Annotated in this window: 78 protein-coding genes, 3 tRNA genes and 1 riboswitch (1 of these 82 only partly in view); of the genes, 19 read left to right on the forward strand and 62 right to left on the reverse strand. The window is 66.3% G+C overall.

Going from position 1 to position 84,156, the window contains the following annotated elements:
- Positions 1 to 326, reverse strand: the start of a protein-coding gene (locus LJ754_RS15825) for an ATP-binding protein (protein ID WP_227927311.1). It extends 1,834 nt beyond the left edge of the window; the window shows 326 of its 2,160 coding nt (coding positions 1-326); it begins with the start codon at positions 324 to 326; its stop codon lies beyond the left edge, outside the window.
- Between the two features lie 6 nt (positions 327 to 332).
- The gene (locus LJ754_RS15830; RefSeq protein ID WP_227927312.1) at positions 333 to 1,937 is read right to left on the reverse strand and encodes a carboxyl transferase domain-containing protein; all 1,605 of its coding nucleotides are present in this window, start codon (positions 1,935 to 1,937) and stop codon (positions 333 to 335) included.
- Between the two features lie 133 nt (positions 1,938 to 2,070).
- Between LJ754_RS15830 and LJ754_RS15835 the strand changes: the two genes are divergently transcribed.
- Together LJ754_RS15835 and LJ754_RS15840 are read left to right on the forward strand one after the other, a co-directional pair.
- Positions 2,071 to 2,700 carry a TetR/AcrR family transcriptional regulator gene (locus LJ754_RS15835; RefSeq protein ID WP_227913961.1) on the forward strand — a complete coding sequence of 210 codons (630 nt, stop codon included), beginning with the start codon at positions 2,071 to 2,073 and terminating at the stop codon, positions 2,698 to 2,700.
- Positions 2,701 to 2,760: 60 nt separating this feature from the next.
- Positions 2,761 to 3,228, forward strand: coding sequence for a GNAT family N-acetyltransferase (locus LJ754_RS15840; RefSeq protein WP_227913960.1), 468 nt, complete (start codon positions 2,761 to 2,763; stop codon positions 3,226 to 3,228).
- A gap of 86 nt (positions 3,229 to 3,314) precedes the next feature.
- Here LJ754_RS15840 and LJ754_RS15845 read toward each other — a convergent pair whose 3' ends face one another.
- Genes LJ754_RS15845 through pdhA form a run of 3 tightly spaced genes read right to left on the reverse strand, consistent with a single transcriptional unit; the run spans position 3,315 to position 6,804 of the window.
- Positions 3,315 to 4,637 (reverse strand): dihydrolipoamide acetyltransferase family protein, encoded by a 1,323-nt coding sequence (locus LJ754_RS15845; protein ID WP_227927313.1) that lies wholly within the window; start codon positions 4,635 to 4,637, stop codon positions 3,315 to 3,317.
- Positions 4,637 to 5,662, reverse strand: coding sequence for an alpha-ketoacid dehydrogenase subunit beta (locus tag LJ754_RS15850; protein WP_227927314.1), 1,026 nt, complete (start codon positions 5,660 to 5,662; stop codon positions 4,637 to 4,639). Before LJ754_RS15850 ends, LJ754_RS15845 begins: the two co-directional genes overlap by 1 nt.
- Positions 5,659 to 6,804 carry a pyruvate dehydrogenase (acetyl-transferring) E1 component subunit alpha gene (gene pdhA / locus LJ754_RS15855; protein ID WP_442860343.1) on the reverse strand — a complete coding sequence of 382 codons (1,146 nt, stop codon included), beginning with the start codon at positions 6,802 to 6,804 and terminating at the stop codon, positions 5,659 to 5,661. Before pdhA ends, LJ754_RS15850 begins: the two co-directional genes overlap by 4 nt.
- A 161-nt stretch (positions 6,805 to 6,965) precedes the next feature.
- Here pdhA and LJ754_RS15860 point away from each other — a divergent pair, with 161 nt between their 5' ends.
- The gene (locus LJ754_RS15860; RefSeq protein ID WP_227927315.1) at positions 6,966 to 7,445 is read left to right on the forward strand and encodes an Lrp/AsnC family transcriptional regulator; all 480 of its coding nucleotides are present in this window, start codon (positions 6,966 to 6,968) and stop codon (positions 7,443 to 7,445) included.
- 76 nt (positions 7,446 to 7,521) lie between these two features.
- Here LJ754_RS15860 and LJ754_RS15865 read toward each other — a convergent pair whose 3' ends face one another.
- Both LJ754_RS15865 and LJ754_RS15870 read right to left on the reverse strand, forming a co-directional pair.
- Positions 7,522 to 9,078, reverse strand: a complete 1,557-nt coding sequence (locus LJ754_RS15865) for a solute symporter family protein (protein ID WP_227914058.1) — start codon at positions 9,076 to 9,078, stop codon at positions 7,522 to 7,524.
- Positions 9,079 to 9,143: 65 nt separating this feature from the next.
- Entirely contained in the window at positions 9,144 to 9,515 is a 372-nt protein-coding gene (locus LJ754_RS15870) for a DUF485 domain-containing protein (protein ID WP_227927316.1), read from the reverse strand.
- Positions 9,516 to 9,783: 268 nt separating this feature from the next.
- Between LJ754_RS15870 and LJ754_RS15875 the strand changes: the two genes are divergently transcribed.
- Genes LJ754_RS15875 through LJ754_RS15890 form a run of 4 tightly spaced genes read left to right on the forward strand, consistent with a single transcriptional unit; the run spans position 9,784 to position 13,715 of the window.
- Positions 9,784 to 10,995, forward strand: a complete 1,212-nt coding sequence (locus LJ754_RS15875) for a sensor histidine kinase (RefSeq protein ID WP_227927317.1) — start codon at positions 9,784 to 9,786, stop codon at positions 10,993 to 10,995.
- Between the two features lie 10 nt (positions 10,996 to 11,005).
- Complete coding sequence (locus tag LJ754_RS15880) at positions 11,006 to 11,743, forward strand: LytR/AlgR family response regulator transcription factor (RefSeq protein ID WP_227913954.1); 738 nt, start codon at positions 11,006 to 11,008, stop codon at positions 11,741 to 11,743.
- Complete coding sequence (locus LJ754_RS17005; protein WP_331461536.1) at positions 11,740 to 12,195, forward strand: hypothetical protein; 456 nt, start codon at positions 11,740 to 11,742, stop codon at positions 12,193 to 12,195. The genes LJ754_RS15880 and LJ754_RS17005 overlap by 4 nt, the downstream gene beginning before the upstream one ends.
- A gap of 20 nt (positions 12,196 to 12,215) precedes the next feature.
- Entirely contained in the window at positions 12,216 to 13,715 is a 1,500-nt protein-coding gene (locus LJ754_RS15890) for a sodium/solute symporter (RefSeq protein WP_227927368.1), read from the forward strand.
- A gap of 60 nt (positions 13,716 to 13,775) precedes the next feature.
- On the opposite strand, the gene LJ754_RS15895 is transcribed toward LJ754_RS15890, so the two are convergent.
- The 6 genes from LJ754_RS15895 to rpsB form a co-directional block, all read right to left on the reverse strand.
- Positions 13,776 to 14,354: a DivIVA domain-containing protein gene (locus LJ754_RS15895; protein WP_227913952.1), complete on the reverse strand. Its 579-nt coding sequence runs from the start codon at positions 14,352 to 14,354 to the stop codon at positions 13,776 to 13,778.
- Positions 14,355 to 14,588: 234 nt separating this feature from the next.
- The gene (locus tag LJ754_RS15900) at positions 14,589 to 15,476 is read right to left on the reverse strand and encodes a phosphatidate cytidylyltransferase (protein ID WP_227913951.1); all 888 of its coding nucleotides are present in this window, start codon (positions 15,474 to 15,476) and stop codon (positions 14,589 to 14,591) included.
- A gap of 77 nt (positions 15,477 to 15,553) precedes the next feature.
- The gene (gene frr / locus LJ754_RS15905) at positions 15,554 to 16,111 is read right to left on the reverse strand and encodes a ribosome recycling factor (RefSeq protein WP_227913950.1); all 558 of its coding nucleotides are present in this window, start codon (positions 16,109 to 16,111) and stop codon (positions 15,554 to 15,556) included.
- A 297-nt stretch (positions 16,112 to 16,408) separates the two neighbouring features.
- Positions 16,409 to 17,140, reverse strand: a complete 732-nt coding sequence (pyrH, locus tag LJ754_RS15910) for a UMP kinase (RefSeq protein WP_227913949.1) — start codon at positions 17,138 to 17,140, stop codon at positions 16,409 to 16,411.
- Between the two features lie 137 nt (positions 17,141 to 17,277).
- Entirely contained in the window at positions 17,278 to 18,117 is an 840-nt protein-coding gene (tsf, locus tag LJ754_RS15915) for a translation elongation factor Ts (RefSeq protein ID WP_227913948.1), read from the reverse strand.
- Positions 18,118 to 18,246: 129 nt separating this feature from the next.
- Positions 18,247 to 19,116 carry a 30S ribosomal protein S2 gene (rpsB, locus tag LJ754_RS15920; protein ID WP_227913945.1) on the reverse strand — a complete coding sequence of 290 codons (870 nt, stop codon included), beginning with the start codon at positions 19,114 to 19,116 and terminating at the stop codon, positions 18,247 to 18,249.
- Positions 19,117 to 19,582: 466 nt separating this feature from the next.
- Between rpsB and LJ754_RS15925 the strand changes: the two genes are divergently transcribed.
- A complete protein-coding gene (locus LJ754_RS15925; protein WP_227927318.1) occupies positions 19,583 to 20,152 on the forward strand; it encodes a M23 family metallopeptidase in 570 nt (189 codons plus the stop codon).
- 76 nt (positions 20,153 to 20,228) lie between these two features.
- On the opposite strand, the gene LJ754_RS15930 is transcribed toward LJ754_RS15925, so the two are convergent.
- The 15 genes from LJ754_RS15930 to dusB form a co-directional block, all read right to left on the reverse strand.
- A complete protein-coding gene (locus LJ754_RS15930) occupies positions 20,229 to 21,413 on the reverse strand; it encodes an acyl-CoA dehydrogenase family protein (protein WP_227927319.1) in 1,185 nt (394 codons plus the stop codon).
- A gap of 179 nt (positions 21,414 to 21,592) precedes the next feature.
- Positions 21,593 to 21,666, reverse strand: a tRNA-Ile gene (locus LJ754_RS15935).
- A 72-nt stretch (positions 21,667 to 21,738) separates the two neighbouring features.
- Positions 21,739 to 22,935, reverse strand: coding sequence for a glycosyltransferase (locus LJ754_RS15940; protein WP_227927320.1), 1,197 nt, complete (start codon positions 22,933 to 22,935; stop codon positions 21,739 to 21,741).
- Positions 22,932 to 23,864 carry a DMT family transporter gene (locus LJ754_RS15945; protein WP_227913941.1) on the reverse strand — a complete coding sequence of 311 codons (933 nt, stop codon included), beginning with the start codon at positions 23,862 to 23,864 and terminating at the stop codon, positions 22,932 to 22,934. The genes LJ754_RS15940 and LJ754_RS15945 overlap by 4 nt, the downstream gene beginning before the upstream one ends.
- A 39-nt stretch (positions 23,865 to 23,903) precedes the next feature.
- Positions 23,904 to 24,548, reverse strand: coding sequence for a CDP-alcohol phosphatidyltransferase family protein (locus LJ754_RS15950; protein ID WP_227913940.1), 645 nt, complete (start codon positions 24,546 to 24,548; stop codon positions 23,904 to 23,906).
- Between the two features lie 36 nt (positions 24,549 to 24,584).
- Positions 24,585 to 25,367: a phage holin family protein gene (locus tag LJ754_RS15955; protein WP_227927321.1), complete on the reverse strand. Its 783-nt coding sequence runs from the start codon at positions 25,365 to 25,367 to the stop codon at positions 24,585 to 24,587.
- Positions 25,368 to 25,468: 101 nt separating this feature from the next.
- On the reverse strand, positions 25,469 to 26,905 hold the full coding sequence (locus tag LJ754_RS15960; RefSeq protein WP_227927322.1) for a sugar porter family MFS transporter: 1,437 nt from the start codon (positions 26,903 to 26,905) through the stop codon (positions 25,469 to 25,471).
- A 129-nt stretch (positions 26,906 to 27,034) separates the two neighbouring features.
- A complete protein-coding gene (locus LJ754_RS15965; protein ID WP_227913937.1) occupies positions 27,035 to 28,465 on the reverse strand; it encodes a sugar porter family MFS transporter in 1,431 nt (476 codons plus the stop codon).
- Between the two features lie 152 nt (positions 28,466 to 28,617).
- The gene (locus LJ754_RS15970) at positions 28,618 to 29,790 is read right to left on the reverse strand and encodes an NAD(P)-dependent malic enzyme (protein WP_227927323.1); all 1,173 of its coding nucleotides are present in this window, start codon (positions 29,788 to 29,790) and stop codon (positions 28,618 to 28,620) included.
- A gap of 338 nt (positions 29,791 to 30,128) precedes the next feature.
- A tRNA-Asn gene (locus tag LJ754_RS15975) sits at positions 30,129 to 30,204 on the reverse strand.
- A 138-nt stretch (positions 30,205 to 30,342) separates the two neighbouring features.
- Positions 30,343 to 30,418, reverse strand: a tRNA-Asn gene (locus LJ754_RS15980).
- Positions 30,419 to 30,490: 72 nt separating this feature from the next.
- Positions 30,491 to 32,494 carry a DNA primase gene (dnaG, locus tag LJ754_RS15985; protein WP_227927324.1) on the reverse strand — a complete coding sequence of 668 codons (2,004 nt, stop codon included), beginning with the start codon at positions 32,492 to 32,494 and terminating at the stop codon, positions 30,491 to 30,493.
- A 135-nt stretch (positions 32,495 to 32,629) separates the two neighbouring features.
- Positions 32,630 to 36,025, reverse strand: a complete 3,396-nt coding sequence (locus LJ754_RS15990; protein ID WP_227927325.1) for a thioester domain-containing protein — start codon at positions 36,023 to 36,025, stop codon at positions 32,630 to 32,632.
- 139 nt (positions 36,026 to 36,164) lie between these two features.
- Positions 36,165 to 37,448: a deoxyguanosinetriphosphate triphosphohydrolase gene (locus tag LJ754_RS15995; RefSeq protein WP_227927326.1), complete on the reverse strand. Its 1,284-nt coding sequence runs from the start codon at positions 37,446 to 37,448 to the stop codon at positions 36,165 to 36,167.
- An 8-nt stretch (positions 37,449 to 37,456) separates the two neighbouring features.
- Positions 37,457 to 38,629, reverse strand: a complete 1,173-nt coding sequence (gene dusB / locus LJ754_RS16000; RefSeq protein ID WP_227913932.1) for a tRNA dihydrouridine synthase DusB — start codon at positions 38,627 to 38,629, stop codon at positions 37,457 to 37,459.
- A 131-nt stretch (positions 38,630 to 38,760) separates the two neighbouring features.
- Between dusB and LJ754_RS16005 the strand changes: the two genes are divergently transcribed.
- Complete coding sequence (locus tag LJ754_RS16005) at positions 38,761 to 39,339, forward strand: TetR/AcrR family transcriptional regulator (protein WP_227927327.1); 579 nt, start codon at positions 38,761 to 38,763, stop codon at positions 39,337 to 39,339.
- Between the two features lie 101 nt (positions 39,340 to 39,440).
- On the opposite strand, the gene LJ754_RS16010 is transcribed toward LJ754_RS16005, so the two are convergent.
- The 3 genes from LJ754_RS16010 to LJ754_RS16020 all read right to left on the reverse strand — a co-directional run bounded on the left by LJ754_RS16010 (position 39,441) and on the right by LJ754_RS16020 (position 42,935).
- Entirely contained in the window at positions 39,441 to 40,346 is a 906-nt protein-coding gene (locus LJ754_RS16010; RefSeq protein ID WP_227927328.1) for a GNAT family N-acetyltransferase, read from the reverse strand.
- On the reverse strand, positions 40,346 to 41,734 hold the full coding sequence (locus LJ754_RS16015) for a glycine--tRNA ligase (RefSeq protein ID WP_227913929.1): 1,389 nt from the start codon (positions 41,732 to 41,734) through the stop codon (positions 40,346 to 40,348). Before LJ754_RS16015 ends, LJ754_RS16010 begins: the two co-directional genes overlap by 1 nt.
- A gap of 187 nt (positions 41,735 to 41,921) precedes the next feature.
- Positions 41,922 to 42,935 (reverse strand): DMT family transporter, encoded by a 1,014-nt coding sequence (locus LJ754_RS16020; RefSeq protein ID WP_442860344.1) that lies wholly within the window; start codon positions 42,933 to 42,935, stop codon positions 41,922 to 41,924.
- 76 nt (positions 42,936 to 43,011) lie between these two features.
- On the opposite strand from LJ754_RS16020, the gene LJ754_RS16025 reads away from it, so the two are divergent.
- A complete protein-coding gene (locus LJ754_RS16025) occupies positions 43,012 to 43,242 on the forward strand; it encodes an RNA-binding S4 domain-containing protein (protein WP_227913928.1) in 231 nt (76 codons plus the stop codon).
- A gap of 36 nt (positions 43,243 to 43,278) precedes the next feature.
- On the opposite strand, the gene LJ754_RS16030 is transcribed toward LJ754_RS16025, so the two are convergent.
- Entirely contained in the window at positions 43,279 to 43,932 is a 654-nt protein-coding gene (locus tag LJ754_RS16030) for an alpha/beta hydrolase (RefSeq protein WP_227913927.1), read from the reverse strand.
- A 74-nt stretch (positions 43,933 to 44,006) separates the two neighbouring features.
- On the opposite strand from LJ754_RS16030, the gene LJ754_RS16035 reads away from it, so the two are divergent.
- Complete coding sequence (locus LJ754_RS16035; protein WP_442860187.1) at positions 44,007 to 44,870, forward strand: SGNH/GDSL hydrolase family protein; 864 nt, start codon at positions 44,007 to 44,009, stop codon at positions 44,868 to 44,870.
- Here the strand turns inward: LJ754_RS16035 and LJ754_RS16040 are convergent.
- Together LJ754_RS16040 and LJ754_RS16045 are read right to left on the reverse strand one after the other, a co-directional pair.
- Entirely contained in the window at positions 44,867 to 45,187 is a 321-nt protein-coding gene (locus LJ754_RS16040; RefSeq protein ID WP_227927329.1) for a hypothetical protein, read from the reverse strand. The two genes, LJ754_RS16035 and LJ754_RS16040, sit on opposite strands and share 4 nt — an antisense overlap.
- A gap of 30 nt (positions 45,188 to 45,217) precedes the next feature.
- Entirely contained in the window at positions 45,218 to 45,640 is a 423-nt protein-coding gene (locus LJ754_RS16045) for an SRPBCC family protein (RefSeq protein WP_227927330.1), read from the reverse strand.
- Between the two features lie 111 nt (positions 45,641 to 45,751).
- Here LJ754_RS16045 and LJ754_RS16050 point away from each other — a divergent pair, with 111 nt between their 5' ends.
- The gene (locus tag LJ754_RS16050) at positions 45,752 to 46,525 is read left to right on the forward strand and encodes a VOC family protein (protein WP_227927331.1); all 774 of its coding nucleotides are present in this window, start codon (positions 45,752 to 45,754) and stop codon (positions 46,523 to 46,525) included.
- Between the two features lie 13 nt (positions 46,526 to 46,538).
- Here the strand turns inward: LJ754_RS16050 and metX are convergent, their stop codons facing one another.
- Entirely contained in the window at positions 46,539 to 47,663 is a 1,125-nt protein-coding gene (gene metX / locus LJ754_RS16055) for a homoserine O-acetyltransferase MetX (RefSeq protein ID WP_442860345.1), read from the reverse strand.
- Positions 47,664 to 47,670: 7 nt separating this feature from the next.
- Positions 47,671 to 48,987, reverse strand: coding sequence for a bifunctional o-acetylhomoserine/o-acetylserine sulfhydrylase (locus LJ754_RS16060; RefSeq protein ID WP_227927333.1), 1,317 nt, complete (start codon positions 48,985 to 48,987; stop codon positions 47,671 to 47,673).
- A gap of 89 nt (positions 48,988 to 49,076) precedes the next feature.
- A riboswitch (SAM riboswitch) is annotated at positions 49,077 to 49,193 on the reverse strand.
- 161 nt (positions 49,194 to 49,354) lie between these two features.
- Here LJ754_RS16060 and LJ754_RS16065 point away from each other — a divergent pair.
- The 3 genes from LJ754_RS16065 to LJ754_RS16075 all read left to right on the forward strand — a co-directional run bounded on the left by LJ754_RS16065 (position 49,355) and on the right by LJ754_RS16075 (position 52,091).
- Complete coding sequence (locus tag LJ754_RS16065; protein WP_227927334.1) at positions 49,355 to 50,005, forward strand: VOC family protein; 651 nt, start codon at positions 49,355 to 49,357, stop codon at positions 50,003 to 50,005.
- A 150-nt stretch (positions 50,006 to 50,155) separates the two neighbouring features.
- Complete coding sequence (locus tag LJ754_RS16070) at positions 50,156 to 51,130, forward strand: endonuclease domain-containing protein (protein WP_227927335.1); 975 nt, start codon at positions 50,156 to 50,158, stop codon at positions 51,128 to 51,130.
- Between the two features lie 130 nt (positions 51,131 to 51,260).
- Positions 51,261 to 52,091 (forward strand): alpha/beta fold hydrolase, encoded by an 831-nt coding sequence (locus tag LJ754_RS16075; protein ID WP_227927336.1) that lies wholly within the window; start codon positions 51,261 to 51,263, stop codon positions 52,089 to 52,091.
- A gap of 75 nt (positions 52,092 to 52,166) precedes the next feature.
- Here the strand turns inward: LJ754_RS16075 and LJ754_RS16080 are convergent, their stop codons facing one another.
- The 7 genes from LJ754_RS16080 to LJ754_RS16110 all read right to left on the reverse strand — a co-directional run bounded on the left by LJ754_RS16080 (position 52,167) and on the right by LJ754_RS16110 (position 61,381).
- The gene (locus LJ754_RS16080) at positions 52,167 to 53,996 is read right to left on the reverse strand and encodes a glycoside hydrolase family 2 protein (RefSeq protein WP_227927337.1); all 1,830 of its coding nucleotides are present in this window, start codon (positions 53,994 to 53,996) and stop codon (positions 52,167 to 52,169) included.
- A gap of 26 nt (positions 53,997 to 54,022) precedes the next feature.
- A complete protein-coding gene (locus tag LJ754_RS16085; protein ID WP_442860346.1) occupies positions 54,023 to 54,811 on the reverse strand; it encodes a CPBP family intramembrane glutamic endopeptidase in 789 nt (262 codons plus the stop codon).
- A 43-nt stretch (positions 54,812 to 54,854) separates the two neighbouring features.
- The gene (locus LJ754_RS16090; protein ID WP_227927339.1) at positions 54,855 to 56,108 is read right to left on the reverse strand and encodes an amidohydrolase family protein; all 1,254 of its coding nucleotides are present in this window, start codon (positions 56,106 to 56,108) and stop codon (positions 54,855 to 54,857) included.
- Positions 56,105 to 57,502, reverse strand: coding sequence for a formimidoylglutamate deiminase (locus tag LJ754_RS16095; protein WP_227927340.1), 1,398 nt, complete (start codon positions 57,500 to 57,502; stop codon positions 56,105 to 56,107). The genes LJ754_RS16090 and LJ754_RS16095 overlap by 4 nt, the downstream gene beginning before the upstream one ends.
- Positions 57,499 to 58,725: an allantoate amidohydrolase gene (locus LJ754_RS16100; protein WP_227927341.1), complete on the reverse strand. Its 1,227-nt coding sequence runs from the start codon at positions 58,723 to 58,725 to the stop codon at positions 57,499 to 57,501. The genes LJ754_RS16095 and LJ754_RS16100 overlap by 4 nt, the downstream gene beginning before the upstream one ends.
- A gap of 9 nt (positions 58,726 to 58,734) precedes the next feature.
- The gene (locus LJ754_RS16105) at positions 58,735 to 60,420 is read right to left on the reverse strand and encodes a urocanate hydratase (RefSeq protein ID WP_227927342.1); all 1,686 of its coding nucleotides are present in this window, start codon (positions 60,418 to 60,420) and stop codon (positions 58,735 to 58,737) included.
- Positions 60,421 to 60,556: 136 nt separating this feature from the next.
- Complete coding sequence (locus LJ754_RS16110; RefSeq protein ID WP_227913912.1) at positions 60,557 to 61,381, reverse strand: IclR family transcriptional regulator; 825 nt, start codon at positions 61,379 to 61,381, stop codon at positions 60,557 to 60,559.
- A 181-nt stretch (positions 61,382 to 61,562) separates the two neighbouring features.
- On the opposite strand from LJ754_RS16110, the gene hutH reads away from it, so the two are divergent.
- Together hutH and LJ754_RS16120 are read left to right on the forward strand one after the other, a co-directional pair.
- Positions 61,563 to 63,131 (forward strand): histidine ammonia-lyase, encoded by a 1,569-nt coding sequence (gene hutH, locus LJ754_RS16115; protein WP_227927343.1) that lies wholly within the window; start codon positions 61,563 to 61,565, stop codon positions 63,129 to 63,131.
- A gap of 28 nt (positions 63,132 to 63,159) precedes the next feature.
- Positions 63,160 to 63,450: an acylphosphatase gene (locus LJ754_RS16120; RefSeq protein ID WP_227913910.1), complete on the forward strand. Its 291-nt coding sequence runs from the start codon at positions 63,160 to 63,162 to the stop codon at positions 63,448 to 63,450.
- A gap of 255 nt (positions 63,451 to 63,705) precedes the next feature.
- On the opposite strand, the gene LJ754_RS16125 is transcribed toward LJ754_RS16120, so the two are convergent.
- The 9 genes from LJ754_RS16125 to LJ754_RS16165 all read right to left on the reverse strand — a co-directional run bounded on the left by LJ754_RS16125 (position 63,706) and on the right by LJ754_RS16165 (position 72,480).
- Positions 63,706 to 64,629, reverse strand: coding sequence for a hypothetical protein (locus LJ754_RS16125; RefSeq protein ID WP_227927344.1), 924 nt, complete (start codon positions 64,627 to 64,629; stop codon positions 63,706 to 63,708).
- Between the two features lie 185 nt (positions 64,630 to 64,814).
- On the reverse strand, positions 64,815 to 65,918 hold the full coding sequence (locus tag LJ754_RS16130; RefSeq protein WP_227927345.1) for an NAD(P)/FAD-dependent oxidoreductase: 1,104 nt from the start codon (positions 65,916 to 65,918) through the stop codon (positions 64,815 to 64,817).
- Positions 65,915 to 66,721, reverse strand: a complete 807-nt coding sequence (locus LJ754_RS16135; RefSeq protein ID WP_227927346.1) for a hypothetical protein — start codon at positions 66,719 to 66,721, stop codon at positions 65,915 to 65,917. The genes LJ754_RS16130 and LJ754_RS16135 overlap by 4 nt, the downstream gene beginning before the upstream one ends.
- Entirely contained in the window at positions 66,722 to 67,624 is a 903-nt protein-coding gene (locus LJ754_RS16140; protein ID WP_227927347.1) for an aminoglycoside phosphotransferase family protein, read from the reverse strand. It lies immediately after the preceding gene.
- Between the two features lie 130 nt (positions 67,625 to 67,754).
- Positions 67,755 to 69,272, reverse strand: a complete 1,518-nt coding sequence (gene gatB / locus LJ754_RS16145; protein ID WP_227927348.1) for an Asp-tRNA(Asn)/Glu-tRNA(Gln) amidotransferase subunit GatB — start codon at positions 69,270 to 69,272, stop codon at positions 67,755 to 67,757.
- Positions 69,273 to 70,775 (reverse strand): Asp-tRNA(Asn)/Glu-tRNA(Gln) amidotransferase subunit GatA, encoded by a 1,503-nt coding sequence (gene gatA, locus LJ754_RS16150; RefSeq protein WP_227927349.1) that lies wholly within the window; start codon positions 70,773 to 70,775, stop codon positions 69,273 to 69,275.
- 8 nt (positions 70,776 to 70,783) lie between these two features.
- A complete protein-coding gene (gene gatC / locus LJ754_RS16155; RefSeq protein WP_227913903.1) occupies positions 70,784 to 71,080 on the reverse strand; it encodes an Asp-tRNA(Asn)/Glu-tRNA(Gln) amidotransferase subunit GatC in 297 nt (98 codons plus the stop codon).
- Between the two features lie 288 nt (positions 71,081 to 71,368).
- Positions 71,369 to 71,863 (reverse strand): GNAT family N-acetyltransferase, encoded by a 495-nt coding sequence (locus LJ754_RS16160; protein ID WP_227913902.1) that lies wholly within the window; start codon positions 71,861 to 71,863, stop codon positions 71,369 to 71,371.
- 170 nt (positions 71,864 to 72,033) lie between these two features.
- Positions 72,034 to 72,480, reverse strand: coding sequence for a TraR/DksA family transcriptional regulator (locus tag LJ754_RS16165; protein WP_227913901.1), 447 nt, complete (start codon positions 72,478 to 72,480; stop codon positions 72,034 to 72,036).
- A 150-nt stretch (positions 72,481 to 72,630) separates the two neighbouring features.
- On the opposite strand from LJ754_RS16165, the gene LJ754_RS16170 reads away from it, so the two are divergent.
- Both LJ754_RS16170 and LJ754_RS16175 read left to right on the forward strand, forming a co-directional pair.
- Entirely contained in the window at positions 72,631 to 73,422 is a 792-nt protein-coding gene (locus LJ754_RS16170; RefSeq protein WP_227927350.1) for a class I SAM-dependent methyltransferase, read from the forward strand.
- 14 nt (positions 73,423 to 73,436) lie between these two features.
- On the forward strand, positions 73,437 to 74,051 hold the full coding sequence (locus LJ754_RS16175; protein WP_227913899.1) for a GNAT family N-acetyltransferase: 615 nt from the start codon (positions 73,437 to 73,439) through the stop codon (positions 74,049 to 74,051).
- 14 nt (positions 74,052 to 74,065) lie between these two features.
- Here LJ754_RS16175 and LJ754_RS16180 read toward each other — a convergent pair whose 3' ends face one another.
- From LJ754_RS16180 to LJ754_RS16220, 10 genes are all read right to left on the reverse strand, one after another.
- Positions 74,066 to 74,860 carry an inositol monophosphatase family protein gene (locus tag LJ754_RS16180; protein WP_227927351.1) on the reverse strand — a complete coding sequence of 265 codons (795 nt, stop codon included), beginning with the start codon at positions 74,858 to 74,860 and terminating at the stop codon, positions 74,066 to 74,068.
- Entirely contained in the window at positions 74,857 to 77,133 is a 2,277-nt protein-coding gene (gene ligA, locus LJ754_RS16185; RefSeq protein WP_331461537.1) for an NAD-dependent DNA ligase LigA, read from the reverse strand. The genes LJ754_RS16180 and ligA overlap by 4 nt, the downstream gene beginning before the upstream one ends.
- A 111-nt stretch (positions 77,134 to 77,244) precedes the next feature.
- Positions 77,245 to 77,727, reverse strand: coding sequence for a hypothetical protein (locus LJ754_RS16190; protein WP_227927352.1), 483 nt, complete (start codon positions 77,725 to 77,727; stop codon positions 77,245 to 77,247).
- A 661-nt stretch (positions 77,728 to 78,388) separates the two neighbouring features.
- Positions 78,389 to 78,889, reverse strand: coding sequence for a hypothetical protein (locus LJ754_RS16195; protein WP_227927353.1), 501 nt, complete (start codon positions 78,887 to 78,889; stop codon positions 78,389 to 78,391).
- Between the two features lie 106 nt (positions 78,890 to 78,995).
- Positions 78,996 to 79,328, reverse strand: coding sequence for a hypothetical protein (locus LJ754_RS16200; RefSeq protein WP_227927354.1), 333 nt, complete (start codon positions 79,326 to 79,328; stop codon positions 78,996 to 78,998).
- A 149-nt stretch (positions 79,329 to 79,477) separates the two neighbouring features.
- A complete protein-coding gene (locus LJ754_RS16880; protein WP_269439747.1) occupies positions 79,478 to 79,612 on the reverse strand; it encodes a hypothetical protein in 135 nt (44 codons plus the stop codon).
- A 155-nt stretch (positions 79,613 to 79,767) separates the two neighbouring features.
- Positions 79,768 to 80,646 (reverse strand): hypothetical protein, encoded by an 879-nt coding sequence (locus LJ754_RS16205; protein ID WP_227927355.1) that lies wholly within the window; start codon positions 80,644 to 80,646, stop codon positions 79,768 to 79,770.
- 49 nt (positions 80,647 to 80,695) lie between these two features.
- Positions 80,696 to 80,950 carry a hypothetical protein gene (locus LJ754_RS16210; protein ID WP_227927356.1) on the reverse strand — a complete coding sequence of 85 codons (255 nt, stop codon included), beginning with the start codon at positions 80,948 to 80,950 and terminating at the stop codon, positions 80,696 to 80,698.
- A gap of 260 nt (positions 80,951 to 81,210) precedes the next feature.
- Positions 81,211 to 83,400, reverse strand: coding sequence for a hypothetical protein (locus LJ754_RS16215; protein WP_227927357.1), 2,190 nt, complete (start codon positions 83,398 to 83,400; stop codon positions 81,211 to 81,213).
- A gap of 243 nt (positions 83,401 to 83,643) precedes the next feature.
- On the reverse strand, positions 83,644 to 84,033 hold the full coding sequence (locus LJ754_RS16220; protein WP_227927358.1) for a DUF6507 family protein: 390 nt from the start codon (positions 84,031 to 84,033) through the stop codon (positions 83,644 to 83,646).
- Positions 84,034 to 84,156 lie beyond the last annotated feature (123 nt).

Here is an 84,156-nt window from a genome sequence, read left to right on the forward strand (position 1 = left end):
AAGGTGATGCCGGCGTTGGCCAGAGCACGGGCGAAAGCGGCGTTCTCGCTGAGGAAACCGTACCCGGGGTGCACTGCCTGCGCGCCGGCGCTGCGGCACGCGGCCAGGACGGCGTCCACGGACAGGTAGCTCTGCCTCGCCGGTGCCGGGCCCAGCCGGACGGCGGTGTCGGCTTCGCGCACGTGCCGCGCCCCGGCGTCGTCGTCGCTGTAGACCGCCACCGAGCGGATCCCCATCTCGCGGAGGGTGCGGATGACCCGGCAGGCGATTTCACCGCGGTTGGCCACCAGCACGGTGTGGAACAGCGGAGCGTCAAAGGGTGTCATGGGGGCTCACATCCGGAACAGGCCGAAGGAGGTCTCCGGCAGGGGTGCGTTGGCGCAGACGTCCAGGGCCAGGCCCAGGACGGTGCGGGTGTCGAGGGGGTCGATGATGCCGTCATCCCACAGCCGGGCGGTGGAATAGTAGGGGCTGCCCTGGGCTTCGTAGGTCTCGCGGATGGGCGCCTTGAAGGCTTCTTCCGCCTCCGCCGGCCACTGCTCGCCGCGGGCCTCCAACTGGTCGCGTTTGACGGTGGCCAGCACCGAGGACGCCTGCGCGCCGCCCATCACGGAGATCCGGGCCGCCGGCCACATCCACAGGAAGCGCGGTGAATAGGCCCGGCCGCACATGGAATAGTTGCCGGCCCCGAAGGAGCCGCCCACCACCACGGTCAGTTTGGGTACCCGGGCGGTGGCGACGGCGGTGACCATCTTCGCGCCGTTCTTGGCGATTCCGCCGGCCTCGTAGTCCCGGCCGACCATAAAGCCGGAGATGTTCTGCAGGAAGACCAGGGGGATGCCTCGCTGGTCGCACAGTTCAATGAAGTGCGCACCCTTGAGCGCCGATTCGCTGAAGAGCACCCCGTTGTTGGCCACAATGCCGATCCGGTGGCCGTGCAGCCGGGCGAACCCGGTGACCAGGGTGGTGCCGTAGTCCTTTTTGAATTCGTGGAATTCGCTGGCATCGACCAGGCGGGCAATGAGTTCGCGGACGTCGTAGGGGGTCTGCAGGTCCGTCGGCACCACGCCGTAGATTTCCGCCGGATCTTCGGCGGGCGGGCGGGTTTCCACCAGGTCAGCCGCGGGCTGCTGCTGCGGAAAGGTCTCCACGATGCTGCGCACTATTTCCAGCGCATGCGCATCATTCTCGGCGAGGTGGTCCGTCACGCCGCTGGTGCGCGAGTGCACTTCGCCGCCACCCAGCTCCTCGGCGGTCACAATTTCGCCGATGGCAGCTTTGACCAGCGGCGGTCCGCCCAGGAAGATCGTGCCCTGGTTGCGGACAATCACGGTCTCGTCGCTCATGGCCGGCACATAGGCGCCGCCGGCGGTGCAGGAGCCCAGGACCGCGGCGACCTGCGGAATTTTGCGGGCGGACATCTGCGCCTGGTTGAAGAAGATCCGGCCAAAGTGCTCACGGTCCGGGAACACTTCGTCCTGGCGCGGCAGGAACGCGCCGCCGGAGTCCACCAGATAAATGCACGGCAACCGGTTCTCGAGCGCGATTTCCTGGGCGCGCAGGTGCTTCTTGACGGTCATCGGATAGTAGGTCCCGCCCTTGACCGTCGCATCGTTGGACAGGACCATCACCTGCCGGCCCTGAACCAGGCCGATGCCGGCGATCAGGCCGGCGCCGGGGCACTCGCCGTCGTACATGTCCTCGGCAGCCAGCGGAGCGATCTCCAGGAAGGGACTGCCAACATCGAGCAGGCGGCTCACCCGGTCCCGGGGCAGCAGCTTGCCCCGCGCGGTGTGCCGCTCGCGGGAGCGCTGCGGCCCGCCCTCGGCGGCTGCAGCCAGCCGGTTGCGCAGTTCATCGGCCAGGGCCTGCTGGGCTGCAGTATTGAGCGCAAACGCGTCCGCCGCGGTGTCGAGCCCGGATTTCAGTGTCTCCATGACGTCCTCCTGCCGAGGGGCTAACCGGCCCAAACCCGAGTTAATGACCCCTAACCCAAGTCAGGTTATTGGTTATTAACTGACCTGTCCACCACAATGGGAGAAATGCTCTGTCCGATCAGAAGGGGTGGGTATGGACGCAGCTAAAGACGATGCAACCAACGAGAAGGTCCGGATGACGGGGCGCAGCCTCGCCAAAGCGTCGCGCCGGGCCGCGATGCTCGACGCCGCCGCGGCCCTGTTTGCCGAGCGCGGCTACAACGGGGTCTCCATTGAAGAACTCGGTGCGGCCGCCGGCGTCAGCGGCCCCGCGGTATACCGGCACTTCAGCGGCAAACCGGCCGTGCTCTCCGCCCTGCTGGTGGGAGTCAGCCAGGACCTGCTGGAGGGCGGCAAAGCAGTGGTGGCCGAATCAGCCACGCCCGAAATTGCCCTGCGCGGCCTGGTGGAATTCCAGGTGGACTTCGCCCTGCGGCAGGCAGACGTGATCCGGGTCCAGGACCGGGATCTGGGCAGCCTTCCCGAAGACGACGAACGCCGGGTCCGGTCCCTGCAGCGCCAGTACGTGGGGGTATGGGTGGACGCACTGTCCGCCCTGCATCCCGGCTCCGACCTGCCGCTGCTGCGGCACCGGGCGCAGGGCGTTTTCGGCCTGATCAACTCAACGTCGCACTCGATGCACGGGCGCACCAGCGCCCGGGAGACCGCACGGCTGCGCTCCCTGCTCGATAGAATGGCGTGGGCGGCCCTGAACGCCGAGTAGCTGCCGGACTTTTTTCCTTCCCTCCGAACACTCCCCAAACCCCGAGCAGAAAGACCTGCTGTGATTGAGCTTCGTGCCGTAGTTCCCGCCGATCTGGAGGAATTCTTCTCCCATCAGCTGGATCCCAGCGCCAACCATATGGCGGCCTTCACCGCCAAGAACCCGTCGGACCGCGGCGTCTTTGACCATCACTGGCAGAGCATCCTCAACGATGAATCCATTACGGTGCGCACCATCGTGTCCGACGGCGAGGTAGTCGGCAGCATCCTGGCCTACCGCGACGGCGACGTCCCCGAAATCAGCTACTGGATCGACAAGGCACGCTGGGGCCGCGGCATCACCACCGCCGCCGTCGGCCTGTTCCTGGAAGAGTTCAGCGACCGTCCCGTCCGCGCCCGGGCGGTTGCGGACAATGTGAGTTCCATCCGCATCCTGGAGAAGTACGGCTTCAAGGTAATCGGTGAAACCCAGGGCTTCGCCAACGCGCGCGGCGCCGTGGTCAAGGAACTCGAGCTCGAACTGAACTAGGCAATAGTTACAGGCAGCGAAAAGCGGACTGTAACAAGGCAGGACCCGTATCGGAGATGATCCGGTACGGGTCCTGCCCGCGTTGGTCAGGCCATCGCCAAGGCGAGCACCGGCTCGGCCAGCACGTCGCCCACCGCGCGGAGGAACCCGGCTCCCTGTTCTCCGTCCACCAGCCGGTGGTCGAAGGACAGGCTCAGGGTCATCACCGAACGCAGCGCAATATCGCCGTTGTACTCCCAGGGCTGGCGGCGGACCGCACCCAGGGCAAGGATGGCCGCCTCCCCCGGGTTCAGGATGGGTGTGCCCGCATCCACGCCGAACACACCCACGTTGGAGATGGAAATAGTGCCTCCGGCGAGGTCCGCTGGTGCGGTTTTCCCGTCCCGTGCCGTTTGTGCCAACGCGGTGACGGCGGCCGCGAGGCCGTGCAGGCTCAGCTTCTGGGCGTCCTTGATGTTCGGAACGGTCAGTCCGCGGGGCGTGGCTGCCGCGATGCCGAGGTTCACGTAGTTATAGCGGATGATCTCCCCGGCGTCCGCGTCCCAGCGGGAATTCACTGCCGGGAAACGCCGCAGGCCCAGGCACACTGCCTTCGCCGCCAGGGTCAGCGGTGAAAGCTTCACACCGTCAAAGTCCGGCTGAGCCCGGAGCCGGGCCAGCAGGTCCATGGTGGCTGTGACGTCCACGGTCAGGAACACGGTGGCATGCGGTGCGGTAAAGGCACTGGCCACCATGGCCGCGGCGGTGTGCTTCCGGACCCCTGAAATCCGAATGCGCTCTTCCCGTCCCGGCTGCAGCTCGGATTCCGCGGCCGTCCCGGTGGCCGGCGCTGCCGCCGGAGAGGCGGCGCGTACGACGTCGGCCCGCACCACGAGCCCCTCGGGTCCGGTACCCCGGACCCGGGCCAGGTCGATTCCCATGTCCCGGGCCAGTTTGCGGACCGGAGGCGTGGACCGGGGGCGTTCGGACACGGGCGCTTCGGACACGGGTGCCGGTTGGGGCGCCGGGCGGGGCGCCGGGCGGGGTGCCGGTTCTGCCGCTGCCGACGCCGCTGCCCGGCGTCGTCGGGCGGGCCGGCCGGTGGAATCCGGCACCGCCCCATAGCCCACCAGGTTCGGTTCGCGCCGGGCCGGGGCGTCAGGTGCCTGCTCCGGCTGGGCACCGGCGGCCGCAGCAACCTCGAAGGATACAATCGGCGAGCCGACCTCCACCACGGTTCCGGGCTGCTCGTGCAGGCATGCCACCACGCCTTCGTACGGGGAGGGCAGTTCCACCACTGCCTTGGCGGTTTCCACCTCGGCAATCACCTGGTTCAGCGTTACGGTGTCCCCCACGGCAATGTGCCAGTTGACGATCTCGGATTCGGTGAGGCCTTCACCCAGATCCGGAAGCCGGAATTCGCGCAGCATCAGCCCACCGCCGAGACGGTGCGGCCGGGAGCCGGGGCAAGGGAGCTGGGGCGGCGCAGGACGAAGTCGACCCCGTCCAGGATCCGGTCCAGGTCCGGAAGGTGGTGGGATTCCAGCCGGGCCGGCGGATACGGAATGTCGAAACCGGTCACGCGTACGGGTGCGTGCTCCAGGTAGTCGAAGCAGCGTTCGGTGATGCTCGCGGCGATTTCCGCACCGAGTCCGCCGAACTGTGCTGCCTCATGGGTAATCACCAGCCGGCCGGTCTTGCGCACCGAGGCCTCCACCGTGGTGAAGTCCACCGGCGCCAGCGAACGCAAGTCAATGACCTCCACGGACACTCCCTCGTCCGAGGCCGCCACGGCCGCGTCGCGGGCGGTGGGAACCAGCGGACCGTAAGCCACCAGGGTGACGTCGTTGCCCGGGGTGACCACGCGGGCCGCTCCCATGGGCAGCTGCGCTTCAGCCGCCTCTTCCACCTCGCCCTTGACGTGGTAGCGGCGCTTCGGCTCGAAGTACAGGACCGGATCGTCGGAAGCGATCGCCTGCTGGATCATGGTGTAGGCGTCCTGGGGGTTGGACACGCTGATCACGCGCAGCCCGGAGGTGTGCGTGAAGTAGGCCTCCGGCGACTCGGAGTGGTGCTCCGGGGAGCCGATCCCGCCGCCGAAAGGCACCCGGATAGTCAGTGGCAGCTTGACCGCTCCCCGGGTCCGGTAATGCATCTTCGCCACCTGGGACACAATCTGGTCGAAAGCCGGATAGATGAACCCGTCAAACTGGATTTCCACCACCGGCCGGTAGCCGCGGAAGGCGAGGCCCACGGCGGTGCCCATAATGCCGGATTCAGCCAGCGGGGTGTCCACCACCCGGTGCGCACCGAAATCCTTCTGCAGGCCGTCCGTGATCCGGAAGACGCCGCCGAGCTTGCCCACGTCTTCCCCCATGATCAGGACCTTGGGGTCGTTTTCCATTGCCCGGCGCAGCCCGGCGGTAATGGCCTTGCCGAAAGTCATGGTGGTCATGAGCGGGTCCCTTCGCCGGCGAAACCGCTGAGGTAACGCGAGTACTGTTCCTGCTGGCGGTCCAGCCAGGAATGCGGCTCCGCGTAGACATGCGCGAAAACGTCGGCGGGCTGCGGGTCCGGCATGCCCAGGCAGGCGGCACGCAGTTGCGCCGCTGCTGCGTCGGTGCGGGCATCGACGTCGGCGGCAAAGGCGGCGTCGAAAAGCCCCATGGTCTCCAGCAGCGCCTGGACCCGGGCCAGCGGATCCTTGCCGCGCCACTGCTCCAGTTCGGCTGCGTCCCGGTACCGGGTGGGATCATCGGCCGTTGTGTGCGGGCCCATCCGATAGGTCACGGCCTCAATGAAGGTGGGGCCGTTGCCGGTGCGGGCACGGTCCAGTGCCTCCCGGGTGGCGGCCATTACCGCCAGTACGTCGTTGCCGTCCACGCGGATGGAGGGGATGCCGAAGCCCGGGGCGCGGTTGGCAATGGGCACCTGGGCCTGCAGGGTGACCGGTTCGGAGATGGCCCACTGGTTGTTCGTGCAGAAAAAGACCACCGGCGCCTGGTAACTGGCAGCGAAAACCATGGCTTCGTTGACGTCGCCCTGGCTGGTGGCGCCGTCACCGAAGTAGCTGATGGCGGCGTCGTCGGACCCGTCATAGCTGATGCCCATGGCGTACCCGGCCGCGTGCAGGGCCTGGGCGCCGATGATGACCTGGGTCGGGGCCATGTTGACGCTGTAGGGGTCCCAGCCGGCCGCGGCGTTGCCGCGCCAAACCCGCATCAGGTCTTCCATGCCCACGCCGCGGCAGTAGGCCACGCCGTTTTCGCGGTAGCTGGTGAACGCAAAGTCGGAGCTGCGCAGCGACCGGCCGGAGCCGATCTGGGCGGCTTCCTGGCCCAGCAGCGGGGGCCACAGCCCCAGCTCGCCCTGGCGCTGCAGTGCGGTGGCTTCGGTATCGATCCGGCGGATGACTGCCATGTCCAGGAAGAGTTCCCGGAGCCGGGCGCCGTCGACGTCTTTCACCCAGCGGTCATACAGGGGGTCCGGGACGCGTACGCCATCCGGTGTGATCAGCTGGACGTAGGGATCGGTGGGTGAGCTGCCGGAGTTTTCCGGGTGCCGCACCGGGGTATGCAGGGACACTGGGATACGCATCCTTCCGTGGTTGGGCCCCAGGGGTGGCGGGGCCTACGCCGGGCTCCATTGCCCGCATAAATGTGACCCTACTCACACCCGGCATCCAGCACAACCATTAGCGAAAAGACCGAGCATCCTGCCCTATAAGCGGCCGATGGGCCGTGCTAGCGTTGCGCACTATGCAGCCCCTCGACGCCACCGACCGCCGGCTCCTGCTTGCCCTGGCGGAGGATTCCACCCGCACCGCCGTGGCGCTGGCCGCCGTGCTCGGGCTTTCACGGAATACTGTCCAGGCCCGGCTGGCCGGTTTGGAACGCAAGGGTGCGTTCCTGCCGTTCGAACGCCGGATCAACACGGCCGCACTGGGCTATCCGCTGATGGCCTTCGTCCACGTCCACGTGCATCAGCCGGAACTGTCCCGGATCACCGCCGATCTGGCGGAGCTGCCTGAAGTCATCGAGGCGCACGGGCTCACCGGAGACGCGGACCTGCTGCTGCGCGTGGTGGCCGCGGACGCGGAGGACCTGTTCCGGATCAACAAGCTGATCCTGGCCATCGACGGCGTGCAGCGGTGCGACACCAACCTCGCCATGGGCGAACTAATCCCCCTGCGCGCCACTCCCCTGCTGCGCAGCGGGCCGGGGCCCGGGGCTTCCTAGCTGCAACGCCGCAGGCAGGCCCCGCCGGAGCGGAACCTGCCTGGGTTACCTGCTTGCGTTATGCGGAAGGACAGTCCTAGTGGTCGACGGCCTTTTCGGCGCCGACGCCGGTCAGGGACCGGACTTCCATTTCCGCCTGCTTGACTGCGGATTCAGTGTTCTTATCCAGCACCGTGCCCAGCCAGCCCAGGAAGAAGGCCAGCGGGATGGACACCAGTCCCGGGTTGCTCAGCGGGAACCAGGAGAAGTCCGCGCCCTTGATCATGGATGTTTCCGTACCGGAAACCACCGGAGAGAAAGCAATCAGCAGGATGGCCGACCCGAGGCCGCCGTACATGCTCCAGATTGCGCCCTGGGTGGAGAACTTCCGCCAGTACAGCGAGTAGATGATGGTGGGCAGGTTGGCGCTGGCAGCCACCGCGAAGGCGAGGGCCACCAGGAAGGCAACGTTCTGGCCCTGGGCTCCGATGCCGCCCAGGATCGAGATGATGCCGATGACCACCACCGTGGTGCGGGCTACCTTGACCTCGCCGTCTGCGTCCACCTGGCCCTTGCGGATGACGTTGGCGTAAATGTCATGGGCAAAGGAAGCAGCCGCCGTGATGGTCAACCCGGCAACCACTGCCAGGATGGTGGCGAACGCGACGGCGGAGATCAGTCCCAGCAGGACCGGCCCGCCGAGGGCGAAGGCCAGCAGCGGTGCTGCCGAGTTCACGCCGCCGGGAGCGCTCTTGATCGCCTCGGAACCGATCATGGCCGCGGCGCCGTAGCCCAGGACCAGGGTGAACAGGTAGAAGATACCGATCAGCCAGATGGCCCAGACCACGGACCGGCGGGCTTCCTTGGCGGTAGGCACCGTGTAGAAGCGCATCAGCACGTGCGGCAGGGCTGCGGTGCCAAGCACCAGGGCCAGGCCCAGCGAGATGAAGTCCAGTTTGGAGGTTTCGGTTTTGCCGTACTGCAGCCCCGGATCCAGGATGGCGGGGTTGCCCGTGGTTTCCACGGCGTGGCCGAGCAGTTCCGAGAGGTTGAAGCCGTGGTTCGCCAGGACCCACACGGTCATCACGGCGGCGCCGGCGATCAGGAGGCAGGCCTTGATGATCTGCACCCACGTGGTGCCTTTCATGCCGCCGATCAGTACGTAGATGATCATCAGGGCGCCCACCACGGTGATCACCAAGGACTGCCCGATCTTGCTGTCGATGCCCATCAGCAGGGACACCAGCCCGCCGGCGCCGGCCATCTGCGCCAGCAGGTAGAAGAAGCAGACTGCCAGGGTAGTGATGGCTGCCGCAATCCGCACCGGACGCTGCTTGAGGCGGAAGGACAGCACGTCGGCCATGGTGAACTTGCCGGTGTTGCGGAGCATTTCCGCCACCAGCAGCAGGGCTACCAGCCAGGCGACGAGGAAGCCGATGGAATACAGGAAGCCGTCATAGCCGTTTACGGCGATGGCGCCGACAATACCCAGGAAGGAAGCAGCGGAGAGGTAGTCGCCGGCAATCGCGGTACCGTTCTGGGGCCCGGTGAAGGATCGGCCGGCTGCGTAGTAGTCCGCGGCGGTCTTGTTGTTGCGGCTGGCGCGGAGCACCACTATCAGGGTGACCGCCACAAACAGGCCGAAGATGACCATGTTCAGCAGCCCGGTGTCCTTGATGGACTCGGCCGTTACCTCCGCGGCCGCGATGTGCACGTTGTTCACTTGGTCTCCTCCGGCCGGCTGACGCCCTTGGCCTCAAGTTCTCCGCGGATCTCCGAGGAAATGGGATCCATCCGGCGGTTGGCATAGCTGACGTACCACATGGTGATGCCGAAGGTGCTGACGAACTGCAGCAGCCCCAGGATCAAGCCCATGTTGATGTTGCCGATCACCGGGGTGGACATGAACCCGTGCGCGTAATCGGCCAGCAGCACATACGCGAAGTACCAGACCAGGAAGGCCACGGCCATCGGGAAAATGAAGCTGCGCTGGCGCTTGCGCAGTTCCCGGAACTCGGGTGAGCTCTGGACTTCCCGGAAGTCCACCTGCTCCGGGTGCGCAGCGTGTGAAACCGGCTGCTCTTCAGCCATTGTTCCTCCTCTGTTGGGGCACGCTCCACGCGTTGACCCGCCAAGAGGCCGGGACACGACGCTGTGCAAGCTGTGACGCTCATCACTTTCCTACAGGCCGGCCCGGATCGTCTGCACGACGCAGCCGGGCGTCGGTGAACGGTGCGTTCCGTGCGGTGAACGGCAGCGTTCGGCACCGGGTAAACCGGGCGCGCGGGGGCGCGGGCGGGCGGGCTGGCGGGCTGGGCGGGCCGGCCGGGCTGCCGCCGAAGGCCGCTAGGGTGGGTCCATGCTTAGCCCCGCCGTCGACATAGCCCTGGTCTGCGCCGTTGCCGTCCTCACGGTTGCGGTGGTGGCCGTGCTCGGTTTCCGCCTCAGCCGCTCGGCACGGGACTTGGGTTCGGACGCGGAGCGTGCCACCTACGCCACCCTGCACACGGCGTCGCTCGCCTCTGCACACCTGCGCTCCGGCCTGACTCCGGCCGGTGCCCGCAAGGCCAGCCGGCACCTGCGGGACCTGCTGGACTGCGACACGCTGGTCATTACCGACGCGGTGGCCGTACTGGCCTGGGACGGCGCAATCGCGGATACTCCGGCCCGCCGCGAACGGCTGCTGTCCGCCGCGCGGCTGGTGCTGGAATCGGGCCGGACCCGGGTGTTCCGCGGGGCGGCGCTGCGCGCGCTGGGCCTGCAGGACGGCGGACGGGAACTGCTTGTCTCCCCGCTGCCGGTCAACGGAAAGACCGTGGGAACGGTTGCGGTGTTTGCCCCCTCGGTCCGGGCCGGACTGGTCCGGGCGGCCAACGAGGTGGCCGCGTGGCTGGCCACCCAGGTGGAGCTGGCCGAGCTGGACACGTCCCGGGCGCAGCTGATGGAAGCGGAAGTGCGCGCCCTGCGGGCCCAGATCAGTCCCCACTTCATCTACAACTCGCTCAACGCCATCGCCTCCTATATCAACACCGACCCGGCGCGCGCCCGGGAGCTGGTGGTCGAGTTCGCCGACTTCACCCGCTATTCCTTCCGCCGGCACGGGAACTTCACCACCATTGCCGAGGAACTGGAATCCGTGGACCGGTACCTGCTCCTGGAGCGGGCCCGGTTCGGGGAGCGCCTGAAGGTTAGCCTGCAGATTGCCCCGGAGGTATTGGGCACCGTCATTCCGTTCCTGTCCCTGCAGCCGCTGGTGGAAAACTCGGTCCGCCACGGGCTGGAGGCCAAGGACGGGCAGGGCCGCATCACCATTGCCGCCGTCGACGCCGGTGCGGACGCGGTGATCACCATTGAGGACAACGGGGTGGGGATGGACCCGGTCCATCTGCGCTCCGTCCTGGCCGGGCATGCCGACGGGGACCATGTGGGCCTGCGCAACGTTGATGTGCGGCTGCGGCAGGTCTACGGCGGGCAGCACGGCCTGGTCATCGACACGGCGCCCGGCGCCGGCACCCTGATCACCATGCGTGTGCCGAAGTCGCAGCCGGAGAACCGGCCCACCAACGCGTAATCTGTATCGCATGCGCAAACCTCCCCGCCCCCTCAGCGTTGTGGTGGCAGACGACGAAGCCCCCGCCGTCGAGGAGCTCGCCTACCTGCTGGGCCTGGACTCCCGGGTGGGCACGGTCTACCGGGCCGCCAGCGGCGCGGCAGCCCTTCACGAGATCTCCACCCGCGACGTCGACGCCGTGTTCCTCGACATCCATATGCCCGCCCTGTCCGGCCTGGACATTGCCAAAGCGCTGGGCCAGCGGGAACGGCCACCGGCGGTGGTGTTCGTGACGGCCGACGAAGACCAGGCACTGCGGGCCTTTGACCTGGCCGCCCTGGATTACCTGCTCAAGCCGGTGCGGCCGGAACGGCTTGCGGAATCCGTGCGCCGGATCTGCGAATCGGTCACTGAACCGGAGGCCGAGGCCGACATGGTGACCGTGGTCCAGGGCGCCACCACACGGATCATTGCCCGCGCCGACATCCGCTACGTCCAGGCGCAGGGCGATTACGCCCGCCTGCACACCACGGATGCCAGCTACCTGATCCGGGTCCCCCTGGCGGATTTGGAGGAACAGTGGTCGGGGGCGGGCTTTGTGCGGATCCACCGGTCCTATCTGGTGGCCCGGAACCACATCCGCCAGGTGCGGCTGGCCGGCGGCCGGGCCAGTGTGCAGCTGGGCGAGGTGGACCTGCCGGTCAGCCGGCGGCATCTGCCTGCCGTGCGGAACACACTCGACGCCGGCCGGGTCAGGCCCGCCCAGTGACCGCCGGAGCCGCCCCGGACCGGGCTGCGCCTGATGGGTCGGCGCCTGACCGGGCTGCGCCTGACGGCTCGGCACCTGAGCACGCCGACCCTGCCCCGCCGCGGATCCGTGTCACTGCCACCGGCGCCTCCCCCGGGGCTGCGCCTTTCCCCGTGTCCCGGGAACTGGATGAGCAGTCCGAAGTGGGTGAACTGATTATCGGCTCGCTGATCCGCAGCCAGCTGCGGCTGGCCCTGGTGGTGGGCGGAGGGTTCCTGCTGATCCTGCTGGGCGTTCCCGTGCTCCTTGCTTTCCTTCCGGTGAGTGCCGACCTGCATATCGGCAGCATCCCGGCCCCGTGGATCCTCCTGGGCGTGGGGGTGTACCCGCTGGTGATCGGCTGCGGGCTGCTCTACATGCTCAGTGCCCAGCGCAACGAAAACCGCTACCGCGATCTGGTGGAGGGCCGGTGAGCTGGGACATTGCCCCGGGCATGAGTCCGGGCATCGGCTACACGGCGCTGGCCGCGGTGGCCGCGGCGACCCTGCTGATCGGGTTCTACGGGCTGCGGATTTCCCGGACCACCAGCGACTTCTACGTTGCCTCCCGCACCGTCAAGCCCTGGTGGAACGCCTCGGCCATTGGCGGCGAGTACCTCTCCGCCGCCAGCTTCCTGGGCGTGGCCGGGCTGATAGTGGCCTCCGGCGTCGACGCCCTGTGGTTTCCCATCGGCTACACCGGCGGATACCTGATGCTCCTGCTGTTTGTGGCCGCACCGCTACGCCGGTCCGGGGCCTACACGGTCCCGGACTTTGCCTCCGCCCGGCTGGAGTCCCTGCCTGTGCGGCGCCTGACCAGCCTGCTGGTGATCGCCATCGGCTGGCTGTACATCGTCCCGCAGCTGCACGGCGCGGCGCTGACCATCCGGATCACCACCGGACTGCCGGCGGAGATCGGCTGCCTGGCCGTGACCGGCGTCGTCTGCCTGAGCGTGGTGACCGGCGGGATGCGCTCCATCACCTTCGTCCAGGCGTTCCAGTACTGGCTGAAACTGGTGGCGATCGCCGTTCCGGTGCTGTTCATCCTCTTCCGGCTCGCCGGCGACGGGCCGCCCGGCCCGGACGGCGCAGCGGTGCTGGCTGAAGCACTGGACCCGCAGACCCACGCCCCGATCTACCGGAACATTTCCTTGAGCATCGCCCTGCTGTGCGGCACGCTCGGACTGCCTCATGTGCTGGTGCGCTTCTACACCAACCCCGACGGCGCGTCCGCCCGCCGCACCACCATGATCGTGCTGGGGCTGCTGTCCCTGTTCTACCTTTTTCCCATCACCTTCGGCGTACTGGGGCGGATCTACGCACCGGATCTCGCTGACGCCGGCGCCACGGACGCAGCCGTGCTGCTGCTGCCCGGACGTGTTTTCGACGGAGCCACCGGGGATCTGCTGGCAGCGCTGGTCACGGCCGGTGCGTTTGCCGCGTTCCTGTCCACCAGCAGCGGGCTCACCGTATCCCTCGCCGGGGTGATCAGCCAGGAGTTTTTCCGCGGCAGTGTCCGCGGGTTCCGGCTCTCCGCTGTCCTGGCCGCCGTCGTACCGCTGGCCATTGCCCTGCTCACCGAGTCCTCGGCCCTGGCGGGCAGCATCGGCATGGTATTCGCCTTCACCGCCTCCACGCTTTGCCCGCTGCTGGTACTGGGGATCTGGTGGCGCCGGCTCACTGCGCCCGGTGCCGGGGCCGGCATGCTGACCGGAGCGCTGCTGTGCGGCGGGTCCATGGCGGCTGCCGCCGTCCTGCCGAGGCTCGAACTGCAGATTCCGGCCTGGATTGAACAACCGGCGGCGTGGACGGTACCCGCGGCCTTCGCGGTCACCGTGGTGGTGTCCCGGATAACGGCCGGCTCGACGCCGGGAGGCGCCGCGAAGTTCTTGGCGCGGCTGCACACCCCCGAGCCGCTGGAGCGTCCCCGCCCGGGCAGTGCGCCTCGAAGCTGAAGGCTCCGCTGCTGAAAGTCCGTTGCTGAAGGATGTCCGCTTTAGAGCCGGGAGGGCTGGTTAGTCGATGGAGGCCATCAGTTCGACAACGCGGTCCAGGAACGCATCCACCTGCGTTTCTTCATATCCCTGGTCGCCTTTGGTTTCGCGGAACACCGCACGGCGGACAACGTCAACGCTCAGCGGACGGTCGTGTTCAAAGTAGCCCAGCAATTCGTTGCACAGGGCATCCACGTCTTTGACGTTGTAGCTGGCCACGCGCTTGCGGGCGGGACGGCGGAACCGCTCCCCCGGTTTGCGGTGCAGCCGTGCACGCAGGACGGCGGAGATGCGCCCGATCTGCAGCAGCCATGCTTCTTCGCCGCGGTCTTCAATCAGCTGGTCCCGCTCACGCTGTGCAAAAACGTCTTCGAGGCGGTCCAGTGCCGCGTCTACGGCCTGCGGCTCGTAACCGCCCTTGGCCGGGTCGAAGGCCATGGAACGCACGTCGGCGCTGGTGACCGGGTTGGATGCCTTCGAATCGGAGTTGTAGTAGTTACGGGCCTTGGTCAGGAACTCATCGACCTGGCGGATGTTGTAGCCGAAGTCCCGCCGTCCCACGCGTTCGAAAGGAGCACTGGCCTGCCGCGCATCGTCCATGAATTTACTGTTCCTCTGTGGTTATTGCCTTACGGAGTTACTGCGCCAGGGCTGGATATCCAGGATCCGGCGCATGGGCAATGTATGAAAAACTCTGAAACATCTTACGACGCCGCCACCCGCGTATGTGTGCAGGCACACCGGACGTTGCCGGACCGTTACGGTATTACGGTGCCGCCGCGGTGATCCGGCTGGTAGGCAGCCGGTCCACCGGCAGGCACTGCCGGAAGGCGGCTAGGACACGCCGGAGAGCAGCACGGAAAGCAGGAAGACCACCGGAGAAGCGAACACCACGGAGTCCAGCCGGTCCATCACACCGCCGTGGCCGGGCAGGAGGTTGGACATGTCCTTCACGCCCAGCTCGCGTTTGACCATGGATTCGGAGAAGTCGCCCGCGGTGGCTGCCGCTACCGTTGCCACGGCCAGCACCACGCCGAACCACCAGGGCTGGTCCAGGAAGAATACGGCCGCTGCAACACCCACGATCGTGGCGCCGCCGGCGGATCCGGCGAAGCCTTCCCAGGACTTCTTGGGGCTGATCTTGGGGGCCATGGGGTGCTTGCCGAAGAAAGCGCCCACCAGATATCCGAAGGTGTCATTGGAGACCACCAGCAGGAGCAGCACGGCGACGCGGATCTGGCCGTCCGGCTCACGCAGGAGCAGCAACGCGAAGCTGAGCAGGAACGGCACCCAGAGCACCACGAAGATTCCCGCGAGAATGCTCTGGATGGCTTCTTCGGCGGTATCGATGCTCCGCCACAGCAGGATCGCGACGGCGGTGGCCACCATTGCGAAGGCCAGGGCTTCAGTGCCGCCGAAGAACGCGGCAAACGGCAGTCCTACGGATCCCACCAGCACCGGCACCAGCGGCACCTTCATGCCGCGCACTTCCAGCGCGCGGCTAACTTCCCATACCCCTACCGCAGCGAAGGCCACGGCAATGACCACAATGGCGAAGGGGAAGAACAGCAGGCCGATCAGCAGGGCACCCAGGAGGATGACCCCGACGGCGATGGCCGCCGGAAGGTTGCGTCCGGCGCGTGAGGCCTTGGCGGGCTTGGCGTCGGCTTTGCGGTTCCGGGTCCGACGGCTCGGCACCCGGCCGGAATCGGCTGCGCTCATATCCGTGGCCTTTGCTGCCGGAACTGTCTCGACGGACGGTGCACCGCCAGCCTGGTTGGAAGGCTGGGCGTCACTCATCAGACCTCGAGAAGCTCGGCTTCCTTGCGCTTGAGAAGATCGTCAATGGAATCGGTGTGCGCCTTGGTCAGGGCGTCAAGGTCCTTTTCCGCGCGGGCGCCGTCATCCTCGCCCACCTCGCTGTCCTTTACCAGGCGGTCGATGCCGTCCTTAGCCTTGCGGCGGATGTTCCGGACTGACACTTTGGCGTCTTCTGCCTTGCCGCGGACAATCTTGACGTATTCCTTGCGGCGGTCCTGGGTCAGTTCGGGCATGATGACCCGGATGACCTTGCCGTCGTTGGACGGGTTGGCGCCCACTTCGGAGTCGCTCAGGGCCCGCTCGATGGCGCGCAGGGCCGTCACGTCGTACGGGGTGATCAGCAGGGTGCGCGCATCAGGGGTAGCGAAGGACGCCAGCTGCTGCAGCTGCGTGGGAGAACCGTAGTAGTCCACCAGCACGCGCGAGAACAGTGCCGGGTTGGCGCGGCCCGTGCGCACGGAGGAGAAGTCCTCCTTGGCAACCTCCACCGCCTTGTCCATCTTGTCGGCGGCCTCTTTCAAGGTGTCTTCGATCACGGTATCTCCTCTAAAAACAGTGTCCACCAAGCACTCTCGCTCAGTGGCCGGACTCTAATATCATCCTAAGCCAAAAGGGTGCGGGTTCCCTGCACCGAGCGAAGCCCCACTCTGCGGGCCGCAACGCAAACCGTGACCACCCAGGAAAAGTCACTGGCTGCCGTCCCCCACTGGGAGGACGTGCCGGTCCCGCAGGGACCTGGAGGAAGGCGGCTTTAAATCCCGGAGGCCGCCTGCGGCCGAGGGGATTTCGTTGCCGCCGTTCCAGGTCCCTTCGGGACCCGAGAGCCGCACCCGCTAGTTGGAAACGATGGTGCCGATCTTCTCGCCCCGGATGGCACGGGTTACGTTGCCCTCGCCCTCCATGCCGAAGACCACCATGTCCAGGTCATTGTCCTTGCACATGGTCATGGCCGTCTGGTCCATAACGCGGATGTCCTGGCGCAGGGCGTCGTCGTACGTCAGGGTCTCCAGCCGAACAGCCGAAGCATCCTTGTTCGGATCGGCGGTGTAGACGCCGTCCACGCCGCTCTTGGCCATAAGGACCTCATCCGCATGGACCTCGAGGGCACGCTGGGCGGCGACGGTATCCGTGGAGAAGTAAGGCAGCCCGGCACCGGCGCCGAAGATGACCACGCGGCCCTTTTCCAGGTGGCGGATGGCACGCCGCGGGATGTACGCCTCGGCAACCTGGCCCATGGTGATGGCACTCTGCACGCGGGTTTCAACGCCGGCCTGCTCCAGGAAGTCCTGCAGGGCCAGGCAGTTCATGACGGTGCCGAGCATCCCCATGTAATCCGCACGCGAGCGGTCCATGCCGCTGACGGACAGCTCGGCGCCGCGGAAGAAGTTACCGCCGCCGACGACGATCGCCACTTCCACTTCGCCGACAGTTGCAGCGATCTGCTTGGCCACTGCCCGCACGGTGTCGGGATCCACGCCGAGCTTGCCGCCGCCGAACACCTCACCCGAGAGTTTGAGCAGGACGCGGCGTCGCGGGGAATCGGATTCTTTGAGTACGTGGGCCATTGTGCCTCCCGGGCATAGGTACTGCTGCTTTTAAAGACTAGTGAGGTGTTCTGGACAGGCAAAAGGGGTGGTCACCCGCGGTGACCACCCCCTCTGTCATGATGACGTATTCGTCGAAACCGTTTGGTCCTAAGTTATTAGGCGCCTACGCGGAAGCGGGCGAAGCCGACCGGTGTGACACCGGCTTCTTCGAGAACCTTACCGACGGTCTTCTTGGCGTCCTTGGCGAACGGCTGGTCCAGCAGGACGATTTCCTTGAAGAAACCGGTCAGGCGGCCTTCGACGATCTTGGTCAGCGCGGCTTCGGGCTTGCCCTCGGCGCGTGCCGTCTCATCGGCGATCCGGCGTTCGTTCTCGACGGTCTCTGCCGGAACTTCCTCGCGGGTCAGGTAGGTCGGAGCGTATGCAGCGGTGTGCACGGCAACGTCGTGTGCGGCGGTGGCAGCTTCTGCGCCTTCGCCGTCGACGGCGAACAGCACGCCAACCTGTGCCGGAAGATCCTTGGAGGTCTTGTGCAGGTAGGCGTCAACGGTCTTGCCCTCGACGCGTGCAACGCGGCGGACAACAACCTTTTCGCCCAGGATGGCGCCTTCTTCGACAACAATCTCGGACAGGGGCTTGCCGTCCACGTTGTAGGCGAGGAGGGTCTCGGCGTCAGCAGCAGCGGACTCAACAGCAGCGGCCAGGACCTTGTCGGCCAGCTCGATGAACTTGGCGGACTTGGCAACAAAGTCGGTCTCGCAGTTGAGTTCGATCATGACGCCGACGGTGCCGTCGATGACCTTGGCAGCAACCAGGCCCTCAGCGGTGGAACGGCCTTCACGCTTGGTAGCGCCCTTCAGGCCCTTGATGCGGATGAGCTCCATGGCCTTGTCGGCATCGCCGTTGGCCTCGTCCAGAGCTTTCTTTACATCCATCATGCCGGCGCCGGTGCGCTCGCGCAGTGCCTTGATGTCAGCAGCGGTGTAGTTCGCCATTTGGACTCCAGTCCTCCCGTAATAAGTATTGGTGCGGTTCCGCCAGTGCGGCTGGCCGGATTACCGGCCAGCCGCACTCGCAGGTACCTGGTCCGGGCGGTGGACCGCCCGGACTAAGGAATTCGTTATTTACTTCTCGGTTACTTCAGCGGCCGGAGCATCCACAACGGCGTCGACGCCGGTTGCTTCGGCAGCGGGAGCTTCTGCAGCAGCGTCGGCTGCCGGGGTCTCTGCAGCACCCTCGAGCAGTTCGCGCTCCCACTCAGCCAGCGGCTCAGCCGGTGCTTCGGTGTTGCCTGCGGCCTTGTTGTTGCGGGCGATGAGGCCTTCGGCAACGGCGTCGGCAATGACGCGGGTCAGCAGGTTCACGGAGCGGATGGCGTCGTCGTTGCCCGGGATCGGGAAGTCGACATCGTCCGGATCGCAGTTGCTGTCCAGGATGGCAACAACGGGGATGTTCAGCTTCTTGGCCTCGTCAATGGCGAGGTGTTCCTTCGGGGTGTCAACAACCCAGAGCACGGACGGTGCCTTGGTCAGGTTGCGGATACCACCGAGGTTGTTCTGCAGCTTGGTCAGTTCACGCTTGAGGAGCAGGAGCTCCTTCTTGGTGTGGCCGGAGGAAGCGACGTCCTCGAAGTTGATCTCTTCGAGTTCCTTCATGCGCTGGATACGCTTGGCAACAGTCTGGAAGTTGGTGAGCATGCCACCGAGCCAGCGCTGGTTGACGTACGGCTGGCCAACACGGGTGGCCTGCTCGGCGATGGCTTCCTGAGCCTGCTTCTTGGTACCGACGAACAGTACGGTACCGCCGTGGGCCACAGTGGCCTTGACGAACTCGTAGGCACGGTCGATGTAGGACAGCGACTGCTGCAGGTCAATGATGTAGATGCCGTTGCGCTCGGTGAAGATGAAGCGCTTCATCTTCGGGTTCCAACGGCGGGTCTGGTGACCAAAGTGAACGCCGCTGTCGAGCAGCTGGCGCATGGTAACGACGGGCATGTCGTCACTCCTTCCGGCAGCAGCCGTGCGCACGGCGCACTGGTCCTACTGCCAATTGACGGTTTTAGCTGTACGCCCGGTCGGGCGGAGCTCCTGGTGTCCATCAGCCGCTGCCCTTTCAGGCATCGACGCGCTCCCCCTGCCGGCGTTGCCGGACCGTTGGAGAAGCACCCCCTTTTACGGGGATAATTGGGACACGCGTAGTCAGATTCCAGTGCCAGTGAATGGGATGCGGGCCGGTATGGTCCGACTCCCAGGCGCGGGACCGGCGGTGGATAAAATACGTCCGGGCAGGTCCCATGGCACAGCAAGCTGCTCCGACAAGTGTACTACAGCCCAGGACTGCCGGCGTCCGCCCGCACCATCCGGGCCCACCCTTCCTCCCCTGCCGGATTCGGGCCCGGATCCATCCACCCGGGGGCCCGCACCGGTCTCTCCGCGCCGGGAAAAGCCCAGGCTGTGCCCCATGCCAAATGGACGCTTCCGCCGTGTTGCCGCGGCACTGCTGGCCGCGGGCCTGGCGGTGCCGGTCCTTGCGCTGCCCACCCCGCCGTCAGCATCGGCTTTGCGTACCCCGCCCGCCGCATACTCCCCGCCGTGGAGCTGGCCGCTGGATCCGGTCCCGGCGCCGGAGCAGATCCGCGGCTTCGATCCCCCGTCCCGGCGCTGGCAGGCCGGGCACCGCGGGGTGGACCTTCCCGCTGTTCCGGGCGTGCTCGTCCTGGCGCCGGCGGATGGCCGCGTGGCCTTCGCCGGTGTGGTGGTCAACCGTCCCCTGATCACGATCGACCACGGCGGTGGCCTCAAGAGCAGCTTCGAATCCGTGGAACCGCTGGTGACGGCCGGCAGCGCCGTGTCCCGCGGCTCCCCCGTCGGGATGGTGGCATCCGCGTCCGGCGGGGCTGGAGGGGTGCACTGCAGCGGGCAGTGCCTGCACTGGGGCGTCCGACTGCACGGGGCGTACGTGAATCCACTCAACTACGTTGGCGACCGCCGCCCCTCGGTGCTGCTGCCGGTGCCGGATTCCGGCTATTAAACGGAACCGGCCGGAACCCTTGCGGGACTCCGGCCGGTATTCATGTGCCGGCTTTCATCAACCGGACACGGCGTTCCTAGACGAACGCGGCCACGCCGGTGATTGCCCGGGCGGTGACCAGCGTGTTGATTTCGTAGGTGCCTTCGTACGAGTAGATGGCCTCGGCGTCAGCGAAGACCTTGGCCATGCCGTAGTCGGTGACAATGCCGTTGCCGCCCAGGATGCTCCTGCCCATGGCCACGGATTCACGCATCCGTGCAGTGGTGAAGGCCTTGGCCAGCGCTGACTGTTCGTCCTTCGCCTGGCCCAGGTCCTCGAGCTGCGCCAGGCGCACCATCATGCCGAGGGAGCTGACGGTGTTGCCCAGGATCTTCACGAGCTGTTCCTGCACCAGCTGGAACGAGGCCAGCGGCTTGCCGAACTGGTGCCGTTCCACCGCGTACTTGCGGGCAATGTCGAAGGCGGCCATCTGCTGGCCTACGGCCTGCCAGGCGACGGCAAGGCGGGTGACCTTCAGGACCTTGTTGGTGTCGCGGAAGCTGTTGGCGCCCTTGAGGTGGAAGTCGTCGCTGACCACCACGTTGTCCAGCACAATGTCAGCGTTCTGGACGGTGCGCAGGGCGATCTTGTTCTCGATCTTGGTGGCACTGTAGCCGGGGGTCTTGGTGTCCACCATGAAGCCCTTGACCTGATTGTCCTCAACGTCGCGGGCGTAAATGACTACCCAGTCGGAGAACGTCGCATTGCCGATCCAGCGCTTTTCGCCATTCAGGATCCAGTTGTCGCCGTCGCGGCGGGCGGTGGTGCGCGTGCCGCCGGCCACGTCGGACCCGCCGAGCGGCTCGGTCAGGCCGAAGGCGCCGATCTTCTTCATGGCGTAGATGTCCGGCAGCCAGGCAGCCTTCTGCTCCTCGGAGGCCAGCGCCTCGATGGAGCCGGTGAAGAGTCCGTCGTGGACACCCAGGAAGGTGGCGAAGGAGGTGTCGGCGCGGGTGACCTCTGCGTGGCACAGGCCGGCGAACAGGTTGGAGTAGCCCTGGCGGTACACCGGGCTCATGACGTCCAGTTCGGCAATCTTGGGGATCATGTGGTGCGGGAATTCACCGGCGTTCCACCAATCAGCGGCGTGCGGCTTGACCTCTTTGGCGAGCCAGGCACGGATCTCGTGCAGGCGGTCGCGCTCCTTGTCCGTGAGGAGGTCCTCGAATGCGTAGAAGTCGCCGTCCGCGTACGGAAGGTTGTCGACGTCGATAGTTGCCATGGAAATATCCTTCGCTGCTGATCATCGGTGATCACCGGCACCCTTCGGGGACCGGCAGAACCTATGTTACCCACCAGTAACAACGATCACAATGTTCAGCGCAAAAGAAAACACCCCGGTCCGAAGACCGGGGTGTTGGCGATGCCAAGCCGGAACGCTGTCCCAGCTCTTCACACGGGTAGGGCTGGTGGGGCTTGAACCCACGACCCACGGATTATGAGTCCGCTGCTCTGACCAGCTGAGCTACAGCCCCGTGGCTGCCCGCAGGCAATGAAGCCATCCTAATGCGTGCGGGCGCCGCAGAACCAATTGCCGTCTGCGCCCGCTAGGGCCGGACAGCCTCGGGTTCTGCCTGGCGGTAGAGCTTCTCGAACGTGGCCAGCGTGGCATCAAGGCTGTGCCTGTCCACCATGTCGCGGCTCGCCTCACCCATCTTCTGCCGGTCCTCGGGCGAGAGTTCCAGGATTTCCGTGAGGCGGCCCGCCAGCTCGTCGCTGTTGCCCGGGGTGAAGAGGTAGCCGTTGCGCCCCTTGTCCACCAGGTGCGGCAGCGCCATGGCGTCCGCAAGCAGGACCGGCTTGGACGCGGACATGGCTTCCAGGGTTACCAGGGACTGCAGTTCGGCAGTGCCGGGCATACAGAAAATATCCGCCCGGAGGTAGGCCTCCCGCAGCTCTTCATCGCTGACCAGCCCGCGGAACACCACTCGGTCCCCCAGACCAAGCCGCTGAGCCTGGGCCTGCAGCGCCGGCTTCACTTCTCCGCCACCCACAATTTCGGCACGTACGCCCAGCTCCGCCGGGGTCTTGGCCACGGCGTCGATCAGGACGTCCACGTGTTTCTCTTCGGCGAGCCGGCCGACAAACAGCACGGTGGGGCCCGGGTGCGGAGCTATTTCCTCACCGGGATGCAGCTCGTAGACGGAGGCGTCGATACCGTTGGACAGCGGCATCACCTCGTGCAGGAACGCGTGGCGGTGCATGGCTTCCGCCGCCAGCGGAGTGGGCGTGGTGACGACGGCGGCCTGCCCCATCACCTTGCCCATGTCCTTCCAGGAGTTCTTGGCGACAATCCGCTTGACCCACTTAGGGAACGGCAGGAACGGGTCCAGGTTCTCCGGCATGAAGTGGTTGGTGGCAATAACGCGGATGCCGCGTTTCCGGGCTTCCTGGAGGGTGTAGTCGCCCACCATGTAATGGCACTGGATATGTACGACGTCGGGCTGCACCCGGTCGAACAGCAGGGTGATTTCCTTCTTGATCTCCCACGGCAGGCAGATCCGCCAGTACTCGTGGGTGGGCACTCCGTGCGAGCGGAGGCGGTGGACCGGCCACTGCCCTTCAAGGTCGGAACGGCTGCCGCCGTCGACGTCGTTCGGGGCCAGGACGTGGACATTGTGTCCGCGCCCATGCATCCCGCGCGCCAGCCGGTAGCCGAACTGGGCGGCGCCGTTCAGGTGGGGAGGATAGGTGTCACAGGCAATAAGGATCGTCAGCGGTTGGTCTACCGGTGAATCGGTCACGTGAGTGGTCCTGCTTTCGGGGTCTTGGAGGCCAGCTTCTGCCGCCTCCGTTCTTCATTCCGCCTCTGAATGACATCAGGGTGGTACCGCGAGAGGGCAACGACCCCAACAATAGCAATCAGACCTGCCACGGCCATGGCTACGGCAGTCACTGCGGGCACATCGGGACGCAATTCATTCAGCACCCCGATTCCGATCGCGATCCCGACCATTGGATCGATCACCGTCAGTCCGGCGATCACCAGGTCCGGTGGACCGCTGGAGTACGCGTTCTGCACAAACCATGAACCCAAGGCTCCGGCCACCGCAATTCCCAGCAGCGTGTACCAGGGCACGTTCCAAAGGAAGCGCCCGTTGGGGTTGAGCAGGTCCCCGATGATGACCTTGGTCAGCACCGCCACGAAGCCGAACAGGATACCCGCCCCCAGAATGTGCGCGATGGCTTTCAACCGCTTCCCGAAAAGCAGGTTCAAGCCGCCGAAGAACACCACCACAACCGCCAGGATGAGGACAATTGTCACTTCCTGCGCCGAATCCACCGGCTGGCCCGAGCGGGTGGCCGCGATGGCGAGGGACACAAAGAGCATGCTGCCTGCCACGCATGCTGCGATAGCCGCCACTGTAATGCGGTTCAGCCGGAGCCCCTGGTCCCGTGAGTTCACCACCGTGGTGATTACCAGGGCAAGGGACCCGATCGGCTGGACGACGGTCAGCGGGGCCATGGAGAGCGCGGCCACGTTCAGGCCCATGCCGATGCCCAGCAGCAGCAGGCCGAACAGCCACCGGGGGTTGCGCAGCAGTCGGGTGAAACCCGACGAGTTCAGGGCCAGCCCGCCGGTGTCGGCGCTCACCGCGCTGCCTTGGCGCTGGGCCCCGAATGCCAGGAAAAAGGCACTGGCAAGGGCACAGGCGACGGCTATTCCTACCATCGGCACTGTCCAAGCCGGGCGCGGGCCGGCGCTGCGGTCCTAGGGTGCATGGCCGGTTCCGGTTCCGGCAGGCACATCCCGGCCGCGCAGGAGGCGGTACTTATCCCATGCCGCCGCCAGGTATCCGGCCGCTGCAGCCACATGTCCGATGCAGCCCATGGCCAGCACCGTGGTGCCGGCGGCAGCCAGCCACTGGAAGTCATAACCCTGCACACGGTCCAGCAACAGCAGGGGCGCCCCCAGGAGCAGCAGCGCTGTCCGGATTTTGCCGAGCACGCTCACCGGCAGGTCGGGGCTGCCGCGGAAAAGGAGCAGGGAGTTGATGGTCAGCACGGCGTCGGGAACGGCGATGCTGAGGATGAGCCACACCGGGGCAATCCCATCCACCACGAAGGTTGCGGCCACAATGATCAGCGCGAGGCGGTCCGCCACCGGGTCCAGCCATTGCCCGGTCCGGGACACCTGGTTCAGCCGGCGGGCCAGGTAACCGTCAATCCAGTCCGTGCAGCCCACCGCCACCAGCGTGATGAAGGCGCTTCCGTACCGGTCCTGGGCCACGAGGCAGACGAAAAGCGGGATCCCGAGAAAGCGAAGGACCGTGACCAGATTCGGTACGGTCCAGAACCCGTCCGTCACGGTTGTTTCCGTGTCAGGACGTGTTCCGGCACCGATGAGTCTGATCACGGTCCGTTCCCCTCGTCAAAGATGTACGAGTACAGCTTACTTTCGAGCCAGCCGGCGGAACATGATGAGCATGGCCAGCAGCGAGGCGCCCATAACCGCAAGCGGCTGCCAGCGTTCCTTGATCATGGCCAGCACGTCATCTGCCGGGGAAGCAGCGGAGCTGCCGTTGCCGCGGGACGCGGCTGCGCGGCGGGACTTCAGCTCCTGGATGCGTGCCTTGACGTCCACCTTTTCGCCAAGTCCGTCACGGACGGCGGCAAGGTGCTCGCGGCGCTGGCGGGCGCGGGTCCGCAGTTCCTCGGGGCTGGGCTGCTTGGGGCCTTCGGGCTTGTCGGCCTTCTCTGCCTTCTTGTCCTTCTTTTCCTTGGCCTCCTTGGGCTTATCCAGCGTGGCCGGATCAAAGCGGCGGCCTTCCTTCAGCACGCCGACATCGTAGCGCAGCCCGCGGATGGCCTCCTCGGGAAGCAGCGGCAGGGTCTTCTTGAACCGGCTGAAGCCAAGCAGCCCGGCAATTGCCGCGATCACGAGGAACAATGCCGCCACCAGCAAGGCGGCCAGCCAGGCCGGCATCACCAAGGACAGCGCCATGATGGCCGCAACGATCAGCGCGATGGCCAGCGCGGCTACAAACAGCAGGGCAACAACCATGAAGGCGGCGGCGATGCCGGCCTTGATGCCCTTTTGCTTCATTTCGGCCGTGGCGAGGGCGAACTCGTCATTCAGCTGGCGCGGAGTCAGCCGGGCCATCACCTTCGCCAGCCCCACCAGCGAAGAGCTTCCCGCCGTCCGCTGTGTCCGAGTGCTAGCAGAGCGATTCATGCGCCCAGCCTCCGTCCCCTGTTCACTATTCACCGTAGCCATAACCCCAAATTACCATTCCCCTCATAGTTAACACCTTGCCCATTCGCATCACGTACCGGTCAGGCGGTTTCCAACCCCTCGCGGTCCTCGAGTTCGCGCCCGGAGAGTTCGGGCAGCTTGGACTTGACGAACCAGAAGGACAGCACGGAGAAGGCGGTGAAGATGGCGTACATAATCCAGACCCCGAAGTTGTCACTGACCCACGGGAAGGCCAGGGTCACGATGAAGTTGAAGATCCAGTTGACCATCGCGCCCAGCCCCAGGGCCAGGGAACGGATGTTGTTCGGGAACACCTCGCCCAGGGTGACCCACATGACCGGGCCCCAGGTGGCGGCAAAGAAGACCACGAACAGGTTCGCTCCTACCAGGGCCACCGGACCCCAGATGTCGGGCAGGGACACTTCGCCGTTGACCGTCTCAGCCTGCAGGAAGGAGATGGTGGCGGCCAGCAGGCCGACGAACATACCCGCGGAACCGATCATCAGCAGCTTGCGCCGGCCAATGCGGTCCACGAAGGCAATGGCGACCAGGGTCATGACCACGTTGACCACGGAGGTGATCACCGACGTCGTGAATGAATCACTTTCACTGAAGCCCACGGACTTCCACAGGGTGGTGGAGTAGTAGAAGATCGCGTTGATGCCCACCAGCTGCTGGAAAGCTGCAATGGCCATGCCCACCCAGAGGATCGGCTGCAGGCCGAACTTGGGGCCGCGCAGGTCGCGGAACGTCGGCTTGGGGCTCTTGAAGCTGTCCCGGATATCGGCGATCTTCCGGTCCGTGTCCGTCACGCCGGAAATGGAGCTGAGCACCTTCGCGGCTTCTTCGTCGCGGTTGCGGCGAACCAGGAACTGCGGCGATTCCGGAATGGTCAGGGCGAGGACGCCGTAAACCACGGCCGGAACAACGCCCACCAGGAGCATCCAGCGCCAGGCGGCGATGCCTCCCCAGAGTTCCCCCAGCGCACTTCCCGCCGAGTTGGCCAGGAAGGCATCGGAGAGCAGAGCGGCAAAGATACCCAGCGTGATGGCCAGTTGCTGGACTGAGCCCAGCGCACCCCGCCATTTTGCCGGCGCCACTTCGGCAATGTAGCCCGGGGCAATAACGGAGGCAGTACCGATGGCCAGGCCGCCGATCAGGCGCCAGAGCATCAGGTCCCACTCGCTGAAGGCGAAGGCCGAACCCACCGAGTTCGCGGCAAACAGCACCGCCGCACCCACCATGACCGTTTTGCGTCCCAACCGGTCTGCGAGCTGGCCAGCAAACCAGGCACCCACGGCGCAGCCGAGCAGCGTAATGGCCACGGTGAAGCCCAGGATGCCCGGGCTCAGGGTGAATTCTTCACCGATGGCGTCCACCGCACCGTTAATGACGGCGGTGTCAAAGCCGAAGAGCAACCCGCCCACGGCAGCAGCGACGGTGACGCCAATCACCCTTCCGGGGTGGGCAATCCGTTCGGATCCGCCCTTATTTGGTCCTGGCTGAGTCGCGCCCATCGACCGTTCCTCGTTTTCTGTTGGATTACTGAATACATAAGACTGCTGTCAAAACACTTAAGCCTACGCATAACCCTAGGAGTGCTTGTCCGGGCAGGGTAGCCGCAATGGCCAACCGGGGACAGATGGTCACTGAACGATGCGTCCCGATTCCAGGTCCCGGCCCTTGAACTCGGGCAGCGCCAGCTTTACGAACCAGAACGAGGCGAAGGCGAAAAAAGTGAAGGCAGAATAGGCAAATGCCGGGCCCAGCGAGGTGTTAACCCAGGGAAAGGCGAGGGTGATGATGAAGTTGAAGACCCAGTTGACCATGGCGCCGATGCCCAGTCCCAGGGAACGGATCCGGTTGGGAAAGATCTCCCCAAGTGTCACCCACATCACAGGTCCCCAGGACGCACCGTAGAAGACCACAAACAGGTTTGCGCCGATCAGGGCCACAGGTCCCCACCCGCCGGGCAGCGAAACGCCGCCGCCGGTGTCCACGGATTGGGAGAAGGCTATGGCAGTGGCGAGCAAGCCCAGGGTCATTCCAACGGACCCGGCCAGGAGCAGCTTCCGCCGGCCCACTCTGTCCACGAATCCGATGGCCACCAGGGTGGTCAGCACGTTGACCACCGCGGTGATCACCGACGTCGTAAAGGAGTCCTCTGTGCTGAATCCCACTGACTGCCACAGTGTGGTGGAGTAGTAGAAGATCACGTTGATCCCCACCAGCTGCTGCAGGGCGGCCACCGTCATCCCGATCCATAGAATGGGCTGCAGTCCGAAGGCCGGGCCGCGCAGGTCCCGGTAGCGGGCACGGGAAGCGGAGGAGAAGCTCTCCCGGATCTCGGATACCTTGGCGTCTGTGTCATCAACGCCGCTGATGTCCGCCAGGACGTGTTTGGCCTGTTTGTCCCGGTGTTTTCGGATCAGATAGTGCGGGGATTCGGGAATCAGCAGGGCCACTATCCCGTAGAAAACGGCCGGCACCACACCCACCAGCAGCATCCAGCGCCAGGCTTCAAGCCCCCACCACAACTGCTGCAGGGCGCCGCCGCCGGAGGCCAGCAGGGCATCCGAAAGCAGTGCCCCGAAGATGCCCAGCGTGATGGCCAGCTGCTGCACGGAGCCCAGGGCGCCGCGCCATTTCACCGGGGCAATCTCCCCTATGTAGTCCGGCGCAATCACCGACGCCGTGCCGATGGCCAGCCCTCCGATGAACCGCCAGATCATCAGCTCCACGTCGCTGCCGGCCAGTGCGGAACCGATCGAGTTCGCGGTGAACACGATGCCGGAGACCACCATCACGGCCCGCCGGCCCCACAGATCGGCCAGCTGCCCGGCAAACCAGGCGCCAACGGCGCAGCCCAGCAGTGCGATGGCCACCGCGAAGCCCAGGGCACCGCTGCTGAGGCGGAACTCCACGCCGATGGCATCCACTGCGCCGTTGATCGCCGAACTGTCAAAGCCGAAAAGGATCCCGCCCACCGCCGCACCGGCGCAGACTAGGATGGCCTTCACTGGGTGCTTGACCTGGTCCCGGTCCTCCGGGGCTGGGGGTACGGCCTCTGATGACATGCCTGCTCCTCGAGGTCAGCTGTGCCGGTCCCCCACGGCGCCGTCGGGGAGTGTCCCGAGGCCCCTCCACGCGAATTAAAAGCCTACGTCCATGGCGTTCGCCGGGAACCCCTCCCACCGCAAATCGTGCGGGTTCTGTACCGCATTGGCAGCTAGGCCGGGGCCGCGGCAGCGACCGCAGCGGCCACGGCTGGCGCCACGCGCGGATCCAGCGGGCTCGGCACAATGTAGTCCGTCCGCAGCTCCTCCCCCACCAGATTGGCAATCGCCGCTGCAGCGGCGACCTTCATGGCCGGCGTGATCCGGCGGGCACCGCTGTCCAGCGCTCCGCGGAACACCCCGGGGAAGGCCAGGACGTTGTTTATCTGGTTTGGAAAATCGCTGCGGCCGGTGGCGACGACGGCGGCGTACCGGCGGGCGGTGTCCGGGTGCACCTCCGGGTCCGGGTTGGAGAGGGCGAAAATGATCGCATCGGGCGCCATTCCGGCCAGCAGCTCCTCTCCGACGGTTCCGGAAGATACCCCAATGAACGCGTCGGCCCCCTGCAGCGCTTCGGCTGCCCCGCCGTCGACGCCGCGGGGGTTGGTCCTGGCGGCGAGGTCCTCCTTCACGCTGGTCAGGTCTGTGCGTCCGGGGCCGATCACTCCCCGGGAGTCCAGGACTACGACGTCGGTGATGCCGGCTTCCAGCAGGATGTTGGCACAGGCGACTCCGGCGGCACCGGCACCGGAGATCACCACCCGCAGTCCGGCGAGCTCCCGGTCCGTGACCCGGGCGGCGTTCTCCAGGGCGGCAAGGACCACAATGGCGGTACCGTGCTGGTCATCATGCATGACCGGGCAATCCAGGGCCTCGATCAGCCGCTGTTCCAGTTCGAAGCAGCGCGGGGCGGAAATGTCCTCCAGGTTCACGGCGCCGTAGCTGGGACGCAGCCGGACCAGTGTTTCGATGATCTCGTCCACGTTGGTGGTGTCCAGCACCAGCGGAATGGAATTCAGTCCGCCGAAGGTACGGAAGAGGGCCGATTTACCTTCCATCACCGGCAAAGATGCTGCCGGACCGATGTTTCCCAGCCCCAGCACGGCGGTGCCGTCACTGACCACCACCACCAACCGCGAGGCCCACGTGGTGGTTGCCGCCAGTGCCGGATCGGCCGCGATGGCACGGCTGACCTGGGCCACCCCGGGAGTGTAGGCAATGGACAGTGCCCGCTTGGAGTCCAAGGGCAGCTTCGTTCCCACGGAAAGCTTGCCGCCCTCGTGCGCCGCGAAGATTTCTTCGACGCTGATGGGCTGGGTGATGTTTTCAGAGGCAGTGGCAGACATAGCGGTTCTCCAACTGTTGGGTCCAGGGAAGGTCCGCCCTGCCGGTCCGGGATGAACGGACATGCAGAGCGGATACCGGAAGCCGTGGGGCTCCGGGCCAGGGGCAACAGGATGTGATGCCTTTACTGCCCGCGGGCGGGGCCCGGTGATGCCGGGCCGAGCCGTGACGGGCGCGATTACGGCCAGTGTAGGCGCATAGCTGTGCCTGCGGGCAAGTATGCTCTTTCGGCGTGCCGGGATGCCGGGCGGCAAGGCCGGAAAACGGGACACGGTAGAGGCAAAACGGGGGGATACAAAAAGGGTCTGCACCCGGATGACTCCGGCTACAGACCCTTTGCTGGCTCCCCCGACTGGACTCGAACCAGTAACCCTTCGATTAACAGTCGAATGCTCTGCCAATTGAGCTACGGGGGAAAGCGGCGTCCTCAACTATACAGGAACTTTCGGGTGCCCACGAACCGCGGGGGTGCAGTGGTCTGTGCTGCCCGCCCGGCTTACGAAGCAGGCAAGAAAAAGCCCCCGGCCCATGTAAACACGGGCCGGGGGCTTCGTTGGCTCCCCCGACTGGACTCGAACCAGTAACCCTTCGATTAACAGTCGAATGCTCTGCCAATTGAGCTACGGGGGAAAGCGCAGGTTTTACTTTACAGAGGTTTTCCCCGGAAACGAAATCGGCTTCCAGCCCGCAGAATCCGGGCCGTTACTGGTCCCCGCGCAGGGCCCGCCGCTGCATCTCCAGGTCCATCAGCTCGCGGTTGAGCTGGTGGAACAGCTCCGGGTCGGCATTGGGATCCAACCGCTGCAGCTGGCCCAGTTTTTCCGCCTTCAAATGCGTCACCTGCAGCTCAAACAACCGGTTCAGGATGTCCCGGCAGTACAGCGCCAGGGCATCGGCGTCGCGGGCCGGCAGCGGGGTAACGGCCAGTTCACTGACGAAACCGCGCAGCGCGTCCGGCAGTTCCTCCCGCACCCGCTCCACCCAGGCAGCCGGAACCGTTCCGGCGTCGCCGGCGGCACGGATCGCATCATGGACTGCCACGTAGGCCGGCACCGTGAACCGTGCCGCCTTGAACCGCTCCCACTGGCCGGCGTCGAGCAGGCCCGGCTGCTGCAGCGCAACTTCCAGGGCCTGGCGCTCCATCCGGGCGGCGGGATCATTCGGGTCGGGGCGGTTGAAGGCGGGGGCTGCCTCCGGCTCCGGCTGCTGCTGCTGGCCCTGCGGGTTCCGGTTCTGGCCGTACTGCTGGCCCTGCTGGCCGTAGTCCTGCCGACCCTGCTGACCGTAGTCCTGCCTGCCCTGCGTTCCCTGCCGCTGGCCTCGGGAGTTCGACGCCGGCGTGTCCGTGTTCTCTGCACCGGAACCTGCCGTGCGGCGCTTGGCGGCCGCGTTCACGGCCCGGGTGACGTCGTCGACGTCGGTGCCCAGCCACCCGGCGAGCTCGCGCGAGTAGGCGGGCCGCATGGCCGGGTCACGGATGTCCGCCACTACCGGTGCGGCGGCCCGCAGGGCGGAGACCCGGCCCTCCACGGTGTTCAGATCGAACTTGCGCAGGGTTGAACGGATTGCGAACTCAAAGAGCGGGCGCCGTGAGGAGATCAGCTCCACCACTGCTGAATCACCGTGCGTCTGCCGGATGTCGCAGGGGTCCATCCCGTTGGGATCGACGGCCACGTAGGTCTGCGCGGTGAACCGCTGGTCCTCCTCGAACGCGCGAAGTGCCGCCTTCTGCCCGGCGGCGTCGCCGTCGAACGTGAAGATGACCTCTCCCCCGGTTCCGTCGTCGGAGAGCAGCCGGCGGGCAATCTTGATGTGGTCGGTACCAAAGGCGGTGCCGCAGGTAGCCACCGCGGTGGTGATGCCGGCCAGGTGGCAGGCCATCACGTCCGTGTAGCCTTCCACCACCACGATCTGGCGGCTTTTGGCGATGTCCCGTTTGGCGAGGTCGATGCCGTAAAGCACTTGCGATTTCTTGTACAACGGGGTTTCCGGGGTGTTCAGGTACTTCGGCCCCTGGTCATCTTCGTAGAGCTTGCGGGCACCGAAGCCGATCACGGAGCCGGTGAGGTCGCGGATGGGCCAGATCAGCCGCCCGCGGAAGCGGTCATAGAACCGGGAGGCGTCCGAGCCGGAGGAGAACATACCGGTTTCGGCCAGTTCGGGACGGGTGAAGCCCTTGGTGGTGAGGTGCTTGAGCAGCGAGTCCCAGCCCTGCGGGGCGTAACCGACGCCGAAGTGCTCGGCGGCGGCCGGATCGAAGCCGCGCTCCTGCAGGAAGCTGCGCGCCGCAGCGGCACCCGGAGTGCCCAGCTGGCTGCGGAAGAACTCTGCGGCCACCTTGTGCGCGTCCAGCAGGCGCTGGCGCTTGCCCACGTCTTCCTTGCGCGGACCGGTGCCGCCATCTTCGTAGTGCAGCTCATAGCCGAGCCGGGCCGCGAGCTTCTCCACCGTCTCGGAGAACGTTCCGTGGTCCATCTTCTGCACGAAGGAGATGACGTCGCCGCTCTCCCCGCAGCCGAAGCAGTGGTACGTGCCCACCTGCGGCCGCACGTGGAAAGACGGCGAGCGCTCGTCGTGGAAGGGGCACAGACCCTTGAAAGAGCCGATTCCGGCGGACTTGAGTGTCACGTATCCGTCAATCACGGCCTTGATGTCAGTGCGCAGGCGCACTTCATCGATATCTTCACGCTTGATCAGTCCGGCCATGACTTCAACTTTACTTCCACCTTCCTAATCCCTTCCCGATCAGGAAGTGCGGGGACCGCACCAACAGGCGTGCTTCCCGCGGGAGGTCCGGACTTCTCCAGGCGTCCGGACCTCCCTTGGCCTTCGCGAGCGCCCCTACCCTTTCAGATGCTCCTCGTCCCGTCGCCGGCTGAGGTATAGGCCCAGTCCGCCGAGCAGGCATAGGCCCGCACCCAGGGCCGCATAGGCCCCGGTGGCTGATCCAACCCCCGTGGCGGGAAGGTTGGGTCCAGCCGGCTTGAACGGTGCAGGGGTCGGCTCGGGCTTCGGTTCCGGCGTTACTGCCGTGTAGGTGTTGGTGATAGCAGCCGTAACGGTTTCGCTGGCCGGCACCGTAACCGGACCGGGCAGCTCGGACTCCACGGTGACGGACGCAGTGGCCCCGGTGCTGGTCTCCGTGACGGTGCACTCGGCGCCCGCGGTAAGGCCCGCGAATTCCGTGGACACGTCGCCTGTGCTGCCGGCAGGGATGGTCACCGTTTCATCCAGCGCGGACCCATCGGTGCCGCACCGGACTGCCAGGACAACCTCACCCTGCCCGCCGGCTGCGGCCCCGGTGATGACCTTGGTCACCACCAGCGTGCCCGGGTTGAAGCCGTAGGTGTTGGTCACCGTCAGCTCCGCGCCGCCGGCCGCCGGGATAGTGACCGGATCAGTGATCACCGTGTCCACCGAGACCGTCGTTGTTGCCCCGCTTTCAGTCTCCGTGACAGTGCATTCCGTGCCCGCGGGCAGCTCCTCGAAATTCCTGGTCACCGTTTCGGCGGTCCCGGCGGGAATGATCACGGTTTCATCCAGGACCGAACCGTCCGGCCCGCAGGTCACCTGCAGCACTACTTCGCCCTGCGCTCCTGCCGCGTCACCGGCAAACTCCTTGGTGACGGCCAGGGTTCCGGGGGTAAAGGTGTACGTGTTGGTTACCGTCGCACTGTCCCTGCCGCCGGGCGCTATGGTGACCGGTGTCGGGAGCTCGGAGCTGACCTGGACAAACTCAGTGGCTCCGGTGACCGGTTCCGTGATGGCACAGGAGGCACCTGCCGGAATGTTCAGGAACTGTGCACCTACCTCTCCGGTCTCTCCGGCAGGGATCTCCGAGGATTCCTCGAAGACCGTTTCCCCGTCCAGAGTGCAAAGCACAGCTACCTCCACCGCGTCCTGGTTTCCGGCTGCCTCACCGGTAATGAGCTTGGTGACGATCAGGGTGCCGGGATTCTCGCTATAGGTGTCCGTCACAGTAGCCGTGGCGGTGGCACCTGCGGCGATGGTCACGGAATCAGGCAGGTCCACCACCACGCCTATTTCAGTACTCTCCCCCGTGACGGGTTCAGTGACGGCGCAGCTCGCGCCTTCCGGGATGCCGGTCAGGGTGCCCGCCGCAACGGTTCCGGTGGCACCGGTTGCGACGGTGAAGGTCCCCTCTGCCACCACCGCGCTCTCCAGAGTGCAGGTTACCTCCAGGGTGACCTCGCCCTGCTCGCCCGCTGCCGGGCCGGCAATGGTCTTGTTCAAAAGAACTGTCCCCGGATTAACTGTGTAGGTATCCGTGACAGTAACCTCCACGCCGTCGCCGGACGGGATGGTTACTGCTCCGCCGGCCGGATCGATCACGGTGCTGACGCTGACCTCTGTGGTCGCACCGTCCGCTGTCTCCGTGACCGTGCAGGTGGTCCCGGCAGGAAGGCCCGTGATTTCCTCCGTCGTCGGTTCGGTGGTTCCGGCCGGAATGGTGATGGTTCGGCTTGCGCCGGAGCTGCAGGTGACCTGGAGGGTAACCACGCCCTGGCGGCCGGCTCCCTCACCGGCGATGTCCTTCCGCACTGCAAGCGTCCCGGGGTTGAACGTGTACGTGTTGGTCAGTGCCGCCGTGACGCTTCCCGCCGCCGGAACCGTTACGGTTCCTTCGCCAGCCACGTCCACTGTCACGGCCGTGGTTTCACCGGTGGTGGTTTCCGTTACGGTGCAGCTGGTGCCCGCATCAAGGTCGGGGAATTCTGCTGCCTCCGGAACCAGTGTCCCTTCGGGAATCGTCACTGTGGTGTCCAGCACAGTGACGCCGTTCAGGGTGCAGACCACGGAGATCGTCACCTCGCCCTGCGCGCCGGCTGCCTCCCCCGTATTGGTTTTGGTAACCACCAGTGTCCCGGAGGTGAAGGTGTAGGTGTCCGTGACCGTCGCCGTCGCCGCGGTACCCGAGGGGATCGTCACTGCAGTCGGCACAATGCTTGTGCTCACCTGGACGCTTGCATTGGCACCGGTGGTGGGCTCGGTAATGGTACAGACGGAACCTGCCGGGATGTCGGTGAAGGTTTCCGACGGCGCCCCGGTGGATTCGGCGGCAATGTTAAAGGTGAACTGGTATCCCGGTCCGCAGTCGATGTTGATCACCACCGCGTCCTGGCTGCCCGCGGCGGGGCCTTCAATGGACTTGGTGACGGTCAGGGAGCCCACCTCGAAGAACTCCGCGGTGGCGCTGGCAGAGGAACTCAGCTCGCGGGTGGCGGCCAGGATCAGCTTCTGCGCGGCCTCCACCCCGGGGGTCCCGCCGTCGTACAGATAGACGTTACCCGTAGGGACGGTAACCGTGGCCCGCGCCGTCACGGTGGCCGGGCCGGTGCCGCCGTCCTCGCTCCGCACCCATACCTGGGTGCCGCTGGCTACGGGATTGGTGAGTGGAACCGTCCCTGCCGCATCCGCAAAGAGGCCGAAGCCTTCATCAGTCGTTACGGTGATTTCCGCTGCCTCCGAAGTGACGGTGTACGGTCCCGCAACCCCCGTGACCGCTGCTTCGGCCGTGGCCGGGGTAATGGAGATATCCGGGGCGTCCGGCTCGGTGAGCGGTCCCGCAGCAATTGTGTCGTTCACGATGGACGCGACGGCGGAATACAGGTTGTTGGTGGGATTGACCACATAACCGTCCGTGAAGAACCAGATGGCGGCCTGCACGGCGGCGGCTTTCCTGTTATTGGTAAGTCCGGCGGGCTCATTGGTATTCGGATAATAGGTGTTCAGGATCCGGTTGACGTATCCGATGTTGGGCACGTTGGACTCATCCCATGACCCGTTCTCATACCCGTAGCCGATGCCGGTAGGTGTGCGCAGATCAATGCAGTACATCTGTGCCGTGGTGGTCCCGTCGACTTCCTGGGTGTTGATGATCCCGGCGAAAGCCACGGTCTCCGGCTCGTAGCCGGCTGGTATGGACGTGGGATAGGCCGTTATCGGCCAGCTGGTTCCCACCGGTGGCAGTGCTCCCGGCACATTGCTGACACCGGCCCCCGTGGAGGTGATGACAATATCGGTATTGGCCTCCGCGACCGGCGCCTCATTCGGCGGCGGTCCCGGATCGATGACAGCCTGCGCAGGCACCGCGAGCGGAACGGCCATCAGCAGCAGGCCCGTCAGGAACACCAGGACGCTGCGGAACCGGGATTGCCGGGTCCATCCAAAGACGTGGCGGCGGGGGCGGGGTACACGGGATTGCTGGGGGCTCATCAGGACCTCGGGTGCGCTCGATCGGCCGACATCTCCCGAATCGGAAGACGCTGAACCACCCCGCGCCAGAGGCTAACTGCCCAAAGGGCCGTCCACCAGAGAGCAGCCATGCAATCCTGCAAAGATCCCGGGAACGTCCTTACCAGAGCGCGGGAACCGGTCCTACCAGCCGCTCGTGCAGGGCAAGCGCCGAACCGTCCGTGAGCGAAGCCACCTGGTCCACGACCACGCGCAGCCGGGCGCCGTCGTCGGCCGCGTCCTGCCAGTCGGCAGCGAACATCGGCTCCAGGTGCTTGTCCCCGGTGGCGGAGAGCTGGGCAACCAGGGCCGTGAGGATCTCCCGCTGGCGCTCGTACAGCGGCTGGCGCTGGTCGGTGGTCATCACGAAGGTGGTGGCCAGGCCCTTCATCACTGCGATTTCCAGTGCGGTGTCCTCGGGGACCACCATCTGGGCGTTGTAGCGCGTCAGCGGGTCCCTGCCGTAGATGCCGCGGGTGGCTTCCAGAGCACTGTTGCAGAACCGGCCGATCAGCTGGCTGGTCATGTCCTTCAGCGCGGCCATGGCGCGGCGGCTGCCGTCGGACTCCCGGACCCACACCCGGGTGGCTTCCAGCCGCGCCAGTGCCGCCTCAATGGCGGCGGGGTCGACGCGGGGCAGGTACCACTGCTGCGTGTAGCCGACTACGCGGGCCCGCTGGTCGGGGTTGTCCAGCCACTTGAGCTGCACGTGGCCGGCCACAATGGCGTCCTCGACGTCGTGTACGGAGTAGGAGATGTCATCGGCCAGGTCCATGACCTGGGCCTCCAGGCACGAGCGTCCGGCGGGGGCGCCGTCGCGCAGCCAGGTGAAGACCGGCAGGTCATCCTCGTACACGCCGAACTTGGTGGTGCGGTGCCCGTTGACCAGCGGGGCGTCCGCAATGGACCAGGGGTACTTGGTGGCGGCGTCCAGGCTGGCACGGGTGAGGTTCAGCCCGGCCGGCGTGCCGTCCGGAGCGATGATCTTCGGTTCCAGCCGGGTCAGCAGCCGCAGGGTCTGGGCATTGCCCTCGAACCCGCCGATGGCGTGCGCAATGTCGTTCAGCGCGGTCTCACCGTTGTGGCCAAAGGGCGGGTGCCCCAGGTCATGGGAGAGGCAGGCAGCATCGACGACGTCGGGGTCGCAGCCCAGCGCGTTGCCCAGTTCCCGGCCCACCTGGGCCACTTCCAAGCTGTGCGTCAGCCGAGTCCGGACGAAGTCATCCGTATCCGGTGCCACCACCTGGGTTTTGGCCCCGAGCCGGCGCAGCGCGGAGGAATGCAGCACCCGCGCCCGGTCACGGCCGAACTGCGTGCGGTTGGTGTTTTTGGCCGGCTCGGTAACCCAGCGGGCCAGGTCAACATCGGTATAGCCTGCGGTGGAAACTGCCTGCGGGAAGGTCATGGGTTGCTTTAGCCGCCTGATACGTCGAGTTCAGCTGCCGAAATGATGGCTTTCTGGGAGGCGTTCAGTTCCCGCCCGTCCAGCCAGCCTTCCGGCAGCGCTGTCTTTTTGGGTGTGCCGGCCCGTCCGCGCGGTCCCTCGGCGTCGGCGCCGGGGTACGGAGCTTCGGGATCCAGCTGGTCCAGCAGTTCACGGAGCACCGCCAGGGACGGTACCGTCGCCAGTTTAGCGCGGAGGTCTCCCCCGACCACGTAGCCCTTGAAGTACCAGGCCATGTGCTTGCGGATGTCGCGCAGGGCAATGACTTCGTCCCCGAAGGTCTCCACCAGCAGCTCGGCGTGCCGGTACACGCTGTCCGAAACCTGCTTCAATCCGGGCCGGTGCCGTTCGGTGCTGCCCTCGAAGGCGGCCTCCAGGTCACCGAACAGCCAGGGCCGGCCCTGGCAGCCGCGGCCGATGACGACGCCGTCCACACCGGTTTCGCGCACCATCCGGATCGCGTCCTCGGCGGACCAGATGTCGCCGTTGCCCAGGACGTTCATGTCCGGCAGGGCTTCGCGCAGTTCGGCGATGGCAGACCAGTCGGCCTTGCCGGAGTAGAACTGCGAAGCCGTGCGGCCGTGCAGGGTCACCGCGGCCACTCCGGAGTCGCGGGCGATCTTCCCCGCGTCGAGGAAGGTCAGGTGGTCCTCGTCAATGCCCTTGCGCATCTTGATGGTGAGGGGCACGTTGCCGCGGGAAGCTTCCTTCACGGCGGTCTGCACAATGGCGGTGAACAGGTCCAGCTTCCAGGGCAGCGCCGAACCGCCGCCCTTGCGGGTGACCTTGGGCACCGGGCAGCCGAAGTTCAGGTCGATGTGGTCGGCGCGGTCTTCCTCCACCAGGAGGCGGACGGCTGCACCCACGGTCTTGGGGTCCACACCGTACAGCTGGACGGAGCGGACCTTTTCGTCGTCGTCGTGCTTGATGATGCGCATCGACTCCGGCGAACGTTCCACCAGGGCGCGCGAGGTGACCATTTCGGTCACGTAGAGGCCGCCGCCGTATTCACGGCAGAGCCGGCGGAAGGCCTTGTTGGTAATGCCGGCCATGGGAGCCAGAATCACCGGGGTGTCCACGGTGATGGGGCCTAATTGCAGCGGGGGAAGCTCGAGCTTGAGCTCCGGAGATAGAACAGTCACCTGTCTATTCTCGCAAGTGGATGCAAATCCTGCTCAGGACACCGCTGGACCATCCGGTAAACGCGCCCGGTTGCGCCGCCAACTAAGATCAGTGGAAGAGAAGTTTTCCACCGTGAAGGACGTACTGCCGCATGCCACGCGAATCCGGAACCCAGCGCGCCATACTGGATGCCGCGCTGGAACTAGCCGCGGCGAACGGCATCTCCGGCACCACCATGGATGACGTGGCCGAACGGGCCGGCGTGGCCAAGGGCAGCCTCTATTACAACTTTTCCTCCAAGGACAAGCTTTTCGAGAAGCTGACGCTGGAGGGTGTGGGCTCCCTGACTGATTCGCTGCGGACAGCACGAAGCGGCCGAACGGGCTGGCCGGCCATCGAGTCCATGGTCCGGGCCCTCCTGGAACTGCTGTGCGCAAACCGGGCGCTGGCCAAGCTGATGGCCGCGGAAATCCTGCGCACCGACCGCACTTGGCAGCACTCCATGCACCTGCTGCGCCAGGAGGCACTGGCCGAGTTCGTTGAACCGATCCGGGAGACCGTGCAGGAGAACGGGACCGACGGCCCGGACAATGTGATGCTGATAGCCGGCAGTGTTTTCGGCGCCACCCTGATGGCTGCCCTGGACTGGCTGGTGTTTGACCCCGAACGCCCGCTGGAAAAGGTCACGGACTCAGTGCTGTATGCCCTCTCCGGCCGGCTCAAGTCCTAGCCGCTCTTTCCGGCCGCAGCCGCCGCAAACAGAAAAGCGGCGGCCCCCGGAATCGAAGTAATCCTCGATGCAGGGACCGCCGCTTTCGGCGCCGGTAACGCCTAGTCGCTGAGGATCAGCGTTTCGCTGCCGACCTGCCGGGCCACCCCGGCACGGGTCAGCGGTTCCAGTGCGCGGACCACGGCAGTCATGGACTCGTCGATTTCCAGCTGCACCGGATACTGGTACGCCAGCATGGCGATGAGCGACTCCACGGCGGCCTGCGCCTCGGCGTCGTCCAGCGTGGTGTCATAGCCCACCAGCACGTCGGCAGGCTCGTCAGTGCGTTCCTGCGTGTAGCTCACCGCGAAGGCGGCAATCTTCCCGCCGTCCTTCTTTGGCTTGTCCCGCAGCACAATGGCGCCGGAGGCACCGGTGGCGTCATTGAGCAGCATCTGCTGGGCCCGGCCCAGGTTCATGTCCGCCCGGTCCCAGCCGTGCACCGAGTTGTAGAACTCCGTCACCGCTGAGGTCAGCTCCACCGAACCGGTGGCGGCCTCGTCCAGCTGGGGACCGTCGTCGGTGAACACGGGCAGTTTCAGCTTGCCCGGCTCCACCACAATCACGGCCGAGCGCTGGATGGGGGTCAGCCCGGCAGCTTCGGCGAACTTGGCGCCCGGCGTGCCCGGCTCCACCTTCGCGCGCAGCTTCCGCACGCCCGACGGCGCGGACTCGGCTTCCTTGCGCAGCATGCCCAGCAGGGTGCTGCCGAGGCCGGTGCGCCGGTTTTCCCGGGCTACCTCCACGTAGGCCCAGAGCCGGTCCGGGTGCAGGCTGGTCTCGTAGACCACCCCGGCGGCCACCGGGATACCGTCGTCTTCGGCCACAATGCAGCGGCTCCACGGTTCGTTGGAGGACGGGCGGAGCACGGCACGAAACTGGCCGGCCTGCACGCTCTCCGGATCGCCCCAGAGCTGGTTCAGCTTGAGATCGTCGTCTTCACGCCATTCGCGGAATGAAAGAGCCATTACGCGCCGATCAGGCGTTCGGCGAGGTAGCCCTCGACCTTGTCCAGGCTCACCCGCTCCTGGGCCATCGTGTCGCGTTCACGCACGGTGACGGCCTGATCCTCGAGGGTGTCGAAGTCCACGGTGATGCAGAACGGGGTGCCGATCTCGTCCTGGCGGCGGTAGCGGCGACCAATGGCGCCGGCGTCGTCGAAGTCGATGTTCCAGTTCCGGCGCAGCTGCGCGGCGAGGTCCTTGGCCTTGGGCGAGAGGTCCTCGTTGCGGCTCAGCGGCAGCACGGCGGCCTTGACCGGGGCGAGGCGCGGATCCAGTTTCAGGACGGTGCGCTTGTCCACTCCGCCCTTGGCGTTGGGGGCCTCGTCCTCGGTGTAGGAGTCCACCAGGAACGCCATGAAGGAACGGGTCAGGCCGGCGGCGGGCTCAATCACGTACGGGGTGAACCGCTCGTTGGTGGCCTGGTTGAAGTAGCTCAGGTCCGTGCCGGAGTGCTTGGAGTGCGTGCCGAGGTCGAAGTCGGTGCGGTTGGCAATGCCTTCCAGCTCGCCCCACTCGGAGCCCTGGAAGCCGAAACGGTATTCGACGTCGGTGGTGCCCTTGGAGTAGTGGCTCAGCTTTTCCAGCGGGTGCTCGAACAGCCGCAGGTTTTCGGGATCGATGCCCAGGCCCACGTACCAGTTGAAGCGGTTTTCGATCCAGTACTTGTGCCATTCCTCGTCCGTGCCCGGCTCAACGAAGAACTCCATTTCCATCTGCTCGAACTCGCGGGTGCGGAAGATGAAGTTACCCGGCGTGATTTCGTTGCGGAAGCTCTTGCCGATCTGGCCGATGCCGAACGGTGGCTTCTTCCGCGAGGTGGTCAGCACGTTGTTGAAGTTCACGAAGATGCCCTGCGCGGTTTCCGGGCGCAGGTAGTGCATCCCTTCCTCGTTGGCCACCGGGCCCAGGAAGGTCTTGAGCAGGCCGGAGAATTCCTGCGGTTCGGTCCACTGTCCCTTGGTGCCGCAGTTGGCACAGGCAATATCGGCCAGGCCGTTCTCAGGGGCGTGGCCCTTCTTTTCCTCGTAAGCCTCTTCGAGGTGGTCGGCACGGTAGCGCTTGTGGCAGCTCAGGCACTCGACCAGCGGATCGGAGAAGACCTCCACGTGGCCTGATGCTTCCCAGACCTGGCGCGGCAGGATGACGGCCGAGTCCAGGCCTACGACGTCGTCGCGGCCGCGGACCATGTGCTGCCACCACTGCTTCTTGATGTTTTCCTTGAGCTCGACACCCAGGGGGCCGTAATCCCATGCGGACCGGGAACCGCCGTAAATCTCACCCGACTGGAAAACGAAGCCCCTGCGCTTGGCCAGGGAGATGATCGGATCCAGCTTGGATTTGGTCGAAGCCATGGAATGGTACCGCCGTTCTTTTCGTGTATACAGGGCCGCTGGGTGCGGTCCGCTCGTGGTCCCGGGCCCGTCCGCGCAGCTTCAAAGGGCATGCGGGGACAGTGCCAACGGGCAAAGCTTAACTACCAGCTTAAGGCGAGCAGGGCCCGCCCACCTACCGGAGCCGTTCGGTGCGTCGCTGCCCGTCTCAGCGGGGCGTGCCGGCGGTGTCCGGCCGGGAGGAACGGCGACGGCGGAACGGACCGCCGCCGGGCATGTTCCACGGCAGGGTGGCCAGCACAATGGCGGCCAGGGTCAGCAGGGTGCCGAGCACCGTGGCTGCCACCACTGTGGTTCCCGGGGCCGGGAAGACAATATCGAGCAGCAGGGAGCCGATCAGCTGCCCGCCGATCAGGCCGAGGCTCGTCAGCAGCACTCCCAGGCTGCGCACCAGCAGCGCTGCCAGGCCAATAAAGACGCACCCCATCGGGCCGCCCAGGTACAGCCACCACTCTCCCGGCAGCGGGTTGCCCCGACCGGACACAGCCACCTTGATGCCCCACATCACGGCCAGCAGGACGGTGCCGGAGATGAAGTTCACCAGCGTGGCCGTGATGGGAGTGCCGTAGTGCATACCCGTAGTGCCGTTCATGGCCTGCTGGAAACTCATCAGCATGCCGGCCGTCAGCGGCAGCAGCACCGGCAACAACCAGGCGGACGGATCCTGCCCGCCGGTCAGCTTCGGGCTGACAGCCCAGGCCACCGCGGCAATGGTCAGCACCGCTCCCACCACGCGCATCACGGTCAGCGCCTTCTTACCGGCGGGGCCGATCCCGAGCCGGTCCACCACCAGTCCGGTCAGGGTCTGCCCGGCGACTGCGGCCACCGTGAACACGGCCACGCCCAGCACGGCGACGGTAAGGGTCTGGGAAAGAACAAAATAGCCGCCGATCATGCCGGCCAGTACGTAGTAGCGCGGAAAGCGCCGTTCGCGCAGGGCAGGCAGCAACTGGGAGGCGCCGGCGCGCCCGCGCGGAAGGACGACGCTGATGGCGCTCATCACTACCAAGCCAACGGTAAAGCTGACCAGTGCAGCGGCCAGGCCGTCGTCAAGCCGCTGTCCGAGGGTTCCGTTCACGCGCGTCTGGACCGGCATGGCGACGCCGGCGAGGAGGGACAGGGGCAGACCGATCAGCGGGGACATCCGCACAGCATTTGGCACGCGTCCACCCTACCGCCGCCCGCGTGCCCGCCGTTCCCCTGCGTCCGGCGCCGTCGTCATCGGGCAGAATGGAAGCATGAGTTCCCCCGATGCCCAAGACCTGCCCATCCGCGACGAAATGATCCGCCTCGGCCAGCTGCTCAAACTCGCGAACCTGGCCGAAGACGGCATCCATGCCAAGCAACTGATCGAAGACGGCCTGGTGAAGGTCAACGGCGACATCGAGGAGCGGCGCGGCCGGCAGCTGCACGCCGGTGACGAAGTAACCGTGAACGGTGAAACTGTCCGGATTGTCCGCGAAGGCTGACCTTTCGGCCCGGACGGCGGCGCTGGGACGTCCGGATTAGGACGTCCGGGCGCCGCGCAGCACCGTATGCGTGAGGAATTCCTTCACGTGCCCCAGCTCCTGCATGTTAATGCCGTGGCCCATGTTCGAGTACAGGATCTTGGTCAGCGCAGTGTGCGTATTGAGCCAGGCGTGCGTGTATTCGATCCGGGCTGCGTCGATCACCGGGTCGGCCTGGTCCCGGCCCCAGAAGAACGGGACCTTGCGCTCCGCCAGCTCGCCGTCAGAAAAGAACGCGTGGTCCTGCGACGGCACTACAAAACCGGACAGCCCGACGACGGCGGCGAAGTCCCGGGGGCGGTGGCGCAGCAGCGAGGTGGCAACGGCCATCCCCATGGAGAAGCCCAGCATGCTCACGCTGCTGTGCCCGGTGCTGATGCCGTCCAGCCAGTCGGACACGGCGGATACTGAGTCCACCACGGCCTCCACGGAGTAGTCGGCGTCAGCCGTCAGCGGGAACCAGGTGTAGCCGGGGCCCATTGCCTGCGGGGCCCGCACCGAGGCGATGGTGAACTCTGCCGGGAGGTAGTCGGTGAGGCCCATGAGGTCCTCCTCGTTGGCCAGGTGACCGTGAAAAAGGACGAGCAGCGGAGTGCCGGCGCGTTCGGCTTCAGGCTTGGACCACAGGACAACGGGATTCTCGAAAGTCATGGGTCCAATTCTGGCACGCCCTTATTTACAACCTACGGTCGCGTAGCCTGCGGGCCGTTTGCAAGAATTGACCAGTGAGTACAAATTACCTGTCCCAAGCCGCTCCCGCCCCCGAGTCCGGACGACAGCAGCCGCCGGCTCACCTCTGGTCCCGGATGGTTGCCATGGGCGATTCCTTCACCGAAGGCATTGGCGATCCCGACCCGAACAGTCCGGGCGGCAACCGCGGGTGGGCGGACCGCGTGGCCGAGGAACTCGCGTCAGGCCAGCCCGACTTCGCTTACGCGAACCTGGCTATCCGCGGACGGCTGCTCAACCAGATTGTCGACGAGCAGCTGGAACCGGCCCTGGCACTGAAGCCGGACCTGGTGACCATCTGCGCCGGCGGAAACGACGTCATCCGTCCCGGCGGCGATCCGGACCGGCTGGCCGAACGCATGGACGGAGCCGTGGCCCAGCTGCGCGCCGCCGGTGCCGGAGTGGTCCTCTTTACCGGCCCGGACCTCGGGAACACTCCGGTGCTGAGCAGCGTCCGGGGCCGTGCCGCCATCTACAACGAGAACCTGCGGACCGTAGCCAAACGGCACGGCGCCGTCGTTGCGGACATGTGGGCGCTGCGCGAACTGAACGATCCGCGGATGTGGGCTCCGGACCGGCTGCATTTCTCTCCGCTGGGCCATCACACCATTGCGGCCATGGTGCTGGACACCCTCAATGTCCCGCACACCCTGGAACCGCTGGAAACCAAACCCCTGCAGGCCAAGAAATGGCGTGCCGCCCGGTCCGAGGACCTGGTCTGGGCCCGGGAATTCCTCCTACCCTGGGTGGTCCGCCGGGTGCGCCATCAGTCCTCCGGCGACGGTATTTCCGCCAAGCGGCCCGAGGCCGGCCCCATGTTCGGGGCACCGATGCCGCAGGGCGCCGGCGAAGCCGACTAGCGGCCCTGCGCGGCCGGCTGGCCGGTGCGCCCGCGCCGGCCCAGCCGGAACCCGCCCCAGAAGGCAGCGGCGAGCAGTCCCGCCGCCACAAGCAGATACCCCAGCTGCATTCGTCCGGTGAGCATCAGCAGCTTCCCCGGCCCGGTGCTTTCCTCCAGCGGCCCGTAGGCAAACCAGCCGAAGGACTCCACCGGTGCGGTGGCGGCCAGGACGACGCCGGCAACCACCAGCGCCGCTGCCGCCAGCGGGACCATTGAGGCCTTGAGGATCCTGGCTGCCGGGCTGCGGCGGCCGGGCACATCTGCTGCATTGCTCATGGCGGCAAGACTAACCCGCGCCGCGCCTGCTCACTTCTCTGCCTGCTCGATCAGGTTCGCCAGATGGAAGGCCCAGCCCTCACGGTGCGCCTCGGATAACGCCGGCCCCGATTTCAGGGCGGCGAACCCGCTCTCGGTGACGGCGACGTCGGTCGCGCTGCCCTCCCCGCCGTCGTCGTCCGCCGGCGTGAGTTCAAAGCTGACCACTGTGTGCGCCTCCCAGTCCGGAGCTGTCCAGCGGAAGGAAAAAAGGCGGCCCGGGGCCACGGCCAGGACCGTGCCGCTGGCCGTATGCTCCACCCCGTCCTCCATCCAGCGCTCCTGCAGCGGAGAGCCGGGATGCGGCGAGAAATCCATGTCCGGCCACCACGCCGCCCGGTTGTCAACGAGTGCATGCCAAAGGGCCTGCGGCGAGCACTGGGCCCGCCCCTGCAGATGGATCCGGTCAGTCATGGCATTGTTTTCGCACGGATAGGCCCTGCTGGCAAGGGCACCGCCCTGTTGCCCGGCGGGCCCAGTTGATATAGCTGGGACTCCCGGCCCCCACCCGAGAGCAGGACTGCCATGCCCGAAGTGTCCGCCCCGTTTCCCGCCGGCGCCCCGTGCTGGGCGGACCTGGCCAGCTCCGACCCGCAGCGGGCCAGGGAGTTTTACGCCGGGTTGCTGGGGTGGGAGGCTGCTGTGTCCGAACCGGGCGGGTATGCCGACTTCCTCCATCGGGGCTCGGCGGTGGCCGGACTGATGCCCAACTCCCCCGAAACCGCCTACCCGGATACCTGGACGGTATACCTGGCTTTCGGGGATGCCGCCGGTTCAGCGGATGCGGCTGCCGAGGCCGGCGGGCAGGTGATGCTGGATCCGCAGCAGGTGGGGACCAAGGGATCAATGGCCCTGCTCGGTGACCCGTCCGGAGGAACCATCGGCATCTGGCAGCCGGCGGACCATCCCGGATTCGCGCGGATCGACGAGGCGGGGGCACCGGTCTGGTACGAGCTGCTGACCAGCGACTATCCGGCCGCCCTGCGGTTCTACCGGGACGTCTTCGGGTGGGAGACCGAAGTCCTCTCCGATACCGCCGACTTCCGGTACACCACCGTCCAGAGCAACGGCCGGCCAGTAGCCGGCGTGATGGACGGCGCCGCGGACCTGCCCGACGGGATCCCCTCGCACTGGGAGCTCTACTTCGGGCACACCGACGTCGACGCCGCTGCCGACCTGGCCGAGGAACTGGGCGGGGCGGTGCTCACCCCGCCCGAAGACTCCCCTTACGGCCGGATGGTCCAGCTGGCTGATCCCACCGGTGCAGCCTTCTGGCTGATGGAGGCCGAGGCAGACTAGCCCGCCCCGCGGCTCACGCGAAAAACGCCGCCCGGAGCGGGCCGGAAATCTCCTGCGCGTTGGTCAGGAAACCGTCATGCCCTATCGGTGCCCGGATCAGGTGCACGGAGGTACCCCGGGGCAGGGCCGCGGCCAGGTCGGCTGACTGCTGTGGAAAGTACAGCCGGTCCGACTCGACCGCCGCGATGAAAAACTCGGCACCGGTCCCCCGCAGTGCCTCGCGCAGGGATCCTCGTCCGCGCGCGACGTCGTGCCCCGCGAGCGCTTCAGTGAGCACCAGATAGGTGTTGGCGTCAAAGCGGTCCACGAGTTTTTCCGCCTGGTGGTCCAGGTAGCTTTCCACCGCGTAGCGGCCCCTCTGTGCCGGGAGCGCGGAACCGAACGGGTCCTCGGTTCCCTGCGGACTGCGCCCGAACCGGTACTCCAGCTCCGGCTCGGACCGGTAGGTGATGTGCGCAATCCGCCGTGCCAGCCCGAGCCCGGCCAGCGGCGGGGCACCGTTGTAGTAGTCCCCGCCGTTGAACGCCGGGTCCAGCCGGATCGCGGCCAGCTGCGCCTGGGCAAAAGCGATCTGCTCCGCGGTGCTGGCCGCCGTCGCCGCAATGACGGCACAGCGTTTCACCCGCCCGGGTTCGGTAACCGCCCATTCCAAGGCCCGTGCTCCCCCGAGCGAACCGCCCAGCACGGTGTGCCAGGCCCGGATTCCGAGCAGGTCGGCCAGCCGTGCCTCGGCGCGCACCGAGTCGCGGACGGTAACAAACGGGAACCGGGATCCCCAGGGCAGTCCCTGCGGATCCGGGGACGAGGGACCGGTGGAACCGTAGCAACCGCCCAGCATGTTCGCGGCCACCACATAGAACCGGTTGGTGTCCACGGTTTTGCCCGGCCCCACCAGGTCATCCCACCAGCCCGGTTCATCCGTATCGCCGCGGGCCACATGGGTGCTGCCGGTCAGCGCATGGGCAATAAACACTGCGTTGCCGGCATCGGCGTCGAGCCGTCCCCACGTTTCGTAACCGAGGACGACGTCGGGCAGGTAACCGCCCGTTTCCAGGTCGAGTCCGCCAATGGAGGCGAACTGCAGCACCCCGTCCCGGTCGGTGACGGGGTGCTGCAGAGCGGGGTGCCGGATCGCCACGGAAGGCTCAGGCTCCCTTGGCGGCCCGGAAGCCGGCATCGAGGTCCGCCAGGATGTCATCGATGTGTTCAATGCCCACGGACAGCCGCACCAGCCCCGGGCTGACCCCTGCCGCCAGCTGCGCCTCTGCACCGAGCTGGCTGTGTGTGGTCGACGCCGGGTGAATGACCAGCGAGCGCACGTCCCCCACGTTGGCCACGTGGGAATGCAGTTCCAGTCCGTCGACAAACCGCTTCCCGGCGTCCACCCCGCCGTCGATCTCGAAGGACACAATCGCGCCGGTGCCGCGCGGACCGTACTTGCGTCCGCGCTCAAACCAGGGACTGGATTCCAGACCCGCGTACGCCACCGAGACGACGTCGTCGTGCCCCTCGAGCCAGTTGGCAACGGCGACGGCGTTGGCTACGTGCCGCTCCACCCGCAGGCTCAGGGTTTCCAGTCCCTGCGCAACGAGGAACGCGTTGAACGGGGACACCGCCGAACCGAGGTCGCGCAGCAGCTGCACCCGGGCCTTGAGGATATAGGCCAGGTTGGCGCCCAGCGCACCGTTCACGCCCAGGTCCCGGGCATAGACCAGGCCGTTGTAGCTCTCATCGGGGGTGTTGAAGCCGGGGAACTTCTCCGGGTCGGCGGCGAAGTCGAAGTTGCCCGAATCCACGATCACTCCGGCAATGGAAGTCCCGTGCCCGCCCAGATACTTGGTGGCCGAATGCACCACAATGTCCGCACCCCACTCAATCGGCCGGATCAGGTACGGCGTGGAGAGGGTGTTGTCCACAATCAGGGGAACGCCGGCGTCGTGCGCGACGGCGCTGATGCCCTCCAGGTCCAGCACGTCCTGCCGCGGGTTGGAGACCACCTCGCCGAAGAACGCCTTGGTGTTGGGCTGCACCGCTGCCCGCCACTGCTGAAGGTCATCCGGGTCCTGCACAAACGTGGTGTCGATCCCGAACTTCTTCAACGTGTGCCGAAGCAGGTTGTAGGTGCCGCCGTACAGGCTGGGACTGGCCACGATGTGGTCACCGGCATGGGCTACGTTGAGCAGCGCAAAGGTTTCCGCTGCCTGCCCCGAGGCCAGCAGCAGCGCGCCGACGCCGCCCTCCAGGGAAGCGATCCGGTTTTCCACCGCTTCCTGGGTCGGGTTGCCGATCCGGGTATAGATGGGTTCCAGTTCGGCCAGCGCGAACCGGTTCGCGGCGGCCTCAGCGCTGGGAAACACAAAGGACGACGTCTGATAGATCGGCAAGGCACGCGCGCCGGTGACGGCGTCGGGCTCCTGGCCTACGTGGATCTGGCGGGTTTCAAAAGACCAATCTGCACTCATGATGCTCCCTCATACCAGGGGCCGCACAACGCCGTCGTTCCGGTTTTGGGTACACGAACGTGCACACCGGAATTCCGGTAGGGCTGCGGGGCCCGCGCTTGCCGGACGCCCTCTTGGCGTACAGCCAGGTCTTCACCCGGGGCACCCCACCGCGGTTGGAGGGTTGCCGGCCAGCAAGCCGGGGCTATCTGCTGGCACTCATGACCTGCACCTATGAAAACCGATAGCCGGGCCCAGCGCAACCTTCATGACTTTGCGTGAAACCCGGTGGCGCCCCGATCCGCAGTTTCGCTTCCGCCGGCACTGAAATTGGCGGTAAGGAGGTCCTAAGTCGAGACGGTGGTCACAACGTGCCACAATGAGCCGCATGCGCTTGGATCATGTTTCTTACGCCTGTGAATCTGACGGTCTTTTGGCCACCACCGAGAGGATTGCTGCTGCCCTCGGCGCCGACTTCGTTAAGGGTGGCGTCCACCCCCGATTCGGTACCCGCAATATGATCCTCCCCCTGGCCAACAACCAGTACGTCGAGGTTGTGGAGGTGCTCAACCACCCGGCATCGGACAAGGCCCCCTTCGGCCAGGCCGTGCGCCAGCGCTCCGAATCCGGCGGCGGCTGGATGGGCTGGTGTGTTGCGGTGGATGACCTCTCGCCCTTCGAAGAGCGGCTGGGCCGTTCCTCCGTGCCGGGCAACCGGAAGTTTCCGGACGGCCAGGAGCTGACCTGGCAGCAGATCGGCATCAACGGCCTGATTGCCGATCCGCAGGTGCCCTACCTGCTGCGCTGGGATGACGGGACCGAGGCACTGCACCCGTCCAACGCCATTCCCGGCATGCCCGGCTCCGTGAAGCTGAGCTCGCTGACCATTGCCGGTTCCGCCGCCCGGGTCAGCGACTGGCTGGGCACCCGTGTCGAGGAGCCGCTGGACGGCGTCGGCGTCACCTGGATTGCTCCGGCCGGCACACCGGGCGTTATGTCGGTAACCTTCGACACCAGCAAGGGTCCCGTCGAGATCTAGGGTCGGGTTTTCCTGCCGGGTTGGATTTCTGCTGCCGGTTGGAAGCGGCAGCAGCAACCCAAACCGGTCGATTCCTCTAACCTGCCAAACTTTCCACAGTGCGCAACGGCACGCTCGCCGGAAAACCGTGCACGCCGTATGCCTGTTTCCATGGATCAGGAACTTCTCTTTGCGGCCGACACCGCGAACACCCTGGCTAAACCACTGGCGCTGCGCTGCGCCGCAGGCGAATTGGTGCGGATACGGCGGGGCGTCTACGTCGGTGCTGCTGCCTGGGCCCACATGCCCCGCTGGGAACGGGACCGCTTGCGGATTGTTGCGGCACTGGAGAGCGGATCAGGGTCAAGGGTGCTGCTCCAGGAATCAGCGGCAGCAATGTGGGGGATTCCCGTCATCGGTTCCCCACCGGAAGTGCTGTTGCTTGCATCCGACAGCTCCCACGGCCGGCGCCGCGGCGACCTGCGATGGACCAGACGGAAGCTCTTGGAACCACTGGCGTGCCGGGACGGTGTGCAGCTCACGTCCCGCGCCCAGACGGTCATCGATATGGCTGCCTATCTTCCTTTTGAGCAGGCCGTCCCGGCCATGGACCATGTGCTGCGGCCCGACCCGACCCGAGAGTTTCCGTCGCTCAGCAAGGACTACCTGCACGCCGTTGCGTCACAGCTTCCGGACCGGGCGAAGCACTCTCGAGCGGTGAGGGTCATAGATTTCGCCGATGCGCGGTCTGAATCCCCCGGCGAGTCTTTCTCTCGTGCAATTCTTCACAAGCACGGTTTTCCGGCTCCCGAGTTGCAGCACGAGTTCCGTTCCGCCGGTGGGCGCTTCCTTGGCCGTACCGATTTCTATTGGCCGGAGCAAAAGCTCGTGGGCGAATTTGACGGTGCTGTGAAATACGGGCGAGGCACTATGGCGTTTCCGAGTGGAAAGAGCATGCCGCCTTCCTGGGAGACGCTGACACGCGAGAAACAGCGTGAAGACGCAATCCGGGCGACAGGCGTGCGGTTCATTCGCTGGTCCTGGAACGACGTCACAGGATCCCCTCAGGATCCGGAGGGGTTGGTCCAATGCCTGGTTCGTGCAGGTCTGCCACGGAAACGGGGCGGCAAATCTGCTGCCGGTTAGCGATTCTGCCCGCGCTGCACATACCTGCTGCCAGCTGTATACGGCAGCAGAAACGTCAACCGGTTGAATTTTCCCAAACCGGAGCGTTTCCGGCGCAGGAGGGAGATACCGCACCGGTAAGTTGGTCCGAATGGAAAGAATCACGGCACCGGATGGTGTGCAGATATGCGTGCAACTCGAAGGCGCCGGTGACCAGCCGCCTGTTCTGGTGCTTCCGGGCGGACCGTGCCGCGACCCGGCCTACCTGGGTGACCTGACGGGACTGGCCGCCGTGCGTCCGCTTGCCGTTCTCCATCCGCGGGGAACCCCCGCCACCGGTGGACTGTCCCGCGGTTGGTGGAATGACGCGGCGGACGCCATCGCGGTTGCCGATGCGCTGGGCCTGCCCGGCTTCGATATCCTCGCCCACTCTGCAGGGACGCGCCTGGCCCTGGCGGCCGCTGCGCAGTTCCCCGGACGCGTCCGCTCAATGGCCCTGGTCACGCCGGCCGCAGCCTGGCTAACCGGCGCGGTGCACGACGGCCCTGATCTTGCCGCCCGCCGGTCCGAGCCGCTGGTCGACGCAGCCCTCACCTCGATGTCCGGGGTGCAGCCCGGCACGGAGGATGAGTTCCAGCATGCCCTGAAGGTGGAGGCCCCCGCCGGATATGCCCGCTGGGCAGCACCTGAGCGGCAGCACTCCGGCGTCGGGGCGATGACCCTCGCCGCAGCATCGGCCTGGTTCAACCAGATCCCCGGCGACGCCGCCGCCCGGATCCTTGCCTCGCCGCAGCCGCCCACCTTGGTGGTGGGCGGCCAAGAGGACATCCTCTCCAGCGTCGGCCCCGTCCGCGCGTATGCCAATGCCCTCGGCGCCGAGCTCGCGTTCCTGCCCGACTGCGGACACTACCCCTGGATCGAGCAGCCCGAAGCCTTCGTCCGAATCATGGAGGGCTGGCTGCGGATTCCCGCTGCCGGTTAGGGATTCTCCTGCCGGTTTGGGAAATCCCTCCGCTGCGCCGTGGCAGGGATTTCCCAAACCGGTCGATTTCTCTAACTAGGAACCGGCGGCGCGGATCAGCCGGGCGTTGAGCTCCCGCACCGTGCCGGCATCGATCTTCAGCACGGCCCGGTCATAGGTGAGCAGGCCGTTGTCCTCGTCCTCGACGTCGGTCAGCTGGGTGTAGACCGTGGCCGCCAGGCCGCGGGCCACCGCGGGTTCGATCTGCCGCAGCATCAGCAGCCGGTACGCCCGTTTCAGAGCCGCGCGGCTCCGGAAGCTGCGGTAACCGTGCTCCTTGGCGTTGAACGTGTGGCCCGGGATGCGCAGGCTGTAGCCGCCGTATTCGGACAGTACGACGGCGCGGCCGCCCCGCAGCCAGCCCTTCCGCAGCCGGAACGGCACCACGTAGACGTGCACGCTCTTCAGGTCTCCCCCGCCCTGGTCATGCCAGCCGCTGGCGTGGTCGATGGTGCGGGTGGGGTCCAGCCGGCGCAGCAGGTGAGCGGCGGCATTGGCGTCAAACTGGCCCCAGCCCTCGTTGAACGGCACCCAGACGGCCAGGGATACCGCGTTCTGCAGCAGTTCCACGGTGCCGCGCAGTTCGGCCAGAAACTCTTGGCGCCCCTGCTCGTCGTCCCGTCCGAAGACCAGGTACGCGTCGTCGCTGCGGTGCGGCGCCCCGGCCGCCGGCGGCCTGATCACCGAGTTCCGGTAGGTGCTGCCGCCGTTGACCAGGTCCTGCCAGACCAGGATCCCCAGCCGGTCGCAGTGGTAATACCAGCGCAGCGGCTCAATCTTGATGTGCTTGCGCAGCATGGTGAAGCCCAGGTCCTTGGCGCGGCGGATGTCTGAGGCGAGCGCCGCGTCCGACGGCGCCGTGTAGAGCCCGTCCGGCCAGTAGCCCTGGTCCAGCAGCCCGGCATGGAAGTACGGACGGCCGTTGAGCAGCAGCCGCTGCCGCCCCTTCGCGTCGGGTCCCATGCCGACGGTCCGCAGCCCGGTGTAGCTTTGCACCCGGTCCACTTCGCGGCCGCCGTCGAGCAGCCGCACCTCGACGTCGTACAGGAACGGGTCTTCGGGGGTCCACAGGTGCGGGTCCGGCACGCGGATACGCGAGGGCACACCGGGTACGACGGCGGCCTCGGCCACGGTGTGTCCGCCGGCGGAGAGGGTAACAACGGCGGTCAGGTCCGGGCCTCCGTCCGCCGAACCGCCTTCCCCGGCACCCGGCCCGGCACCGCCGTCGAGCAGCACCGTGATGTCCACAGACTCGAGGCCGGGGACCAGTGCCAGCCGCCCGATGCTGATCCGCGGCACCGATTCCAGCCACACGGTCTGCCAGATGCCGGACTGGGCGGTGTACCAGATCCCGCCGCGGTCCAGCTTTTGCTTGCCCCGGCTGTGGTAACCGGTGTCGCTGATATCCCGGACCCGGACCACAATTTCCTGCCCGGAATCCCCGGACTGCCCGTCCAGGACCAGGGCGTCGGTGACGTCCAGCGTGAACGGCAGGTAGCCGCCCACATGGCCGCCCACCGGGATCCCGTTAACCGTCACCGTGCAGCTCTGGTCCACGGCGCCGAAGTGCAGCAGCACCCGCTCGCCGGCGAACCCCTCGGGCAGCCGGACCGTCCGGCGGTACCACAGCGCCTGGTCCGGCTGCAGTTGGCGGCCGACGCCGGACAGCGGGGCCTCCGGCGAGAACGGCACCAGGATCTGCCCCGCCCAGGTGTCCGGCGGCTCCTGCTCAGCGGCGGGGGTCACGGCGTACTGCCAGTACCCGTTGAGGTTGAGGTAGCTGTCCCGGACCAGCTGCGGGCGCGGGTATTCCTGGAGCACCGCGTCCGGGTCCAGGGCCGATCCCCAGGCGGTCAGCAGTGTCACAGTGTCTCCATTTCCGGATGCCATGCTCAGTTGCCGATGCCGATGGCCGGGCCGAACAGCGCAAACCCGACAAAGCCCGTGATGTCCACCAGGGCGTGGGCGATGACCAGCGGCATCACGCGCCGGGTTTTGGCGTAGACCGCACCGAACAGCAGGCCCATCAGGAAATTGCCTATCCCGGGGCCGATGCCCTGGTACAGGTGGTAGCTGCCGCGGATCAGGGCGCTGGTGAGGATGATCGCCGGGGCACCCCAGCCCAGCTGCCGCAGCCGGGTGAACAGGTAGCCCACCACAATCACCTCTTCGAGCACCGCGTGCCGCACGGCGGAGAGGATGAGCACCGGCAGCGTCCACCAGTAAGTGTCCAGCGCAGCGGGAACCAGCGCGGTGGTGATCCCCAGCGCCCGGCCGGCCGCATACACGCCCAGGGTTCCGACGCAGATCACTGCCGCCAGCCCCACCCCCAGCAGGAAATCGCGCAGCGGCTTCTCGAAGGTGAACCCGATCCGGCGGAAGGCCGACTTGCCCGGTTCGGTCAGCAGGAAGAGCACCAGCGCCACCGGAACCAGGGAGAAGAAGATCCCCAGCAGCTGGTACACCAGGTCGAACCAGGGCTGCTCGTCCAGCACCGGGTTCAAGGTGGTGGTCTGACCGCCCAGGGGCGCTTCAGTCGCCTTTTCGATCAGCTCGACGACGGCGTAAACCCCGGACCTGCCCAGGGACAGTCCGAGCACAATCAGGATTTCGAAGACCAGCATCCGCCGGGCCCGGGGATCCAGTGCACCGGCCGGGGCGGAAGGGGAAGCAGCACGCATGGTGTCCATTCTGCCGGACGGAGTGCATGCACCGCCCCGTGGCTCAGCGCACCTGCTGCCCGGCCCGCCACACCGCACCTGTGAGCGGCATGCCCGGCCGGTAGGCCAGGTGAGCCGCGGAGGGCGCGTTCAGCAGCTGCAAATCCGCACGGTGCCCGACGGCGAGCGATCCCACCGCCCGCTGCCCGTCCCGGTCTTTCCCGGTGTGCATGCGAAGGGCCAGGGCTCCGCCGAAGGTGGCGGCCCGGAGCGCCTCCTGAACGGTGAGGCCCATCTGCAGCACGGCCGTAGCCACACAAAAGTTCATCGAGCTGGTGTAGGAAGTGCCCGGATTGCAGTTGGAGGCGAGCGCCACCTGCACGCCGGCATCCAGCAGCTGCCGTGCCGGAGCCAGTGGTGCACGGGTGGACAGGTCGCACGCGGGCAGGCAGGTGGCCACCGTCCCGGGGACGCCGGCAGCACCAAGCCCAACGCCGTTCCCTTGCGCCCACGTCCCGGCGAGGGCATCGATGTCCTCGTTCGTCAGGTAGTTCACGTGATCCACGCTTGCCGCCCCGAACTCCACGGCCAGGCGCACCCCGGCACCGTGGCCCAGCTGGTTGCCGTGCACCCGCAGCCCCAGGCCGGCGTCGCGGCAGGCCTGCAGCACCCGGCGGGACTGATCCTCGGTAAAGGCGCCCACCTCGCAAAAGACGTCGGCCCACTGCACATACGGCAGCACGGCTTCGAGCATGTCGGTGCAGACCAGGTCCGTATATTCCTCTGCATCAGCACCGGCCGGAACCAGATGCGCGCCCAGGTAGGTCACCTGGTTCGCGACCGTGGACGCAATCCGGGCGTGCCGCCGCTCTTCCTCCACACCCAGCCCGTAGCCGGTCTTGGTTTCCAGATATGTAGTGCCGCCGGCTGCGGCCTCGGCAACGCGTGCCAGCAGCAGCCGGGTCAGCTCGTAATCCGAGGCGTCCCGGGTGGCGCCGGTGGTGACGGCGATGCCGCCGGCCGCGTAGGACTCTCCCGCCATGCGCGCCTCAAACTCCGCGCCGCGGTCCCCTGCAAAAACCAGGTGCGTGTGGGAGTCCACCCATCCCGGCAGCCCCGCCCGCCCGCCGGCGTCGATCACCACATCAGCGGCCGGCGCCGCCGAGGCCGCACCGATCCAGCTGATCCGTTCTCCCTCAAACACCACGGCAGCATCCCGCAGCACGGAACCGTCCGCTCCTCGGGACTGGTCCTGGGTGGAGAGCTCGCCGATGTTGGTGACCAGTATTGCTGCCGGGGGCTGGGTGGATGCGCTCATGAGTCTTTCGTGGTTGCGGCGGGTGGCGTGCGGTGCCGGGACGAGTCCACGGCGGCGACGGCGGCTGACAGCAGAACGGCCGGGTCGCCCAGGCGGCTGTGCAGCCCGTTCCGGGCCAGGATGCGGCCGCCGACGACGACGGTGTGCACATCCGCGGACGTAGCGGTAAGTGCCAGCTGGCCCGCCTCCGAACCGGCGGTACGGATGGTTCGGAGATCCACTGACATCAGATCACAGGTTTGTCCGACGGCCAGCCCGGGCGCCGGCCGTCCCTGCGCTTCCGCTCCGGCACGGGAAACGGCAGTGTGCAAATCCGCCGGGGCAAAGCGGCCGCGTTTCCCGGAGCGGAGGCGTTCCCCGTGTTCCAGCGCCCGCATCTCCAGCCAGGGATCAACGACGGCGTGCTGGTCGGTGCCCAGCGCTATCCGGGCACCCGCAGCGCGCAGCTGTGCCGCGGGGCCGATCCCGTCAGCCAGGTCCGCCTCCGTAGTGGGACACAGAACCACAGTTGCGCCGGCATTGCCGAGGACCGTGATGTCTTCGGCACCCAGATGGGTGGCATGAACCGCCGATAGCCGCCGGGTCACCAGTCCGTGCTTGGCCAGCAGCAGTGCCGGGGTGAGTCCGGTGGCTGCTACACAGGCTTCGTTCTCGGCTGGCTGTTCGGAGAGGTGGATGTGCAGCGGCAGGTCCGCGGGAAGGTTCCGGGAGATCAGTTCCAGTTCCTCCTCCGGAACACCGCGCACGGAGTGCAGCGCAGCGGCAACGCTGACCTGTGCCGGATCGAATTCTTCCGCGAACGCTTCCCGGAGGGAGGCCAGCCGCTGCAGCCAGGCGGCGCCGTCGCGGTCACCGAACCGCAGCTGGCCCCGGGTGAGCGGCGCGCCGAACCCGCCGGCCAGATAACAGGTATCCAGAAGGGTCAGCCGGATGCCTGCGGCGACGGCTGCCCGTGCCAGGGCCCGCTCCATGGCATGCGCCTGCCCGTAGGGGCTGCCGTCCGGCTGGTGGTGGACATAATGGAACTCGGCCACCGAGGTCCAGCCGGTGACCACCATTTCCGTGAACACCGCCGTGGCAAGCTGCCCGTACAGGTCCGGGGTCAGTGTGGCGGCGGCCTCGTACATCTGCTCGCGCCAGGTCCAGAAGCTGCCCGTGCCGGCGTCGTGCGTGCGGCCGCGCAGGATCCGGTGGAAGGCATGGGAGTGGGCATTCGACGCCGCCGGAAACGTCACGCCGGCCAGCCGGCAGTCACCTGCGCGGGCAGGGACGCCGGTTTCGGAGCTTGTCACTGTTCCCAACGCATCGACCTCCAGCCGGACACCGCCAACAACGCCCCCGTTGATCCAACCCTGCTCGCACCAGAAGGACGCCTGCCGGTCCGGCGCACTCACAGCAGGTCCTGCAGCACATCCGCGAGGGCCACCGCGCCGGCGTCTGCGTCGGCGTCCTCCACATACTCCTCCGGCGAGTGGCTGATCCCGGTGGGATTGCGGACAAACAGCATGCCGGCGGGCACGTGCCCGGCGAGGATCCCGGCGTCGTGCCCGGCACCGGTGGGCAGCACGGGCGCCCCCGGCAGCGACAGCTCCAGGCTGCGCCGCAGCCCGGCGTCGAAATCCGTGGTCCCGGTCCAGGATTCCCGGGTCAGGGAAATGGTGCAGCCCTCGAACGCGGCGATCTTCTGCGCCTTGCCGTGGATGGTATCCACCAGGTCCAGCGCGGCGGCGTCCTGCGGGTGCCGGGCGTCCAGCCACAGATCCACCCGGGAAGCGATGACGTTGGTGCCGCCGGGCACGGGTTCGATCCGTCCCACCGTGGCCCGGGCGCCTTCCACGCCGGACGCGGCCTGCTGCACCGCGAGGATGATCTGCGCGGCGGCCACCATGGGATCTGCGCGGTCCGCCATCGCAGTGGTTCCGGCGTGGTTGCCCTGCCCGGTTATGCTCATCCGCCAGCGGCCGTGGCCCAGGACGGACCCGCCGACGGCGACTGCCGGACCGCCGTCGCCCAGCCCCCTGCCCTGCTCCACATGCAGTTCCACAAAGTCCCCGATGCGGGCAAGGGCCTGCCCGTCCCTGCCCAGCAGCTCCGGGTCCAGTCCGTTGGCACGGGCTGCTTCGGCGAATGTGGTGCCGTCTGCGTCGCGCAGGTTCCGTGCCTTGTCGGGGTCGATCGCGCCGGTGAGCAGGCGCGAACCCAGGCAGGCCACACCGAAGCGGGACCCTTCCTCTTCCGGGAACACGGCAATGGCCAGGGACCGTCGGGGCTCGACGCCGCGGCTGCGCAGGATGTCGACGGCGGCGAGCGCCGAGGCCACTCCCAGTGGTCCGTCGAAGGCTCCGCCGCCGGGCACGGAATCCAGGTGGCTGCCGGTAACCAGGGCGCCTTCCTGCGGTTGCCCCCACCAGGCCCAGAGGATCCCGTTGCGGTCGGTTTCCACCGGCAGGCCGCGCCGTTCCGCCTCCGCAGCAAACCACCCGCGCAGGTCCAGCTCCGCGGTGGAAAACACGGGGCGCGAGTAGCCGCCCCGGCGGGGGTCCCGGCCAACGTCCTGGATGGACCCAAGCAGGGAACTGACGCTGGGGATGTTCTTGTCCGTGTACCTATCCCTCATCGGCCCGGCCTATTCGTTCATGGGGATCCGGATACCGCGCTCCTCGGCAACCCGGTTCGCCTGGTCGTACCCGGCGTCGGCGTGGCGGATCACCCCGGTACCCGGATCATTGGCCAGCAGCGTTTCCAGCTTCCGGGCGGCCAGTTCGGTGCCGTCAGCCACGCCCACCTGGCCGGCGTGGATGGACCGGCCGATGCCCACGCCGCCGCCGTGGTGCAGTGATACCCAGGTGGCGCCGGAGGCCGTGTTGAGCAGGGCGTTGAGCAGGGGCCAGTCCGCGACGGCGTCTGACCCGTCCGCCATGGCCTCGGTCTCGCGGTACGGGGACGCGACCGAACCGGAGTCCAAGTGGTCGCGGCCAATGACGATCGGGGCGCTGACCTTGCCTTCGGCGACCAGGGAGTTGAACAGCAGTCCGGCTTTGGCCCGGTCCCCGTAGCCCAGCCAGCAGATGCGGGCGGGCAGTCCTTCGAACTCGACGTGCTCCGCGGCGGCGTCGAGCCAGCGGTGCAGGCGGGTGTTCTCCGGGAAGAGCTCCTTCATGGCCGCGTCCGTGACCGCAATGTCCTGCGGATCGCCGGAGAGCGCCACCCAGCGGAACGGTCCCATCCCCTCGCAGAAGAGCGGGCGGATGTAAGCGGGAACGAAGCCCGGAAACTCAAACGCACGGGCATAACCGCCCTGGCGTGCCTCGTCGCGGATGGAGTTGCCGTAGTCGAACACCTCGGCACCGGCGTCTTGGAAACCCACCATGGCCGCAACATGGCGGGCCATGGATTCGCGGGCCTTCTTGGTGAAGCCCTCGGGGTCCGCAGCAGCCTCCGCGGCCCAGTGTTCCACCGGCACTCCGGCCGGCAGGTAGCTCAGCGGATCGTGTGCGGAGGTCTGGTCCGTGACGATGTCCACGCTGATCTCCCCGGCCTGCTGCCGGCGCAGCAGTTCTTCGAAGACTTCCGCGGCGTTTCCCACCAGCCCCACGGACAGCGCCCGCTTCTCCGCCTTGGCTGCCATGACCTTGGCGACGGCGGTGTCCAGGTCCGTCTCCACCTCCTGCAGGTACCGCTTGCCGGCCCGGCGGCGGAGGCGGGTTTCGTCGACGTCGACAATCAGCACAGCTCCCCCGTTCAGGGTCACTGCCAGCGGCTGGGCACCGCCCATGCCGCCGCAGCCGCCGGTCAGGGTCAGGGTGCCGGCCAGGGTGGCGTTTTCATCCTTGAACAGTTTGCGGGCGACGGCGCCGAAGGTCTCGTAGGTGCCCTGCAGGATGCCCTGGGTGCCGATGTAGATCCAGGATCCGGCAGTCATCTGCCCGTACATCATCAGCCCCTCAGCCTCCAGCCGGCGGAACTCTGGCCAGGTGGCCCAGTCCCCCACCAGGTTGGAGTTGGCGATCAGGACCCGCGGCGCCCACTCGTGGGTGCGGAACACGCCTACGGGTTTGCCGGACTGGACCAGCATGGTCTCGTCATCCGCCAGCGTGGCCAGGGTGCGGATGATCGCGTCATAGGCTTCCCAGCTGCGCGCTGCCCGGCCGGTACCGCCGTAGACCACCAGGTCTGCAGGCCGTTCGGCCACTTCGGGGTCCAGGTTGTTCATCAGCATGCGCAGGGGCGCCTCGGTCTGCCAGCTCTTGGCCGTCAGTGCGGTGCCGCGCGGTGCCCGGATCAGCCGGGCCGGATCGGAGGTGGTTGCCATAGCCCCGACCGTAACCGAGGGGGCCCGGACCGGGCGCTGCTCCGGCGGCAATGTCTGGGATACCAGACCTGTCCCGGCTGGACCATCGGCCGGTCCCGGCCGGTCCCGGCCGGTCCCGGGAGCTACGTTCCGGCAGCTAGGCCCTGGCGGTGCCGCCCAGCCGCCGGGAAATTTCGGCAGCGCAGCGGGTTAGGCCCGGCAGGTGGCGTTCGGCCAGAACGGCCAGGCTGCCACCGGTTCCCTCCGCCGTTTCCCCGTCCGTCCGGCCAGCCGGAGCGTGGTCCCGGTTGTCTGCGGTCACGGTAACGCTGGCAACGGCATGTCCGGCCCGGTCCAGCACCGGCACGGCAAGGGAGGAGAATCCCTCCGTAACCTCGTTCTCTTCCCAGGCATAACCGCGCTCCCGCATCTGTGCCAGCAGGCCGGGCAGGCCCGTTCCACCGGCGCGGGAGGAACGCACCGCCGCAGGATCCGGATACAGCGCCCTGAGCTGGGCACCGGTCATCTGCCCCAGCAGCGCCCTGCCGCTGGCGGTGCGGTGGGCCGGAAGCCGCACACCGGCGTCGGTCACGAGCGGTGGCTGCCGGGGCGCCCGTTCTTCGACCACATAGATCACATCGGTGCCCTGCAGCACCGCCAGATGCGCTGTAGCGCGGCACTGCGCGGCCAGTTTCCGCAGCGGAAACCGTCCGATACGCTGCAGCGGTGCCTGCCTGGCATAGCCGGTCCCCAACTCGTGGGCGGTGGCGCCCAAGGCGTACTTGCGTTCCTCGGGCAGGTGGACGGCGAAACCGTCCGCGGCCAGGGCGGCGAGCAGGTGGTACGTGGTGGACCGCGGCAGGGACAGGTCCCGGGCGACGGCGGCGGCACTCACCGGCCCGGCCTGGGTACCCAGATAACGGAGGATGGCCAGGACCTGGGCCGCAGCGGGAACCTGGACGCGCGAATAGCTGGCGGACATGCGCCGAGTCTAGGGCAGCGTCTGGTATCCCAGAAACACAATCCTGCCCGGAGGTAGGCTCGGCACCGAACTGGTGCTGGGATAGAGGTGCCGGTACAGGCATGCTGGAACAGAGGTGCCGGGACAGGAATGCACCGGCAATGTGGATGACGGAGAGTTTTCTCCGCGAGGACGGAGATACATGGACATCATTTCCCGGGCGGCCGTTGAACTGGGGACCGGTCCGCTGAGCGGCGGCGACATCGTGGCCGTGGCCCGCGGGGGCGCAGAGGTTGCCCTCTCCCCCGAGGCCCTGGCCGCGATGGCATCCTCACGCGGTGTGATTGAAAGCCTCGCCGCAGACGAGAAACCGCATTACGGGGTATCCACCGGTTTTGGCGCCCTGGCGGTCAAGCAGATCCCGCCGGAGCAGCGCACCCAGCTGCAGCGCTCCCTGATCCGCAGCCATGCGGCGTCGTCCGGTGCGGAAGTGGACCGCGAGGTCATCCGGGCCTTGATGCTCAACCGCCTCTCCACCTTGGCCACCGGCCGCACCGGCGTCCGCCCGGAGGTGGCGCTCGCCTATGCCGGTCTCCTGAATGCCGGGATCACCCCCGTGGTGGGTGAGTACGGCTCACTGGGATGCTCCGGCGACCTGGCGCCCCTGTCCCACTGCGCCCTGGCGCTGATGGGCGAGGGCGAGGTCCGCACCCGGGACGGCCGCCTGGTTCCCGCAGCCGCCGGTTTGGCCGAGGCCGGCCTGGAACCGGTCCTGCTGCAGGAAAAGGAAGGCCTGGCGCTGATCAACGGCACCGACGGCATGCTGGGGATGCTGACGCTGGCTATTGCGGATCTGCACCGGCTGCTGGCCATCGCGGACCTGGCGGCGGCAATGAGCGTTGAGGGGTTGCTGGGCAGCGATGCCGTGTTCGCTGCGGACCTCCAGGCGCTGCGGCCCCAGTCCGGACAGGGCGAGTCCGCCGCGAACATCCGGGCGGTCCTGGCCGGGTCGGCCCTGATCGAAGAACAGAAGACCGGCGGCTTCACCCGGGTGCAGGATGCCTACTCGCTGCGCTGCGCCCCGCAGGTGCACGGCGCGGCCCGGTCCACCCTGGGCCACGCCGAATCGGTGGCTGGCGCGGAGCGTGCCTCGGCCATCGACAACCCCGTGGTGACCGTGGACGGACGGCTGGAATCGAACGGCAACTTCCACGGCGCCCCGGTAGCCTATGTGCTGGATTTCCTGGCCATCGCCGTTGCGGACGTGGCGTCCATGAGCGAGCGGCGCACCGACCGTTTCCTGGACCGGTCCCGCAGCCATGGCCTCAACGCCTTCCTGGCCCATGATCCGGGAGTGGATTCCGGCCACATGATCGCCCAGTACACGCAGGCCGGCATAGTGTCCGAACTCAAGCGCCTGGCCGTGCCCGCGTCGGTTGACTCCATTCCTTCCTCCGCCATGCAGGAGGACCACGTGTCCATGGGCTGGGCGGCCGGCCTGAAGCTGCGCCGCTCCCTGGACGGACTGACCCGGGTGCTGGCCATCGAACTGCTGACCTCGGCCCGGGCCCTGGACATGCGCGACGGCGGCCTGGCCGCCCCTCGTTCGGCTCCTGCCGTTACGGCCGTGCGCTCTGCCATCCGTGCCGTGGTTCCGGGGCCGGGCCCGGACCGTTACCTGGCACCCGAGATTGAAGCGGTGCGGGTCCTGGTCGACGACGGCTCTTTGCTGGCCGCTGCGGAGGAACGGATCGGAGCCGGCCTGCTGTGAGCTGCTCCGCCGGGACTACGCTGGGCGGATGAATCAGGAACAGGAACAGACCCGCCGGCTTACCGCCGTCGTCACCGGTGAGGTGCAGGGAGTGGGATTCCGCTACCGGACCATGCAGCAGGCCACGCGGCTTGGCCTCACGGGAGTGGTGTCCAATAACCGGGACGGCTCGGTACTGGTGATTGCCGAGGGCAGCGGCCCGGCCCTGGACGGGCTGCGGGCATTCCTTCAGGGTCCCGAGGCGCCCGGGGCGGTAACCGGGGTGGAAGAACGGTTTTCGGAGGCCACCGCGGAATTCCGGGAGTTCCGGGCACAATAGGTTCCCGGCACCGGGCCTGCCCCCATAGGTAAGCCCCGGGGAACCAAAAGTTAAAAGGAAAACGCCGGCAGACTTGGGGTTGGTTGGGGGAAACAACCCTAGTCTGCCGGCGTCCGGACCGGTCACTACTCGGTCCATTCATCACTCGCACCCTTATGAGGTACTAATTACGATAAGCGACCCGTCTGGGTAGGTGCTGAAGAGAACCTGACAACTACCTGAGTATCCGAAGGGGTCCGGGACTGTGCTGCGCGCTTAGGCCGCCGAAACCAATTCGCGGAGCCGGGCCACTGTAGCGGAACGGTCCGGGGCTGCCGTGAGCCCGCAGGCCGGGGCGCCGGAAAGGCGCGGCAATACATCCTGCTGGGCAGTACGGATTCCCGGAACGTTCATCAGCGGCGCATTCCCTGCGGCGGTTCCTGCGGATCCCGCTGCCGCTCCTTTTACCGGAGAAGCTTTTACCGGGGAAGCTTTTACCGGGGAAGGCGCAGCGGACGCTTTGGCGTTTCCTGCAGCGGCACCGGATCCTGCACCTTTGCCGGCCGAACCGGACTTCTTGCCTCCGGTGGTCTTCTTCGGTGCAGTGTTTGCCGGGCTTCCGGCAGCGCGCGAAGCGGCGGGGCGGGACTTGCCTGCCTGGGCTTTCTGCGGCTGGGCGGGCTGCTTCGGGCCGGACTTCTTTTTGGTAGCGGACTTGTTGACCGCCGATTTGGTTGCGGTCTTGGCCGGCGCAACCATGGCAGCGGCGGCGACAGCGGACTTCTCTGCCACGGCGGCTGCGGTCAGGGCAGCGGTTCGTGCCGCGAGGGCTGCGGCCACGTCCAGGGCGTCCACATTCTGCGGCATGCGCACGGCGGGGCGGCCGGCAGGAGCTGCAGGCCGCAGCGCGGCCATGATTTCCTCGGTGGCAGACCGGGTGGTGTCAACGAAAACGGCTGCGGCGTTGTCTTCGGGAACGGTTTCAACGCGCTGGCGTGCCGCCCTGGTGACGAACCGGTAGATTGCCGAGACCACTACGAGCAGGGCACCGCCGGTGGTGTAGAGCAGGATCAGTGAGAAGGCCAGGGAGGTGGTGCCGCCGGAAAAGAACCCCAGCCCGATGACGGCCGCAATCAGCCACAGCGTACTAAGAATTGTCAGGATGGAACGGACCCGGATGTAGAGCGGACGCTGCTGCACACCAACGACTTTTGGCGGCAAGAATTCTGGCACTGAGACTGACCTTTCGGGCACTGATTTTGGAGATGTTCCGGAGTTTCGGCCGGAGAAGCTTGGTACTACAACTCTAGGCATCGATCGGCCGCCTAAAGACCATACGGGCGGCCCTTGGCTGATTCGTTACGTGCCAAGCAGTGAGATCTTCGTCACACTTTGTGCCGGGCGGGGCTGAGGGCCCGGGAGGCACTGTTTTCCCCGGCCGCACCGCTGATGATCCCGGCTGCCAATTCGGCAATAGCGGACGATGTTTGGAAGCCGTAACCGCCCTGGCCGGCCAGCCAGAACAACCCCGGAACCGCAGCATCCCAGCCGACTACGGGCACGCCGTCGGCCGCTTCCGTCCGCAGCCCGGTCCAGGCCCGGAACACGGCCGAGATACCCATGGTGGTGACGCTGTTCACCAAGTCGATCAGGGCCTGCACGTCCTCCGGACGGTGCCGGGCGTCCTCCGGAACGCTGGGCTCGCTTTCCGACGGCGAGATCAGCACCCGGGTGCCTTCGGGCCGGTAGTAGAAGCGGTCTGCGGCGTCGGCCACCATGGGCGCTCCCGGCTCCAGCGGCCGTTCGACGTCGACGACGGCGGCCGTCCTCCGGTAGGGAGTGAGCCCCTGGGGGCGGGCCCCGAAAAGACCGGCGACGCCGTCGGCCCATGCTCCGGCTGAGTTGACCACCACAGGCGCGGTGAACCGCGTCTCCTCGGCCGAAACCATCCAGGCCCCGTCGGCCGCCCGGCGTGCGGCATCGACCCGCCGGCCGGTGACCACCTGTCCGCCTGCTGCCAGCAGGCGGGCGCGGTGGTACTCCAGCAGGGCATCTGTATTGCAGGCCACCGAGGTGGTGTCCAGACCTGCGGCTGTGAAGGATCCGGGCTTCAATTCCGGTGCCAGGGCCAGTGCCTCGGCGGGCATCACGGGATGCATGTGCGAGCTGGCCCCGTCCCGCACGGCTTCTTCATCGCCCACCAGCAGGAAGCTCCGGGGCGTGAGGATGGGCTGCGGCAGTCCGGCTTCGGCCGCCCGGATCAGCGCAAGCGTACGCAGGGTCAGGTCCTGGACCACCTGCGGTCCGTAGCTGGGGATCAGCTGCCGCGCCGAGCGGGAGGACGTGTGGTAGCCCAGCGTGGGTTCAGCCTCTGCCAGCACCACGGCCGCACCGTGGCCGGCAGCAAGTTCTGCTGCCAACGAGAGGCCGGCGATCCCGCCGCCAATAACCAGGATGTCGGAGGTGAGGTGTTCTGCCGCTGCGGTCACGGGAGCCTTTCTGCTGCGTCGATCCGTTCCACGGTAATAAGGGTTGCGTCGTCCGCGCTCTCGCCGGTTTCACGCTGCCGGCGGCGCAGTTCCAGCAGCATCTCCTGCGCGGCGACGGCGGAGCGGCAGGCGTGCAGGAAGCCGCCCGCACCGTCCACTATGCCCAGGTCCACTGCCCGCCACGCGCCGTCGGAGGCCAGGACAACGCGCCGGGGTGCGGGCAGCTGCACTGTGCGGGCATGCCGGGCCGCTTCCGGCTCCCGGCGGGCCACCCACAGCCGTCCGGGAGTGTTGCGCAGTTCCCTGTCCCGGATCAACTGCTCCCGTTCGCCTGCGGCATCGTCAAAGTGCAGCACCCGCAGGTCTGCGGGCTCGTGGGTGACGTGGACCAGGGAGGCGTCCTCGAGTTCCACCACCGCATGGCAGTCCGCCAAGGCCACGATCTCCACGCCGTCCTCGGTCAGCTGCGCCAGACAGATGGCTGCGGACGGGAACCGGGCCCGCTCCTCCCCTGCCACCTCCTGCGCCAGGGCATCCATCCGGGCCAGTGCATCGGCCAGCACCTGCTGCCCCGATCCGGCGCCGTGCCCGGCCTCCGGAGCCGCGGCGGCTTCGGTCAGCAGCAGATCCAGCCGGCGCGCATACCAGGAGGGGTCCGAGGGTCCGGGCAGTCCGAGCTGCGGCAGCAGCGGCGTCGCACCGTCCACCACCCAGGCACTCGCTCCGGCATAACCGGAGATATCTTCCTGCACATGGCCGTCGCCCTCAATCGAAATGCGGACCGCGTTCCGCCAGGTCGCCATCTAGTCCGTCTCTTCGCGGTCGCCGGTGAGGATTTCCATCAGGGTTTCCGAGCCCACCAGGTTCAGGCCCGGGGCGTCGTCGGAATTGGCCAGCAGGATGGTCGCAATGCAGATCGCCCAGCCCCGGGCGCGGTCCCAGATGTAAGGATCGGCTGCGTACTGCCGGCCCAGGGCGTTGCGGAACGCGGACCGGCCATCGGCGTCGAACACCAGCCAGGCGGTGGCCAGGTCGGTGGCCGGATCCCCGGCGGTCATGTCCCCGAAATCGATGACCGCCTGCAGCGCCTCGTCTTTGGAGACGAGATTCGCGGCATGCAGGTCACCGTGCAACCACAGCGGCGGGCCTGGCCAGGCCTGGATCTGCTGTGCCTCGTCCCATAGCTCCCGGACCCGGGCCGCATGCGGGACCATACCGGAGTCCAGCCGCTGCAGCACCGACTCATACCGGCTGGAAAGCGGGCCGCCGCGGTACGGATTGCGCGGGTAGTCCGCCGGCGCCGGCCGGTGGAACGCGTTGAGGAAGCCGGCGAGCCCGGTGGCCAGGGCAACGTTGCGGTCCCGCGGCTGCAGGGAGACGTCCTGTCCGTCGAACCAGCGGGTGATGCTCCACGGCCACGGGTACAGCTCGCACGCCGTGCCGCAGAAGACGGGGGCCGACGTCGGCACCGGAACGTCCGCCGTCAGTTCCGGCAGCCAGCGCTGTTCGTTGGCGGTCAGTCCGACTGCGGACCGCCGGCGCGGGAGCCGGATGGCGTAGTCGGTGCCGAGCCGGTAGATGTGGTTGTCCCAGCCGCTGCCCTCCTGCCGGAGTTCCAGACCGGAGAGATCCGGACGCTGTTCCTGCACCAGCTGCCGGACCAGGGCGGGGTCGGCTGCAATATCGGCAGCGGGAAGGTTGGCCATGCCGCCAGAGTACCCGGCAGCTGTGTCGACGGTCACGTTGGTGACGCGGCCGCCGCATTCCTCCCGTTAACCCGACGGACCCCGGCAGGCGGAATGCCTGCCGGGGTCCGGAACGGACGGATACCGGGTGTTAGCCCTGTACGCCCAGGCGTTCCAGGATCAGTTCGCGCACACGGCCTGCGTCGGCCTGGCCGCGGGTGGCCTTCATGACTCCGCCCACGATGGCGCCGACGGCCTGGACCTTGCCGCCGCGGATCTTGTCCGCGACGTCGGGCTGGGCCGCGAGGGCGGCGTCGATGGCTTCGAGCAGGGGGCCGTCGTCGGAAACGACGGCGAGGCCGCGCTTTTCGATGACTTCCTCCGGGGTGCCTTCGCCGGCGAGGACGCCGTCGAGCACCTGGCGGGCCAGCTTGTCGTTGATCTTGCCGGCCTGGACCAGGCGGTCCAGTTCAACGATCAGTTCCGGCGTGACGCCTACGTCCACCGGATCCACTTCGGCTTCCTTGGCCCGGCGGGCCACTTCACCCATCCACCACTTGCGGGCCACCTGTGCGGAGGCTCCGGCGGCGATGGTTTCCTCGATGGCCTCCATGACGCCGGCATTGACGACGTCGCGGAACTCGGCGTCGGAGTAGCCCCACTCTTCCTTGAGCCGCTTGCGGCGCTCGGCCGGCGGCTCGGGCAGCTGCGCCCGCAGCTCTTCGATCCATTCCTTCGACGTGACCACGGGAACCAGATCGGGCTCCGGGAAGTAGCGGTAGTCATCGGCGTCGGACTTCGGCCGGCCCGAGGTGGTGGAGCGGGTGTCCTCGTGCCAGTGCCGGGTTTCCTGGACAATCGTGTTGCCGGAGTCCAGGACGGCGGCGTGGCGCTGGATTTCGAAGCGGACAGCGCGTTCGACGGCGCGCAGCGAGTTCACGTTCTTCGTTTCGGAGCGCGTGCCGAACTTTTCCTGGCCGTACGGGCGCAGCGAGACGTTGGCATCGCAGCGCACGTTGCCGCGTTCCATCTTGGCGTCGGAAACGCCCAGGTTCTTCACGATTTCCCGGATGGCGGCCACGTAGGCCTTCGCCAGCTCGGGGGCCCGGGAACCGGCGCCTTCAATCGGCTTGGTGACAATCTCCACCAGCGGCACACCGGCGCGGTTGTAGTCCACCAGCGAGAAGTCCGCGCCCTGGATGCGGCCTGCAGCGCCGCCCATGTGGGTCAGCTTGCCGGCGTCCTCTTCCATGTGGGCACGCTCAATCTCGACCCGGAAGACGGTGCCGTCCTCCAGCTCAATGTCCAGGTAGCCGTCGTACGCAATGGGATCTTCGTACTGCGAGGTCTGGAAGTTCTTGGGCGTGTCCGGGTAGAAGTACTGCTTCCGGGCGAAGGTGCAGGATTCGGCGATCTTGCAGTTCAGCGCCAGGCCGATCAGGATCGAGTACTCCACGGCCTTTTTGTTCACGACCGGCAGCACGCCGGGCATGCCCAGGTCCACCGGGGTGACGGCGGTGTTGGGCTCGTCGCCGAAGATGTTCGGGGCATCGGAGAACATTTTGGTTTTGGTGTTCAGCTCCACGTGGACCTCGAACCCCAGCACCGGATCGTACTTCTGAATGGCCTCTTCGAAGGACAGGGTTTCATCCTGGATGTGGACGGACATTTACTTCACTCCTCCGAGTACGGGTGCCTGGGCCAGCAGCGGACCGCCCCACTTCTGCTCCAGCATGCCCTCAAGGGCGGCGCCGGCGCGGTAGAGGCGGATGTCTTCACGGGCGGGGGCCAGGAACTGGATACCGACGGGCAGTCCGTCGGACAGGCCGCCGGGAATCGAGATGCCCGGGACGCCGGCCATGTTGGCCGGGATGGTGGCGACGTCGTTCAGGTACATGGCCAGCGGATCGTCCAGCTTTTCGCCGAGCCGGAAGGCCGTGTTGGGCGAGGTGGGGGAAATCAGCACGTCGGCCTGCGCGAACGCGGCGTCGAAGTCGCGCTGGATCAGGGTGCGCACCTTCTGGGCCGAACCGTAGTAGGCGTCGTAGTAGCCTGCGGACAGGGCGTAGGTGCCCAGGATGATGCGGCGCTTGACTTCGTCGCCGAAGCCGGCGGCGCGGGTGGCACCCATAACGCGTTCAATGGTCAGCGGCGGCTCGGCGGGCAGCTCGCGCATGCCGTACCGGACGCCGTCGTACTTGGCCAGGTTCGAGGAAGCCTCGGACGGCATGATCAGGTAGTAGGCGCCCAGGGCGTACTTGAAGTTGGGGCAGGAAACCTCGACGATTTCCGCTCCCGCGTCCCGAAGCATGTCCAGCGATTCGTTGAAGCGGGCCTGGATGCCTGCCTCGTAGCCTTCACCCTGTAGTTCCTTGATGACGCCGATGCGCATTCCGGCGACGTTGCCGTTGCGGGCAGCGTCGGCCAGGGAACCCACGGGGTCCGTCAGGGATGTGGAGTCGCGGGGGTCGTGGCCGCCGATGACTTCCTGCAGCAGGGCGGCGTCCAGCACGGTGCGGGATACCGGGCCGATCTGGTCCAGCGAGGAGGCCATGGCGATCGCCCCGTAGCGGGAGACGCCGCCGTAGGTGGGCTTGACGCCCACGGAGCCGGTGACGGCGGCCGGCTGGCGGATGGATCCGCCGGTGTCGGTGCCCAGCGCCAGCGGTGCTTCGAAGGCGGCGACAGCGGCCGCGGATCCGCCGCCGGATCCGCCGGGGATCCGGTCCAGGTCCCACGGGTTGCGGGTGGGGCCGTAGGCGGAGTGCTCCGTGGAGGAGCCCATGGCGAACTCGTCCAGGTTGGTCTTGCCGAGCATCGGCATCCGTGCGGCACGGATCTTGGAGATGACCGTGGCGTCGTACGGGCTCATCCAGCCCTCGAGCATCTTGGAACCGGCCGTGGTGGGCTGGCCCTTGGTGACAATCAGGTCCTTGATGGCAATGGGAACGCCGGCCAGTTCGTGCAGCTGCTCGCCGGCGGCGCGGGCCTTGTCGACGTCGGCGGCTACCTGCAGTGCCTCGTCCGTGTTGACGTGCAGGAAGGCGTTGACGGCGCCGTCCACCTCGCTGATGCGGTCCAGGTGCGCCTGGGTGACCTCGACGGCGGTGACCTCGCGGGCGGCCAGCTTGGCGGCCAGTTGCGCGGCGGAAGATGTAATCAGTTCACTCATGGAAGTTTTTACTCCTCATCCAGGATGGCAGGGACCTTGAAGCGGCCGGCGGCATTGTCGGGAGCGCCGGACAGGGCTTCGTCATTGGTCAGCGTCTGCCCCACAACGTCCTCGCGGAAGACGTTGGTCAGCGGGATGGGGTGGGAGGTTGCCGGGATGTCTTCGCCGGCAACTTCGCTTACGGATTTGATCGAATCCACGATGACATCGAGTTCGCCGGCCATCTTGTCCAGCTCGTCGTTGGTCATCTCAATGTGGGCCAGCCGCGCCAGATGCGCCACAGCCTCACGATTGATCTCAGACATGAGTCTCCCATGCGTCTTCTAAAGGAACGTTTCGGTATGAAACCGGTATCCGTTCCAGTCTACGGCGTTCGGCGGCCGCCCATGGAGGCCGCCGCCACACACTCCCGTACAGCAGATGCTGGGTCGGGCTCATCTCCCGTACAGCAGATGCTGCCTGGCGGAGCCGTAGCCCGCATCAGCTGTACACAAGGCACCGCATCCGGCGCGGCCCGTCGCCGGGCAGGGATACGCGAAAGCCGCCCCGCCGCCGTCGGGCGCTGGAGCGGCTGGCCTCGCGGGCAAGGACGGTTAGACAGCCTTGCGGAAGACCCAGAGAATGTAGTCTTCGCCGGGAACGGTCCAGTCCCGCTCCGGCACCCGGACAAAGCCCAGGGACAGGTAGAGGGCGTGGGCGTTCAGCATGGTGGTCATGCTGGTCAGGCTCACTGCCTCGATGCCGTCCTTGTTCCGGGCGTAGTCGATGATGGCGTTAACCAGGGCGCGGCCCACTCCTCCGCGCTGCACGGCGGGGTCGACGGCGAGCATCCGGAATTCCAGCTCGCCCTCAATGGCGATGTCGGTGTAGGGCTGGCCGGCGTAGGTGATGGCCGCGGAGGCTGCCACCTTTCCGTCCCGTTCCGCCACCCACAGTTCGGTGTGCTTGGCGCGGTCCTCGACGTTTTCGAGTTCCTTGACGTAGGGGTTGTCGGCCTCGATGTGATTGCCGTGCAGGTAAGCCTCACGGGTGATCCGGCGGATATCTTCAAAATCAGCCTCGGTGGCAAGCCGGATGGTGATGCTCATGCGCGTTACGAATCCTTACGTCTCTAGTTGAAGTGCACGTAGATTCTACCCTCACCCCGCTCCGTTTCCGGACCGGGGTGAGGGTACGCACATCACTGGAAAACGCCTGTATCCGTTAGCGCGGGTTTACCGGTAGTTCGCCCGTTGATTACCGGTTGCTCACCGGTTGCTCACCGGCGGCGGGCGGCGGCGCAACTGACGCAGAAACGCGTTTCCGGACGGATCTCCAGCCGGGCCGCCGGTATGGGATTTCCGCAGCGTTCGCAGATGCCGTAGGCGCCGGCATCCAGGCGAACCCGTGCATCAAGCAGTTCAATCAGCGATGTTTCCGCTGCCGCCAGCAGCGCCACTTCGTTGGCGCGCTCCACCGAAACGGTGGTGCCTTCGGGGTCATGTTCGTCGTCGGCAGGGATGTCCTTTGCCGCCAACGTCACTTCCCGGATGACCGCGTTCAAGGTGTCGATCTGTTCACGCGTCCGGTCGATGCGTTCATCGATCAGGGTCGCGAAATAGGCGGTGTCCAGCTCCGGCGGTGTTTGCACCCGAGGCAGTGCCGGGGCGGACACGGGCTCCGTCCGCACGGTTTTCCGCGGAGCGGTGGTTGTTTTGCGGGGCACGGGGTACCTCCTGTGAGTCGATGCTGCACGGGATGCGTCGCATAGATTATCCGCGCTGCGGCTGGGAAACCCGGCCTGGGGAGAGTGGTCTTTCCTCAGGGCTTAATCCCGGTAGGCTTCCGGCTATCCGGAGGAGGAACAAGGGGATCCATGGTTGACGCACACTACAACGAGCCGCGCCTCGTTGCGCTTTACGACGAGGACAATGCCGGCCGGTGGGACACCGACTTTTATGCGGGGCTGCTGGGCACGGAACCGCTGCGGATCGCCGATGTTGGCTGCGGAACCGGCAGCTTCGCCGTCGAGCTGACGCAGGCGGGGCACGCGGTGACGGGTATTGATCCGGCTGCCGGCATGCTGGCGGCCGCACGGTCCCGACCGGGTTCCGAACTGGTGACCTGGCTCGCCGGGACGGCTGAGGACCTGCCGGCAGGCCCCTTTGACGCCGCAGTAATGACCGGCCACGCCTTCCAGTGCCTGCTGACCGAGTCGGAGATGCTTGCAACGCTCGTTGCGGTCCGGTCGCGTCTCGTCCCCGGCGGCACCTTCTATTTCGAGTCCAGGAACCCGGCAGCCAAGGCCTGGCTGGAGTGGGACTCCGGCCGCTCCGGGCCGGAGCTCCAGGAGTCTTCCGCCGGGACCCTTGAGGTGGAGTGGGAGCTGATCTCGGTGCAGGAAGAGAACGACGGCGCGGTGGTCATCTTCGAGGACCGCACCACGTTCCTGTCCGACGGCGAACCGTTCGCCAGCCGAAGTACCCTCAAATTCCCGCCCGCGGATCTCCTGGAACGGCTGCTGCAGGAAGCCGGCTTCAGCTCCACGGACTGGTACGGGGACTGGGACGGCGGCCCCTTTGTGGAAGCGACGAGCCGGGAGATCATCATCGCCGCCCGGTGCCATGCGGCTGCCGAAGCCACTAGGCGCGTCCGGGGAACCGGATAGGCCATCATGGTGCCATGACCGCGACTCCCTCCGGCCCCCGCTGGCCCGTCATCACACCCCGCCTCACCATCCGTCCCGCCGAAGCCGAAGACCTGCCGCGCATGTTTGACTACCGGCGGAAACCCGAGGTCGCCCAATGGATGACAGCCCAGCCCACGGACGTGGACGCCTTCGTGGAGCGACTCCGGCAGCCGGAACATTTGGCGGCCACCTTTGCCGTGGAACAGGCCGGAACCCTGATCGGTGACCTTTATCTTGCCCGCCAGGACGCGTGGGCGCAGCAGGAGGTAGAGGAGTTGGCGCGCGGTACACAGGCGGAGATCGGCTACGTCATTGCGCCGGAGTTCGCGGGGCGGGGGTATGGGAGCGAAGCCGTGGCCGCACTACTGCGCGTCTGCTTTGAGGACCTGGGCCTGCGCCGGGTGGTGGCGGAGTGTTTCGCCGACAACACCGCGTCCTGGCGGGTCATGGAAAAAGCGGGAATGCGGCGTGAGGGGAGGTCCCGCCAGGGGTCCCTCCACCGTTCGGGGCGCTGGCTGGATGACCTCCGCTACGCACTGCTGGCCGATGAATGGCGCGCATCCCGGTCCGGCGGAAGTGCCGTGGCGGAACCGCCCCGCCACACTTAGCCGCCCCGCCACACTTAGCCCAGCAGCGCAGCTCCGGCCGTCGTGAAGGCAGCCTCGCGTTCGGCATCGTTGCTCGGCTTCACGGGCCGCTGCACCGGCACACCGGCCTCCTCCGCGACCAGCGCCCCGGCGGCATAGTCGTACTCATTCAATCCGCGCTCGGTGTAGGCATCCAGCGTCCCGTCGGCAACCATGCACAGGTCCAGCGCCGCGGAACCGAGACGGCGCACGTCCGCGAACTGCCCGGCGAGGCCCGGCAACGCGGCATACTGCTCGTCGCGCACAGAGGCGTTGTAGGAAAACCCGGTACCCAGCAGCTTCCCAACCCGCTCCGGATCCGGTCCGGTGAGTTTCCGGACGGTGCCGTGCTCAGCGAGCCATGCACCGTGCCCACGGGCGGCATAATAGACGCGCACCAGCGCAGGGGCGTGGACGACGCCGGCCAGCCACTCGCCGTCGTCGTTCACCGCTGCCACGGAGGTGGCGTAGTAGACGATGTTCCGGATGAAGTTGGTGGTGCCGTCCAGCGGATCGATGGACCACCGGATGCCGGAGGAATGGACCGGGACCGCTGCTTCCAGCTCCTCCCCCGTCACCACATCCTGCGGGCGCAGCCGGGCCAAAACCTCGCGGACGGCCACCTCGGCGGCGGTATCGAAGTCCGTGACCCAGTCGCCGTCGGCGCTTTTGTTCACCGGGTTCAGCCCCGCAGCCGAACGCCGGGCCAGCACCGCAGCTCCGGCAGCGGCGGCCTCGCGGGCCACCTCCAGCAGTTCCAGCGGATCAGCGTCGTCCGGCCGCGGGCTCATTCGGACCCTTCCTCCAGTGCTTCGGCAGCGTTCCCGTCACCGGGCTCTTCGTCGTCCAGCGGTACGGACCCTTCGGCCAGCAGCGTCCGGAAACCGTCTTCGTCAATGACCCGGACGCCCAGGGCTTCGGCTTTCTCCAGCTTGGTGCCCGCGTTTTCCCCGGCGACCACGTAGTCGGTTTTCTTCGAGACCGAGCCGGAGGCCTTGCCGCCGCGGGTAAGGATGGCTTCCTTGGCCTCGTCGCGGCTGAAGTTCGGCAGGGTGCCGGTGACGACGACGGTCAGGCCCTCCAGCGTGCGGGGCATCGATTCGTCGCGCTCGTCGGCCATCCGCACCCCGGCTGCGGCCCAGGCGTCCACGATCTCGCGGTGCCAGTCCTCGGCGAACCACTCCGTTAGCGCGGCGGCGATGGTGGGGCCGACGCCGTCGACGTGTGCCAGCTGCTCTTCGGTGGCAGCGCGGATCGCCTCCATGGACCCGAAGGCCCCGGCGAGCGCACGCGCCGCCGTCGGGCCCACATGCCGGATGGACAGCGCCACCAACACCCGCCACAGGGGCTGGGATTTGGCCTTCTCCAGTTCGTCGAAGAGCTTGCGGGTAGTGGCCGAAGGAACGGACGGTTTCTTGGCGGTGCCCTTGGTGTAGAAGTACGGGACGAGTTCGGTCCCGTCCACCACGCCCTTGACCCGCTTTGGCCGTTCGATCCGCACGTCGGCCAGGTCCTCGACCTTCAAATCGAAGAGGCCCGCCTCGCTGGTCAGCGGCGGGTTTTCCGGCTCGGCGGGCGAGGTGAGCGCGATGGCCGCTTCCCAGCCGAGCGCCTCAATGTCGAAGGCACCGCGGCCGGCCAGGTGGAAGACCCGCTCGCGCAGCTGCGAGGGGCAGGACTTGGCGTTGGGGCAGCGGATGTCCACGTCCCCTTCCTTGGCCGGTTTCAGCTCGGTGCCGCAGGAGGGGCAGTGCGTGGGCATCACGAAGTCGCGAACCGGCGGATCCTGCGCGTCGCGGAGGGCGACGACGGGGCCAACGATTTCGGGGATCACGTCGCCGGCCTTGCGCAGCACCACAATGTCGCCGATCTTCACGCCCTTGGCCTTCACCACATCCTGGTTGTGCAGGGTGGCCATCTCCACGGTGGAGCCGGAGACGAGCACCGGCGTCATGATCCCGTACGGGGTGACGCGTCCGGTGCGGCCCACGTTGACGCGGATGTCCAGCAGCTTGGTGTTCACTTCCTCCGGCGGGTACTTGTAGGCCACGGACCAGCGCGGCACCCGGGAGGTGTTGCCCAGCGCGCGCTGCAGTCCGAAGTCGTCCACCTTGACCACAATGCCGTCAATTTCGTGTGAGAGGTCATGCCGGTGCTCGCCGTTGTCGGCAATGTACTTGAGCACTTCCTCGTAGGTGTCCAGCACCTTGTAATAGGGCGACGTCGGCAGGCCCCACTGCTTCAGCAGTTCGTAGGTTTCGGACTGGCTGGCCACGTTGAGGCCTTCGCGGGCACCGATACCGTGCACGTACATGCTCAGCGGGCGACGCGCGGTGACTTCGGGATCCTTCTGCCTCAGCGAGCCCGCGGCGGCGTTGCGCGGGTTGGCGAACGGTGCCTTGCCCGCTTCCACCATGGTTTCGTTCAGGGCCGCGAATTCCTTTGAGGGGATGAAGACCTCGCCGCGGATTTCCATTTCCGCCGGCAGGTTTTCGCCCTTCAGCGTGCGCGGGATGGACGCGATGGTGAGCACGTTGTGGGTGATGTCCTCACCCGTGGTGCCGTCGCCGCGAGTGGCGGCGCGGACCAGTTCGCCGTTGCGGTAGAGCAGGTTGACGGCCAGGCCGTCGATCTTCAGCTCGGTGAGCCACTTGATCTTGGCGTCCGGGGCAATGTTGGCGACCGACGCTTCCGCCTTGCGGACCCAGGCGTCCAGCTCGTCGAGGGAGAAGACATCTTCGAGGCTGTACATCCGCTGCAGGTGTTCCACCGGGGCGAAGGCCGCGGATACCTCGCCGCCCACTTCCTGGGTGGGTGAATCGTTGGTGACCAGCTCCGGGTGCAGCGCCTCGATTTCCTCCAGGCGGCGGTAGAGCGTGTCGAACTCAGCGTCTGAAACCAGGGGCGCGTCTTCGTTGTAATACGCGAACCGGTAGCGGCGCACCTGCTCTGCGAGCGCCTGGTATTCCTCGCGCAGGTCCCCGGCGGGCGGGGTATCGGTGCTGACCGACTCTACAGCGGCTTGGGTGTCCGTGGTTTCCGGGGATGTCTTGGCTGTGCTCACCTAACCAATCTTGCCGTATACCGTCCGGTTGCGGGAGTTGCGTTGCACGCCGTCGTTGGCTGGCGACGTCTGTGTCGCCGCGCGTCCGGGCTTGCCAACTACGGGACATTCTCAGGTTGGAGGGTTCTTCCGCCACGAGACTTCAGACCTAATGCCGTGGACCTTCTCAGCCGGGAGCCATCCAAACACACTGGATCTCTCAACCGGCTCATCATAGAAAGTGGTAAACCCGTAAGCGCTCACCAGCCGGCGCCGCTCCTCCGGCGGCAGCGACTCACCGGAGATGGCAGCAAAATTCCCGTCAGGGTCCTCAGCGAGAAGCTCAATCTCCCGCCCGAGACCCAAGTCCCCCATCGCCCGAACGGAATGAATATCCGTGACCTCGTCAGCGGGAACCTCAAGCGAGTGTCGAACACCGGGTGTTGGGAAACTTCCCCTGTCGTAGATCGTCAGCCACGCCGCGTCAGGGGCATCGCCGCCGTATTTTATAAGCAGCAGCAGTCCGTCAGACGGCGACGTTCCGGCTAGTTCAACTTCCTGCCCTTGCCACGTACCGTACGACCCGGACAGCTTCTTTCCGCTGGAGCTCCACATAGGACCGAGGCTACTTTATTGCTCGATGGACCGGCCCACGGGTCCCACCGTGTCGGCCGTCATCCGCCGTTTCCACGGTCCAGGAGCTTTACCCGCCGCGTCCGTCCTTTGCCGAGCGGGATATTCCGCTCCGTCCAAGGAACCAGTATCTGGGTTGGCCGGATTCATCAAATTGCGGCGAGGGAGACCATTCCGGACCTGTCGGAGCCCACTTGTAGGGTGAGCTCCAGCTGCACCAGTTGCAGGGGCACCAACGCGGAGGTGAAACATGGGTAAATCGTCAAAGCCGTCAAAAGAATGCGCTTGCTAAGGCCGGATGCCAACATTCGGACCCACTCAGCGACCGGATCTTACCATTGTGTGGGACAGTAATTGCCGACCGAGTGACCGGGGAGATTTAAGGAGTCATGAGCACATTTACTCATGTCTCTTGATTTTTCGTTTTCTCGCTTTGGCCATGGTTATCGGAGTTCTTAGGTCCTGGAACGGTTTGCAGGACCGGGAAGGGTATTTTGCCCGGCTCCGTTCATCGACGAACAGAAGAAAACCAGCCCTATGCACCATCTAAAGCGACGACTAAAAAACCTCCGGGAACCCACGAATGCCATCATTGGCCACATACGGCTGATTCTTGAATGGTGTAACCTATCGAATTGCTCTCCTACGAACATGGGATTCGTCGTAAGTCATCGTCTTTGGGCCACACCACTTCAGATTTAAAATCGTGGACCAACTCGGAGGGAAGCCATCCCAGGACACTTGTGCGCTCCACCGGATCACCCGGGCGTACATCGAATCCGTGCTCCGACAGCAACCTCTCTTTATCAGTGAGCAAGCTTGCCGCACTCGCCTCAACAGCAAGATTTCCCTTACCGTCTTCAGCGAGAACAAACACTCGGCACCGGGAACCGAAAATTCCCTGAGCCGACACGGCGCAAATATCCGAAACCTCATCCTCCGGGACTTCGAGCGAATGTCGGGTTCCCGAGATGGGGAACCGGTTTCCCAAGTCGATGGTCATCCACTCCGGCCCGGGCGCTTGTCCGCCGTACTTGACTATCAACAACATCCCGTCGACAGGTGCAGTCGAACGTAATTCGACTTCCTGGCCGTTCCAAGTACCGTAACGTCCGGTCAGTTCTGTCCCATCGGAAAGCCACATGTTTAGAGACTAATCCAACGGTTACCCGCAAGAGAGTAAATGGCCCCCAGCACCTCATTGCCGTTCCGGTCCATTCGCGACATCTCCGCACCGTCCTGGAAGGTCCTCATGAGTCATTGTCTTTCCGCCACGAAACCGAGGATCTGATATTGCTAACAAGGGCTGCCGGAAGCCACCCAAACGCCGATGACCGGGTAACCGGCTCATCAAAATAGGTGTGGAAGCCGCATTCCTTCATGAGCCACTCTTTTAATCCAAGGTCGTTGGCAGAAGCTGCGAGTCTTCCGTCCCTGGCCTCGGCAAGGATTGTCACAGTGCCCCGCGTGCCCAATTCGCCGGTAGTTGTTACGGCATGAATATTCGAAACCTCGTCGGCCGGGACCTCGAGCGCGTGCCTTATGCCCGAGATTGGGAACCGGTTCCCAAGGTCGATGGTCATCCACTCCGGCCCTGGCGCTCGTCCGCCGTACCTGACTATCAACAACATCCCGTCGACAGGAGCAGTCGAATCTAATTCAACTTCCTGTCGTTCCAGGTGCCATACTTGCCGGTAATTTTCAGGCCGCTAGAACTCCACATAATTACAAGTTAATTCATCGAGGACCTCCCCGGGGTTTCCACGTCGGTGTGTCCGGGCGCCGTCTGGCCAGGCGCCGAAGTGCCGTCGTCGGGCAGGGTCTTGGGGTTGTCGCCCTTGGGGTCGGCACCGGCAGGTGGACCCAAGGGACCTTGCCCTCCGTGGACGCGGTGTTTAGCGAGTCGCGTGAATAAAAGCGGACCCGGACCAGGCCGAAGCATCCCATATCAGCGTCTGTGTCGGCCTCCAACAGTGCCGAACACATCCATGAGGAAGACCGAATCGCTCCCTGTCCTAACCCCTAGCCCGCCGCCGGCTTGAGCCGGTTCTGGAACATCTCCACATCGGTCACCGCAGACTCCGGCTGGACGGTCCAGTACACCCCGGCGTCGGCCTTGTTCAGGCCCAGCGACTCCGCAACATCGGCGTTGTGCCCGGTGTAGAAGAGACGGAAAACCCGGCCCCCGCCGTCGTGCGCCACATCCGTGATCCGGAACGGCTGCCCCTGCCACCGGCACACCGCATTGACCTCGAACAAGTCATTCAATTCCGAGAGCGGCACCTCACGGCTCCAGCACCCGCGCATCGTCCGGCGGAATCCGGTAATCTCGGCAGGCGGTTCCGACGCCGCAGCCAGCACCGCCTTGTCACCCACCACATCGGCCGGGAACTGGAAACCGTCCCAGACAGCCACCCAGCCGATCACGGTCTGCGGAGAGGTGTGCCGGGGCGTGGGGATGTCCGAGCCTTCCAAGACGCCCCACCCCGAAGCGACATCTATATACATAGCCAGCAACTGCTCCTGCTGCCCCTCCCGGATCCGCCACAACTGGGCACGCGGCGGAATCCGGCACTCGTCCAGGAACCACACAGGGGCCACTCCCCCGCCCCAGCGGGCAAACCCGGTACCGGTGAACGGCGGCCGGTCCACGAACCCCGGCGCCATCGCCGAATGCACATAGACCGACGGCGGCGCCTCGAAACGCAGCACGTCCAGGTAGTCCGCCGCCGGGTCCCACGGAGAGCCGGGGAAACCCAGCCCGTGCGCTTCATACAGTTCCCGGGGCGACTTCACCTGCGCGACGTCGGCGGCATTCAGGACAAACCCGGCGATCGAGTCGCGGTTGGCCTCCACCATCGTGCGCACATGCGCCGGGCTGAGCGGTTTCTGAAAAATCACGAGACTCTGCTTCCTGCTGCCCTCGGGCAGCGATAAGTGCCGACGAAACCTACTTCTTCAAGTCCTTTTCAACCATCTGGACATCTTCCAGATCCTCCCAGCGGAAAGTCCCGTGATACTCGATCCGGTCAGCCTTGACAATCTCTGGGATACCTCCCCGGTCAATCCTGGCCTGCTGAGCCGGATGCGGCGCCACCCGGGCGTGAACGACACCGTCGGCATACTGGACGATGCCAAGCTCGTTGCCCTTCCACTTGGCCGTCACCGTGACTTTGACCAAGCGGTCAAGCTCGTCTTCGGGCACATCCAGGAACCAGTACCTGGGGTGGCCGGATTCATCCGTGTGCCGTGAGGGAGACCACTCTGCGCTCGGCGGCTGCAGATCATACGACGTGAGCGATGCAACCTCACGAGTGAGCTGGGCGGAGAACCATTCTCCCCGCCATACCCCGTAATACTGCGGGACACGCATCCCATTAGGCAGTCTCTCCGTCGGACGATGCTGTGCCACTCTTTGCACCCTTTCGCGCCTTTATTGCTATGGATTCCAACAGCATTCTTAAATTAGCCACCGGAACCCGCGACTCTTCGCCACATCCCTCTCGCTCCATTTGCGCCCGGCATGTCCTTATCGAAAATGGCAACCAGGACGCGTTCCCCGGTTTCATTGATTTCCCATATTACGTCGCCATGGTTATATGGCACCCCTGTTCCCTGTCGGACTGCGTACTCCGGAATGATCTTGGAGTGATCGACCGTGCTCCCGGTCCATCCATGGCCGGTATTGGGCCACGGATCCTGCTTTTCGTGAGGCTCGGGGTAAGGTCGTCCAGTGGGGTCGGCAGCCTCGAGGCCATGACGCCGCAACTCATCCTGGCCTCTGCCGTCCGGAATCTGAATGTCATCCAATCCCTTGCCTGCTCGGAACTGGACGGCGTACACCGGTTTGTCATTGTTGGGAAGATACTTTGTGTTCTTGTAGTCAAGCCGCAAAGCGTTGTAGACGTCTTCCGGTGTGCGCAGGTCCGCAGCGTCTGACGCCCTCGTTATGAAGCCGCCCGCAGAGTTCCCATAAAGGTCCGAACCGTCCAGCAGCGCTTCAAAAGACTTGCCGTCAATCACTTTCTGCATCACGGTATCCGCATCCAGTGAGGGAATCGAATGCCGCAATTCCATCAGTGCCTGCAACTCGTCTTCGGAAAGGGACTCCACTTCCTGCTCGACGACGTTGCGCAACCAGGCTTCGTCCTTGCCAATGGACTCCAATGCTGGACCAAGTTCCCGGATTATGTCGTTGCGGGGAGTCTCTATTGGGTAATCGACCGAAATCCTCGTTCCGTCCGGGAACTCTACCTCGGTCGGCTGGCCTGCGGCATCGGCGGTAACCGTGGGCAGGTCATCCGGCTTCCCCGGCCCCTTGGTCCCGCCGTCCAGTCCCCCATCACCGGCATGGGGACCGTTGTCTCCGGGTGCGGGTGCCTTCGGACCGGCGGCGTCGTCGGGCAGCTTGCTGCCGGCGTTCCCCGTGTCGGGGTCGGCTTTGGAAGGAACCGTCCCCTCTGGCACGTGCGGACCGCGGGCGGGCCCGCCCGGAGTGTCCACGCCGGGGGCTTTTGGTTGCGTTTCGGGTGCCCTTGTCACCGTATCGGGGGCGGCTGCCCGGGTGTCCGGCGCAGCGTGCTTTGCGTCGTGGCCGGAGCCTAGGCGCCCGAGATCGGTTTTCGGAGATTCCGAAATTGTTTGGACGGCAGTGGTCTTGATTTCACCGATTTTGACGCTGATTTCCTTTACGGCCCGCACACCTTTGGCAATACCGGTGGTCTCCGCAATGTGTGCCATTCGGCCCCCGGCGGCAGCCGCTTCGCCCGCCTTGGCCAGCTTCCCCGCGTCACCGGCTGCATCGGCCGCTTTACCGGCTACCGAGACTCCTTTTACGCCTGCGGCGGCACCGCCCGTTCCGATCGTCGTCACCACGTCGAAGGCGGTCGCCCCCAGCGCACTGGCAGGATCCGTCTTCCACTCGTCCAGGTGAATGGTGTCCTTGGCAATTTCCAGCAGGTTCCCGGCCGCGTCTTTCACCTTCTGTTCCTGCCCCGTCGCCATCATGAATGGCATGCCCGCACCGGTCACGATGAACAGGTCGTGCGCCAGTGTGCCCACTCCCTTCCAGCTCTGGACAAATGCGTCCTTACCGCCCAAACCGGCAAGAGCCGCCAGGCCGAGAACGGCGTCCAGCCCGGTTCCGAAAAAGGCTTTGGTGTAGGCCCAGTAGGCGTCTCCGGCGTCCCGGTACCAGGGTTTGTCAAACTCCTGGGGGTGAGCCCACGGCACTTGGCCCTCGGCTGCTGCCGCGTTCAATACATCGCGGGGAATGCCATGCTCAAACTGCCCTTCTGCGGGACCGTTCTCCGAGTACTCGACATATTCGTTGCCGTTGTACAAGTCGCTGATGGACTGGGCGAAGGCGCGCTCGTGGCCGCTGAGCTCAGCGCTGATGGTATTGAGCTCATTGGTGATCCAATCCTGCTCGGCGATGAGGTCCTTGTCCTTGGTCCATTCGTCATCAGCGGCAGCCTTCTGGTTGAGGGCTGCCGCCCGGGCTTTCACATCAGCAAGGCGGGCCTTTAGATCAACCACCGCGTCGGCGAACACGTTCGCTGCCGCATCAAGCGTCCCGAAATCATCCGCAAAGTCCCGCGAAGCACGCTGAATCGGCCGGTAGGCAGAGAAAACCACCTCCGCGCCGTCAATCACGTACACGTCCTGGGCTTGGAGCTTGCCCCATGACTGGGCTGCGTTTTCCGTAATGGACTGGATGGCGGCGGCGCTTGTGAGCAGGGACTTAGCTGCCGCCCGGATCCCTTCCGGCTCAGGCATGATCGCCTCCAGCGCGGACACGTCAAACACGGGCATGGCGTTTCACTTTCGGTTCAGGGCAACGAATCGTTGACTCGGTGGTGGCAGGCACTGCCGCCGGCAGCGCGGCGGGAGGGGAGGCTATGCCTGAGCGATGGAAGCACCGCGGGTGGGCCTGTGCAGGGGAACAGGCGCGTAGGAACCGCCGGAGGTGCTCTGGGCCAGCTGGACTGCGGCGGTCTGGGCGTCGGTAGCCATCTGGCCGTCCGCCGCCCCTACGATCTTCAGGACATTGTTTACGGCTTCGGTTGCGGCGAGGGTCCGCCCGGAAATGGTGTTCATTCCCGGTGTAATGACCCTTTCGTTGAACCCGTTCAACGCGTCCGCCACTGCCCCGCTGTTTTTGGCGGCGGCCAGGAGGTCGTTGAGCCCGCCCTGAAAGGAAACCGCGTGCCCCTCATACTGGGCGACGTGGTTCACCACTTCCTGCAGGACGGCGCTCACCTCCACGGGCTGGATGGAGTACGTCACCGCGGTCCTAGCCGATGTTGGCGACGGCGGACTTCGCCCGCGCACCCGCGCCGGCAGCCGTCTCATCATTCTGCGACAGCGTCTGCTTCACCAGGGCAATAATGTTCCGCGTCTCATTAGCCG

Origin of the sequence: Arthrobacter sp. zg-Y40, from assembly GCF_020731535.1 — a bacterium.
Classification (GTDB): domain Bacteria; phylum Actinomycetota; class Actinomycetes; order Actinomycetales; family Micrococcaceae; genus Arthrobacter_B.

Excerpts from the sequence above, each read along its gene's own strand:
- LJ754_RS15830 (WP_227927312.1), bottom strand. The coding sequence starts at position 1,937 with ATGGAGACACTGAAATCCGGGCTCGACACCGCGGCGGACGCGTTTGCG.
- LJ754_RS15835 (WP_227913961.1), top strand. The coding sequence starts at position 2,071 with ATGGACGCAGCTAAAGACGATGCAACCAACGAGAAGGTCCGGATGACG.
- LJ754_RS15845 (WP_227927313.1), bottom strand. The coding sequence starts at position 4,637 with ATGCTGCGCGAATTCCGGCTTCCGGATCTGGGTGAAGGCCTCACCGAA.
- LJ754_RS15850 (WP_227927314.1), bottom strand. The coding sequence starts at position 5,662 with ATGACCACCATGACTTTCGGCAAGGCCATTACCGCCGGGCTGCGCCGG.
- pdhA (WP_442860343.1), bottom strand. The coding sequence starts at position 6,804 with ATGCGTATCCCAGTGTCCCTGCATACCCCGGTGCGGCACCCGGAAAAC.
- LJ754_RS15860 (WP_227927315.1), top strand. The coding sequence starts at position 6,966 with ATGCAGCCCCTCGACGCCACCGACCGCCGGCTCCTGCTTGCCCTGGCG.
- LJ754_RS15865 (WP_227914058.1), bottom strand. The coding sequence starts at position 9,078 with ATGGTCATCTTCGGCCTGTTTGTGGCGGTCACCCTGATAGTGGTGCTC.
- LJ754_RS15870 (WP_227927316.1), bottom strand. The coding sequence starts at position 9,515 with ATGGCTGAAGAGCAGCCGGTTTCACACGCTGCGCACCCGGAGCAGGTG.
- LJ754_RS15875 (WP_227927317.1), top strand. The coding sequence starts at position 9,784 with ATGCTTAGCCCCGCCGTCGACATAGCCCTGGTCTGCGCCGTTGCCGTC.
- LJ754_RS15880 (WP_227913954.1), top strand. The coding sequence starts at position 11,006 with ATGCGCAAACCTCCCCGCCCCCTCAGCGTTGTGGTGGCAGACGACGAA.
- LJ754_RS15890 (WP_227927368.1), top strand. The coding sequence starts at position 12,216 with ATGAGTCCGGGCATCGGCTACACGGCGCTGGCCGCGGTGGCCGCGGCG.
- LJ754_RS15895 (WP_227913952.1), bottom strand. The coding sequence starts at position 14,354 with ATGGACGATGCGCGGCAGGCCAGTGCTCCTTTCGAACGCGTGGGACGG.
- LJ754_RS15900 (WP_227913951.1), bottom strand. The coding sequence starts at position 15,476 with ATGAGCGCAGCCGATTCCGGCCGGGTGCCGAGCCGTCGGACCCGGAAC.
- pyrH (WP_227913949.1), bottom strand. The coding sequence starts at position 17,140 with ATGGCCCACGTACTCAAAGAATCCGATTCCCCGCGACGCCGCGTCCTG.
- tsf (WP_227913948.1), bottom strand. The coding sequence starts at position 18,117 with ATGGCGAACTACACCGCTGCTGACATCAAGGCACTGCGCGAGCGCACC.
- rpsB (WP_227913945.1), bottom strand. The coding sequence starts at position 19,116 with ATGCCCGTCGTTACCATGCGCCAGCTGCTCGACAGCGGCGTTCACTTT.
- LJ754_RS15925 (WP_227927318.1), top strand. The coding sequence starts at position 19,583 with ATGCCAAATGGACGCTTCCGCCGTGTTGCCGCGGCACTGCTGGCCGCG.
- LJ754_RS15930 (WP_227927319.1), bottom strand. The coding sequence starts at position 21,413 with ATGGCAACTATCGACGTCGACAACCTTCCGTACGCGGACGGCGACTTC.
- LJ754_RS15945 (WP_227913941.1), bottom strand. The coding sequence starts at position 23,864 with ATGGTAGGAATAGCCGTCGCCTGTGCCCTTGCCAGTGCCTTTTTCCTG.
- LJ754_RS15955 (WP_227927321.1), bottom strand. The coding sequence starts at position 25,367 with ATGAATCGCTCTGCTAGCACTCGGACACAGCGGACGGCGGGAAGCTCT.
- LJ754_RS15960 (WP_227927322.1), bottom strand. The coding sequence starts at position 26,905 with ATGGGCGCGACTCAGCCAGGACCAAATAAGGGCGGATCCGAACGGATT.
- LJ754_RS15965 (WP_227913937.1), bottom strand. The coding sequence starts at position 28,465 with ATGTCATCAGAGGCCGTACCCCCAGCCCCGGAGGACCGGGACCAGGTC.
- LJ754_RS15970 (WP_227927323.1), bottom strand. The coding sequence starts at position 29,790 with ATGTCTGCCACTGCCTCTGAAAACATCACCCAGCCCATCAGCGTCGAA.
- dnaG (WP_227927324.1), bottom strand. The coding sequence starts at position 32,494 with ATGGCCGGACTGATCAAGCGTGAAGATATCGATGAAGTGCGCCTGCGC.
- LJ754_RS15990 (WP_227927325.1), bottom strand. The coding sequence starts at position 36,025 with ATGAGCCCCCAGCAATCCCGTGTACCCCGCCCCCGCCGCCACGTCTTT.
- LJ754_RS15995 (WP_227927326.1), bottom strand. The coding sequence starts at position 37,448 with ATGACCTTCCCGCAGGCAGTTTCCACCGCAGGCTATACCGATGTTGAC.
- LJ754_RS16005 (WP_227927327.1), top strand. The coding sequence starts at position 38,761 with ATGCCACGCGAATCCGGAACCCAGCGCGCCATACTGGATGCCGCGCTG.
- LJ754_RS16010 (WP_227927328.1), bottom strand. The coding sequence starts at position 40,346 with ATGGCTCTTTCATTCCGCGAATGGCGTGAAGACGACGATCTCAAGCTG.
- LJ754_RS16015 (WP_227913929.1), bottom strand. The coding sequence starts at position 41,734 with ATGGCTTCGACCAAATCCAAGCTGGATCCGATCATCTCCCTGGCCAAG.
- LJ754_RS16025 (WP_227913928.1), top strand. The coding sequence starts at position 43,012 with ATGAGTTCCCCCGATGCCCAAGACCTGCCCATCCGCGACGAAATGATC.
- LJ754_RS16030 (WP_227913927.1), bottom strand. The coding sequence starts at position 43,932 with ATGACTTTCGAGAATCCCGTTGTCCTGTGGTCCAAGCCTGAAGCCGAA.
- LJ754_RS16040 (WP_227927329.1), bottom strand. The coding sequence starts at position 45,187 with ATGAGCAATGCAGCAGATGTGCCCGGCCGCCGCAGCCCGGCAGCCAGG.
- LJ754_RS16045 (WP_227927330.1), bottom strand. The coding sequence starts at position 45,640 with ATGACTGACCGGATCCATCTGCAGGGGCGGGCCCAGTGCTCGCCGCAG.
- LJ754_RS16050 (WP_227927331.1), top strand. The coding sequence starts at position 45,752 with ATGCCCGAAGTGTCCGCCCCGTTTCCCGCCGGCGCCCCGTGCTGGGCG.
- LJ754_RS16060 (WP_227927333.1), bottom strand. The coding sequence starts at position 48,987 with ATGAGTGCAGATTGGTCTTTTGAAACCCGCCAGATCCACGTAGGCCAG.
- LJ754_RS16065 (WP_227927334.1), top strand. The coding sequence starts at position 49,355 with ATGCGCTTGGATCATGTTTCTTACGCCTGTGAATCTGACGGTCTTTTG.
- LJ754_RS16070 (WP_227927335.1), top strand. The coding sequence starts at position 50,156 with ATGGATCAGGAACTTCTCTTTGCGGCCGACACCGCGAACACCCTGGCT.
- LJ754_RS16075 (WP_227927336.1), top strand. The coding sequence starts at position 51,261 with ATGGAAAGAATCACGGCACCGGATGGTGTGCAGATATGCGTGCAACTC.
- LJ754_RS16085 (WP_442860346.1), bottom strand. The coding sequence starts at position 54,811 with ATGCGTGCTGCTTCCCCTTCCGCCCCGGCCGGTGCACTGGATCCCCGG.
- LJ754_RS16090 (WP_227927339.1), bottom strand. The coding sequence starts at position 56,108 with ATGAGCGCATCCACCCAGCCCCCGGCAGCAATACTGGTCACCAACATC.
- LJ754_RS16100 (WP_227927341.1), bottom strand. The coding sequence starts at position 58,725 with ATGAGGGATAGGTACACGGACAAGAACATCCCCAGCGTCAGTTCCCTG.
- LJ754_RS16105 (WP_227927342.1), bottom strand. The coding sequence starts at position 60,420 with ATGGCAACCACCTCCGATCCGGCCCGGCTGATCCGGGCACCGCGCGGC.
- LJ754_RS16110 (WP_227913912.1), bottom strand. The coding sequence starts at position 61,381 with ATGTCCGCCAGCTATTCGCGCGTCCAGGTTCCCGCTGCGGCCCAGGTC.
- hutH (WP_227927343.1), top strand. The coding sequence starts at position 61,563 with ATGGACATCATTTCCCGGGCGGCCGTTGAACTGGGGACCGGTCCGCTG.
- LJ754_RS16120 (WP_227913910.1), top strand. The coding sequence starts at position 63,160 with ATGAATCAGGAACAGGAACAGACCCGCCGGCTTACCGCCGTCGTCACC.
- LJ754_RS16135 (WP_227927346.1), bottom strand. The coding sequence starts at position 66,721 with ATGGCGACCTGGCGGAACGCGGTCCGCATTTCGATTGAGGGCGACGGC.
- LJ754_RS16140 (WP_227927347.1), bottom strand. The coding sequence starts at position 67,624 with ATGGCCAACCTTCCCGCTGCCGATATTGCAGCCGACCCCGCCCTGGTC.
- gatB (WP_227927348.1), bottom strand. The coding sequence starts at position 69,272 with ATGTCCGTCCACATCCAGGATGAAACCCTGTCCTTCGAAGAGGCCATT.
- gatA (WP_227927349.1), bottom strand. The coding sequence starts at position 70,775 with ATGAGTGAACTGATTACATCTTCCGCCGCGCAACTGGCCGCCAAGCTG.
- gatC (WP_227913903.1), bottom strand. The coding sequence starts at position 71,080 with ATGTCTGAGATCAATCGTGAGGCTGTGGCGCATCTGGCGCGGCTGGCC.
- LJ754_RS16160 (WP_227913902.1), bottom strand. The coding sequence starts at position 71,863 with ATGAGCATCACCATCCGGCTTGCCACCGAGGCTGATTTTGAAGATATC.
- LJ754_RS16170 (WP_227927350.1), top strand. The coding sequence starts at position 72,631 with ATGGTTGACGCACACTACAACGAGCCGCGCCTCGTTGCGCTTTACGAC.
- LJ754_RS16175 (WP_227913899.1), top strand. The coding sequence starts at position 73,437 with ATGACCGCGACTCCCTCCGGCCCCCGCTGGCCCGTCATCACACCCCGC.
- LJ754_RS16180 (WP_227927351.1), bottom strand. The coding sequence starts at position 74,860 with ATGAGCCCGCGGCCGGACGACGCTGATCCGCTGGAACTGCTGGAGGTG.
- LJ754_RS16190 (WP_227927352.1), bottom strand. The coding sequence starts at position 77,727 with ATGTGGAGCTCCAGCGGAAAGAAGCTGTCCGGGTCGTACGGTACGTGG.
- LJ754_RS16195 (WP_227927353.1), bottom strand. The coding sequence starts at position 78,889 with ATGTGGCTTTCCGATGGGACAGAACTGACCGGACGTTACGGTACTTGG.
- LJ754_RS16200 (WP_227927354.1), bottom strand. The coding sequence starts at position 79,328 with ATGACCATCGACCTTGGGAACCGGTTCCCAATCTCGGGCATAAGGCAC.